106 protein-coding genes (1 of these 106 running past the window's edge) are annotated in these 112,406 nt (G+C 63.0%); 48 read left to right on the forward strand and 58 right to left on the reverse strand.

From position 1 onward, the window contains the following. The 3 genes from AC1DYQ_RS19835 to AC1DYQ_RS19845 form a co-directional block, all read left to right on the forward strand. A partial coding sequence (locus AC1DYQ_RS19835) for an MBOAT family O-acyltransferase (protein WP_477688229.1) occupies positions 1–659 on the forward strand: 659 nt, incomplete at its 5' end. A 27-nt stretch (positions 660–686) separates the two neighbouring features. Then, the gene (locus AC1DYQ_RS19840) at positions 687–1,751 is read left to right on the forward strand and encodes a hypothetical protein (RefSeq protein ID WP_477688230.1); all 1,065 of its coding nucleotides are present in this window, start codon (positions 687–689) and stop codon (positions 1,749–1,751) included. A gap of 57 nt (positions 1,752–1,808) precedes the next feature. Continuing rightward, on the forward strand, positions 1,809–2,855 hold the full coding sequence (locus tag AC1DYQ_RS19845; RefSeq protein WP_477688231.1) for a glycosyltransferase family 2 protein: 1,047 nt from the start codon (positions 1,809–1,811) through the stop codon (positions 2,853–2,855). A gap of 51 nt (positions 2,856–2,906) precedes the next feature. Here the strand turns inward: AC1DYQ_RS19845 and rfbC are convergent, their stop codons facing one another. From rfbC to AC1DYQ_RS19870, 5 genes are all read right to left on the reverse strand, one after another. Next, positions 2,907–3,452, reverse strand: coding sequence for a dTDP-4-dehydrorhamnose 3,5-epimerase (gene rfbC, locus AC1DYQ_RS19850; RefSeq protein WP_477688232.1), 546 nt, complete (start codon positions 3,450–3,452; stop codon positions 2,907–2,909). Beyond that, positions 3,452–4,336, reverse strand: coding sequence for a glucose-1-phosphate thymidylyltransferase RfbA (gene rfbA, locus AC1DYQ_RS19855; protein ID WP_477688233.1), 885 nt, complete (start codon positions 4,334–4,336; stop codon positions 3,452–3,454). Before rfbA ends, rfbC begins: the two co-directional genes overlap by 1 nt. Before the next feature lie 8 nt (positions 4,337–4,344). Beyond that, positions 4,345–5,241, reverse strand: coding sequence for a dTDP-4-dehydrorhamnose reductase (rfbD, locus tag AC1DYQ_RS19860; RefSeq protein ID WP_477688234.1), 897 nt, complete (start codon positions 5,239–5,241; stop codon positions 4,345–4,347). Next, complete coding sequence (rfbB, locus tag AC1DYQ_RS19865; RefSeq protein WP_477688235.1) at positions 5,238–6,317, reverse strand: dTDP-glucose 4,6-dehydratase; 1,080 nt, start codon at positions 6,315–6,317, stop codon at positions 5,238–5,240. The genes rfbD and rfbB overlap by 4 nt, the downstream gene beginning before the upstream one ends. 109 nt (positions 6,318–6,426) lie before the next feature. Continuing rightward, positions 6,427–8,412 carry an SDR family oxidoreductase gene (locus AC1DYQ_RS19870; protein WP_477688236.1) on the reverse strand — a complete coding sequence of 662 codons (1,986 nt, stop codon included), beginning with the start codon at positions 8,410–8,412 and terminating at the stop codon, positions 6,427–6,429. A gap of 247 nt (positions 8,413–8,659) precedes the next feature. Here AC1DYQ_RS19870 and AC1DYQ_RS19875 point away from each other — a divergent pair, with 247 nt between their 5' ends. The 4 genes from AC1DYQ_RS19875 to AC1DYQ_RS19890 all read left to right on the forward strand — a co-directional run bounded on the left by AC1DYQ_RS19875 (position 8,660) and on the right by AC1DYQ_RS19890 (position 12,299). Then, positions 8,660–9,163 (forward strand): phasin family protein, encoded by a 504-nt coding sequence (locus AC1DYQ_RS19875; RefSeq protein ID WP_431098472.1) that lies wholly within the window; start codon positions 8,660–8,662, stop codon positions 9,161–9,163. Positions 9,164–9,401: 238 nt separating this feature from the next. Further along, positions 9,402–10,673, forward strand: a complete 1,272-nt coding sequence (locus AC1DYQ_RS19880; protein ID WP_477688237.1) for a patatin-like phospholipase family protein — start codon at positions 9,402–9,404, stop codon at positions 10,671–10,673. 133 nt (positions 10,674–10,806) lie between these two features. Then, positions 10,807–11,466: a TetR/AcrR family transcriptional regulator gene (locus tag AC1DYQ_RS19885; RefSeq protein WP_477688238.1), complete on the forward strand. Its 660-nt coding sequence runs from the start codon at positions 10,807–10,809 to the stop codon at positions 11,464–11,466. 59 nt (positions 11,467–11,525) lie between these two features. Continuing rightward, positions 11,526–12,299 (forward strand): tetratricopeptide repeat protein, encoded by a 774-nt coding sequence (locus tag AC1DYQ_RS19890; RefSeq protein WP_477688239.1) that lies wholly within the window; start codon positions 11,526–11,528, stop codon positions 12,297–12,299. Between the two features lie 359 nt (positions 12,300–12,658). Here AC1DYQ_RS19890 and AC1DYQ_RS19895 read toward each other — a convergent pair whose 3' ends face one another. The 5 genes from AC1DYQ_RS19895 to AC1DYQ_RS19915 all read right to left on the reverse strand — a co-directional run bounded on the left by AC1DYQ_RS19895 (position 12,659) and on the right by AC1DYQ_RS19915 (position 17,321). Continuing rightward, entirely contained in the window at positions 12,659–13,399 is a 741-nt protein-coding gene (locus AC1DYQ_RS19895; RefSeq protein WP_477688240.1) for an HAD-IB family hydrolase, read from the reverse strand. Continuing rightward, positions 13,333–14,871 carry an ArnT family glycosyltransferase gene (locus AC1DYQ_RS19900; RefSeq protein WP_477688241.1) on the reverse strand — a complete coding sequence of 513 codons (1,539 nt, stop codon included), beginning with the start codon at positions 14,869–14,871 and terminating at the stop codon, positions 13,333–13,335. The genes AC1DYQ_RS19895 and AC1DYQ_RS19900 overlap by 67 nt, the downstream gene beginning before the upstream one ends. Positions 14,872–14,945: 74 nt before the next feature. Next, complete coding sequence (locus AC1DYQ_RS19905; protein ID WP_477688242.1) at positions 14,946–15,896, reverse strand: lysylphosphatidylglycerol synthase transmembrane domain-containing protein; 951 nt, start codon at positions 15,894–15,896, stop codon at positions 14,946–14,948. Beyond that, a complete protein-coding gene (locus AC1DYQ_RS19910; RefSeq protein WP_477688243.1) occupies positions 15,893–16,762 on the reverse strand; it encodes a decaprenyl-phosphate phosphoribosyltransferase in 870 nt (289 codons plus the stop codon). Before AC1DYQ_RS19910 ends, AC1DYQ_RS19905 begins: the two co-directional genes overlap by 4 nt. Positions 16,763–16,853: 91 nt before the next feature. Beyond that, positions 16,854–17,321 carry a DUF4265 domain-containing protein gene (locus AC1DYQ_RS19915; protein WP_477688244.1) on the reverse strand — a complete coding sequence of 156 codons (468 nt, stop codon included), beginning with the start codon at positions 17,319–17,321 and terminating at the stop codon, positions 16,854–16,856. Between the two features lie 170 nt (positions 17,322–17,491). On the opposite strand from AC1DYQ_RS19915, the gene argE reads away from it, so the two are divergent. Continuing rightward, positions 17,492–18,697 carry an acetylornithine deacetylase gene (gene argE / locus AC1DYQ_RS19920; protein ID WP_477688245.1) on the forward strand — a complete coding sequence of 402 codons (1,206 nt, stop codon included), beginning with the start codon at positions 17,492–17,494 and terminating at the stop codon, positions 18,695–18,697. Between the two features lie 181 nt (positions 18,698–18,878). Here the strand turns inward: argE and AC1DYQ_RS19925 are convergent, their stop codons facing one another. Further along, positions 18,879–20,009, reverse strand: a complete 1,131-nt coding sequence (locus AC1DYQ_RS19925; protein WP_477688246.1) for an ABC transporter substrate-binding protein — start codon at positions 20,007–20,009, stop codon at positions 18,879–18,881. 174 nt (positions 20,010–20,183) lie between these two features. Continuing rightward, on the reverse strand, positions 20,184–21,335 hold the full coding sequence (locus AC1DYQ_RS19930) for an ABC transporter substrate-binding protein (protein WP_477688247.1): 1,152 nt from the start codon (positions 21,333–21,335) through the stop codon (positions 20,184–20,186). A gap of 52 nt (positions 21,336–21,387) precedes the next feature. Here AC1DYQ_RS19930 and AC1DYQ_RS19935 point away from each other — a divergent pair, with 52 nt between their 5' ends. Beyond that, positions 21,388–23,517, forward strand: coding sequence for a molybdopterin-containing oxidoreductase family protein (locus tag AC1DYQ_RS19935; protein ID WP_477688248.1), 2,130 nt, complete (start codon positions 21,388–21,390; stop codon positions 23,515–23,517). Positions 23,518–23,543: 26 nt separating this feature from the next. Next, positions 23,544–24,665, forward strand: a complete 1,122-nt coding sequence (locus AC1DYQ_RS19940) for an aminopeptidase (RefSeq protein WP_477688249.1) — start codon at positions 23,544–23,546, stop codon at positions 24,663–24,665. Positions 24,666–24,715: 50 nt separating this feature from the next. Here AC1DYQ_RS19940 and AC1DYQ_RS19945 read toward each other — a convergent pair whose 3' ends face one another. The 3 genes from AC1DYQ_RS19945 to AC1DYQ_RS19955 form a co-directional block, all read right to left on the reverse strand. Beyond that, positions 24,716–25,186 (reverse strand): GNAT family N-acetyltransferase, encoded by a 471-nt coding sequence (locus tag AC1DYQ_RS19945; protein WP_477688250.1) that lies wholly within the window; start codon positions 25,184–25,186, stop codon positions 24,716–24,718. After that, positions 25,183–25,989: a methyltransferase domain-containing protein gene (locus AC1DYQ_RS19950; RefSeq protein WP_477688251.1), complete on the reverse strand. Its 807-nt coding sequence runs from the start codon at positions 25,987–25,989 to the stop codon at positions 25,183–25,185. The genes AC1DYQ_RS19945 and AC1DYQ_RS19950 overlap by 4 nt, the downstream gene beginning before the upstream one ends. Before the next feature lie 237 nt (positions 25,990–26,226). Continuing rightward, positions 26,227–27,207: an alpha/beta fold hydrolase gene (locus AC1DYQ_RS19955; RefSeq protein WP_477688252.1), complete on the reverse strand. Its 981-nt coding sequence runs from the start codon at positions 27,205–27,207 to the stop codon at positions 26,227–26,229. Positions 27,208–27,535: 328 nt separating this feature from the next. Here AC1DYQ_RS19955 and AC1DYQ_RS19960 point away from each other — a divergent pair, with 328 nt between their 5' ends. The 7 genes from AC1DYQ_RS19960 (at position 27,536) to AC1DYQ_RS19990 (ending at position 33,540) form a co-directional block, all read left to right on the forward strand. Then, positions 27,536–27,868 (forward strand): polyhydroxyalkanoic acid system family protein, encoded by a 333-nt coding sequence (locus AC1DYQ_RS19960; RefSeq protein ID WP_477688253.1) that lies wholly within the window; start codon positions 27,536–27,538, stop codon positions 27,866–27,868. A gap of 20 nt (positions 27,869–27,888) precedes the next feature. Next, entirely contained in the window at positions 27,889–28,833 is a 945-nt protein-coding gene (locus AC1DYQ_RS19965; protein WP_477688254.1) for a LysR family transcriptional regulator, read from the forward strand. Positions 28,834–28,866: 33 nt separating this feature from the next. Continuing rightward, positions 28,867–30,120: a CaiB/BaiF CoA transferase family protein gene (locus AC1DYQ_RS19970; protein ID WP_477688255.1), complete on the forward strand. Its 1,254-nt coding sequence runs from the start codon at positions 28,867–28,869 to the stop codon at positions 30,118–30,120. Continuing rightward, positions 30,117–31,073, forward strand: a complete 957-nt coding sequence (locus AC1DYQ_RS19975) for a hydroxymethylglutaryl-CoA lyase (protein ID WP_477688256.1) — start codon at positions 30,117–30,119, stop codon at positions 31,071–31,073. The genes AC1DYQ_RS19970 and AC1DYQ_RS19975 overlap by 4 nt, the downstream gene beginning before the upstream one ends. Next, positions 31,070–31,462: a VOC family protein gene (locus AC1DYQ_RS19980; RefSeq protein WP_477688257.1), complete on the forward strand. Its 393-nt coding sequence runs from the start codon at positions 31,070–31,072 to the stop codon at positions 31,460–31,462. Before AC1DYQ_RS19975 ends, AC1DYQ_RS19980 begins: the two co-directional genes overlap by 4 nt. A gap of 35 nt (positions 31,463–31,497) precedes the next feature. Beyond that, positions 31,498–32,481 carry a Bug family tripartite tricarboxylate transporter substrate binding protein gene (locus AC1DYQ_RS19985; RefSeq protein WP_477688258.1) on the forward strand — a complete coding sequence of 328 codons (984 nt, stop codon included), beginning with the start codon at positions 31,498–31,500 and terminating at the stop codon, positions 32,479–32,481. A gap of 84 nt (positions 32,482–32,565) precedes the next feature. Next, on the forward strand, positions 32,566–33,540 hold the full coding sequence (locus AC1DYQ_RS19990) for a Bug family tripartite tricarboxylate transporter substrate binding protein (RefSeq protein WP_477688259.1): 975 nt from the start codon (positions 32,566–32,568) through the stop codon (positions 33,538–33,540). A gap of 76 nt (positions 33,541–33,616) precedes the next feature. On the opposite strand, the gene AC1DYQ_RS19995 is transcribed toward AC1DYQ_RS19990, so the two are convergent. Then, positions 33,617–33,871, reverse strand: a complete 255-nt coding sequence (locus AC1DYQ_RS19995) for an acyl-CoA-binding protein (RefSeq protein ID WP_457281267.1) — start codon at positions 33,869–33,871, stop codon at positions 33,617–33,619. Positions 33,872–34,014: 143 nt separating this feature from the next. Here AC1DYQ_RS19995 and AC1DYQ_RS20000 point away from each other — a divergent pair, with 143 nt between their 5' ends. Beyond that, positions 34,015–35,547 (forward strand): wax ester/triacylglycerol synthase family O-acyltransferase, encoded by a 1,533-nt coding sequence (locus tag AC1DYQ_RS20000; RefSeq protein ID WP_477688260.1) that lies wholly within the window; start codon positions 34,015–34,017, stop codon positions 35,545–35,547. A gap of 141 nt (positions 35,548–35,688) precedes the next feature. On the opposite strand, the gene AC1DYQ_RS20005 is transcribed toward AC1DYQ_RS20000, so the two are convergent. Further along, positions 35,689–36,456: a type III pantothenate kinase gene (locus tag AC1DYQ_RS20005; protein WP_457281269.1), complete on the reverse strand. Its 768-nt coding sequence runs from the start codon at positions 36,454–36,456 to the stop codon at positions 35,689–35,691. 79 nt (positions 36,457–36,535) lie between these two features. After that, on the reverse strand, positions 36,536–37,204 hold the full coding sequence (locus AC1DYQ_RS20010) for a helix-turn-helix transcriptional regulator (protein WP_477666524.1): 669 nt from the start codon (positions 37,202–37,204) through the stop codon (positions 36,536–36,538). Between the two features lie 90 nt (positions 37,205–37,294). On the opposite strand from AC1DYQ_RS20010, the gene AC1DYQ_RS20015 reads away from it, so the two are divergent. After that, on the forward strand, positions 37,295–38,596 hold the full coding sequence (locus tag AC1DYQ_RS20015; RefSeq protein WP_477668561.1) for a sensor histidine kinase: 1,302 nt from the start codon (positions 37,295–37,297) through the stop codon (positions 38,594–38,596). A 47-nt stretch (positions 38,597–38,643) separates the two neighbouring features. Further along, a complete protein-coding gene (locus AC1DYQ_RS20020; protein WP_477688261.1) occupies positions 38,644–39,630 on the forward strand; it encodes a response regulator in 987 nt (328 codons plus the stop codon). Between the two features lie 8 nt (positions 39,631–39,638). On the opposite strand, the gene cqsA is transcribed toward AC1DYQ_RS20020, so the two are convergent. Both cqsA and AC1DYQ_RS20030 read right to left on the reverse strand, forming a co-directional pair. Continuing rightward, positions 39,639–40,889 carry an alpha-hydroxyketone-type quorum-sensing autoinducer synthase gene (gene cqsA / locus AC1DYQ_RS20025; RefSeq protein ID WP_477673012.1) on the reverse strand — a complete coding sequence of 417 codons (1,251 nt, stop codon included), beginning with the start codon at positions 40,887–40,889 and terminating at the stop codon, positions 39,639–39,641. Between the two features lie 219 nt (positions 40,890–41,108). Beyond that, positions 41,109–41,552 carry a rhodanese-like domain-containing protein gene (locus AC1DYQ_RS20030; RefSeq protein ID WP_477688262.1) on the reverse strand — a complete coding sequence of 148 codons (444 nt, stop codon included), beginning with the start codon at positions 41,550–41,552 and terminating at the stop codon, positions 41,109–41,111. A 201-nt stretch (positions 41,553–41,753) separates the two neighbouring features. Between AC1DYQ_RS20030 and AC1DYQ_RS20035 the strand changes: the two genes are divergently transcribed. The 5 genes from AC1DYQ_RS20035 (at position 41,754) to icmF (ending at position 50,177) form a co-directional block, all read left to right on the forward strand. Beyond that, positions 41,754–42,644, forward strand: coding sequence for a PPK2 family polyphosphate kinase (locus tag AC1DYQ_RS20035; protein WP_477688263.1), 891 nt, complete (start codon positions 41,754–41,756; stop codon positions 42,642–42,644). Between the two features lie 152 nt (positions 42,645–42,796). Continuing rightward, positions 42,797–43,906, forward strand: coding sequence for a TRAP transporter substrate-binding protein (locus tag AC1DYQ_RS20040; RefSeq protein ID WP_477668566.1), 1,110 nt, complete (start codon positions 42,797–42,799; stop codon positions 43,904–43,906). A 77-nt stretch (positions 43,907–43,983) separates the two neighbouring features. Beyond that, entirely contained in the window at positions 43,984–44,610 is a 627-nt protein-coding gene (locus AC1DYQ_RS20045; protein ID WP_457281277.1) for a TRAP transporter small permease subunit, read from the forward strand. A 64-nt stretch (positions 44,611–44,674) separates the two neighbouring features. Further along, on the forward strand, positions 44,675–46,666 hold the full coding sequence (locus tag AC1DYQ_RS20050) for a TRAP transporter large permease (protein WP_477688264.1): 1,992 nt from the start codon (positions 44,675–44,677) through the stop codon (positions 46,664–46,666). A gap of 187 nt (positions 46,667–46,853) precedes the next feature. Beyond that, positions 46,854–50,177, forward strand: coding sequence for a fused isobutyryl-CoA mutase/GTPase IcmF (gene icmF / locus AC1DYQ_RS20055; RefSeq protein WP_477688265.1), 3,324 nt, complete (start codon positions 46,854–46,856; stop codon positions 50,175–50,177). Positions 50,178–50,226: 49 nt separating this feature from the next. Here the strand turns inward: icmF and AC1DYQ_RS20060 are convergent, their stop codons facing one another. The 3 genes from AC1DYQ_RS20060 to AC1DYQ_RS20070 all read right to left on the reverse strand — a co-directional run bounded on the left by AC1DYQ_RS20060 (position 50,227) and on the right by AC1DYQ_RS20070 (position 54,065). Next, the gene (locus tag AC1DYQ_RS20060) at positions 50,227–51,375 is read right to left on the reverse strand and encodes an ABC transporter substrate-binding protein (RefSeq protein ID WP_477688266.1); all 1,149 of its coding nucleotides are present in this window, start codon (positions 51,373–51,375) and stop codon (positions 50,227–50,229) included. A 178-nt stretch (positions 51,376–51,553) separates the two neighbouring features. After that, positions 51,554–52,981, reverse strand: coding sequence for an MmgE/PrpD family protein (locus AC1DYQ_RS20065; protein ID WP_477688267.1), 1,428 nt, complete (start codon positions 52,979–52,981; stop codon positions 51,554–51,556). A gap of 109 nt (positions 52,982–53,090) precedes the next feature. Then, positions 53,091–54,065: a Bug family tripartite tricarboxylate transporter substrate binding protein gene (locus AC1DYQ_RS20070; RefSeq protein ID WP_477688268.1), complete on the reverse strand. Its 975-nt coding sequence runs from the start codon at positions 54,063–54,065 to the stop codon at positions 53,091–53,093. 176 nt (positions 54,066–54,241) lie between these two features. Between AC1DYQ_RS20070 and AC1DYQ_RS20075 the strand changes: the two genes are divergently transcribed. Beyond that, positions 54,242–55,147 carry a LysR substrate-binding domain-containing protein gene (locus tag AC1DYQ_RS20075; protein WP_477688269.1) on the forward strand — a complete coding sequence of 302 codons (906 nt, stop codon included), beginning with the start codon at positions 54,242–54,244 and terminating at the stop codon, positions 55,145–55,147. Positions 55,148–55,292: 145 nt separating this feature from the next. Here AC1DYQ_RS20075 and AC1DYQ_RS20080 read toward each other — a convergent pair whose 3' ends face one another. The 7 genes from AC1DYQ_RS20080 to AC1DYQ_RS20110 form a co-directional block, all read right to left on the reverse strand. Further along, entirely contained in the window at positions 55,293–55,544 is a 252-nt protein-coding gene (locus AC1DYQ_RS20080) for a hypothetical protein (RefSeq protein WP_477688270.1), read from the reverse strand. 158 nt (positions 55,545–55,702) lie between these two features. Then, the gene (locus tag AC1DYQ_RS20085) at positions 55,703–58,117 is read right to left on the reverse strand and encodes a TIM-barrel domain-containing protein (protein ID WP_477688271.1); all 2,415 of its coding nucleotides are present in this window, start codon (positions 58,115–58,117) and stop codon (positions 55,703–55,705) included. A 33-nt stretch (positions 58,118–58,150) separates the two neighbouring features. Beyond that, positions 58,151–59,152 (reverse strand): ABC transporter ATP-binding protein, encoded by a 1,002-nt coding sequence (locus tag AC1DYQ_RS20090; protein ID WP_477688272.1) that lies wholly within the window; start codon positions 59,150–59,152, stop codon positions 58,151–58,153. Between the two features lie 14 nt (positions 59,153–59,166). Next, positions 59,167–60,234, reverse strand: a complete 1,068-nt coding sequence (locus AC1DYQ_RS20095; RefSeq protein ID WP_477688273.1) for a carbohydrate ABC transporter permease — start codon at positions 60,232–60,234, stop codon at positions 59,167–59,169. 10 nt (positions 60,235–60,244) lie between these two features. Then, positions 60,245–61,234 (reverse strand): carbohydrate ABC transporter permease, encoded by a 990-nt coding sequence (locus tag AC1DYQ_RS20100; protein ID WP_477688274.1) that lies wholly within the window; start codon positions 61,232–61,234, stop codon positions 60,245–60,247. Between the two features lie 144 nt (positions 61,235–61,378). Continuing rightward, entirely contained in the window at positions 61,379–62,668 is a 1,290-nt protein-coding gene (locus AC1DYQ_RS20105) for an ABC transporter substrate-binding protein (RefSeq protein WP_477688275.1), read from the reverse strand. 51 nt (positions 62,669–62,719) lie between these two features. After that, positions 62,720–62,869, reverse strand: a complete 150-nt coding sequence (locus AC1DYQ_RS20110; RefSeq protein WP_477688276.1) for a hypothetical protein — start codon at positions 62,867–62,869, stop codon at positions 62,720–62,722. Positions 62,870–63,198: 329 nt separating this feature from the next. Here AC1DYQ_RS20110 and AC1DYQ_RS20115 point away from each other — a divergent pair, with 329 nt between their 5' ends. After that, the gene (locus AC1DYQ_RS20115; RefSeq protein WP_477688277.1) at positions 63,199–64,227 is read left to right on the forward strand and encodes a LacI family DNA-binding transcriptional regulator; all 1,029 of its coding nucleotides are present in this window, start codon (positions 63,199–63,201) and stop codon (positions 64,225–64,227) included. 26 nt (positions 64,228–64,253) lie between these two features. Here AC1DYQ_RS20115 and AC1DYQ_RS20120 read toward each other — a convergent pair whose 3' ends face one another. The 7 genes from AC1DYQ_RS20120 to AC1DYQ_RS20150 all read right to left on the reverse strand — a co-directional run bounded on the left by AC1DYQ_RS20120 (position 64,254) and on the right by AC1DYQ_RS20150 (position 70,495). Then, complete coding sequence (locus AC1DYQ_RS20120; protein WP_477688278.1) at positions 64,254–65,297, reverse strand: hypothetical protein; 1,044 nt, start codon at positions 65,295–65,297, stop codon at positions 64,254–64,256. After that, on the reverse strand, positions 65,294–66,331 hold the full coding sequence (locus AC1DYQ_RS20125; protein ID WP_477688279.1) for a hypothetical protein: 1,038 nt from the start codon (positions 66,329–66,331) through the stop codon (positions 65,294–65,296). The genes AC1DYQ_RS20120 and AC1DYQ_RS20125 overlap by 4 nt, the downstream gene beginning before the upstream one ends. Before the next feature lie 163 nt (positions 66,332–66,494). Then, the gene (locus AC1DYQ_RS20130; RefSeq protein ID WP_007863796.1) at positions 66,495–66,656 is read right to left on the reverse strand and encodes a hypothetical protein; all 162 of its coding nucleotides are present in this window, start codon (positions 66,654–66,656) and stop codon (positions 66,495–66,497) included. Between the two features lie 75 nt (positions 66,657–66,731). Continuing rightward, positions 66,732–67,568, reverse strand: coding sequence for an amidohydrolase family protein (locus tag AC1DYQ_RS20135; RefSeq protein WP_477688280.1), 837 nt, complete (start codon positions 67,566–67,568; stop codon positions 66,732–66,734). A 4-nt stretch (positions 67,569–67,572) separates the two neighbouring features. Next, positions 67,573–68,601, reverse strand: coding sequence for a tripartite tricarboxylate transporter substrate binding protein (locus AC1DYQ_RS20140; protein ID WP_477688281.1), 1,029 nt, complete (start codon positions 68,599–68,601; stop codon positions 67,573–67,575). Positions 68,602–68,635: 34 nt separating this feature from the next. Next, positions 68,636–69,376, reverse strand: a complete 741-nt coding sequence (locus AC1DYQ_RS20145) for a GntR family transcriptional regulator (protein WP_477688282.1) — start codon at positions 69,374–69,376, stop codon at positions 68,636–68,638. Between the two features lie 156 nt (positions 69,377–69,532). Next, positions 69,533–70,495, reverse strand: coding sequence for a Bug family tripartite tricarboxylate transporter substrate binding protein (locus AC1DYQ_RS20150; protein ID WP_477688283.1), 963 nt, complete (start codon positions 70,493–70,495; stop codon positions 69,533–69,535). Positions 70,496–70,753: 258 nt separating this feature from the next. Here AC1DYQ_RS20150 and AC1DYQ_RS20155 point away from each other — a divergent pair, with 258 nt between their 5' ends. Beyond that, entirely contained in the window at positions 70,754–71,482 is a 729-nt protein-coding gene (locus AC1DYQ_RS20155) for a hypothetical protein (RefSeq protein WP_477688284.1), read from the forward strand. Between the two features lie 13 nt (positions 71,483–71,495). Here the strand turns inward: AC1DYQ_RS20155 and AC1DYQ_RS20160 are convergent, their stop codons facing one another. Then, a complete protein-coding gene (locus tag AC1DYQ_RS20160; RefSeq protein WP_477688285.1) occupies positions 71,496–72,329 on the reverse strand; it encodes an aldo/keto reductase in 834 nt (277 codons plus the stop codon). 144 nt (positions 72,330–72,473) lie between these two features. Here AC1DYQ_RS20160 and AC1DYQ_RS20165 point away from each other — a divergent pair, with 144 nt between their 5' ends. Next, positions 72,474–72,785, forward strand: coding sequence for a cupin domain-containing protein (locus tag AC1DYQ_RS20165; RefSeq protein ID WP_477668589.1), 312 nt, complete (start codon positions 72,474–72,476; stop codon positions 72,783–72,785). 28 nt (positions 72,786–72,813) lie between these two features. Here AC1DYQ_RS20165 and AC1DYQ_RS20170 read toward each other — a convergent pair whose 3' ends face one another. After that, on the reverse strand, positions 72,814–73,887 hold the full coding sequence (locus AC1DYQ_RS20170) for a DUF6352 family protein (protein WP_477688286.1): 1,074 nt from the start codon (positions 73,885–73,887) through the stop codon (positions 72,814–72,816). Between the two features lie 12 nt (positions 73,888–73,899). After that, positions 73,900–74,052: a hypothetical protein gene (locus tag AC1DYQ_RS20175; RefSeq protein ID WP_477647522.1), complete on the reverse strand. Its 153-nt coding sequence runs from the start codon at positions 74,050–74,052 to the stop codon at positions 73,900–73,902. 166 nt (positions 74,053–74,218) lie between these two features. Here AC1DYQ_RS20175 and AC1DYQ_RS20180 point away from each other — a divergent pair, with 166 nt between their 5' ends. The 6 genes from AC1DYQ_RS20180 to AC1DYQ_RS20205 all read left to right on the forward strand — a co-directional run bounded on the left by AC1DYQ_RS20180 (position 74,219) and on the right by AC1DYQ_RS20205 (position 81,942). Beyond that, on the forward strand, positions 74,219–76,606 hold the full coding sequence (locus tag AC1DYQ_RS20180) for a DUF6600 domain-containing protein (protein ID WP_477688287.1): 2,388 nt from the start codon (positions 74,219–74,221) through the stop codon (positions 76,604–76,606). 546 nt (positions 76,607–77,152) lie between these two features. After that, a complete protein-coding gene (locus tag AC1DYQ_RS20185; protein WP_477666507.1) occupies positions 77,153–77,926 on the forward strand; it encodes an ABC transporter ATP-binding protein in 774 nt (257 codons plus the stop codon). Then, complete coding sequence (locus AC1DYQ_RS20190) at positions 77,927–78,631, forward strand: ABC transporter ATP-binding protein (protein ID WP_477688288.1); 705 nt, start codon at positions 77,927–77,929, stop codon at positions 78,629–78,631. A gap of 77 nt (positions 78,632–78,708) precedes the next feature. Further along, positions 78,709–79,902, forward strand: coding sequence for an ABC transporter substrate-binding protein (locus tag AC1DYQ_RS20195; RefSeq protein ID WP_477688289.1), 1,194 nt, complete (start codon positions 78,709–78,711; stop codon positions 79,900–79,902). 172 nt (positions 79,903–80,074) lie between these two features. Then, on the forward strand, positions 80,075–80,959 hold the full coding sequence (locus tag AC1DYQ_RS20200; protein ID WP_477673034.1) for a branched-chain amino acid ABC transporter permease: 885 nt from the start codon (positions 80,075–80,077) through the stop codon (positions 80,957–80,959). A gap of 2 nt (positions 80,960–80,961) precedes the next feature. Further along, positions 80,962–81,942 carry a branched-chain amino acid ABC transporter permease gene (locus AC1DYQ_RS20205; protein ID WP_477688290.1) on the forward strand — a complete coding sequence of 327 codons (981 nt, stop codon included), beginning with the start codon at positions 80,962–80,964 and terminating at the stop codon, positions 81,940–81,942. A gap of 114 nt (positions 81,943–82,056) precedes the next feature. Here the strand turns inward: AC1DYQ_RS20205 and AC1DYQ_RS20210 are convergent, their stop codons facing one another. Continuing rightward, the gene (locus tag AC1DYQ_RS20210) at positions 82,057–83,055 is read right to left on the reverse strand and encodes a GlxA family transcriptional regulator (RefSeq protein ID WP_477688325.1); all 999 of its coding nucleotides are present in this window, start codon (positions 83,053–83,055) and stop codon (positions 82,057–82,059) included. A gap of 145 nt (positions 83,056–83,200) precedes the next feature. Between AC1DYQ_RS20210 and AC1DYQ_RS20215 the strand changes: the two genes are divergently transcribed. Then, a complete protein-coding gene (locus AC1DYQ_RS20215; protein ID WP_477688291.1) occupies positions 83,201–83,848 on the forward strand; it encodes a cysteine hydrolase family protein in 648 nt (215 codons plus the stop codon). A 21-nt stretch (positions 83,849–83,869) separates the two neighbouring features. Here the strand turns inward: AC1DYQ_RS20215 and AC1DYQ_RS20220 are convergent, their stop codons facing one another. From AC1DYQ_RS20220 to AC1DYQ_RS20235, 4 genes are all read right to left on the reverse strand, one after another. Then, entirely contained in the window at positions 83,870–84,736 is an 867-nt protein-coding gene (locus AC1DYQ_RS20220) for a transglutaminase-like domain-containing protein (RefSeq protein ID WP_457281319.1), read from the reverse strand. A gap of 358 nt (positions 84,737–85,094) precedes the next feature. After that, the gene (gene dbpA, locus AC1DYQ_RS20225; RefSeq protein WP_477688292.1) at positions 85,095–86,552 is read right to left on the reverse strand and encodes an ATP-dependent RNA helicase DbpA; all 1,458 of its coding nucleotides are present in this window, start codon (positions 86,550–86,552) and stop codon (positions 85,095–85,097) included. Positions 86,553–86,593: 41 nt separating this feature from the next. Further along, the gene (locus tag AC1DYQ_RS20230; protein ID WP_477688293.1) at positions 86,594–87,856 is read right to left on the reverse strand and encodes an alpha-hydroxy acid oxidase; all 1,263 of its coding nucleotides are present in this window, start codon (positions 87,854–87,856) and stop codon (positions 86,594–86,596) included. A gap of 7 nt (positions 87,857–87,863) precedes the next feature. Next, a complete protein-coding gene (locus tag AC1DYQ_RS20235; RefSeq protein ID WP_477688294.1) occupies positions 87,864–88,835 on the reverse strand; it encodes a Bug family tripartite tricarboxylate transporter substrate binding protein in 972 nt (323 codons plus the stop codon). Positions 88,836–88,941: 106 nt separating this feature from the next. Here AC1DYQ_RS20235 and AC1DYQ_RS20240 point away from each other — a divergent pair, with 106 nt between their 5' ends. Next, a complete protein-coding gene (locus tag AC1DYQ_RS20240) occupies positions 88,942–89,742 on the forward strand; it encodes an IclR family transcriptional regulator (RefSeq protein WP_477688326.1) in 801 nt (266 codons plus the stop codon). Positions 89,743–89,826: 84 nt separating this feature from the next. On the opposite strand, the gene AC1DYQ_RS20245 is transcribed toward AC1DYQ_RS20240, so the two are convergent. Together AC1DYQ_RS20245 and AC1DYQ_RS20250 are read right to left on the reverse strand one after the other, a co-directional pair. Continuing rightward, entirely contained in the window at positions 89,827–90,612 is a 786-nt protein-coding gene (locus tag AC1DYQ_RS20245; protein WP_477688295.1) for a crotonase/enoyl-CoA hydratase family protein, read from the reverse strand. Then, on the reverse strand, positions 90,606–90,899 hold the full coding sequence (locus AC1DYQ_RS20250; RefSeq protein ID WP_477688296.1) for a DUF2917 domain-containing protein: 294 nt from the start codon (positions 90,897–90,899) through the stop codon (positions 90,606–90,608). Before AC1DYQ_RS20250 ends, AC1DYQ_RS20245 begins: the two co-directional genes overlap by 7 nt. A 95-nt stretch (positions 90,900–90,994) precedes the next feature. Between AC1DYQ_RS20250 and AC1DYQ_RS20255 the strand changes: the two genes are divergently transcribed. Next, positions 90,995–91,918 carry a LysR substrate-binding domain-containing protein gene (locus AC1DYQ_RS20255; RefSeq protein WP_477688297.1) on the forward strand — a complete coding sequence of 308 codons (924 nt, stop codon included), beginning with the start codon at positions 90,995–90,997 and terminating at the stop codon, positions 91,916–91,918. Here AC1DYQ_RS20255 and AC1DYQ_RS20260 read toward each other — a convergent pair. Both AC1DYQ_RS20260 and AC1DYQ_RS20265 read right to left on the reverse strand, forming a co-directional pair. Beyond that, positions 91,915–92,874 (reverse strand): pyridoxamine 5'-phosphate oxidase family protein, encoded by a 960-nt coding sequence (locus tag AC1DYQ_RS20260; protein ID WP_477688298.1) that lies wholly within the window; start codon positions 92,872–92,874, stop codon positions 91,915–91,917. The genes AC1DYQ_RS20255 and AC1DYQ_RS20260 overlap by 4 nt on opposite strands. Beyond that, a complete protein-coding gene (locus tag AC1DYQ_RS20265) occupies positions 92,871–93,524 on the reverse strand; it encodes a glutathione S-transferase family protein (protein WP_477688299.1) in 654 nt (217 codons plus the stop codon). Before AC1DYQ_RS20265 ends, AC1DYQ_RS20260 begins: the two co-directional genes overlap by 4 nt. Positions 93,525–93,664: 140 nt before the next feature. On the opposite strand from AC1DYQ_RS20265, the gene AC1DYQ_RS20270 reads away from it, so the two are divergent. Continuing rightward, on the forward strand, positions 93,665–94,555 hold the full coding sequence (locus AC1DYQ_RS20270; protein WP_477688300.1) for a LysR family transcriptional regulator: 891 nt from the start codon (positions 93,665–93,667) through the stop codon (positions 94,553–94,555). A 43-nt stretch (positions 94,556–94,598) separates the two neighbouring features. Beyond that, positions 94,599–95,966: a glutathione-disulfide reductase gene (gene gorA, locus AC1DYQ_RS20275; protein WP_477688301.1), complete on the forward strand. Its 1,368-nt coding sequence runs from the start codon at positions 94,599–94,601 to the stop codon at positions 95,964–95,966. 12 nt (positions 95,967–95,978) lie between these two features. Here the strand turns inward: gorA and AC1DYQ_RS20280 are convergent, their stop codons facing one another. Next, on the reverse strand, positions 95,979–96,977 hold the full coding sequence (locus AC1DYQ_RS20280) for an FHA domain-containing protein (RefSeq protein ID WP_477688302.1): 999 nt from the start codon (positions 96,975–96,977) through the stop codon (positions 95,979–95,981). After that, positions 96,974–98,329, reverse strand: coding sequence for a S1 family peptidase (locus AC1DYQ_RS20285; protein WP_477688303.1), 1,356 nt, complete (start codon positions 98,327–98,329; stop codon positions 96,974–96,976). Before AC1DYQ_RS20285 ends, AC1DYQ_RS20280 begins: the two co-directional genes overlap by 4 nt. A 117-nt stretch (positions 98,330–98,446) precedes the next feature. Between AC1DYQ_RS20285 and AC1DYQ_RS20290 the strand changes: the two genes are divergently transcribed. Together AC1DYQ_RS20290 and ddpX are read left to right on the forward strand one after the other, a co-directional pair. Continuing rightward, entirely contained in the window at positions 98,447–99,946 is a 1,500-nt protein-coding gene (locus AC1DYQ_RS20290) for an AMP nucleosidase (protein ID WP_477688304.1), read from the forward strand. Between the two features lie 84 nt (positions 99,947–100,030). Beyond that, positions 100,031–100,627, forward strand: coding sequence for a D-alanyl-D-alanine dipeptidase (gene ddpX, locus AC1DYQ_RS20295; protein ID WP_477688305.1), 597 nt, complete (start codon positions 100,031–100,033; stop codon positions 100,625–100,627). On the opposite strand, the gene AC1DYQ_RS20300 is transcribed toward ddpX, so the two are convergent. Further along, positions 100,614–101,735: a mechanosensitive ion channel family protein gene (locus AC1DYQ_RS20300; protein ID WP_477688306.1), complete on the reverse strand. Its 1,122-nt coding sequence runs from the start codon at positions 101,733–101,735 to the stop codon at positions 100,614–100,616. The two genes, ddpX and AC1DYQ_RS20300, sit on opposite strands and share 14 nt — an antisense overlap. A 28-nt stretch (positions 101,736–101,763) precedes the next feature. Then, entirely contained in the window at positions 101,764–102,996 is a 1,233-nt protein-coding gene (gene purT / locus AC1DYQ_RS20305) for a formate-dependent phosphoribosylglycinamide formyltransferase (protein WP_477688307.1), read from the reverse strand. A gap of 240 nt (positions 102,997–103,236) precedes the next feature. Here purT and AC1DYQ_RS20310 point away from each other — a divergent pair, with 240 nt between their 5' ends. Next, positions 103,237–104,052 (forward strand): siderophore-interacting protein, encoded by an 816-nt coding sequence (locus AC1DYQ_RS20310; RefSeq protein ID WP_477688308.1) that lies wholly within the window; start codon positions 103,237–103,239, stop codon positions 104,050–104,052. Positions 104,053–104,264: 212 nt separating this feature from the next. Here the strand turns inward: AC1DYQ_RS20310 and AC1DYQ_RS20315 are convergent, their stop codons facing one another. The 3 genes from AC1DYQ_RS20315 to pcaH all read right to left on the reverse strand — a co-directional run bounded on the left by AC1DYQ_RS20315 (position 104,265) and on the right by pcaH (position 106,202). After that, entirely contained in the window at positions 104,265–104,729 is a 465-nt protein-coding gene (locus AC1DYQ_RS20315; RefSeq protein WP_477688309.1) for a VOC family protein, read from the reverse strand. Between the two features lie 143 nt (positions 104,730–104,872). Then, entirely contained in the window at positions 104,873–105,469 is a 597-nt protein-coding gene (gene pcaG / locus AC1DYQ_RS20320; RefSeq protein WP_477688310.1) for a protocatechuate 3,4-dioxygenase subunit alpha, read from the reverse strand. Positions 105,470–105,488: 19 nt separating this feature from the next. Further along, positions 105,489–106,202, reverse strand: a complete 714-nt coding sequence (gene pcaH, locus AC1DYQ_RS20325; RefSeq protein ID WP_477688311.1) for a protocatechuate 3,4-dioxygenase subunit beta — start codon at positions 106,200–106,202, stop codon at positions 105,489–105,491. Between the two features lie 157 nt (positions 106,203–106,359). Here pcaH and pcaQ point away from each other — a divergent pair, with 157 nt between their 5' ends. Further along, entirely contained in the window at positions 106,360–107,313 is a 954-nt protein-coding gene (pcaQ, locus tag AC1DYQ_RS20330; RefSeq protein ID WP_477688312.1) for a pca operon transcription factor PcaQ, read from the forward strand. Positions 107,314–107,317: 4 nt separating this feature from the next. Here pcaQ and AC1DYQ_RS20335 read toward each other — a convergent pair whose 3' ends face one another. After that, positions 107,318–108,247, reverse strand: a complete 930-nt coding sequence (locus AC1DYQ_RS20335) for a class I SAM-dependent methyltransferase (RefSeq protein WP_477688313.1) — start codon at positions 108,245–108,247, stop codon at positions 107,318–107,320. Between the two features lie 126 nt (positions 108,248–108,373). Here AC1DYQ_RS20335 and AC1DYQ_RS20340 point away from each other — a divergent pair, with 126 nt between their 5' ends. The 4 genes from AC1DYQ_RS20340 to AC1DYQ_RS20355 all read left to right on the forward strand — a co-directional run bounded on the left by AC1DYQ_RS20340 (position 108,374) and on the right by AC1DYQ_RS20355 (position 111,793). After that, positions 108,374–108,826, forward strand: a complete 453-nt coding sequence (locus AC1DYQ_RS20340; RefSeq protein WP_477688314.1) for a MarR family winged helix-turn-helix transcriptional regulator — start codon at positions 108,374–108,376, stop codon at positions 108,824–108,826. A gap of 67 nt (positions 108,827–108,893) precedes the next feature. Continuing rightward, positions 108,894–109,310: an organic hydroperoxide resistance protein gene (locus AC1DYQ_RS20345; RefSeq protein ID WP_477647553.1), complete on the forward strand. Its 417-nt coding sequence runs from the start codon at positions 108,894–108,896 to the stop codon at positions 109,308–109,310. Between the two features lie 156 nt (positions 109,311–109,466). Continuing rightward, positions 109,467–110,573 (forward strand): DUF2855 family protein, encoded by a 1,107-nt coding sequence (locus tag AC1DYQ_RS20350; RefSeq protein WP_477688315.1) that lies wholly within the window; start codon positions 109,467–109,469, stop codon positions 110,571–110,573. Between the two features lie 146 nt (positions 110,574–110,719). Beyond that, positions 110,720–111,793, forward strand: a complete 1,074-nt coding sequence (locus AC1DYQ_RS20355) for a serine/threonine protein kinase (RefSeq protein WP_477688316.1) — start codon at positions 110,720–110,722, stop codon at positions 111,791–111,793. A gap of 152 nt (positions 111,794–111,945) precedes the next feature. Here the strand turns inward: AC1DYQ_RS20355 and htpG are convergent, their stop codons facing one another. Next, a protein-coding gene (htpG, locus tag AC1DYQ_RS20360) for a molecular chaperone HtpG (RefSeq protein ID WP_477688317.1) crosses the window boundary here: on the reverse strand, positions 111,946–112,406 show its end. 1,429 nt of this gene lie beyond the right edge of the window; 461 of the gene's 1,890 nt are visible here — the last part of the coding sequence; the start codon falls outside the window, past its right edge; its stop codon occupies positions 111,946–111,948.

Here is a 112,406-nt window from a genome sequence, read left to right on the forward strand (position 1 = left end):
CGTTGGCATATCACCCTGTCCGTTGGCATATCACCCTGTCCCGGTTTCTGCGGGACTATCTTTACATTCCGTTGGGCGGCAATCGCAAAGGAAAAGTACGGGAGTTGATCAATCTTGTTCTGACCATGCTTTTGGGCGGTTTATGGCACGGTGCAGGATGGACATTCATCATTTGGGGTGGACTGCACGGAGTATTCCTCGTGGCAAACCATGGCTGGAGAAAATTCATGGCCTCCTACCTATCCAAAAAAGCACAGAGCAATTTGCTTTACAGACTGGTTTGCCTTGCGTTCACTCAACTTGCTGTCGTAATTGCCTGGGTGTTTTTCCGTGCGGAAAACGTTGAATCGGCAGGGCGCATGCTGAAAGCGATGTTTGGTCTAAGCTCCGCTTCAGGTGGCACCTATAGCCCCGGAAATGCCGTATTGGTACTGGCGGGATACCTGCTTTGTCTTTTGGCCCCCAACGTCAACGACATGTTTAAGAAATTCAATGTAGGCCTGACAACTTACGACAGCTCCGCGACGTGGAGCGCTATCGACTGGCAATTCAAATTCTCCTTTAGATGGGCTGCATTCATAGCTTCCTGTTTACTAACGGCACTCGCGGTGCAAATACTGCGCGAAGGTTTGTCGCCTTTTCTCTACTTTCAATTTTGACGTCGGCATTTCTCGCCGACTTGGACCATGATTTCAGAAACTCAATTCGAAACCAGAAGTATGGGGAGCTCATCACGCTTATTTCTGCTGATGGTTGCATCTATGGTCGCGGCCGGCACTGCGGCTGTGTGTGCGGTTTTCACTTACCTCTATGTCGTGCAAGGCCTGGATCATCTCACCGCCATCCCATCACGCGAGGGAGGCGCCTGGTATCAGGATCTTGGGGGTCTGAAGGTGACCGAAATTCAGGATCAAGACCTGTTTTTCCATGACATCGGCAATTCAATAGAGCATGCCAAACGTGCCGATGTCATTATTCTTGGCTCCTCTCTGGCGTCCTTTGGCTTCAACAACGCGACGCTAGAGGCAACGATAGAAAAGCGTTATGGCCTCAAGGTCTATAACATGGCTTTCGTCGGGATCGCCGGTGGGGAATTCGCCAAGCAGATCATCAAAAAACATCAGCTCAAGCCAAAACTTTGGATCATCAATGCCGACGACGGTGGCGGCGGCGGGAATTTCTTCAGCCGTAGCATGGTTCGTGCATTCAGCGCGGACGTAAAAGTAATTCCAGCCTCTGAAAGTAGTCGCCCTAAAGCGTACTTCAATGTATTGCGCAGAAATATTCGCTGGAGAATTGAGTCGCTGGGAAAGACGCCATTCTTTTCATACTGTTTCCCATCTTCCAGTTCACCACTTATTCCCATGTTTTATCGAAACGCGACAACAGGTGAGGCCGATATGCGCGCCTTTCCCAACTATTTGTCTGAGAACAATGCAGTGGTACAACCCGCTCGTTCAACTGATTGCCATACCAGCCAAGAAGTCATAAAGATTGCACGCGAGTACGTCTCCGCGATCGGGGGAAAAGTGGTGCTGACTGTCATTCCAAATACTCACGCATGCACTCAACAAGCCAGGGAAATCGCGCAAGCACTAGACATAGAGGTCGCCATTCCATCAAAAACAGCCTACTCAAGCTGGGACAAAGGCGGCCATCTCGACAAGAAAGGCTCAATCCAAATGACTGAAGATATTGCACTTGCACTGACAGAAACACAGACATTCAAAGACCTTGTGAAGGCTCGTTAATGTAGGTAATCCGCTTGTATGCGGTTCTCACTACTTCCACAGAGCTCAAAAATTCAAATGAACACATCAGTGGCAGTCGTCATCCCGAACTACAACGACGCGAAGTACCTTTCGCGGGCGGTCCGGTCGGTGATGAATCAGAGTGTTCCCGCCGATGAAGTCATTGTGGTGGACGACTGCTCTACCGACAACAGCATGGAAACGATCCAGGCCCTGGCTGCGGAGTTTCCGGCCCTTCGCGTGACCCGGCATGAGGTCAACCAGGGGGTGTATGGCGCCATCGCCACGGGCCGGGCTGCCACGGCCTCTGACTATGTCATGTTTGTCGCGGCCAACGATTTCCTGCTGCAGGGGCTGATGGCCCGCGCCAAAGATTGTCTGGGGCAGCATCCCGGTGTGGGCTTGTGGTCGTCAATGGGATGGCTGGTGGATGAAGAGGACCAGCTGCTGGGGCCGATTGCCATCACCGTGCCGTCCATGCATGACCAGTATTTCTCGCCGGTGCAGTGCCGTGAGCTTGCGCGCCGTTTCGGCAACTGGTTTGCGGGCCCTTCTGTCGTTTACAACAAGAAGCTGATGGAAAGTGTTGGCGCCTTCAACCCCGACTACCGCGGCCTGGCTGATCTGGTCTGCGCATTGATGGTGGCCGCCAAGGCCGGGGCAGTGTTTACGCCAGAGCCGCTGGCCGTCGTCCGGATGCACGCGGGCAGCTACCTGTCGTCTACGTTTGCACAGGCCAAATCCCTGATGGAGATTCTTGACAAGCTGTCTCGCAATGCACCTGCCGTGGCGCCTGAGCTCTTTGATGCAGCGTTCATTGAAAGAAGCATCCGGCGTTTTGTTTTTGCGGCCATCAACAAATCTCGCGCGCAGATGCTTACCGATTTCGCACCCATACTGCCCGACGGACCGGCCAGCCGGCTACGGTGGATTCAGGCCCTGGTCCCTGAAAAGCTGGCCCGCGTTCGCATGGCACTGGCTTTCGTGGCGCTGCGCAGTTTTGACATCGGCGTCAGCCTGTGGAACCGGACGATCCTGTGCCGCCTGATTTCGAGGCGGCACGCGGGCAACTACGGCGCAGCCAGCAGCATTATTCGCAAATAGGGGCCAGCATCGCGATGCAGGTCACGCTTGCAACCCCTTTGCAGGCATCCCTCAAGCAGGCAGCTCTGCGTTCGCCAGAGAAGAACCCATCTGGTCTTTGGCAGAGAGCACTGGGCTGATGCCGGCAGGCCACGTGATGCCCAGTGCCGGGTCATTCCAGGCAATGCAGCGCTCCTGGGCCGGGGCGTAATAGTCTGTTGTCTTGTACAAAAAATCAGCGCTGTCACTGAGCACCATGAAGCCATGGGCCAGGCCGGGCGGCACCCACAGCTGCTGGTTCGCTTCTTCATTGAGTTCAAGACCGAACCACTTGCCAAAGGTGGGCGACGACCGACGGATATCCACAACCACATCAAAAACCGAGCCACGTACAACGCGCACAAGCTTGCCCTGTGGCTGGCCCAACTGATAATGCAGGCCGCGCAAGACACCTTTGGTGGAGCGGCTGTGGTTGTCCTGCACAAAGCTGAAGCGGGTGCCGGTTGCGTCATTGAAGTCGCGCTGGTTGAAGCTTTCAAGAAAGAAGCCGCGCGCGTCCCCGAAGACACGAGGCTCAACCACCATGACGCCCGGGATGCTGGTCTCAGTGGCCTTCATCACGATTTGCCTTCTTCAAGCAAACGCAAAAGATACTTTCCGTACGCATTCTTTGCCATTGGCTCGGCAAGACTGGCAAGCTGGCTATCGCTGATGAACCCATTACGCCAGGCAATTTCTTCCGGGCAGGCGATCTTCAGCCCCTGCCGGCGCTCCAGCGTGGCAATGAATTGCCCCGCCTCCAGCAGGCTGTCGTGCGTGCCGGTGTCCAGCCACGCATAGCCGCGCTGCATGATCTGCACGCTGAGCTGGCCGCGCTCAAGGTAATGCTGGTTAACGGCGGTGATTTCGAGTTCACCGCGGGGACTGGGCTTGATGGATTTGGCAATCTCCACCACCTGTGCATCGTAAAAATAAAGGCCTGTCACGGCATAGCTGCTTTTGGGTACGGCCGGCTTTTCTTCAATGCTGATGGCCTTGCCTTCTGCATTGAAAGCCACAACACCATAGCGTGCGGGGTCCTGCACATGGTAAGCAAAGACGGTCGCGCCGGTATCGCTGGTATCGGCCCGTGTCAGCAGGCTTTGCAGGTCATGGCCATAAAAGATGTTGTCGCCGAGCACCAGCGCACTGGGCGCGCCATTGAGGAATTTCTCACCAATGATGAAGGCCTGCGCCAGCCCGTCCGGCGTGGGCTGCACGGCATACTCCAGTTTCATGCCCCACTGGGAGCCATCACCCAACAGCTGCTGAAAGCGCGGCGTGTCCTGCGGCGTGCTGATGATCAACACCTCACGTATACCCGCCACCATCAGCGTACTCAGTGGGTAATACACCATGGGTTTGTCGTACACCGGAAGCAACTGCTTGCTGATGGCAAGCGTTGCCGGATGTAGCCGGCTGCCGGACCCGCCGGCCAGGACAATGCCTTTGCGTTGTGTCATGGGAATTTTCAGGTTATTTCGGTCAACATGCGGGCCACGCCCGGCTGCCAGTCAGGAAGGGCCAATCCGAACCTTGCGCGGAGTTTAGCGGTGTTCAGCCGTGAGTTTTGCGGACGGGCAGCCGGTGCAGGGAATGCGCTGGCAGGTACCGGCTCCACCGTCATCGCTGATGCTTTCAGCGTGTGCCCGGCCTGAAGGGCGGTTTCGACCACAAATTTTGCGTAACCGTGCCAGGACGTTTCGCCGCCCGCAGCAACATGGTAGGTGCCAGCCGCGTTTTCGACTGTGCCCGCTACAGCACTACGCACCATGTGGGCAGTCACGTCGGCAAGCAGGTCCGCGCCTGTTGGCGCTCCGAACTGGTCATTGACAACCGATAGCCTGTCGCGCTCGCCGGCCAGCCGAAGCATGGTTTTTGCAAAGTTGGCACCGCGCGCGGCGTAGACCCAACTGGTGCGCAAAACGAGGTGTTTGGCACAGCGCGATGCGATGCGATGCTCGCCTTCGAGCTTGGTATGGCCATACACGCTGAGCGGGCCGGTAGGGTCTGTCTCATCCCAGGGCTTGCTGCCGCTGCCGTCAAACACGTAATCGGTTGAATAGTGGACCAGCCAGGCTCCCACGCTGTTGGCAGCTTCCGCCAGCACACCCGGGGCAACCGCATTCACGGCATGCGCGGTTTCCCGGTCGCTTTCGGCCTTGTCGACAGCGGTGTAGGCTGCCGCGTTGACGATGACATCGGGCTGAAACTTTTGCACGGTCTGCGCCAGCCCCCTCACGTTGGCCAGGTCACCGCAATACGCAGTGCTGTGGCGGTCCAGCGCAAGAAGCTCGCCCAGCGGCATCAGGCTGCGCTGCAGTTCCCAGCCGACCTGGCCATTCGCGCCAAACAACAGAATCTTCAAGCCGATGCCTCCTGGGGCTGCCCGTAGTGCCGCGCCGTCCATTCCCGGTAGGCTCCGCTTTGCACATGGGCCACCCAGTCGGCATTGGCCAGATACCACTCCACTGTTTTGCGAATGCCGCTTTCAAAGGTTTCTGCGGGTGCCCAACCCAGCTCGGTATGGATTTTCCCGGCATCAATGGCGTAGCGCCGGTCATGACCAGGGCGGTCCTTCACGTACGTGATCTGCTCGGCATACGCAGCGCCGTCGGCGCGCGGACGCAGTTCATCCAGCAGCGCGCAGACCGTATGGACGATGTCGATGTTGCGTTTTTCGTTCCAGCCACCGACGTTGTAAGTCTCTCCGGGCTTGCCAGCCTCCAGCACACGGCGCACCGCGCCGCAGTGGTCTTTGACATACAGCCAGTCGCGCACCTGCTGGCCGTCGCCATAGACCGGCAGCGGCTTGCCGGCAAGCGCATTGACGATCATCAGCGGGATCAGCTTTTCCGGGAAATGATAGGGGCCGTAGTTGTTGCTGCAGTTGGTCGTGACGACCGGCAAGCCATAGGTGTGGTGGTAGGCGCGCACAAGGTGGTCGCTCGCCGCCTTGGATGCTGAATACGGGCTGTTCGGCTCGTAGCGATGGGTCTCGGTGAACGCGGCATCGGCGGGCGCGAGCGAGCCATAGACCTCGTCGGTCGAAACATGCAGCAGGCGAAACCCGGTTTTTGCATCGCCCTCAAGCGTGCTCCAGTAAGCCCTGACGGCTTCGAGCAGGCGAAAGGTGCCGACGACATTGGTCTGGATAAATTCCTCGGGGCCGAGGATAGAACGATCAACATGCGACTCGGCCGCGAAATGGACCACCGCGCGCGGCCGGTGGGTGGCCAGCAACTGCCCGAGAAGGGCTGCATCGCCAATGTCACCCTGCACAAAATGATGGCGGCTGTCACCGTCGAGCGAAGCCAGATTTTCGCGGTTGCCCGCGTAAGTCAGCTTGTCGAGGTTGACGACCGGCTCCGCCGCGGACTGCGCCAACCAGTCCAGGACAAAGTTGGAACCGATGAAACCGGCGCCGCCAGTTACCAAAATCATGGGATTGCCTTTTTTGACGTTGCAGGCAGCCGTGCAGGCTGCTCGCCAGGACCGGAATTATCCCATGGCAATCCACGCACCGGGCCAGGCCGGCCCGGCCTGGCCAGCGTCAGAAATGAATCCCGCGCATCATCTGCTGCATCGCCACCGCTTCGGCCGACAGCGTCGGTTTGGCGCTCTTGTCGCCCTTGGCGGCCGATGAATCGGGGAACATACGGAAGCTGGTGTTCATGGCGATCTGGGCGATGCGCGGCACCAGCGCATGCATGAGCTGGCCGGTGATGCCCAGGCGAGTGGCCACGCGCACCGGCTTGAAGATACAGGCCTGCGCAATCATGTCGGCGGCCTCTTCAGGGGACAGCGTGGGCACGTTGTTGTACAGGTTGGTCGGCGCAATCATGGGCGTGCGCACCAGCGGCATGTTGATGGTGGTAAAGCTGATGCCCACATCCGCGAACTCACTCGAGGCGCAGCGTGTCCAGGCGTCCAGCGCGGCTTTGGAGGCCACATAGGCCGAAAAACGCGGCGCATTGGTCAGCACGCCGATGGAGCTGATGTTGACCACATGGCCCTTGCGCTTGGCCGCCATGCCGGGCAACAGCCCCATGGTCACGCGCAGGCAGCCAAAGTAGTTGAGCTGCATGGTGCGTTCGTAATCGTGAAAGCGGTCGTAGCTGGCCTCAATGGCGCGGCGGATGGAGCGGCCCGCGTTGTTGATGAGGAAGTCCACGCCGCCATGGTTGGCGATCAGCTCCTTGATGAAACGGTCGCAATCCACCATGTCCGCGATGTCGGCCGGGTACGCCACGAAGTTATAGCCCTTGGCCTTGGCTTCCTTGCAGGCTTCGTCGAGCTTGTCCTGGTCGCGCCCGCAGATGATGGTGATGGCACCCGCATCGGCAAACTTGTGCGCAGCCGCCAGGCCGATGCCTGACGAACCACCGGTGACCAGCACCACCTTGCCATTGACCGTGCCACGCAGCGACCGGTCGATATGCAGGTCGGGATCCAGGTGGCGTTCCCAGTAATCCCAGAGGCGCCAGGCGTAGTCTTTCAGGTTGGGGCATTCGATGTTCGAGCCCTTGAGCGCGGCCATGGTGTCGCGGCAGTCAAAACGGGTCGGGTAGTTGACAAACGTCAGCATGTCTTCCGGCAAGCCCAGGTCGGCCAGCACCGCATTGCGTACGCGGCGCACGGGGGCCAGCGCCATCAGGCTCTTTTTGACGCCGCGCGGAATGAAGCCCAGCAGGGCGGCATTCACGAACAGGTTCATCTTGGGCGCATGGGCTGCGCGGCTGAAGATGTCCAGCACATCGCCGACGCGGTAGCCCACCGGGTCCACCAGGTGAAAGCATTTTTTGGCAATACCGGTTTTGTGGCTGAGGTGGTCCAGCGCAGCGACGACAAAATCGACCGGAACAATGTTGACTCGCCCGCCTTCCAGCCCCACCGCCGGCATCCAGGGCGGCAGCAGCTGCCGCATGCGCTGGATCAGCTTGAAGAAGTAATAAGGCCCGTCGATCTTGTCCATTTCGCCGGTGGTGCTGTCGCCGACCACCATGGCGGGGCGAAACACCGTCCACGGCACCTTGCATTCCTTGCGCACGATTTTTTCGCTCTCGTGCTTGGTCATGAAATATGGGTGCTCGTAGTTTTCGGCTTCCTCGAACATGTCCTCGCGGAACACGCCTTCATAGAGGCCGGCGGCGGCGATGGAGCTCACATGGTGAAAGTGGCCGGCGTCAATGGCCTTGGCAAATTCCACCGTGTTGCGGGTGCCGTCAATGTTGACGGCCACCTGGCTTTCCTCGTCGGCGCCCAGGTCATACACCGCAGCGAGGTGGTAAAAATGCCCGACCTGGCCCTTGAGCTTCTTGATGTCTTCACTGCTGACACCGAGCTTTTTGCTGGTCAGGTCGCCGTGCACGGCCACCGCACGGGCAGCAGGCACACCCCAGTATTCCCTCAGCGCCGCCACTTTGCCGGCGCTTTCCTTGCGGATCAGGAAATGAACGGTCGTTCCTTTTCGTTCCAGAAGTTTTTTTACCAGGCGCTTGCCAATGAAGCCTGTGGCCCCTGTAACGAAATAATGCATTTGTGTTTCCTCCGCTGAACGGCCAAGTCAAAAAGTGATTCTTGCTTAAAGGGCATGACTCTCTATTCAGCAGAAACCCGCGCTCAGCCGGCCCGGGCGTGCTTTTCCATAGAGCCGCATGCCTAGAACCTGTTCACGGTCTAGAACACAACACCTAAACGCCGCCGCGTGGAGGGCTTATATTTTCCCCGTGCGTGCGGCATACTGCCCGCGAAGTTCCATAACCACAAACTGTCTGGAGTAAACCATGGTCAAGAAACTGCAAAAAATGAGCGCTGACAAGAAGTCCGGTCCACAGCTGTCCGGTGCCGTCAAGGAATCCGCCCAGCAAATCTGGCTGGCCGGCCTGGGCGCATTCTCCAAGGCGCAGGAAGAAGGCGGCAAAGTGTTTGAGACCCTGGTCAAGGAAGGCCTGTCCATCCAGCGCAAGACCCAGGCCGTGGCTGAAGGCAAGATTTCTGAAGCCACCAACAAGATGGCCAGCATGGCCACCGACATCCAGTCCAAGGCCGGCCACCAGTGGGACAAGCTGGAAAACATCTTCGAAGACCGCGTGGCCAAGGCCCTGAACAAACTCGGCGTGCCTTCCGCCAAAGACGTGGACGCCCTGATCGCACGTATTGACGAGCTCAACCGCAATGTGCAAAAAATGGGCGGCAAGCCAGCAGCCAAAACCGCAGCGGCAAAACCCGCTGCGAAAAAGGCGGCCCGCCCCGCGGCCAAGCGCCCTGCCGCGCGCAAGTCGGCTTAAGCACGGCGACCTCACAAGAAAAGGGACATGTCGTCCCTTTTTTTACGCCTGTGCGCAATCACCCAGCGCCCTGACTTTGCTGCAAAGCAGCAAATAGTTCCAGGGCCGCCGTCTACACTTTCCAGCCATGACCCAAGCGAAGCCCGCAAAAAATAAACGCCCTGCAAAACCGCGCATCGCCCTTGCGTTGTCGGGCGGTGGTCATCTAGCTGCTACGCAGCCAGCCGACCCGGCAAAGATGACGAAACGGTCCGCCGCCCGGCCGCGCATTGCTTTGGCACTCTCTGGCGGCGGCCCGTTGGGCGCCATCTACGAAATCGGTGCACTGTGCGCGCTCGACGAGTCCCTGCAGGGGCTTTCATTCACCGAACTGGACCACTATGTCGGCGTGTCCGCAGGCGGTTTTATCGCGGCGGGCCTGGCCAACGGCATGACGCCGCGCGAGCTGTGCGCCGCCTTCATTGAAAACGGCGACCAGGCGTCCGAAGTGTTTGACCCGGCCTGGCTGATGGTGCCGGCGTATGGCGAATTCTTGCGGCGCGGCATCATGCTGCCCGGCCTGCTGGCGTCGGCGGCCTGGCGTGCCACCTTCGGGCGCAAGTCGCTGGTCAATGCGCTGGAGGCACTCGGCCCGGCCTTGCCGACCGGTGTTTTCTCCAATGACGAAATCGACAAGCGCCTGGCCGCGCTGTTTTCCAAACCCGGCCGCACCAACGACTTCCGCCAGCTCCGCACGCGCCTGACGCTGGTCGCGACGAATCTTGACAGCGGGGACGCCGCGCCCTTCGGCCGCCCCGGCTGGGACCACGTGCCCATTTCCAAAGCCGTGCAGGCCAGCTCGGCCCTGCCGGGCCTGTTTCCGCCGGTGGAGATCGACAGCCACTACTACGTGGACGGTGCACTGAAAAAGACCATGCACGCCGGCGTGGCGCTGGACGACGGCGTTGACCTGATGTTTTGCCTGAACCCGCTGGTGCCCTTCAACGCGACCCGCGCACCCGCGCTGGCCATGAACCAGCGCGTCATGCGCCGCGGCCTGCCGGCCGAAAAGCAGGCCATTCCGCGCATCGTGAACGGTGGCCTGCCCGCCGTGATGAGCCAGACCTTCCGCTCGATGATCCACTCGCGGCTGGAGCTCGGCATGAAGCACTACGCGCATGCCTATCCCGGCACCGACATCGTGCTGCTGGAGCCCGACGCCCGCGACACCGAGATGTTCCTGGCCAATACCTTCAGTTACCGGCAGCGCCGCGAGCTGGCCGAACACGCCTACCAGAACACCCGGCAGATGCTGCGCTCGCGCAAGACCACGCTGTCGGCCACGCTGGCGCGGCACGGCGTGTCGCTGAACGTTGACGTGCTGGAAGACCCCCGGCGCCACCTGGTGGCCGAAAGGCCTGCCGTCACCCGCGTGGGCCGCGCCATTGCCTCGCTCGAAGACGTGATGGAAGATTTGAGCCACGCGCTGCGGCCCGCCGCGCACAAGCTCCCCGCGTCGGCCCGGGCTTAACCCAAAGGTTTGCCAAAGGTGCATGCCATGCCGTTCACCCTGTTGCAAACCGCCGTGCGGATTGATGGACTTCCCTAGTGTCGCCCGGGGAAACGCTGGGTTAGAGTAAAGAACAACACGAGGTAGACAACTTATGGCGAAAAAAGCGCCGCGCCGTACAGCAGAGCGGATCCTGGAGGTCACCCTGGACCTGTTCAACCGCTTTGGCGAGCCCAATGTGTCGACCACGCTGATCTCTGCCGAGCTCAGCATCAGCCCCGGCAACCTGTACTACCACTACCCGGCCAAAGACGAGCTCATCAACTCGCTGTTTGACCGCTACGAGAAATCCCTGAGCGAGCTTCTCAATGCCAGCGACGGCGTTCGCGATGTGGAAGATGCCTGGTTTTTCATGCACACATTGTTCGAGCTGATCTGGCAGTACCGCTTTTTGTACCGCGACCTCAACGACCTGCTGAGCAAGAACCGCCGCCTCGAAACCCACTTCCAGTGGGTGCTCAAGAACAAGACCCGCGCCGTGAAAGCCCTGCTGGACGGCATGAGCCGCGCCGGCGCCGTGACGATTGATTCGCGCGAGGTCGAGGCCACGGCCACCAGCATGGTGGTGGTGCTCACTTACTGGCTGAGCTTTGAGTACGTGCGCGACCCGCGCAACGCGCTGGAACCAGCCAACGCGCAGGCCGCGCTGCTGCGCGGCGCGCACCACGTGCTCAACCTGCTGATTCCCTACCTCGAACAAGGCCAGCGCGCGCACCTGCAGGCGCTGGTCGGGGCTTACAGCAACCCGGCTTGAATTCCGTCAAACTGCCGTCATTCATAACACCAACAATTTTTACCAAGGAGACAACAAAAATGGCCAAATGGACTGCCTTTCCCCACGCCGGCGACTACACATTTGATGCTGCCAGCCTGAAGAAGAGCTGGGCCCGCCTGCACCAGGGCGACTGTGAGCCCCTGCCCAAGGATGCCGATGTGCTGCAGGCCTGGGCGCTGTTTCATAACGGCGACTTTCAGAAAGCGGCGGAAGCCGGTACCAAGGCCGGCGGCGACGGCATCACCGTGGCCAACAAGGCCACCAGCATGTACGCCACCTACCTCGAAACCAAGGAAAAAGCCAAGCTGGACATGTTCATGGAAGTGGCTGCACGCGCCGAAGCCCAGCAAAAAGCCGACCCGAAGAACGCCAATGCCTGGTACTGGCAGGCCTACGCGCTGGGCCGCTACAGCCAGGGCATCAGCGTGGCCAAGGCGCTGGCCCAGGGCCTGGGGACCAAGGTGAAGAATTCGCTGGAGCAGGCCATCAAGCTGTCACCCAAGCACGCAGACGCGCACATTGCGCTGGCGGCCTTTCATGCCGAAGTGATCGACAAGGTGGGTTCGCTGATCGGCGGCATGACCTACGGCGCCAAAAAAGACATCGGCCTGGCGCTCTACAAGGACGCGCTCAAGCTGAACCCGGGCTCGGCCATCGGCATGATCGAATACGCCAACGGCCTGGTCATGCTGGAAGGCGACAAAAAAATGAAGGAAGCCACCAAGCTGTACGAACAGGCCGCAGCCAGCAAGCCGCTGGACGCCACCGAACGGCTGGACGTGGAGATGGCCAAGGCCGAGCTCGAGGACTGAGCCGGCACCGGAAAGCCTCACCGCAACATTCCCGCCAGGGCCCGCGCGTCGCAAGGCGCACGGGCCCTGCCTGTTTGTCGCTACTATTTTGATAGCTGTTCGCGCCCGTCAGTATTGGCTTAAAGGCCGAATTGATGCTCAAAACCAGGCTAAAACGGCCTTCAGCAGGCACTTTGGAGCCCGTTTGGTGATTTTCAGTCTCTCGGGGCAGGATTTTGAGCTGTTTTTGAGTGCCAAACAGGGCTGCAAGGCATAAAGGACGAGCGCGAGCAGCTATCAAAATCATAGCGCCAGCAGCACCGCCCGGCCAGCCTTGAACTTACCCAGCGTCATACGCCAGGCCAATCCGGCTTAACCCGTCACACCGGCCGTGCCGCATCCACCCAAGGCTTGCCCCGGTACCACGCATGCCGGGCCAGCCGCAGCATGGGCTTGTCGCCGGAGGTATCGCCATAGGCATACAGGGTGATGCCGCCCAGCGCCGTTTCCCCATAGCGCGCCAGCGCCCAGGCCTGCAGGCGCAGCACCTTTTGCTCGCCATGGCAGTTGGGGGTGCTCATGCGGCCAGTGAGGCGGCCGGTGAGACGCCCGCCCTCACCCTCGCCCACCACTTCCATTTCCGTGCAGAGCAGCGCGTCAAACCCCAGCTGCCGGGCGACCACCTGCAGGTAAATGTCAGGAGAGGCGCTGACCATGACACAGCAATGCCCGGCCTCGCGGTGCCAGGCCAGGCGTGCCATGGCGTCCTCGCGCAGCTGGCCGGGGAAATCGTGGGCCAGCCAGCGGGCGGTCCAGCCATCCATCTCGGCCAGGCTGCGGCCGGTGAGCGTGGCCTGCATCAGCTTGCCTTTGGCGACGTGGTTGGGCACCAGGCGCAGCGCATAGCCGGCCAGCCAGGGGAAGCAGCGGAGCAAGGCCACCAGGAACCGCGGCCAGCCCAGGCCGCGCGCCAGGAAAGGCATGAAGGTGTCGCGCCGGGTCAGCGTGCCGTCGAAGTCAAAGGCGGCAACGACGGGGCCGGCCTCGGCCGCGATCACCTCGCGCATCGCACCTGCCCGCAGTAGCGCACGCAGAACGGGCAGCCCGTCATCGGCAGCCACGAAGGAATGTTGAAGTAGCGCTTGAAGATTGTGCCCAGCACACCTTCGCGGTAGGCCTGGTATTTGAAGCCCGTGCCTTCGACCGCGTAAAAGGGCACGCCGTCTTGCTCGAAGCTGAGCACACGCACCGACTCGAAGTAAGGCGAAAACTCCTCCAGCTTCGGCTTGTCGGCGACGATGACACGCACCGTTTTGCCCTGGTAGAGCGAAAAGTCGACCAGCATGTCGTCCTGGCGCGCATGGAACTTGCCGACGCCGAACACCGGCATGTATTCGCGGCGTTCGAAACCGAAAATCGACGCGGGCGTGTAGGCCTCGCCCATCAGCACCACACCGGGCACGGTGACCTGCTGCAGCATTTCGGCCGTCTTGTAGCTGCGGATGATTTGCGGATACAGCTTGGTCGTTTTCCAGGTATCCAGCGACGTCATGTACAGCCCGGCCACCACCAGCACATGCAGGCCGGCAAACACGGCCAGCCCCTTGGCGCAGGCCTTGAGCCTGTCAGCCGGCAAGGCAAACGCCAAAAAAGCAAAGCCAAAAGGGTAAAACGACAGCACCCAGTGCAGGCCGATCACCTTCTTGCCTGACAGCAGCGCAAAGAACAGCAGCGGCACGACCACCAGACAGGCCAGCAGGCGCTGGCTTCGTGCGGCGGCCATCAGCGCATCGCGGTAGCGCACAGCCATCCACACCGCCACGGGCGTGATCAGGTAGACCATCATGCCGATGTAAGTCAGCGGCTTGCGCCATTCGAACACCGCGTCTTCATTGCGGTTGTAGACGTTGAACATGATGTTCGACCAGCCGTGCGACATGTTGTAGGCGATGTTGATCGCCGGGCCGGGCAAGGCACACAGCACCAGCAGCGCAAAACCCGCGAGCCGTTCACGCCGGTACAACACGAAATACACGAAGTAGCTGAAGCCGAGCACCACCGAGAAGTACTTCGACAGAAAAGCACAGCCCAGGAAAAGGCCCGACAGGGCGTAGAGGCCGTAGGCGGCACGGTCCAGCGCCGCCCGGCGCTCGGCGCGCATCAGCGCGGCGACGGACAGCGCCGACCAGAAAATCAGCGGTGTGTCGGTGGTGATCAGGACATTGAGCCAGTTCAGCGGTGCCAGCCAGAAAAACAGCACGGCCCAGGCGGCGCGCACCTTGTCGACAGGCTTGAGGGCCCACCACAGCGCCGCGCCCAGCGCCAGCGGCAGCAGCACGATGGGCAGGCGTATCGACCAGAGGCTGTCGCCCAGCGTGGCGCGCATCAACGCAATCAGCCAGCCCACCATGGGCGGATGGTCTGAATAGCCCCACGCGGGGTACACCCCCCACCAATAGAAAAAGGCCTCGTCGCCGGTGACCGGGAAGGTGACGGCGATCCAGAACCGCAGCAGCAGTGACAAGAGGCCCGCACCCAGCAGCCAACGGCTCAGCGAAACGGGAAAGGCGGCGGTGTCGTGGTTCTGGGGCATGGAAACTGGGGGAACGGGTAGGTCTGGCGGCTTTGCATGGTGTGGGAAAAGCCAGGAAAGAAGGCCCGCAGGGGCTAGCGAAAACTGATTTCCTTGCGGATGGCCGCACTATAAAGCAAGGCCACTACGCCAATGGCGACGGCCAGCCACAGGGTCAGCAGCCGCACCAGCACAGTAATGGCCAGCGCCACCGCCGGCGTGGCGCCCTGTGCCACCAGCAAGCCGGTCAGCACGGCTTCGGTGCCGCCCAGGCCGGCCGGCAGGGCAGACAACGCACCGGCCACCATGGCGGTCGCGTAGAAACCGGTAGCCGTCAGCAGGCCGAGGGGGACTTCCATCTCGCGGCACACCAGCCAGACCGCGACGCCCTGGGCTGCCCAGGCCGTGAGCGTGAGGCCAAACCAGAGCAGCGGACGCACCGCCAGGCACAACCAGGCCTCCTGCAGCCAGGCAAAACGCTGGAACAGCCGTGCGCGGTGTTTGAACAGCAGGCCCATCGCCAGTGCCGCCAGCAGAACCGCGGCGGCCAGCAGCCCGGCCAGCCAGGCGGGTGACGCCGGCATCGCGCCATGGTTCAGGCCCCACCACACGGCTGGAAAACACAGCAGCAACAGGCACAGCAAATCGGCCAGCCGTTCGGCGCCGAAGATGGCCAGGCTTTGTGCGGCGCCCAGCGGACGCTGCGCCAGCATCAGGCCGCGCACCGCTTCACCCACATTGCCCGGCGTGGGCGTGAAGGCATAACCGGCCAGGTACAGCCTCAGCCCCTGCAGCCAGCCGAAATGGCGCCCAAAGTGCGCCATCCAGAGCCTCCAACGGAGGCCTCGCAGCAAATAGTTGAGCAGGCAAAGGCCTGCTGCCTGGGCGCCCGTCCACGACCACAGCAACGCGAGCGGGGCCCTGGGGCTGTCACCCCAGATCAGCAGCACGGCCGCATAAGCCGTGGCCACCACGCCGAGCACCAGCAACAGCTGCTTGAACGGCAAGGTACCGCGCGCGGGCGGCGGAGCGCCCTCGGGAATCACAGGCGGCGGCTCAGGAAAATGGCCAGCCAGAGCACGCCGGCCGCCAGGATCCACGGGTCCCGCAGCATGTCGCGCGCCACGTCTTCACCGCGGCCGCGGTGCACCTGGTAGGTGTAGCGCAGCATGCCGAAAATGACCACCGGCACGGTGTAGAGCAGGCGCTCGCCATGCTGCAGCTGCGCCTCGGGGCTGGTGGCAAACAGGCTGTAGGTGGTCAGCGTGGCGGTCATGGTCGCGGCCATGAAGGTGTCGAGCAAGGCCGCGGGGTAATGCGCCAGCACTGCGCGCTGGCTGGCTTCTTCATGAAAGCTCTCGGCCTTGCGTTTGGAAAACCCCAGGAACAGCGCCACAAAAATACCGGTGAGCAGCAGCCAGCGCGAAGGCGGAATCCCCACCGCCACGGTGCCGGCCAGCAGGCGCAGCATGAAGCCCGAGGCAATGATGGACACGTCGACCACCGGCACCTGCTTGAGCCGCCACGAATACGCCAGGTTCAGCACCGTGTACAGGCCCAGCAGCACCAGCAGCGTGCGGTTGCCCGCGGCCAGCAGCAGCCCCGCCACCAGCAACAGGCCCGCCAGCACCAGCGCCACCGGGGCAGCCACTGCGCCGCTGGCCAGCGGCCGATGGCGCTTGGTGGGGTGCAGGGCGTCGCTCGCGCGGTCATGCCAGTCGTTGATGATGTAGACCATGCTTGAGAGGCAGCAGAAAGCCGCAAAGGCGTAGAAGACGCGCAGGTCCAGCGCGGTATCCTGCCAGTTCTGGCTGAACACCAGGCCGGCAAACACAAAGGCGTTTTTGAGCCACTGGTGCGGCCGCATGAGCCGTATCAATGCAGCCGATGCCTCCCATACCACTCTTGTCATTCGCAGCCCCTCAGCGTCCCAAGACTTGCGCTCTTAAACGAAAAGGCTCGCAGTTCGCAGGAACAGGCGATTATCCATACCAGCATGGGTGTCACAAGCGCCCCTTTGTTTCGCTTCCAATCGCCTTGTGGCGTAGCGCCATCCAGGTAAATACCAGTGGAACTTCCCTTAAATACTCGCGAAATGCGATTGCAACGCTCGGGCAATCAACGTTTGGAGGAATCGTCACCAGAGCGAGCCGGTCATCGTTCAATAAGCTACTGCCAGCCCCCATTTGATCAGTCGCACGACAAGCTTCGTACAACAGCTTTTCAGCCCCGGGATGCTTGCTATACGCCCTGAAGGACGAAAAGCCGCCTGCTTCGACCAGCTTGACGAAGACAAGACCTGACTCGGCACTAACGCTTGCACTAACCCGGTCGCCGTAGGCCAAATTCCGCACCAAAAACGAACTGTTCCTCACGCTGAAAGTTCCATCCGGCAAGTCGACCGCATTGACGGTTTCCGAGTGAAATCGGATGTACGCAGGAACCTTGTCATTGACGATCAATATCTTCATGAGAATTGGCAATACTCAGGCAGGATTTGTATTGAAGGGCCGCCTGTTTCAAACGGTGAGGAGGAAGAAGACGTCATCGGGAAGGGCGAGAACACCCCGTGGAGAGGCGGGCTTCAAGCATAACTGACGGACAGGCAACGGACATTGCCGAATACGGCCAAAATGAAGTCATGTCTTTCGCACCTTCCCCCACCCTCGCTGCCACTCCTTCCCTGCCCGCGGTCTCACCCCACGCCCTGCAACTGGTCCAGACCCTGGTCCGCATGAACACGGTCAGCCACAACTCGAACCTGGCCTTGATTCATTTCGTGCGCGACGAGCTGCAAAAACTCGGCGTGGCCAGCCGCATCACCACCAATGCCGATAAAACCAAGGCCAACCTCTTTGCCACGCTCGGCGAAGGCAAACCGGCCGGCATCATCCTGTCGGGCCACACTGACACGGTGCCTTGGGACGGCCAGGACTGGACGCTGGACCCGCTGTCGGGCACGGTGAACGATGGCAGGCTGTACGGCCGCGGCAGCTGCGACATGAAAGGTTTTATCGGCCTGGCGCTGGCCCACGCCGGGGATTTTTTGAACAGCCAGGCGCCGTTTGCGGTGCACCTGGCGCTGAGCTACGACGAGGAAGTCGGCTGCCTGGGCGTGCGGGAGCTGATCGCCGACATGAAAGACGCGGGCATCGCACCGCTGGCCTGCATCATTGGCGAGCCGACCAGCATGGTGCCGGCCACCGCGCACAAGGGCGTGTACCGCTACAAATGCTGCGTGCGCGGCAAGGAGGCGCACTCCTCGCTCACGCCGCAATCCGTCAACGCCATCGAGATGGCCGCGCGTGTCGTCGGCAAGCTGCGCGACATGGCTGACGGCTTTGAAGCCAACGAGCCGCGCTACGAAGGTTTTGATGTTCCCTTCAGCACCGCCAGTGTCGGCCAGTTCCACGGCGGTATTGCCGACAACGTGGTGCCACGCGACGCGGAGTTCCGCTACGAATTCCGCAACCTGCCCACGGCGGATGCGGTTTTAATGCAAAAAGAGCTTGTAGCCTATGCGCAACGGGCGCAACCAGCTATGAAAAAGATAGCGCCTGACGCCGGCTTCAGCTTTGAGACGATTTGTGAAGTGCCGGCCTTCCTCGGCTCCGCCGGCGACGCGGTGACCCAACTGGCCCAGCGCCTGGCCGGCACGAAAGAGACCACGCTGGTCGCTTTCGGCACCGAAGCAGGCCTTTTCAAAAACGCCGGCATTCCCACAGTGGTGTGCGGGCCCGGCAGCATCAACCAGGCGCACCAGCCCGACGAATTTGTGAGCCTGGAACAGCTCGCGCGCTGCGAGGACTTCATGCAAGGCTTGGCAAACACCGGCGAGCTTCGCTAGAGGCGGGCTTTCGCGCAGGCCATCGCGGAACCGGCTTTGCCGGGCCGCAGGTGGCGCCCCCTTGAGGGGCTGAGAGCCGCGGCTCCAAGCCTGCCTGCGCAGGCTTGGACGGCTCCGAAGAGCCTTCGCCTCTGGCGATGGTACGGGGCGGCCGCAGGCCGCTTCGGGGGGAGTCAGTACTTCAAGTCCGTATCCGGCCGTCGCCCGTCAGCATCGACAGCTCCACGAAGTGGGACGCCACATGGTCTGTGGGCGAGAACGTCACGGAAAACCCGCCGAGCGACTGGGTGCCGATGGCTTCCAGGCCGGAAATCAGCGAATCACGGCTCATCTTGGGGCCGCCGCGCTTGAGGCCGTCCACCAGAATCCTGGCGGCCACATAGCCTTCCATGCTGGAGAAATTGACCTTCGCGTCCTTGCCGGCCGCCTTCACCGCATCGGTAAACTCGCGCACAATCGGCCGCGCTCCGTTGTAGGGCGAAGGCATGACCTGCGACACTACCACGCCTGCGCCTTCCTTGCCCAGCTCGTCGGCCAGCGCCTGCGTGCCGACAAACGATACGTTGTAGAACGTGCCGCCGTAGCCGGCCTTGCGGGCTTCGCGGATGAAAGCGGCGCAGGCCTTGTAAGCACCGATCTGCACCACCGCATCGGGGCCCGCGGCCACCAGCGTGGTGACGGCCTTGGCCACGTCCACCGTATTGCGTTCAACAGTCGCCTGCGCCACGGGCTTCAGGTTCTGTGCACCCAGGGCCAGCGTGACGCCGTCCAGCCCGGCCTTGCCGTAGGCATCGTTCTGGTAGAACACGGCGATTTTCTTCAGCCCCAGGGCGGTCAGCTGTTTGACGATAAGGCCGGTTTCGTCGTTGTAGGACGCGCGCACGTGAAAGACATTTTTGTTGAAAGGTTCACGCAAAGCCATGGCACCGGTGAACGGCGCGATGAACGGAACCTTGTCCTTGATGGCCAGCGGCAGGGCAGCGATGCTGGTGGGGGTGCCGATGTAGCCGAACAGCGCAAACACCTCATCCTCGATCAGCTTGCGGGTGTTTTCGGCGCAGCGGGCAGGTTCATAGCCGTCATCCAGGTTGCGGATTTCAATCAGGCGCTTGTTGACGCCGCCCTGTTCGTTGACCTGGTCGAAGTACACCTTCGCGCCCTGGTAGAACTGGATGCCCAGCTGCGCAGCCGGGCCGGTGAAAGGCGCTGACTGACCGAGGATGATCTTGTCGGTCTGGGCATGCGCGATGTTGAAACCCGCCAGCATGGAAGCGCCGGCAGCGGTGGAAAAGGTTCTGCGGGTAATGTTCATGACGCTATCTTCGCAACAAAAATTTACAAACGGCTTAATTTGTAAAAACTAAGTTACAAATACGTGAGATAGGTCACTACTTTAGCGGAAGCCAGCAACGCAACAGCCGGTAATTTGTCACCTTTTGCATCATCCAACCCACAACACTCGCCAATTTCCGCTATCTCACTCTTCCTATTCCCGCACCCGTCCGGTGGCATCAATCAGGCTGAGCTCCACCAGTTTGGACCCCACGCGGTCCCCGTCAAAGTGCACCCGAAAACCGCCCAGGCTCAGCTCCTGCATGGTGTCCAGTGCCTTGCGCAACTTGACGCGGGTCGGGTCCTTTCCGGCCTTGCGCAGCGCTTCGACATACGTCCAGGCAGCGATGTAGCCTTCGAGCATGTACACATTGGGTTTTCCCAGTTTGGCCGCTGTAGCGTCGGCCTGCAGTTCACGGACCAGGACGCTCTTGGCGTTGTCCGACTTGGGTGTGACGCGCACCACCACCACACCGGCACCGGCCGCACCCAGCTGTTCCGCCAGCAGGCTTTCGCCAGTGCTGGAAAAGCCGTAGATGGGCCCGCGAAAGCCTTTGGCGCGCAAATCGCGTATGGCGTTGGCGGCGCCGGCAGCGTCGCTGATGACCAGCACCGACTCGGGTTTTTTGCCCAGCACCTGGTCAACGCTCGCGGCCACACTGCCGCCCGAGAGGGCCGACTTGGCCACCAGGTTGGCGCCCAGGCCTCCCATGGTGCGCTCGGCGGAGTCCAGCGCCGCCATCGACTCGGCATCCTTGCCGTGCAGGATGGCCAGCTTGCGCATACCCAGGGTTTCGGCGTGCCGCGTGATCATGGCGGCTTCTTCCGAATAACCGGGCCGGACCGAATACACGTTGGGATAGAGCGAGCCGCGCAGCTCGTCGGCGCCGGCCATGGGGGCGAACAGCAAAATGTCGGTGTCTTTCAACAGCGGGTTGACGGCCGTGACCTGTGGCGAGCCGTAGTAGCCGAACAGCGAAAACACCTTCTGGTCCAGCAGCTTGCGGGTGTTGGCCGCGGCGGTCTCGGGGTTGCCCGCATCGTCCAGCGTGGTCAGCTCGATCTTGCGGCCGTTGACGCCGCCGCCGGCATTGACGTGGTCGAAGTAAAGGCGCGCGCCCTGGGCAAACGGCACAGCCAGTGTGCTGCCGGGCCCGGTCATGGCCAGGGATTGCCCCAGCGTGACAGCGGTTTTGCTGATGCCATCTTCGGCATACACCCCTGGCGCCATCAGGGCGGCCAGTGCCGCTACCATGGTGATCCTGGCCAGCGCGCGGAATGACTGCACTCCTGTTTTTGTTGTCATGTTGTCTCCTCATCCCCGGGGGCCGGTATGGCTGCCAATATAAAGTTGAACCATGAGCAATACCATCAGCATCTCCCCTAGGACCGAGGCGAAACCTGACACCGGGCTGAAGCCTGGCGCCGTGCAGGTGCTGGGCGCCTGCCCGCATGATTGCCCCGACACCTGCTCATTGCTGACTACTGTGGAAGACGGTGTGGCCACCCGCGTGCAGGGCAACCCGGACCACCCGCATACCGGCGGCGTGCTGTGCAACAAAGTGTCGCGTTACACCGAACGCACCTACCATCCGGAGCGCTTGCTGAGCCCGCTCAAGCGCAGCGGCCCGAAAGGCAGCGGACAGTTCGAGCCGGTGAGCTGGGAAGCGGCGCTGGCCGACATTGCAGCGCGCCTCAAGCCCATCGCCGCACGCAATCCCGAAGCGATCGTTCCTTACAGCTATGCCGGCACCATGGGCCAGGTGCAGGGCGAAAGCATGGCGGGCCGGTTTTTCAACCAGCTCGGCGCGTCATTCCTGGACCGCACCATCTGCTCGTCGGCCGGCGGCGAGGCCCTGACGCAAACACTGGGCGGCAAGGTCGGCATGCGGGTGGAGTTTTTTGCCGAATCGAAGCTCATCATCATCTGGGGCAGCAACTCCATCGGCAGCAACCTGCACTTCTGGCGTTACGCACAACAAGCCAAGCGCGATGGCGCAAAACTTGTCTGCATCGATCCGCGCAAAAGCGAAACCGCCGAGAAATGCCATGAGCACATCGCCTTGCTGCCCGGCACCGACGCCGCCCTGGCGCTGGCCCTGATGCACGAACTGATCACCCACGACTGGCTCGACCACGACTACATCGCGCAGCACACCCTGGGCTGGCAAGACCCCGACGGCGGGCTGCGCGAGCGTGCGCTGCAGTGGTCTCCCGACCGCGCGGCACAGGTCTGCGGTGTGCCGGCGGAACAGATCAGGTCGCTGGCCCGCGATTACGGCGAATGCATGCTGAACAAGCAGCCCGCCGCCATACGCCTGAACTACGGCATGCAGCGCGTGCACGGCGGCGGCAATGCGGCGCGTGCCATTGCCTGCCTGCCCGCGCTGACGGGCGCGTGGCGGCATCGCGCCGGCGGCGTGCTGCTCAGCAGCTCGGGCCTGTTCCCGGTCGACAAGGCCGCCCTGCAGCGGCCCGACCTGCTCAAAGGCCGCCAGCCGCGCACCATCAACATGAGCACCATTGGCAACGCCTTGCTCGAAGCAGCATCGCCTCAGTTTGGCCCGAAGATCGAGGCGCTGATCGTCTACAACAGCAACCCGGTGGCGGTGGCGCCGGAATCCGGAAAAGTGGTTCAGGGCTTTGCGCGTGAAGACCTCTTCACTGTGGTGCTTGAGCACTTCCAGACCGACACGGCCGACTACGCCGACTACATCCTGCCGGCCACCACACAGCTGGAGCACTGGGATATGCATGCCTCCTATGGCCACACCGACGTGCTGCTGAATCGCCCCGCTATCGCACCCATGGGCCAGGCCAAACCCAACACGCAGATCTTTCGCGAGCTGGCCGCCCACATGGGCTTTACTGAGCCCTGCTTTGCCGACAACGATGAGCAGCTGTGCCGCGCGACGTTTGGCGACAAGGTGGACTTTGGTCAGTTGCTGGACACGGGCTTTGCCACGCTGGCGCTGCCCGAGGCGCCGTTTGCTGCCGGCAACTTCCCCACCGCCTCGGGGCGCTGCGAGTTCTTCAGCGCGCGCCTCGCGGCCACCGGCGCCGATGGCCTGCCCGGCCACGTGCCCAATTACGAAGCAGCCAACACATCCGACCAGTTCCCGCTGGCCATGATCTCACCGCCCGCACGCAACTTCCTCAACTCCACCTTCGTCAACGTGAAAAGCCTGCGCGATATGGAAACCGAACCGGTGCTGGAAATCCATGCGGACGATGCCGCTGCACGCGGCATCACCACGGGCACGGTCGTCAAGGTGTTCAACCAGCGCGGCGAGTACCGGGTCAAGGCTGAAGTCTCCACGCGGGCACGCCCCGGCGTAGTCAATGGCCTGGGCATCTGGTGGCGCAAGCTGGGCCTGGACGGCACCAACGTGAACCAGCTCACCAGCCAGCACCTGACCGACATGGGCCGCGGCCCTGTCTTCTACGACTGCCTGGTGCAGGTGCAGCGCGACGCTGAAACAGCCTGAGCCGCCCGATGACCCGGGCGCGCGCCATGACGCTGACCGGCCTGGCTGCTGCGCTGGCAGCAGCCGCGCTGTGCCTCACGGGTTGCGCCGACCTGGGTTATTACTGGCAGTCCGTCAGCGGCCACATGCAGATGCTCAACGCGGCCCGGCCGGTGGACGACTGGCTCGGCGATGCGCAAACATCGGCCTCATTAAAAAGCCGGCTGGAACTATCACAGCGCATCCGCAGCTTTGCGGTGACCGAGCTGAAACTGCCCGACAACGCCAGCTACCGCCGCTATGCCGACCTGCGCCGCAGCGCCGTGGTCTGGAACGTGGTGGCAGCGCCGGCGTTCTCGCTCACGCTCAAAACCTGGTGCTTTCCCGTCACAGGCTGTGTCGGCTACCGCGGTTACTTCAACGAGGCAGACGCCCGCGCCGAAGCGGCTCGGCTCAAGGCCGAAGGCCTGGAAGCCAGCGTTTACGGCGTACCCGCCTATTCCACCCTGGGCTGGATGAACTGGGCCGGCGGCGACCCTTTGCTCAACACCTTCATCGGCTACCCTGAGGGGGAACTCGCCCGGCTGATCTTTCATGAACTGTCCCATCAGGTGGTGTTTGCGCCGGGTGACATGATGTTCAATGAATCGTTTGCCACCGCGGTCGAGCGCCTGGGCAGCGAGCGCTGGCTGGCCACGCAGGCCGGCGATGACGCACGCAAGGCCTACGCCGTATTTGACGGCCGGCGCCGGCAGTTCCGCGCGCTGGCACTGGCCACGCGCCGCGAACTGGCCGCAATTTATGATCAAAATGATACTGGAGCCCAATCAGGACGGGCGCAAGCAGCTAGCAAAATGATAGCGTACCAGCGCTTTCGTGACGCCTATGCCGAACTCAAGGCATCATGGGGCGGCTTTGCCGGCTACGACCAGTGGGTGGCGAACGCCAACAATGCCTCGTTTGGCGCACAGGCCGCGTACGACGAACTGGTGCCGGGCTTTGAAGCCTTGTTCGAACGCGAAGGCCGCGACTGGCAACGGTTTTATGATGCGGTCAAAAAGCTGGCCCGGCTATCCAAGGACGAACGGCGCAAGGCACTTGAACACAACAGGGTGAACCTTGCGCAGCCACACAGTCACCAACGCAAGGCCGGACAGCCCAAAGGGTAGTTCAACCTGGGCAGCATCCCAGACATGCGGCGAGGGGCGTATCTATAGGCTTACACGCACATGATGGTGAGGCGGTGTCCCTGATGTTCCGTATGTTCGACGACTTTCCAGCCGAGCCGGGCATACAGGGCTTCGCTGTTCGGCGTAAACAGGTAGACCTTGTCTTTGCCCATGCCGGCCGCCTCCCGAACCACATGCCGGACCAGCGCCGACCCGATCCCCTTGTTCCTGTGCTCGGGCGCGACATAAACACTGGACAGCCAGGGAGACAAGTGGGAATGGGTAATCGTTTGTGGCAGCAGGCTTGCCGACCCCAGGAGCTGGTCTTCGCAGACCGCCACAAAAGTCATCGGCAACGCGCCCTTCTGCGCGGATGCCTTCAGCCTTTGCGTGCGCTGCTCAACCGTAACCGATGTGTTGAGATAGCCGAATTGCGCCTGGTGCCACGCAGCTAGCGCCGCAAGGTGCTGCGGGTGGTCGGCAAGATGGCCAATGCACACAGGAGATGCTGCGTGCCTCATGCCAGTTGAACCCAGGCAGCAACAGACATGGGCGGCACGGTCACAGTGTGCTCGTCGCGGCCCGCCAATTCCCGGGCCAGCAACGCGTCGACATCGTGGTGATCCGCATCAGCACGCCCGAGCTTTCGGGCCATGGGTGTGACCGACCTGACTGCCTCCAGGGGCAGTTCGATTGAACGTGCACCATACTGAAGAGGTGCTGATGTCTGCACCTGCACACTGCCGTAGCGCGTCAAAATACTTGGGAGCCTTGCTGCCATGTACGGATTGATGCCTGCGTCCAGCATGACATCGCCTATGAACACAATCGCCTGATGTGTTTCTGGCGATGCAGGCGGCCAGATGCTGCTGTGTACGCCGCGGAAAAAATCCATCTCCAGAAACGCCATCGTTCCTCCCGGCCGGACCCAATTCGCCACGCGCGCAACAGCAGCCTCGGGGCTTGCGACGTACAGCAGGAAGTACCGCCCAACCACAGCGTCAAACATCCGGGCTGGCTCAAGATTGTCCAGATCAGCCAAAACAAACTTCACATTCTGAAAACCTGAATCAGCGATGCGCAAAGCGGCGGCGTCAAGCTGGGCCGGGTCCCGGTCCACCGCCGTCACTTCGCCGCCGGGCCCCACACGGCTTGCCAGCAACAAGGTCATATCACCGCTTCCACAGCCCAGCTCCAGGACCTGGGACCCAGGCTGTACGCCGGCCCCAGTCAGCAGGTTCTCGGTAAGCGGCAGTATTGCCAGCCCCTGCATTTTCAACCGGTCGCGTTCTTTTTCACTGCTGTGCAGCGGGTAGTTTTTCATCCTTCGTGGATCCTTTTTTCCTGGTTGTCATGTCGTTCCAGAGCTGCGGCAAAGTGCCCGCACCAGATGCCCGAATCGGGCAGGCATACATCGTCGATGTGACGCCAGAAACGTGATTCTCGAAAGAGCAGTATCCAGCCCCTGCAAGGCTCTGCACAGTGTGCGAACTACGGTATTCAGAGATCTCGGCCCGGTAGGCAATACCGTAGCCAAGCCGAATCTCTGACCACGACCGGGCTAGAAAATCCCGTATTGCGCGGCCCGGTGCGCAGCTTCAGCCCGCGTCTTGCTACCCAGGGCTTTCAAGGCAGCGCTCACATGCATTTCAACCGTGCGGGGACTCAGGGATAGTGTGCGTGCGATCTGTTTGTCGGTCTGTCCTTGCGCTACCTGCCTCAGCACCTCGGCTTGGCGCGCTGTCAGCCGGAAAGCAGGTGGCGCAGCGCCCTCTTTGCCGGCGAGAAATTCAAGCACGGTATCGCGCACCCCGGGCCATGCCGGCTCCTCCACCAAAGGGATGTTGTTGTGCGAGTCAACCGGAACGAAGCGTGCGGCAGGAATGAGTGTGGCCAGCCTTTGCCCTTCGTCTATCGGATACAAAATGTCCTGGCGGGCATGCAGAACCAGGCAAGCAGTGTCAATCCGCTGCGCACTTTCGCTGAGGTCCAGGTCATAAAACGCGCGGACGCTCTGTGCAGCGATGGCGCCGTTCATGCGCTGGCTGACGATTCGATCATGGGCCTCAAGTTGCCCGGCCGAGGCGTCCGGGAGAAATTGCGCCGTGAATATGCGCCGGAAAGACACCGCAAACTCGCTTCTCCCATCCAGCCCGGATTCGTACACCTGTAACGCCGCCATGGCATCGTCCCGTTGTGCGGGAGTCAGTTCACGCCGCAAACGCCCGCGAACGGCCCCTCCATAGATAACCAGGCGCGTCAACCGGGCAGGATGGCGGGCGGCATACTCGATTGCCGCATACGCCCCCGTACACACCGCCACCATGGCAAAGCGCGTCAGGCCCGCTGCATTGACGACCGCCTCAATGTCTTCCACCCAGGCATCCAGGGACATGCGCTCAGGCTTGCGCTCCGAAAGCCCACAGCCCCGCATATCGAGCCTGATCACGGTATGGCGGGCGGCCAGCGCATCCATCCAGTGCCTGCTCGCGGGTCCAGGCGATGTCAGGTCGTTGTCGGTGTACTGCAGGGTGACCCACACGACCGGCGGCCCGCGGCCAGTTGCAGTGAAAGCGATGGCCGTTCCATCGGCGCTTTTACAAAAATGAATGGAATTTGGATTCTTCAAAAGAGGGGGCTGTTGCAAATTTTTCTGACAAGGCACGGGTAGATGGGGGTGCGTCAACAGTGCTCAGTATCACATCACAACGCGGTGTCTTGAACAGGGCCGAAAGCGTAGCCCGCTTTGAAATACCGCCTGAACGAAACGCCGGCACCGGCAAGCGTTTTATGATGCAGTCAAACGGCTGGCCCGGCTGCCAAAGACGAACGGCACAAGGCGCTTCAAATCAACAACACGGAGACCACGAATGGCTGACATCCAGATCCAGCGCGAACACACCCTGGGCCTTGCGGAGGCGCGCAAGATCGCCTTCAAATGGGCTGAGCAGGCCGAAGAAAAATTCGACATGGAGTGCACTTACGAAGAGGGCAGGGACGAAGACCTGGTCAGCTTTACCCGCTCGGGTGTCAGCGGCACGCTGACCGTCACCAAGGACCGCTTCGATCTCCAGGCCAAGCTGGGTTTCCTGCTCGGCGCCTTCAAGGACAGGATCGAGGACGAAATCGTGAAAAACCTGGACGCCCTGATCGCGAAAAAGCCTGCGGCCAAAAAAGCTACCGCCAAAAAGAAAGCGGCCTGAGTTTTCAGGCTCATTTCCCCGTGAGCTACAACCTCGCCCGGTTTGACCTGGTGTCGGTGCGCCTGGCGGTGGCCTGCGCCCAGACAGGCAGCCTGACGGCCGCGGCACGCGACTCGCACCTGGCGCTGGCTGCCGCCAGCCGGCGCATCCGGGAGCTTGAGGACGCCCTGGGCGACGCGCTGTTCGAACGCCATCCACGCGGGCTACTCCCCACGGCGGCGGGCCGCGTCTTCGTCAAACACGGGCTCACGCTGCTGCAGACCATGGAACAGTTGGGCGGTGAACTGGCCGACCTGCGGCGCGGCATCGCGCGGCACATCCGCCTGTGCGCGAGTAGCGCCGCGATCAGCCAGTTTTTGCCGCCCTTGCTGGCGCGCTATGGCGAGCTGCATCCGCAGGTGCATATCGACCTGGAAGAGCAGGTGTCGGAAGCCGTGGCGGCCACTCTGCGCGAAGGCCGGGCCGATGTGGCGGTATTTGTGGAAGGGCCCGACACCACGGGGCTGGACACGCGTCTCTTTCGCGAAGACGAGCTGGTGCTGATCCTGCCGGCCGGCCACACGCTGACAGGCAAAACGCCGCTGGCCTTTGTCGATGCGCTCGACGAGGAATGGATCAGCCTGACCACCGGCGCCGCCATGCTGCAAAAGCAGCAACAGGCCGCGCTGGCCGCCAACCGGCCGCTAAAACTGCGCATGCAGGTGCGCAGCTTTGACGCGGTATGCCACATGGTGGCCTCCGGCCTGGGCGTCGCCATCCTGCCCAAAGCCGCCACGCTGCCCATGGTCAAAAGCATGAAACTCAGCTGGCGTCCGCTGGCCGATACCTGGGCCCGGCGCCGCCTGCTGACGGCCACTACCGCGGGCCAGCCCGATGCGGGTATTGCCTCGCTGGTGGACTTCCTCAGCCCGAAAGAGGCCCCGCCTTCGCAAAACGCGAAACCCAAGGCCCCAAAGCGCAAATAGACGGGACCAGCTGGCGGCGGCACACTGCCCGCCATGCCATCTCCTGAAAAATCCCCTCCAGCTTCCGGTGTCTCCACCGCGCAAGGCCCGCTCGCCGGGCTGAAAGTGCTGGAGCTCGGCCAGCTGATCGCCGGCCCCTTCGCCGCCAAGACACTGGCGGACTTCGGCGCCGACATCATCAAGATCGAAACGCCGGGCGCGGGCGACCCGCTGCGCAAATGGCGCCTGCTGAAAGACGGCACGTCCGTGTGGTGGCAGGTGCAGTCGCGCAACAAGCGTTCGGTGGCGCTGGATTTGAAGAGCCCCGAAGCGCAGGCCATCGTGCGCCAGCTCGCGCTTGACGCCGACGTGTTGATCGAGAACTTCCGCCCCGGCGCCATGGAAGGCTGGGGCCTGGGGCCCGATGAATTGCTGGCGCTGAACCCTCGCCTCATCATGCTGCGCATCAGTGGTTACGGCCAGACCGGCCCCTACCGCGACAAGCCGGGCTTTGGCGTGGTGGCCGAGGCCATGAGCGGCCTGCGCCACCTGACGGCCGAGCCGGGCCGTGTGCCGGTGCGCGTCGGCGTGAGCATTGGCGACACGCTGGCCGCGCTGCACGGCGTCATTGGCATCCTGCTGGCGATGCAGGAACGCCAGCGTTCCGGCAAAGGCCAGGTGATCGATGTGGCGCTTTATGAAGCGGTGTTCAACTGCATGGAAAGCCTGCTGCCTGAATACAGCGCCTTTGGCGCAGTGCGCGGCGCGGCCGGCAGCGCCCTGCCCGGCATCGCGCCCAGCAACGCATATCTGTGCAAGGACGGCGGCTATGCGCTGGTGGCCGGCAACGGCGACAGCATCTTTAAACGGCTGATGGCCACCATAGGCCGCAACGACCTCGGTAGCGACCCGGCGCTGGCCGACAACGCCGGTCGCGTGGCGCGCGTGGCCGAAATCGACGCGGCCATCGGCCAGTGGACCCTGGGCCTCACGGTCGATGAAGTGCTGGCGGCGCTCGACAAGGTCTCGGTGCCCGCGGGTCGTATTTACACCGTGGCCGACATCGCGGCCGACCCGCACTACCGTGCGCGCGGCATGCTCGACGAAGTGCGCATGGACGACGGAAGCCTGCTGGCCGTTCCCGGCATCGTGCCCAAGCTCTCACGCACGCCGGGCGGCCACCGCCGCAATGCGCCGCAGGTGGGGCAGGACACCGAAGCGGTGTTGCGCGAGATCGGACTTTCAACCGAACAGATTCAGGCGCTCAAGGACAAGGGCATCGTGGCCGGGAAGGACGTCAGCGCATGAACACCGCAAAACGGATTTACTTTAATGAGGTCGCTACGCGCGACGGCTTCCAGATCGAACCCGCTTTCATTCCCACCGATGACAAGGTCGCGCTCGTCGATGCCCTCAGCGAATGCGGCTACGCCAAAATCGAGGTGACTTCTTTCACCTCGCCCAAAGCCATCCCCATGCTGCGCGACGCCGAAGAGGTGATGGGCCGCATACGCCGCGTGCCTGGCGTGGAGTACACGGTGCTGGTGCCCAATCTGCGCGGCGCTGAGCGCGCGCTGGAGTCGCGCGCCGACGAACTCAACCTGGTGATGTCGGTATCGGAAACCCACAACCTGGCGAACCTGCGCATGCAACGCGAGAAAAGCTTTGCCGCACTCTCTGATGTCATTCGCCATGTTGACGGCCGCACGCCCATCAATATTTCACTGTCGTGCTGCTTCGGCTGCCCGATGGAAGGCGAAGTGGCCGAGGACGAAGTGCTGCGCTGGAGCGATCGCTTCGCCGCCTTCGGCGCAGACCGCGTGCGCGGCCTTACGATCTGCGACACCACCGGCATGGCCCACCCGGCTCAAGTCGGCCGCATGGTGGAAACGCTGCAACAACGCTTTGAAGGCCTGCAGCTGACCTTGCACTTTCACAACACGCGCGGCATGGGCCTGGCCAACGTGCTGGCGGCCGTGCAGGGCGGCATTACGCGCTTTGACGGCTCGCTGGGCGGCCTGGGCGGCTGCCCATACGCGCCCGGCGCCAGCGGCAACATCAGCAGCGAAGATGCGGTGCACATGCTGGATGCCATGGGTTACGACACCGGCATGGACATTGAAAAGCTGCTGGCCGTGGCGCGGCAAATGCCCGGCATTGTCGGCCATGACGTGCCCGGGCAAGTGGCCAAGGCGGGCCGCATCACCGACTTGCATGCACCGCCGCCTTATGTGGCTGAACTGAGGGCGGCATCGGCATGATTCGGCAGCTGGACCATTTGGTGCTGACAACGGCGGACGAAAAAGCCTGCGTGGATTTCTACATCCGCGTGCTGGGCATGACGCTGGAAACTTTTATCGGCGGCACACCACCGGTAGAGCGCAAGGCCTTCAAGTTCGGCCAGCAAAAAATCAACCTGCACATCAAAGGCCATGAGTTCGAACCCAAGGCCCACCTGCCAGTGCCGGGCGCCCTGGACCTGTGCTTTCTGGCCGGCATTCCCCTTGCCGAAGTGATCACCCGCCTCGAGCGGGAGCGTTGTCCAATCATTGAAGGCCCCGTGCTGCGTACCGGCGCCACACAAAAAATCCGCTCGGTCTATGTGCGCGACCCCGACCTGAATTTGATAGAGATTTCCGAACCCGCCTGAAACAGCATCCCAAAACTACAACCGGAGACAACGACATGAGACAACGTAATTTCTTCCACCATCTCGCCATCCTGGCAGGGGCGATGACCGGTCTGGCAATACTGCCGGCCGCGGCGCAGCAGGCCTATCCCGGCCGCCCGGTCACCGTCATCGTGCCGCAGGCGGCGGGCGGCGCCAACGATGCCATTGCGCGCATCGTGTCCCAAAAGCTCGGCGAAATCATGGGCCAGACCTTTCTGGTTGATAACCGGCCCGGCGCGGGCGGTAATGTCGGCACCGCCCAGGTGGCCAAAGCCAGGCCCGACGGCTACACCCTGCTGCTGACGACCAATAGCGCGCACGTCATCAATCCCGCCATCTACAAAAGCACCGGTTTCGACCCCGTGAAGGATTTCGAGCCGGTCGGCCTGGTGGCCAACGCCGGCTATGTGCTGGTTGCCAACTCGGCCTTTCCCGCCAATTCGGTGGTCGAGCTGATTGCCCAGGCAAAAGCCAGCCCCGGCCAGATCAGCTATGCCTCGGCCGGCAACGGTACGCTGAACCACCTGATCGGCGAAATGTTCAAGCGGGCGGCCGGCGTGGACATGCTGCACGTTCCCTACAAGGCTTCGGCTGCCGCAGCCACCGATGTTGCCGGCGGACAGATTCCGGTGTCGGTACAGAGCCTGCCGTCGGCGCTGCCCTTCCTGCAGTCCGGAAAAATCAAGGTGCTTGGCGTGGTGAACGAAAAGCGTCTGGCCTCCTTGCCCAATGCGCCGACGATTGGCGAAACCCTGCCAGGCTTCGGCTCGACACCATGGTATGGGTTGTTGGCGCCCGCCGGTACGCCCAGGGAAGTCATCGTCAAGCTGCAGGCCGCCCTTGAAAAAACCCTGGCCAGCAAGGACGTGGCGGACAAGCTCGCGGCACAAGGCTGCGACGTGATGACCGCCAGCCCAGCGCAGTTTGCTGCGTTGATCCAGAGCGACCTGCCGCGCTGGAACAAGATCGTCAAGGACTCTGGCGCCCGCATCGACTGATCCACCGCCCTTCAGCCAAAACCTGGTCGGGCATTGCCCGGCCTGAGCCACCCTTCCCCGAAAAAATGCTATCCGGAGACAACCATGACCCTTATTTCCCGCAGAACCCTCATGACCGTCGCCAGCCTGAGCACGGCCGCATGGCTCAACCCGGTGCGTGCGCAGCTCGCCGGCAAACCCATCACGCTCATTGTGCCCACAGCGGCCGGTGGCACCACCGACATTGCGGCACGCATGCTGGCCGAGCCCTTGGGCAGGATTCTGCAAACCTCGGTGGTCGTGGACAACCGCGGCGGCGGCAACGGCAACATCGCCGGCCAGATGGTCGCGCGAGGCCCGGCCGACGGCACCAGCCTGCTGGTGCAGTACTCGGGCTACCAATGCATCACGCCGCTGATCCAGCCGGTGCCCGGCTTTGACCCGGCGACCAACCTCAAGCCGCTGGGCCATTTGATTGACGCGCCGCAGCTGCTGGTGGTGCGCGGCAACTTTCCCGCCGACAACTTTGCGGACTTCATCAAGTACGTCAAGGCCAACCCAGGCAAGGTCAACTATGCGTCCAGCGGCAACGGCTCGCTGCAGCATGTGACGACCGAGCTGCTCAAGGACCTGACCAAGACTTTCATGGTGCACATCCCCTACCGCGGCACGGGCCCGGCGCTTAACGACCTGCTGGCCGGCACGGTGGACTTCACCATCACCACGCCGCCGCCGCTGCTGCCGCACATCCGCGCCGGCAAGCTCAAGGCCTTGATGGTGACCGGCCGCACACGCCTGGCCGCGCAGCCCAATGTACCGACCGCCACCGAGGCCGGCGTGCCGCTGGTGGCGTCGTCGTGGTTCGCCGTCTATGGGCCGACGGGACTGTCCGCCGACCTGCAGGGCCGGCTCTCGCTGGCCATCAAGCAGGTGGTGGAGTCGGAAGGCTTCAGGAAGCGTGCCGAAGAGCAAGGCGCGAAAGCGGTTGTGATGAGTGGCGCCGAGCTGGCTACCCTGGGTGACAACGAGCGCAAGATGTGGGGCCGGATCGTGAAACTGGCAAACATCAAAGCCGACTGAGCCCGTAAACAAAAAGCGGCACGGTCCCTGCGCAAATTGCGCCGGGACTGTGCCGCTTTTTTCGTGGGAGAGCGTTTTAGCTCAAATCAGCAATCAGGTCGATGTACTGCTGCATCGCATCATCCTGCGAGGTGCCCTTGAGGTTGTTCCAGGCGTCCCACTTGGCACGTGCGACCATGTCGCCGAAGCCGGGCTTTTTCTCGGCGTTGTCGCCGATGCTGCCCTGCTTGTAGAGCGCATAAATCTTCAGCAGCGTCGCGTTGTCGGGGCGCTCGCTGAGGTTTTTCGAATCGGCCATGGCTTTGTCGAAGGCGGCTTTCAGGTCTGACATGAAGAATCTCCGTTTTTAGAAGTGGGTCACCAATGAGGTGGCTTGGGGTAACTGCCCGGTATCTTAGCTAGGCCGTTCCTTGCAAAATAGGGAACTTACCCCATCCGGGGTGAGTTCGCATCAGTTTTGCATCGGGAGTGCTCATGGTTACACGCGTTACCGCTCAGGCCGCTGGCCGCAAAGTGGCAAAAAACGTCCAGAAGAACGTCAAGCGGGCCGTCTCGGGAACCCTGGGCATTTCAGGGGAGCGCATGAGCAAGGTCGACACGGCCTGGCTGCGCATGGACAACGATGCCAACCTCATGATGATCGTGGGCGTGTGGCAGCTGGCGCCGGGCGTCAAGTACGCCGCCGTCTGCGAACGCATCGAAAACAGCCTGCTGAAGTACGACCGTTTCAGGCAGCGCGTGATGGAAGACGCCGCCGGCGCCACCTGGGTGATGGACCGCAACTTCGACCTGGCCAACCACGTGGTGCCAGAAAAGCTGCCCAAGTCGGCCAATCAGGAGCAGGCCCTGCAGGACCGCGTGGCCGTGCTTGCCACCCAGCGCCTGGACCCGAAACGCCCGCTGTGGCAAATCCACCTGATCGAGGATTACACCGGGCCCGATGGCGTCAAGGGCAGCGCGATGATCGTGCGCATCCACCACTGCATCGCGGACGGTATTGCGCTGATCTCCGTGACCATGTCGCTGGTCGATGGCGGCACGCCGCCGCCGGAGCGGCGCAAAAAGGCTGCGGCGGCCGCCGGCACGGAAGACTGGATTGCCGACACCCTGCTCAAGCCCTTCACCGACATCACCGTGAAAGCGTTGGGCGCTGTGGGCGAAGGCGCGGCGCGTTCGCTGGGCATGCTGGGTGACCCCAAAAAGGGCATGGAAGACGGCATGCACGGCTCCATGGACATGGCCAAGGTCCTGATGCAGGTGCTCAAGGACGGCGCCGCGCTGGCCCTGATGCCCGACGACTCCAAGACCCGGCTCAAAGGCAAGCCCGGCGGCGCAAAAAAAGTGGCCTGGTGCCAGCCGATTCCGCTGGATGAAGTCAAAGCCGTGGGCAAGGCACTCAACTGCTCGATCAACGACGTGCTGCTCAGCTGCGTGGCCGGCGCCCTGGGCGAATATTTGAAAACCTTCGGTGACGATGTGGCGGGCCAGGAGATTCGCGCCATGGTGCCGGTCAACCTGCGGCCGCTGGACCAGGCGCACAAGCTGGGCAACCGGTTCGGCCTGGTGCCGCTGGTGCTGCCCATCGGGGTGGAGAATCCGATCGAGCGCGTCTACGAGGTGCGACGGCGCATGGCTGCGCTCAAGGGCAGCTACCAGCCATTGCTGGCTTTCAGCCTGCTGGCGGTGGCAGGCCTTTTGATCAAGCCGGCGCAGGACGTGATGCTCAACCTCTTTGCCAAGAAAACCACGGCGGTGATGACCAACGTGCCTGGCCCGCGCGAAAAGCTCAAGTTTTGCGGCTCGACACTGGAGCAAAGCATGTTCTGGGTACCGCAGTCGGGCGACGTGGGGCTGGGCGTGTCTATCTTGAGCTACGGCGGCGGCGTGCAGTTCGGCGTGATCACCGACAGCACCCTGTGCCCGGAGCCGCAGCACATCATCGACGAGTTTGTGCCGGAGTTCGCCAAGCTGTCCATCGTGACGCTGATGCTGCCCTGGGGAGAGTGAGCCCTCGCTGTGCGTCGCAGCTGCCAGGAAGTTCCGGTTAATTTTTTGAGGTTTTTATGGCCTTAGCCCAATAAGGACGGGCGCAAGCAGCTACTTTTTTGATAGCACATCCCGCGGCAACTCCACCGCGCGGAAAAGACGTCAGGCTGCAAAACGCTGTGAGGCGATGGCCAACAGTCCGTCGAAGATGAGGCTGTCCACCAGCTCAAACTTCACCGACATGCTGGGCGCCATCTTCCAGCCAGCGCCGCCGGTCATGATGCATTCGGGTGTTTCGCCGCAGTGGCGGGCGACGTTTTCCACCATGCGGTGTATCGCACCGGCAATGGCGAAAGTGCCGCCGCTGGTCAGCGCATCGCTGGTATTGGTGGGAAAGTCGCGCACCTCGCCGGTGGGAACGTGCAGACCGGCCGTGCCGGACTCGAGCGCGCGCAACATGATGCCGTGGCCTGGAAGAATGAAGCCGCCCAGGAATTTTCCGGAAGCGTCGATCGCCTCGACCGTCACGGCGGTACCCACCATGACAACCACGCAAGGCTTGTTGATGCCGCGCGCCAGCAGCCGGTGGCGCGCACCGATCATGGCCACCCAACGGTCAGCGCCCAACCTGGCCGGATGGTCATAGCCATTGGTGACACCAGCCTCATGCGGGCTGGAAACGACCCAGTGCGGCGCCACGTCCCAGAGTTCCATTTGCTCGACCACACGCCGCTTGATGGCGTCGCCGGCAACGATGCAGCCGAGGATACGCGACGGAGGTTGCATGCCGCCCCACTCTTCTTCGGACAGCTTGTCGATGTTTTCCAGAAACACCGCGCCCTGCGCCAGCAGCTTGGCCCTGGGCACAGGGGCTTCGTACTGGGCCCATTTCAGGCGGGTGTTACCCACATCAAGCGCTAGAAAGGTCATTTGGCGGATTATGAACAGGTTTGAAGCGCACCTGCAGGCGCAGGCCTACAGGTTTTCCAGTAGACGCGGCAAAGAACGCTCAGATCAATCCGAACCAGCACGCGCGCTGGATGGCGGCCAGCTTGTTGTCGACCTTGAGTTTGGTCATGGCATTTGAGAGGTGAAAGTTCACCGTGCGTTCGCTGCAGGCCAGCAACTCGCCGGTCTCGCGTGCCGTCATCCCCTGGAAGGCAAGGCTCAGGCATTCGAGTTCGCGCGGGCTCAGCGGACTGCGCGCTTCGGCCAGCGCGCGCTTGAGCAGCGGCCAGATGTTGAGGGCCGACCAGGCCAGCAAGGCCGCCTCGCTGCGGTCATGCCACTGGCGTGGGCTGAAGAGGTAGCATTCAAAGGCCCGCCCCACCGTCAACGGAAAGGCGATGCGCACCACACTTTGGTAACCGTGAGCCAGCCACAACCGGCGCCAGCGGCCCAGGCTTTCGAAAGCGGTTTTGGAAATATCCTGCCAGGCGACAAGAGGTGCGTCGGAGTCGCGCCATGGAGCGCCGAAGTCCCGGCTCTCGGCCAGGGCCTCGGCGGCATCCAGCAGGCGCGGAGGGTGAATGGCCAGCACCAGCCGGTCTTCCTGCCCCCCGAACGGGTCGGGGCCGAGCACCATGAGCGCTTCGACCGAGAACTCGCGAAGGGCGCACAGCCAGTCGCTGATGACGCCATCCAGGCTGACGCTGTCAAAGTTGGCAGGTAACAGCATTAGCTTGACGAGATGAGAACCGGGACAATACAGTCAAATGTCAAATGCATCATCAGTCAGGTTCCCGGTTGTGCTGGAGAAGTTCTTAACGTGAGGAGCGCTCGCTTTCACGCGTGGCTTGCGCGGCGTCCCCTGCTTCAGTGGCTGCGCGAGGAACTGATCCTTGCGCCCCTGGAGCCCATTTTGCATCCATCCCCGCGACGGCTGTGGTGGCTGGGTCTTTCTTTTTTTTCGGGCAACGCCCTGTTCGCCTGGATCTGGTCGGTCTGGCTGCCGCAGCCCTATGAAAACCTGCCGCTGCGCGTCGTGGCCAGCGTGCTGGGCTACAGCCTGATGACCAAACGCGTCAACCATGACCCGGGAAGCCGGCTGGCGCAACGGGTGTTTGGCGTGGTGTTCTGGCTCGAACTGCCGGTCCTGTTCAGCTGGATGTACCTGTGCAACGGCAGCAATACCGTGTGGCTGGCCACCCTGGCGGCCATGGTGCTGATCTACTACCATGTCACTGACTGGCGCCTGGCGACCCTGGGCACCATCACCGGTGGGGGGCTGGCCTGGGTCATGTTCCTGTACGTGGGGCCGGCGGTTCCCGCCCTGCCGGAAGACCAGCGCACCGTGCATGCCGTGGTATTTGCGTTTGCCTGGTCGATCGCGCTGGTGCTGAACCTTTCCTCGGCCAACCTGCGGCGGGAACAGCTTTCCAGCACGCTCACTACCATCGGCATCATGGCGCACGAGCTGCGCACGCCGCTGTCGACGGCAGCCCTGCTGGGCGATGCGATCCAGCTGGAGGTACAGCGCCAGCCCGACAACCCGCGCGCGCTGCAGCTGGACAAACTGGCGCTGCGCCTTCACGCACTGGTTCGAAACATGAACCACCAGATCGACACACAGATCGCGAATGCCAAGCTGCTGCAGCTGCCACGGCATACCCAACAGGTCGCGGCCGGCAAATTGGTCCAGGATGTCGTGGCGGCGTATCCCTACCAGTCGAGTCGCCAGAGGGAATGCGTGCGGGTGCTTGTTCACGATGACTTCACCTTCCGTTCTTCCGCCACACAGTTTTCCCAGGTGCTGGACAACCTCATCAAGAACGCGCTGCATTCCCTGATGGCGGCTGACTCGAAATACCCGCACGGCGCCCTGCGCATTGAAGTCGGCAGAACGCAGGCGCGCGGCCGCATCATGGTGGCCGATGAGGGCATGGGTATCGACGCTGCCTTGCTGCCGCAGATTTTCAAGCCGTTCTTCTCGAGCAACCGCGGCACAGGGCATGGCCTGGGCCTGGCCTTTTGCCAGCAAGTGGTACAAAGCGCAGGTGGCACCATTCATGTGAAATCAGAGTTCGCCGTGGGAGCTGCTTTTACCATCGAGCTGCCGATTACGGCCTGATACCTTGCACATGATTTGCTTTTGACAACCCGCGCTAGACTGACAACATGTCCTTTGCACTTTACCGCCGTCCCGGAGGCGTGGTTTTCCTGGACGACGACCCGGATTATCTCGAAATGCTCGCGGAAGTCATGCCGCTGGACTGGTGTGTACGCCTGTTCCTGCGCCCGGTGGCGTGTATAGACCTGCTGCTCCAGGAGCCGGTGCGCTGGGAAGCGGACGCCTGGCGCCAGCAGGAAATCATCAATCGATGGCGCGAGGGGACGGCCCTGATCCCGCAAATCCTGCAGTACTGGCGGGAAGACGGCACGGCGCGATTTGCGCTCACGCAGGTCTGCGTGGTGGACTATTCCATGCCGGCCATGAGCGGGCTGAGGGTGTTGAGCGAGCTTACCGGCTGGTCGGGTTCGCGCGTTTTGCTGACAGGCCGGGCCGACGAGCAACTTGCCGTGTCGGCCTTCAACCGCGGGCTGATCGAACAATTCATTCCCAAGCAATCTCCGGAGATCCGGCTGCGCCTGACCGATGCGGTGCAGGCGCTGCTGCGACAGCCCGATCCCCGGCACCAGCAGACCTGGCGGGCGACGCTGTCCCGCGCGCAGCATGCGCTGCTGTGCGAACCATCCGTCGCGCAGGAGCTGGAAAACCTGGCGCTGCGGCAAGGCTGGATCGAGCATGTGGTGATCGGTGCACCCTTCGGTGTGCTGGCCCTTGACCGTAAAGGCAGCGTCAGCTGGTTGCAGCTGGAACCCGCCGGGAACCTGCCAGAGCTTGCCGAAATGGCGGCATCGCAAGGCTGGGATGCCGCGACCGTGAAGGACGTGGCGGCGGGCAGGAAACTCATCGACCTGGAACTGCAGCTGGCACTGGGCGCCGGCCACAAACCCCAGCCGCGCCAGGCCTTCGCCATCGCTTCCGGTCCGGCCGCGCTTCATGCGGCGCTTTTTACCGTCGGCGAGCCTTTTAACCCTGGCTTCATGAGCAGCCACGAGCGATTTATTGCCACCTCGGGTGAGAGACACCTTCAGGACTGACGCCGGCATCATGCCTCCTGGCCGGCCCGGGCGCGCCGTGCAATCGGCCAGTCCCATGGTTTTACGATCGGCGCGATCTCGCGTGCGACCGCTTCCACATGGTCCAGTTCGGAATCCATCAGCCCGGCATTCAGGGTTAACCTCATCATCGCGCGTTTGCTGCTGGTGGCCGGCGCGCAGAACATCGACGAAAACACGTTGCGCTCCTCCAGCCGGTCCCGCAACACCATGGTGTCGGATTCCAGTCCAACCTCCAGCGCAATGATCTGCTGGCTGCCCTGATGGATGGGATAGCCCAGCTCGCTCAAGGCAGACCGCAACCTGCGCGTGTGGGCGTGAAGCCTTGCGCGCGCATCGTCGCTGTTGCGGATCACCTCCAGCGTGGCTGCAAGGCCGGCAATCTCGTGCGGCAGCAGGCTGGAGCTGAAGATATTGGGAAAGCTTGAACAGAGAATGTAATAGCGCATGTGCGCCGGCGCGGTAAAAAAGCCGGCCCGGCCCGCAAAAGCCTTGGCAAGGCTGGCGGTGATGAAGTGCACGCGGCTGGTGAGGCCCAACTCGGCGCACAGCCCCGCACCTTCCGGGCCGTGTGTGCCCAGCGAGTGCGATTCATCCACCAGGATCATGCAGCCGTGCTGCTCGGCCACATCGACAATTTCCCCAAGGGGACAGATGGCACCCGTGGTGCTATACACGGAATCGACCACCACGATGCCAGGGCCGTTCCTGGCGATCATCCGGGCGAGATGAACCGGATCATTGTGGCGAAAAGCGAAAGCCGGGGCGCGCGCCGCATGGGCGCCTTCCCACAACGACGCATGGGCCAGCGTATCAAGGTATACAGGGGTCTGCGCATCGGCAATCGCCTGCAGCAGGCCGACATTGGCCGCATAACCCGATTGGCAAATGAAGCCGTCGTCCTTGCCGACCCAGGATGCCAGTGCCAGCTCCAGCGTGTGGGTGGGATGCTGGTTCAGGTGGAAGACACCGGACTGCACCACAAACTCCCGCTCCTTGCGCAAGGCTTCCACCTGCGCGTGAACGATGTGCGGATGGCCCGTGACGCTGAGGTAGTCGTTGCCGTCCAGCCGGATGGCATTGGAGTCCGGTGTTTTGCCATGAAGCATGAACTTTCCGCTCCACTGCTGATTCCAGCGCGGCGTGAAGTCACGGGATATTCGCTGGCATAACTGGGCCCCAAGGGCAGGGTTGGAAAACTGCGCGGCGTCAGGGGAAAGTTTGCGTTCGAGTACTTGCATGAGGGAGCTCCGTTAAAAAGGGGAACCCCATTGAAAGCGCTCAAACAAATTGATACTTCTTACCCCCTGTCAGAATTAACAGGGGGTACATCAATACACCAAATTTGCGACATCGTGGTGTGAACTATTCACCTCATTTTGAGGAAGTCCAACCGTCATTTAATTACATATTCAAGTTACAAAAAGTAGATGTGCCGGCCACCGGAGGTGGCAGTCATCTCAACCCTGCTTCCACGGCAAGCCCCGAAAACGCCAGCCACCCTTGCGGCCGCGCTGCCCCTGCTCATCAGCATCGCCTTCAAAACCTTCGAGGATGTTGTAAGCCTCGACACCCAGCTCGGTCGCGCGTTTGGCCGCTGCGACCGAACGTACGCCGCTGCGGCACAGCAGCACCGCTTTCTTGCCAGCGGGCACGGCGGCTTTCAGCCCTTCGTCGAACCCTGCGTTCATTGCCATGCCCGGCCATTGCTTCCAGGCCAGAGGTGCTGCGCCGGGCACATAGCCCACCCATTCACGTTCGGCGTCGGTCCGCACATCCACCAGCACGGCTTCACCCGACTGCATCCACTCGAAAGCCAGCTGTGCAGAAATATCGCCGGCATAACCGGAAGCAGGCTGGACACCGGGCCGCGCGGAAGCATTTGCAGAAGTGTTTTTTTCCATGACAGGGCCTCTCGGTTCAAATGTTGATCAACAGGTATATGGGCGTGCATGCATCTCATGGCAACGGCCCAAAACCAGCAGATCAAGTTTATCCACCTGAAACCACCCATCAGACGGTGAGGGGCATAGGCTGGCCGCGCGCCCTCCTCACGTGGGCTGGGCATGCACAATCATCCTACCGATGAACTGCAGGAGACCCGGATGCCCCGCAACAACGCCGACACACCTTCTCCACAAGAGGTACAGCCTGGCAAGGCAAGCTTCAAGGCGCTGGCCAAAACCGTAGCCCCCTGGCAACCCTCCCCGACGAAGCCCAAGGGGTTTTCCCTCGCCAGCCTTGACCCGGCAGCCAAGCCGTTCTCGACGGGCGACAAGCTACGCGATAAAGCTGCCGTCGAAGCACTGGCCACAGAGATTGACGGATTGCAAAACCTGTTTTACGCGGACAAACGCTACAAACTTCTTGTGGTCCTGCAGGGAACGGACACCTCAGGCAAGGACGGGACATTGCGCGGTGTCTTTGGGCGCATCAGCCCGCTGGGCGCACGGACGGTCAGCTGGAAGGCGCCGACGGAAGACGAGCGGGCGCACGACTACCTGTGGCGAATCCATCAACAGATGCCGGGCACGGGGGAGATCGCGATTTTCAACCGCAGCCATTACGAAGATGTGTTGGTGCCGCCCGTCAACGGATGGATCACACCGGCACAAACAGCACAGCGGTTCCGGCACATCAACGACTTCGAACGCATGCTCTCGGAAACCGGTACGGTGATCCTCAAGTTCATGTTGCATATCAGTCCCGATGAGCAAAAGCAACGGCTGCAGGAGCGACTGGATGACCCCGCCAAACACTGGAAATTCAGCGCGGGCGATCTGGAGGTTCGCAAACAGTGGAAGCAGTACCAAAAGGCTTACGAAGCACTGCTTCAGGCTACCAGCACTCCTTGGGCACCCTGGACCGTGGTGCCCGCTGATTCCAAGACGCATCGCAACCTGATGATCGCCACCCTCGTCCGGACCCGGTTGCAGGAACTGAAGCTGCGCTTTCCGCCGGGCGATCCGGCCCTCAGGGGGCTGAAAGTCACCTGAGCTCCTCGCGGGCTCCTGTCGGTCACGCACAGACAGTTTCACCCTGAGAAGGGGAAACAACCTGTAGCGTTGGTGGAAACCCTCTTTGTAAGGAATGGGCAAGACGGAATGATGAGTCCTCTTATCTTTTTCGAAACAACAGGAGACAAGTCATGACCGAGAGCAAAAGCCCCCGCAGGCGCGGCCTGCTGAAAGGCGCCGCGATTGCCGCCGGCGCCCTGTCCGCCCCCATGGTCGCCATGGCGCAGACAACGTCCTTTCGCTTCCAGAGCACCTGGCCGGCCAAGGACATCTTCCATGAGTACGCCAATGACTTCGCGAAGAAGGTCAATGACATGGCCGGCGGCCGACTGAAGATCGAGGTGCTTCCATCCGGCGCCGTGGTGCCGGCTTTTCAGCTACTGGAAGCTGTGAATAAGGGAACCCTGGACGGTGGACACGGCGTGGTGGCTTATCACTATGGCAAGAACAACGCCCTGGCCCTGTGGGGCTCCGGCCCGGCCTTCGGCATGGACCCGAACATGGTCCTGTCCTGGCACAACTACGGCGGCGGTAAAGCACTGCTGGAAGAAATCTACAAGTCGATCAGCATGGATGTGGTGTCATACCTCTACGGCCCCATGCCTACGCAGCCGCTGGGCTGGTTCAAGAAGCCGATCGCCAAAGTGGGTGACATGAAGGGCCTGAAGTTCCGTACGGTCGGACTGTCGGTCGACATCTTCACCGCGATGGGCACCTCCGTGAACCCGCTGCCTGGCGGTGAGATCGTACCGGCGCTGGACCGCGGCCTGATCGATGCGGCCGAGTTCAACAATGCCAGCTCCGACCGCGTTCTGGGCTTTCCGGATGTGGTCAAAAACTGCATGCTTCAGAGCTTTCACCAGAGCGGAGAGCAGTTCGAGATTCTGTTTAACAAAGCCAAGTACAACGCGCTACCCGCCGAGCTCAAGGCAATCATCGACTACGGCGTGCAGGCTGCCAGCGCCGACATGAGCTGGAAGGCCATAGATCGCAATTCCACCGACTACGCTGAAATGAAGAAACAGGGCATCAAGTTCTACAAGACGCCCGACGCCGTGCTCAAGGCACAGCTGGAAGCCTGGGACAAGATCATCGAGGACAAAGCCAAAGCCAATCCGCTGTTCAAGAAGGTGATCGACTCGCAGAAGGCCTACGCCGCGCGCACCATCCCCTGGCAAAACGACTACATGGTCGATTTCAAGATGGCCTACAACCATTCCTTCGGCAAGAAGAAAGCCTGAGCCTGCGAGCCCCGGCGAAGCCGGCCAGCCGTCCAACCCTGGATGGCTGGCCTTTTTGATGGGAACACCGGTTCAAAATGAATACACAAAAAATCCTTCACACGGCTGACCACATCAGCACCTGGGTCGGGAAGGCCGCCGCCTGGCTCATCGTGATCCTCATGGTGGTCGTTTGCGCTGAAGTTTTCAAGCGTTACGCGCTCAACGCGCCCACCGCATGGATCTTCGACGTCAATAACATGCTGTATGGCACGCTGTTCATGCTGGGGGGCGCCTACACGCTGGCGCATGACGGCCATGTGCGCGGCGACTTCTTCTATGGCAACTTGAAGCCCCGCACGCAGGCCTGGCTGGACCTGGTCCTGTACATCGTCTTCTTCCTGCCTGGGATTATGGCGCTGACCTGGGCCGGCTGGACATACTTCAATGAGTCACTGGCGATGCGCGAACAAACCTTCAACGCCACCCCAATCCCGCTGTATCCGTTCAAGTTTGTGATCCCGGTGGCTGGCACCATTGTGCTGATGCAGGGGCTGTCCGAGATCCTGCGCTGCGTCGTTTGCATCCGCACCGGCATCTGGACACCTCGGCTCAAGGACGCCCAGGAATCCGATGTGGTCGCGCAGCAGCTGGCCGGCAGCGAGTTTGTCGATGAAGAAGCCAAGCGGCTGGCCATCGAAAAATCCGCCGGCCTGAAAGGTTGAACATGAATCGCCCGGCCGTTCCGAAGATTCTTGGCACCGCAGCCCACAGGGCGGAGGTCTCCAAATGAGCAACGCAGTACTCGGGATGACCATGCTCGGTCTGATCGTGGTCGTCATCATGATGGGCTTTCCCACCGCATTCACACTGATGGGCCTGGGCATGGCGTTCGGCTTCGTGGCCTTCTACGATCCGTCCACCCATTTTTGGGAAAACAGGATCTTCGACCTGATGGTCCAGCGCGCTTTTGGAGCGATGACTAACGAGACCCTGTTATCGATTCCGCTGTTTGTGCTGATGGGCTATGTGATGGAGCGCGGCGCGCTGGTGGACAAGATGTTCCATAGCGTGCAGCTGGCGTTCCGCAGCGTGCCCGGCTCACTGGCGGTCACCACTCTGATCATCTGCACGTTCTGGGGCATCGCCAGCGGCCTGGTGGGCGCTGTGGTGGTGCTGATGGGCGTGATCGCCATGCGGCCCATGCTCAACGCCGGCTACGACACGCGACTGGCGGCCGGCGTGATCACCGCCGGCGGCACGCTGGGCATCCTGATCCCGCCCTCGGTGATGATCATCGTCTACGCCGCCGTCGCCGGCCAGTCCGTGGTCAAGCTCTACGCGGCGGCCATGTTCCCCGGCTTCTTCCTGGCCCTGCTCTACCTGGTCTACATCGTCGGCTGGGTCATGCTCAACCCCAAGATCGCGCCCAAGCTGCCGCCGGAGCAGAACCGCGCGCCGGTGCCACTCTGGCTGCAGCAGGTGACCGCCGCCTATTCGCGCAGGACGCTGCCGGCGCTGGCCATGGCCGTCGCGGCTCCGGGCAAGGCGCTGCAGGCGGGTGCCCAGGTCAGCCGTGGCTTCCTGTTACGCAGCCTGGGCACAGCCCTGGTGCCGGTGGTGTTCGCACTGGCAACCCTGGGCGGCACCTGGTGGTATGTGGTCATCCATTCGCAGGCCGACAACAACGCCCAGGTAGCGGCAGCGCGCGCCGCCAAGGCCGAGGCGCCGGCAGGCGGGGGCCTCCAGGCGCCTGCAGCGACCGGCGGGGTCCAGGAACCACCAGCGGAGAGCGGCGTAAAGGAGCCGCCGGCCGCTGAAGGCGGCCTCAAAGAGCCCCCCGCGGAAGAAGGATTGAAAGAACCACCCGCCGACCCGGTAGCCACGGCACCGGCGGAAGCCGGTGGCCTGCAGGCCCCGCCGGGGTCAGAAGATGCGAAGCCGTCGGCGGGCGCTGCCGCTGACGCCCCGCTGCAGGAGATCGGTGAGCCCTCGGGCTCGGGGCCGCAGACCGCACCAGTGCCCGAGTCGTTCTACACGGGCTTTGCCATCGCCTGCGTGCTGATGGCGGGGCTGCTACTCTGGTACTACCGGCGCTTCGACGCAGAACAATTCGAGATTCTGCGGATGCTGGTGAACTCCGTCATGCCGCTGGCCTTGCTGACCATCGTGGTGCTGGGGGTCATCCTGTTCGGCATCACAACCGCCACCGAATCCGCAGCCGTCGGCGCGGCCGGCGCCTTCCTCATGGCCTGGCATGCCGGCACGCTGGACTTCCAGAAGATCAAGGAAGCGGTGTTCCTGACCTGCAAGACCACCTCCATGGTGTGCTGGCTGTTCGTCGGCTCGGCGCTGTTCTCCGCGGTGTTCGCCCTGCTGGGCGGCCAGCGCGTGGTCGAGGAGTGGGTGCTCTCGATGAACCTGACGCCGCTGCAGTTCCTGCTGCTGTCGCAGGCCATCATCTTCATCCTGGGCTGGCCGCTGGAATGGACCGAGATCATCGTGATCTTCGTACCCATCTTCCTGCCGCTGCTGCAACATTTCCAGATAGACCCGATTCTTTGGGGCGTGCTGGTCTTCGTCAACCTGCAGGCAGCCTTCCTGTCGCCGCCGGTGGCGATGTCCGCCTTCTATCTGAAGGGGGTCTCGCCGGCACACGTGACCATCAACCAGATCTTCGCCGGCATGATGCCCTACATGCTGATCGTGATTCTCTGCATGGTCTTCATGTACATCTGGCCAGGCCTCACACTCTGGCTGCCGAAGTACCTGTACGGGTAAACAGCCCGGGGCCCATGGGGTTCCAGGCGTGGCAAAAAGGGGCGCTCAGCGCCCCTCTTTTATGGGCCGCCTCAGCTTGCGGGCGCACACTTGATCGATGCCGGCTTACCGGCTAAGATTGACGTTTACGTAAACGTCAATCAACAGATTACAGATCGACGGCCCTGCCGCCCGCCCGGAGACACCCATGACCGACATGTCCGCTGAATACAAAGCGCTCGCCAGCTACCGCCCCACGCACAAGGTACGCTTCATCACGGCAGCCAGCCTGTTCGACGGTCATGATGCCGCCATCAACATCATGCGGCGCATCCTGCAGAGCATGGGCGCGGAGGTTATCCACCTGGGCCACAACCGCAGTGTGGACGAAGTGGTCACAGCCGCCCTGCAGGAGGACGCGCAAGGCATCGCTATCAGCTCCTACCAGGGCGGGCATGTCGAGTACTTCAAGTACATGGTGGATTTGCTCAAAAGCCGCGGGGGCGAGCACATCCAGGTGTTCGGCGGCGGGGGTGGCGTGATCGTGCCGCCCGAGATCCGTGAACTGCACGCCTACGGCGTCACCCGCATCTACAGCCCCGAAGACGGCCAGAAGATGGGCCTGGCCGGCATGATCGGCGAGATGGTCATGCGCTGCGACAAAGACCTGACAGGCTTCGCGCCCAAGAACGTCAAGGCCATCGAAGGGCACGGCGAGATGAACTGGCGTGCGCTGGCGCAGCTGATCACGGCGCTGGAGAACGGCAAAGCCGATGCCGCGCTGGTTGACAAGGTGCGCACGCAAGCCTCCACTCGCAAAATTCCCGTACTGGGCATTACAGGCACCGGCGGCGCCGGCAAGTCTTCGCTCACCGACGAGCTGATTCGCCGACTTCGGCTGGACCAGAACGACAAACTGCGCGTGGCAATCATCAGTATTGATCCGTCTCGCCGCAAGAGCGGTGGCGCACTGCTCGGCGACCGCATCCGCATGAACGCGATCAACCCCTGGACTGTCCCCCTGGCAGGGCAGAAGAACGCCGACAGCGGCCAACGCGTCTTCATGCGCTCACTGGCCACGCGTGACTTCGGCTCCGAAATCAGCCAGGCCCTGCCTGACGTAATTGCCGCCTGCAAATGCGCAGGTTTCGACCTGATCGTCGTCGAGACCTCCGGCATCGGACAAGGCGACGCCGCCATCGTTCCGCATGTGGACGTGCCCATGTACGTGATGACGCCCGAGTTCGGCGCCGCCAGCCAGCTCGAAAAGATCGACATGCTGGACTTCGCCGAATTCATCGCCATCAACAAGTTCGACCGCAAGGGCTCACTCGACGCCCTGCGCGATGTCTCCAAGCAGGTGCAGCGCAACAGGGAAGCCTGGGGCACGCCGGCCGACAAGATGCCGGTCTTCGGCACCATGGCTGCGCGCTTTAACGACGATGGCGTGACGGCCCTCTATCAGGCACTCAAGCCGCGCCTGGCCGCGCTGGGCCTGGCGCTTGAGGGCGGTGTGCTGCCCGCGGCCGAAGTGCGCCACAGTACCAACCAGACGCCGGTGGTGCCGGCCGCGCGAACGCGCTACCTGGCCGAAATCAGCGACACGGTGCGCGGCTACAAAAAACGTGCCCGCGCGCAAGCCCAACTGGCACGCGAGGTGCAGCAGCTCAAAGCCGCGGCCTCCATGCTCAAGATCGACAAGCCCGACCGCGCGCCCGCTGCCGAAGCCGCGCTGGACCTGGCCGGTCACCGCAAGGCCCGTATGGACGCCGATGCGCGCGCCCTGCTGGCCCAATGGCCGGACATGCAGGCCGCCTATGCCGGCGACGAATACGTGGTGAAGATCCGCGACAAGGAAATCCGCACCGCACTGACCACCAAATCACTCTCCGGCACCACCATCCGCAAGGTGGCATTGCCGCAATACGAAGACCACGGGGAAATCCTCAAGTGGCTGATGCTGGACAACGTGCCCGGCAGCTACCCTTACACCGCCGGCACCTTTGCCTTCAAGCGCGAGGGTGAAGACCCGACCCGCATGTTCGCCGGTGAAGGCGACCCTTTCCGCACCAACACCCGCTTCAAGCTGCTCAGCGAAGGCATGGCGGCAAAGCGGCTGTCCACCGCGTTTGACTCGGTCACGCTTTACGGCAACGACCCGGCGCTGCGCCCTGACATCTATGGCAAGGTCGGCAATTCGGGCGTGTCCATCGCCACGCTGGACGACATGAAGGTGCTCTACGACGGCTTTGACCTGTGCAGCCCGTCGACCTCGGTCTCCATGACCATCAACGGGCCGGCGCCGACCATTCTCGCGATGTTCATGAACACGGCCATTGACCAGAATCTGGAGAAGTTCAAAAAGGACAATGGCCGAGACCCGACGGCAACCGAGGCCACGAAGATTCGCGAGTGGGTGCAGGAAAACGTTCGCGGCACCGTGCAGGCCGACATCCTGAAGGAAGACCAGGGCCAGAACACCTGCATCTTCTCGACCGAGTTCAGCCTGAAAGTCATGGGCGACATCGCCCAGTACTTTGTGCACAACCGGGTGCGCAACTTCTACAGTGTTTCCATCAGCGGCTACCACATCGCCGAAGCCGGCGCCAACCCGATCAGCCAGCTGGCCTTCACGCTGTCGAACGGCTTTACCTTTGTCGAAGCCTACCTGGCTCGCGGCATGCACATCGACGACTTCGCGCCCAATCTGTCCTTCTTCTTCAGCAACGGCATGGACCCGGAATACACGGTGATGGGCCGCGTTGCGCGCCGCATCTGGGCCGTGGCCATGAAAGAGAAATACGGTGCCAACGAACGCAGCCAGAAGTTGAAATACCACATCCAGACCTCGGGCCGCAGCCTGCACGCACAGGAAATCCAGTTCAACGACATACGCACCACGCTGCAGGCACTGATCGCCATCTACGACAACTGCAACTCACTGCACACCAACGCGTTTGACGAAGCCATCACCACGCCGACGGAAGAGTCTGTGCGCCGAGCCATGGCGATTCAGCTCATCATCAACCGCGAATGGGGCCTGGCCAGGAACGAAAACCCCTCACAGGGCGCTTTCATCATTGAGGAACTCACCGAGCTGCTCGAAGAAGCCGTTCTGCTGGAGTTCGAACGCATCGCCGAGCGTGGCGGCGTGCTGGGTGCGATGGAAACCGGCTACCAGCGCGGCCGCATCCAGGACGAATCCATGCACTACGAGATGCTCAAACATACCGGCGAGCTGCCCATCATCGGCGTCAATACCTTCCGCAACCCGCATGGTGATGCGGTACAAGACAAGCTGGAGCTCGCTCGCTCCACCGAAGAAGAAAAACAGAACCAGCTCAAGCGCCTGGACGACTTCCATCGCCGCCACGCGGCCGAGTCACCCGCCATGCTCAAACGCCTGCAGCAGGCCGTGATTGAGAACCTCAATGTGTTCGAGGTGTTGATGGAGGCGGTGCGCGTCTGCTCGCTGGGGCAGATCACTAATGCGCTGTTTGAGGTGGGTGGGCAGTACCGGAGGAATATGTAAATCGCCGGGGGCTGCTATTACCCAACTGATCAATGGCAAATTATTTGAGCTATTGACGGATCCTGCCAGCACTGGTAACGATGGATAACTCGACGAAGCTGGAGCCAGAGTGCTGTCCGGGTTTAAAGCTGATCGAGTAACCACCAAGGTCAAAATTACTCATGCTGTCCAAGGCTAGAACGGTCCCCTCGCGGCTGGGCCTGCTGCCTTGGCGGCGTATCGCTTCAGAAATGACGCGAGCGGCAATATAGCCCTCCATCATGGCGTAGCTCACAGGCACTTCCAGGTTGGGTGTCTTGGCAGCGGTCTCAGTAAATTCCTTGACTAGTTGACTGGAGACCTTGTACGGACTTGGCGTCACTTGGGCGATAGCCACACCTTGCATCTGCTCCGGAGACAGTCGTTTCGAGAGTTGCTCGATGTCGGCGCCCGAATGCGAAAGCAGTTGAGCCGCGCCACCTGCGATACGGTACTTCTCAATAAAGCCGGCCGCAGCAGACCCGCTGGAAACCATGATGATCGCTTGCGGCTGCATGTTCATGAAAGTGTCCACGGCATCAGTGACGCTGACCGTATTAGCGACGTAGGAGGCGCGTCCCTCGATAGTCGCTCCCGCTTTTCTGGCCGCATCCTCGGCCGCGGCAATGACCGAAGTCGAGCCCGGCCCAGCCTCATGGAAAAGCCCCAGGCGCTTAATCCCGACGGTAGCCAAATGCTCGATGAGTTTGGAAATCTCCTCGCGCAGGCCTGCCCGCACGCTATACAGGTAGGGAGCGCCCGGCTGAATCTCCGAAGTACGGTAGCCCACCAGAGCGATCTTTTCTTTTGCCAAAATTCCCGCAGACACCAAGTCTGCAACATTCTTGCCGCCAAAGTAGCCGGCCAGGACCTGCGGCTTATCTTCAGCAATCATCTGCTTGGTCAAAGTGACCGTGTCGTCGGGCCTCCCGCCATCATCCTTGCGCAAGAGTGTGAACTTATGACCGTTGATGCCGCCGACCTTGTTCATGGCGTTGAAATGCAATTGCATGCCGGCGGCGTAAGCGCGGCCCTGACCGGCCTCCGGCCCTGACATGGGGCCGACTTGGCCCACTATGATCTCTGCGGCGAGTACCGGACCGGCTCCCGTCACAAGGGCGCCCACGGCCAGTGCCATCAGGGCCTTGGCGAAAGCCGACGATAAACAACGGTGGTGCATGATGAGAGTTTCCTTTGTGCCGCGAATCTGACGGACTTGGGTATCGATCAGTGGTCAACCTGCTGCAACACGGTCATTTCCAAACGCGGACTCTCCGTTGCCAGCGCCGCTTCGACTGTGATCCGGGCGGGGGAACCGTCGGGTTCGGGCCCGCCTGAGCAGGGCTGGATTCCATGGATCAAGGAAGGGGGCTCGACCCGCCTCCTCGTGGACGGCCGAAACGCGTGCCGTCATCGACCCGGGCTTCGAACTGCAGCTGTGCCAGCAGTTGGCGAACCTTGACACCTTGCGGTCGAGCCAGGTTGTCGCGAAGCGTTGCCGCCCGCTCTTCCGGAATAATGCCCGTGGTGCATTGTTCGAATTTGATTTGCCGCTCCAACGGCGAAAATGGATTCAGGAATGACCCTTTGGCGTGGTGAACCACGCGCTCCAGGCGTCGTCCGTCCTTCAAGGTTACGACTGTGGTGTGGGGGAGCAGCTGCGTTGCGGTTTCTACGCGTGTCGAATCCAGGCGCATTTCGACGCGTGGCATGAGGCGACGGGTCACGTCGTCTTGCACCGCTTTCGGCGTGAAGTCAGCCAACGTGACCGTGCCATAACGAAGCATCGTTGCCACCGCGTAGGGCATGGAGAACATGGCCTCGCGCGGATCCCGGGGCTCCGGGTATTTGAGGTTCACCAGGTTGACGCGCCCGACCAATGTTTCGACGCGCTCCACGTCCTCCATGCAGAATCGGTGTTCCGTGGCCAAGGCTTGCAACGCGTCCAGACAGCGGTGTGTGGACGCACAGTTGGGATACAGCTTGAATCCCAGGCCGTGGCTGTCGATCGCCAGCGGGCCATCGTTGACTGCAGTCATGGACCGCCAGTCGGCCGCCAAGCCCCCAGCATAGAGTGCGCCAAACCCATGCGGGCCTTCCAGGGCTTTATCGCTGCCGGTGACACCCGATGCTGCAAGCGATGCGGCCAGCACACCGCCTTGCGCCGCCAGTCCGGCATGTACGGGTTTCGTGTCAGTGCCGAACTGGACCTTGGGTCCAGCCGCCATGGAAACGGCCAAGCTGAGAGCGTGCGTCATCCTGCCAGCGTCCAGCCCAAGCAACCTGGCGCAAGCGGCTGCGGCAGCAATTACACCAATGGTTTGAGTGCCATGCCAGCCTTTTTCGGCATGGGACCGGTCCATCGCCATCCCGACGCGGGCCATCACCTCGCTTCCGACGATCAGCGCGTCCAGCACGGCGTCCAGCGTGGCATCAATCTCGTGGGCTTGCGCCAGGATGGCTGGGATCACGGCGCAGCCAAAATGGCCACCGGCGACGAAAAACATCTCATCCAGCTCCCGCGCATGGGCGGCCGTGCCGTTGGCCAGCGCACTGAAGGCGGCACAAGTCCCGGTGTTGCTACCCACCACCGGGACCGGTCCCGCGACACGCAATCCCGCCCGCACCGAGGCGCAAACCGGGTCCCCAGCACCTGCCACCATGGCGGCGATGGTGTCCTCCAGGGAGTGCTCTGCCGTGCGTAAGGTGGATTCACCCCATTGATTGGGAACCGTGGCAGCCCAGTGCGCGAGAACCTGGGTAGCGGGGACGGGGGAACTGAACATGCTTGTCCTTGGGGTCTGTTTTGGTATGTGGTTGCGCCTGTCAGCGCATCCTTGTGTGAAGTGAATAGCCGAAACGCAACAGCAGGCCTACGCGAAAGGCCAGGCACATTCAGTCAAGCTTTACTCCGGCTTTGCGGATCACGTCACCCCACTTTTTCGCCTCGCTGTCAATATGCGTCTTGAAAAACTCGGGGGTTCCTCCAAGCGCGACCTGCCCCACTTGCGCGAATTCGGCTTTGGTCGCAGGTGCCTGCAGCCAGTTGTTGATCTCACGGTTCAGGCGCAGGATCACGGGCCGAGGCGTGCCCGTCGGTGCCACAATGCCGCCCCAGGCCACCACCTCGAAGCCTGCAATGCCCGCCTCTTCCATGGTCGGCACGTCGGGCAGCAGCGCCGAGCGACGTTTACTGGTAACCGCGAGCGGACGCACCTTGCCCGACTGGATCGCGCCCACCATGGACGGCAGGTTGTCAAACATGAAGTCGATCTGCCCGCCGATCAGGTCGGTCTGCGCCTGCGGGGCCCCGCGGTAGGGAATGTGGCTGAAGCTGATGCCGGCTTTTTCCTTGAGGATTTCGCCGCTGAGGTGACTGGTGGTGCCGTTGCCGCCGGAACCCATGGTCAGATTGCCCGGGTGGCTCTTGGCATAGACGACCAAGTCACGCACCGAGGCGATGGGCAGGCCATGGCGGACCACCAGCACATTGGGCACCTGCGAGAGCACGGCCACCGGCGCCAGGTCTTTATCGGGGTTGTAGGGCATCTTGGAAATCAGGCTGCGGTTGATGGCCATGGTCACAATATTGCCGAAGCCCAGCGTGTAGCCGTCGGGCTTGGCGGTGGCCACCGCCTGCATGGCAATGGTGCCTGCCGCGCCGGGGCGGTTCTCGACGATCACCGCTTGTTTGAGTTTGTCCTGAAGGTAGTAGGCCAGCTTGCGGCTGGTCTGGTCGGGCGTGCCGCCGGCGGCCGAGGGCACGATCAGTTTGATAGGCTGGGTGGCGGGCCAATCCGCCGCCAGGGCGGTGCCAGCCAGCGTGGCCGCCGCCAGCAGCAGTACAAGGCGCGCTTGAAATTTCGACATCTATGACTCCAACTTCTGTTCTTGAGGGGCCGCCCACTGCGGCGCCCTGAATATCTGACATGCGCGCCGGCCTGTCCAACGGAATAAACGCATGCCCCCCTGCATTTATTTCATGCCCGCATAGCCTTTTTCATTGCGGGCGAACGGATGCCATGCCAATAATGGCCGCACCCACCATGAAATATCCGACGCAGCGCCACCTGCCCTCCATCGTCAACCTCAACACCTTCGAGGTGATTGCACGGCGCCTGAGCATCACTGCAGCAGCCGATGAACTGGGCCTGACGCAAAGCGCGGTGAGCCGCCAGCTGTCGGACCTGGAGAGCTTTGTCGGCGTAGCGCTGTGCCGGCGCACAACTAGCGGGATGGAGCTGACGGTTGACGGTGCCAGCTACCTGCGGCGGGTGCGAACCCTGCTGGACGAGCTGGAGTCAGCGACCATCGCCGCGTCCATGGGCTCCATGCCAGGCAAGATATTGCGGCTGTCTGTGCCCACCACCTTTGGCACGCTGTGGGCCATGCCTCGGCTGTGCGCCTTCGCCATCGCGCACCGGCAAATCCAGCTGGACGTGGCCACGCATACCGGGCCCATCAGCATGCGCGACTCGGGGCTGGACGCGGCCATCGTCTACTGCGAAGGGCCGGAGCCCGGCTGCGTGGCCGACCTGCTACACCCCCTGCACTCCTTTCCTCTTGCGGCGCCCACGCTGAGCCGGCTGGCGGCGCCGCTGACGGGCACGCAAATGGCAGCGCTGCCCTTGCTGCACCAGAGCATGGTGCCCAACTCATGGCCGGCCTACCTGCGGCAGCTGGGCGCGTCTGTAGAAGTCCCGATGCCGGGTGCCCACTACGGTCTGCTGTCGCTTGCATTAACGGCAGCGGAGGCCGGTCTGGGCGTCGCACTGGCGCCGGACTATGTGAGCGCATCGGCACTGCAGACCGGGCGCCTGGTCAAGCTGAATGACAAGCCCTTTATTTCGCCGCGCAGTTACTTTCTGGTGACGACGAACGAGCGCGCCAAGGCGCCCGTGATCCAATCGCTGCGCCAGTGGTTGACGAGCCAGTCGCCGCCAGCCCCTTGAGGCTCCGGCGGTGGCCAGCTGAATGAGGCCGAGGCGGCGTGGTCCAGGAGACTGATCAACGCGCAAAGTTGCCGCTCCAGGCCAATCACACCAGAGACGCCGGAGAGTGCGATGGGCCAAGTCAAAAATTCCGTCGAAGTCCACCTCAATGGTGAGGACCCCAGGGGCCTTCCCAAAGCGGCATCGCCGGATTCGTACCCAGCGTGCGTTTTGCCTCGGCCCTGGTTTTGGCCGCGTTGACCGGTTTGACATTGTGGTCCGGCACACGCAGGGTTTGCGTTTGGCTGGCTGGAATGACCGGGCGGCCGGCGGCAACGTCTGAGGCGTGTAGGCCGGTTGTTGTCAAAGCGGCTGCCAGGCCAACAGATGCAAGGGGTCGCAAGATCAGGACCAACATTTGAAGCCTCCCGTAGTGAATCATCGTCACTGCAGAGCAGCATGCAAAGGACGTGCCAGAACTCCGGCCATCGTGTTTCACCGTCACGGTTTTACCCCAGGCCTAGTGGTCCGCTGTCCCGGGGTCGCAGCGGCCCTTGCCACAACCCCCATATAGAGTCAAAGCTTCAGCGTCAGCCGCCTCCAGGCGCCTTCGAGCTGATCCTGCACCAGCGCCCCGCCGTCAAAGCTAAGCGGGCGTTGCTCTGTCGCCGGCAGCAGCAAGACCAGGTTGGCTTGCACGGGCGGCCGTGCGCCCTCACGGAGCACTGCGATGTGCAGGCCTTGCGCGGTGGACTCAACACGCAGGCGCCACTGCCCATAAGCACCGCTGCGCCAGGCTTGGCTATGGCCGTCGTCTTCAAAACAGTTTGCTTCGAAACTTCCCGCACCCTGATGGGGAAAGACCTGGAAGCCGCGCAGATCTTCGACCGCTGCGAAATGGATCTCTCCCAGATTCAGCGGTACGGCGCAGCCTTCGCGTGCCAGCAATGGGGGCGGGCCATCCAGCGGCGCATCCAGCGTGATCCACTGGCCGGCTTTCACGTACCGCGCGGTGTGCGCCTCGTACCAACCGCCGGTGCCGGGCAGCCACACGCGGCGCTCGGTCTGGCCGGGCTCGACCACCGAGGCCACCAGCAAATGGGCGCCCAGCAGCATGTCGTCGTTTTCTTCCAGGCAGTGCGTGTCTTCCGGGAAGTCGTGGTACGTCGGCCGGATGATGGGTTCGTAGGCGCTGTGGTAACGCCATACCAGGTCGTACAGGTAAGGCATGAGCCGGTAGCGCAGGCGGATCAGCTCGCGCACCTGGGGCGTCACCTCGGGGTACATCCAGGGTTCATTGACGGTTTTGTCGTCGTTCCACGAATGGATGCTGAAGCGCGGGAGGAAGATGCCGTGCTGCACCCAGCGCAGCAGCAACTCGGGCCCCGGCGCAGGACCGGAAAAACCGCCTATGTCGTGCCCGGTGTTGGACACGCCCGACATCGCCAGGCCCAGGCCCATGCGGATGTTGTAGCGCAGCGTTTCCCAGGCCGTGTAGTTGTCGCCCGACCAGGTCTGCACATAGCGCTGCATGCCGGCGGCGCCTGAGCGCGACACCAGGTAGGGCCGCTCCGCGGGCGCGAACTCGGTCTGCGCGGCATGCGACGCCTGCATCATCAGCAAGGTCTGCAGCGGGCGCACCTCGCGCGCGGGACGCGGCATGCCGAAGCCGTGGGCCAGCGCCTTGTCGCTCCAGATTTCGTACTCGTTGTTGTCATTCCAGGTGGCGGGGATGCCGTATTCGAGCAGCTGCTCGGTCACCTGCTTCTTCCACCAGGCGATGGTGGCGGGGTTGGTGAAGTCGAGGTAGGCGCCGGTGCCGTCCCAGAACTGTATGGCGGTGGGCTGGCCATCCGGATCGTTGACAAGAAGGCCAGCCTGGCGGGCTTCCTCGAAACGCGGATGGTCGCGCAACAGCGCGGGCTTGATGTTCGGCACCAGGCGCACACCGCGGTCGAGGTAGCTCTGCACGAAGGCCACCGGGTCGGGGAATTTTTCGCGGTTCCAGTTGAAGACGTAGCGGCCTGGGCCGATCGAGGTGTAGCCCGACGATAGATGAAAGGAGTCGCAGGGAATATCGTGCTCTTCGCAACGTTCGAGGAACTCGCCCATGCGCTCCTGCGCATTCGGTGCGTCTGTGTAGCTCATGGTCGAACCCGAATAGCCCAGCGCGTAGCGCGGCGGGAAGATGGGCCGGCCGGTGAGCCAGGTGTAGCGGCGCGTGATGGCGGCCGGGTCGGCGCCGGCGATGTAATACAGGTCGAGGTCGCCGTGGTCGGCCACAAAGTAACGGTAGTGGCCGTGGTAGTTGTCCATCTCCCGGCCCATGTCGAAGCTGCAATCGGACAAGGTGTCATAGAACAAACCGAAACACAGGCCGGCGTCTTTTTCACCACCTTTGCGCGTGATGTAGAACGGGATGTGTTTGTACAGCGGGTCGGTGCTGCGTGCGCTGTAGCCCATGGGATCCAGGTTGCACATGCGGTAGCGCTGGCCGGCGCGGTTGGCATCGCCGGCGCGCTCGCCCAGGCCGAAGTAGGCCTCGCCGCGATCACGCTGCAGGTAGTGGTAGACCTTTTCGTCCCACCAGCCGAAGTTGTAGCTTTGCGTGGAACGATCGGCGGCGCTGGCCTGCCAGGGGCCCTGGTGCCGGCTTTCCCAGCGGCAGAAAAAACCTTTGAGCGCGACGGTCAGGCGCACGGCGCCGGTGGTGACCTGCAGCTGTTTGCCCTCTTCCTTGAGCTCGAACGCGGGCAGCGAAAAGCCGCTCACGTCGAAGCGGTCGCGGCCTTCAACAGGCAAGTTTTCAAGCCCAGGCGCCACGGTCCAGCTGCGCGGCATCTGCAGCCGTCCTTGCGGCAGCACCAGCACACGAACGATGTCTTCTTCGAGGACCCAGATGTGGGCAGTGGCGCCACTGGCGCTGTTCAGGATGAGGTGGTTGCCGCTGCGCGATTGCAGGGCGAAAGTGGGAGCTTGGTCAAGGCGCATGGTCGGCTGGTCAATGTTTCGGGTGGCGCAGGTTCAAAGACGCAAGCCGTTCTGGTCGAAGAAATGCAGGTGCTCTGCGGGTGCGGTCACCTTGACGGTGTCGCCGCGCTGGATGTTGGTCTGCCCGCTCAGGATGATTTCAAAAGGCGCATCGGGCACCACGTTGCCATGCAGGATGCTGGTGCTGCCGAGTTGCTCGACCTGCGACACCTTCATCTCCAGCGGACCGTCGTTGGTGAGCTGCGCATGCTCGGGCCGGATGCCCACGGTGTGGGCTCCGGGCCTGGCGCCAGGCATCTGCGCCACCGGCACGAAGTTCATACGCGGGCTGCCGATGAAGCCGGCCACAAACTGGTTGCAGGGCCGGTTGTACAGTTCCAGCGGCGAGCCGACCTGCTCGATGCGGCCGGCGCGCAGCACCACGATCTTGTCGGCCATGGTCATGGCCTCGACCTGGTCGTGTGTCACGTAAATCATGGTCGCGCCCAGGCGGGCATGCAGGTCGCGGATCTCGGCGCGCATGGAGACACGCAACTCGGCGTCGAGGTTGGACAGCGGCTCGTCGAACAGGAACAGCTTGGGTTCGCGCACGATGGAGCGGCCTATGGCCACACGCTGGCGCTGGCCGCCGGAGAGCTGGGTGGGCCTGCGCTGCAGCAGCGGCGCGAGCTGCAGCATGGTGGCGGCGGCATTGACCTTGCTCTCGATCACGGCTTTGGCCACGCCCAGGTTTTCCAGGCCGAAAGCCATGTTGTCGTAGACGCTCATGTGCGGGTAGAGCGCGTATGACTGGAACACCATCGAGCAGCCGCGGTGCGCGGCGCTCACGTCATTGACACGCTGGCCGTCGATGCGGATGTCGCCGGCGCTGGCGGGCTCCAGCCCCGAGATGATGCGCAGCAGCGTGGATTTTCCGCAACCCGAGGGGCCGACGAAGACCACAAATTCACCGTCGGAAACGGTCAGGTCCACGCCATGGATGATGGTGGCTTTGTCGAAGGTTTTGACGACGCTGGTGAGTTCAAGAGTGGCCACGGGAGAGTCCTTGGTTATTTGACGCCGGCACTGGCGATGCCTGTGGCGATGTATTTCTGCAGGAAGGCAAAGACCAGGGTGATCGGAATCAAGGTGATCACAGTCATCGCCAGCAGGTAGTGCCACTGCGTGTTGAGTTCACCCTGGAAGGCATTGAGCGCGAGCTGCAAGGTGAAGTGCTCCGACTTGGACAGCACGATCAGCGGCCACAGGAAATCGTTCCAGCGCCACATGAACGAGAAGATGGCCAGAACCGCCATCGCCGGAGCGGCCAGCGGCAGGATGATCTTCCAGTAGATGCGCCACTCGCTGGCGTTGTCCATGCGAGCGGCCTCCAGCAGCTCGTCGGGGATGGTCAGCATGTATTGGCGCAGCAGGAACACGCCGGTGGGCGTGGCCACCGCAGGCAGGATCACACCCCAGAGGTTGTTCAGCAGATTCAGTTCGGAGATCACCAAAAAGGCGGGCACCAAAATGATGGTGGGCGGAATCATCAGCGTGGCGATGATCAGCACGAACACCGTCTTCTGCCCGGTGAACTGGTACTTGGACAGCGCGAAGGCCGCCATTGAATTGAACAGCAACGTGAGGATGGTGGCCACCACGGTGATGAACACGCTGTTCCACAGATAAGTGCCGAAGGCGAATTTGCCGAACAGCTCGGTGTAATTGCCGCCGGCGAATTTAAGCTCATTGACCGGCTTGCGGTCGTTGATGTTCACGCGCAGTTCAGTCTGCGGCGCCGCGGGGTCGACCATGGTGGCGACCAGGCCGATGCGGCGCACCTGGGCCAGTTCGCGGATGTTGCCCTGCTCGTCCTTGGCACGGAACAGCGGCAGGGGCTTGTCGTAACCGGCCACCACCGCCTCCTTCTGGCTGTAGGGCAGAAAGGTCGGTGGGAACTGGCTGAGCGCGCTTTCGGTTTTGAACGACGACATCACGAGCCAGAGCACCGGGCCGAACATCACGATGAGGCCGGCCAGCAGGTAGGCGTAGGAGACCCAGTCGGTCCAGTGCAGGCGGGTGCCGCCGTATTTGTGGCCCTGTTTGTCAGAGTACGTGCGGGTGAGGAAATTGGCCATCGCTTTTTCCTTACTTTTTGATTTTTCCGGCCTCGCCGGCTTTGGACAGCCGCAACTGCGCAAGCGTCAGGCCCATCAGACCCACGGCCAGAATCAGCGAGGCCGCGGCTGCCAGGCCATACAGGTGGATCTGCTCGGCAAAACCGGTCTGGTAGATGTACTGCACGATGAAGGTGGTGGCCGAGCCCGGGCCGCCGCCGGTGAGCACAAACACTTCGTCAAAGCTCTGCACCGCGCGGATCATCACCAGCACCAGCACCACGATCAGGTTGGGCATGAGCAGCGGTAAGGTGATGCGCCGCAGTACGCGAAATGGCGGCGCGGCGTCCATCTCAGCGGCTTCGTAAACGTCTTTCGGAATGGCCTGCAGGCCGGCCAGCAGGATGAGCGTGTAAAAGCCCATGTGGGCCCAGATGGATACCACCACCACCCAGAAAAAAGCCCAGTGCCGGTCCAGCAACCAGTCCATCGGTGAGGCACCCATGGCCACCAGGCCGGCATTGAACACGCCCTGGCTTTGCAGCAACCACTTCCAGATCAGCGCCACCACCACCGGCGACAACAACACAGGGTAGAAGAACACGCCGCGCCAGAAACCACGGCCTATGATTTTTCGGTTCAGCACCAAGGCCGTCACCAGCGAGAAGAACACCATCAACGCCACCTGGATCAGGCTGAACTTCACCGTGTTGGCAATGGAGCGCCAGAAGATGTCGGTGCGGCAGGTCTGCAGGTCGGTGTAGTCGCGGCATTCAAGCAGGATGGCGAAATTCTCCAGCCCCGTGAAAGGCCGCTGCGTGGGCAGCAGGTTCACCCCGCCCGTGACCGCATACACCAGGTTCACCACGATAGGTAAAAAGGTGAAGATGCTGATCACCACCAGATTGGGGCCGACAAAGAGCCAGCCTATGCGCGAGGCGCCCAGCCATTTCTGGCCCAGCCGGAAGATCGGCTCGAACAGGTTGAACAAAAAACCCAGGAAGGTCGAAAAAACCGACATACCGACTCCGATCTACTGTCAAAGCACCACCTGCGCCCCAGTCTTACGCCAGGGGATACCGCGGAACTGGCTCCGCCAGGCCGCAGGTATCGCCCCCTGCAAGGGGGGAGGCACGCACACAGTGCGCGCCACGGGGGTGTACAACTACTTCTCGGCTTGTTTGACCGCCTCGGCCATGTCGGTCCCGATCTTCATCACGGCCTCGTCCACGCTGATTTCTCCCACGATGGCCTGGGTGACGCGGGTCACGGTCGGCAGCATCAAGGCGCGGTTGTACTTGTAGCCTTGCAACGCGTAGGCCGGCGGCGCGATGGTGGCGGTGCCGCTGGTGAACACGCCCAGTGCGGCGCGCGCCGCCGGGCCGGCGCTCGGGTAGTCCACGCCTTTTTTGGCCACGCCGGCATGCGCTGGGATGTTGTTGGTGCGCGAAGCGAATTCGGCGACGTTGGCCTCCTGCGCCATGAAGTCCAGGAAGCGGCCCACTTCCTTCGGGGACTTGGTGGTTTTGAGGGCCACCCAGGCCGCGCCGCCGGGCATGCCCGAGCAGGCAGCAGGGCCGCAGGGGTTGGGCACGGCGACCCAGTCGAAGGCGTTGCCGATTTCCTTTTGCATGCGGTTGATCTGCCAGGAACCCGACAGGATCATCACCACGCGGCCGTTCTTGAACTCGCCCACCGCATCGGCATAGCTGGAGCCGCCCGAGCCGCCCCAGACGTCTTTCAGCATGGTGCCGTCCTTGTGCCAGGCAACGAATTTGCCCACGGCGGTCTTGTAGCCGGCGTCCACTGTGAGGTTTCCTTTGGCGTCGAAAATCTTCGCGCCGTAGCTCACGGCAGGGCCGGCGAAGCGGTGGCCGGAACGGTCCCAGGCCATGGCGGCCGGGGTCTGCGTGGCCTTGGCCACCTTGCGCGCCGCGTCGGCCCACTCTTCCCAGGTGGCCTTGGGGCCGGGCATGGGCACCTTGGCCTGCTCGAACAAGGTTTTGTTGACGAAGGGGCCGGTCATGGTCATTTGCGACAGGAAACCGTAGATGCCCTTGTCGCCCGCCTTGTTGCGCATCCAGGGCAAGGTGCTGCCGAAGTTGTCTTCCCAGTACTTGCGGTCCTTCACATGGGCGCTGATGTCGATGTAGTTCTTCGACAGGCCGCCGATTTCGGCGACACGCGCGATGTCGGGCCCCTGCCCCGCCGCGAGCTGGACAGGCAACTGCTCGACCACCGTCTTGTAGGGCACCACGTCCAGGATCACCTTGGCGCCGGCGTTCTGGGCCTCATAACGCTTGATGAGGTCGGCCGTGACATCGCATTCATTGCCGTCCTGGTAGCACATGACACGGATGTCGGCGAAGGCGCTGGTGGCCAGCGTGGCGACGGCGGCACCCAGGAGGCCGGCCCGCGTGGCGCGCCTGGCGAGAAAACGAAGCTGGAAGTTCATGGTTGTCTCTTTCTGGAAAAAAACGAAGGTGGGGCCGATCGGTCGTCGGCTTCAGGAATGCGCGTCGTCGGCCGGCGCAAGCGACGCCCAGCCCGCATGGCCGGGATGGGTGGCCGCGGCGCTGTAGATCGCCGCGATCACCAGCAGGAGTATCGGCAGAGGCTCGCCGTCGCTGTGCGTACTGCTGGAGGTGAAAACCATGTCGTCCTGTGCCGTTGTGTTGCGATCGTTGGCGGTTTTGGCTATTATGGCAAACGTTTGCCAACGCTTGGCAATCGTTTGCCATACTTGTCAGTGGCGGCTTTCTCGGTTATATGTTGGTTATATGTTTTGTCTTTGGCCCGCACTGAACGGGCCACCGGTCGGCCACCTGCCCTCGCCCCTTGGCCCCTTGTTTTCCCAAAATACGACCCATTGATGCTTCGCTTTCCACTCGCCGGCCTACCGCCTGGCCATCCGCATGACCGGCCTTCGCGCCAACCCGACATTCGCTGCGGCGTCCAGACCCGGCAGGCCTGCCGCCCGCACCGATGACCGACGACACCCCGCGCAGGCGCAAGGGCGTCGGCCCGGTTTCGCTGAGCGAAGTCGCCGTGCAGGCCGGCGTCTCAATCTCCACCGTCTCGCGCATCGTGAACGGCGAGACCCGGCGGGCTTCGCCGGAAACCCTGGCACGCGTGCGCGAGGCGATCAAGACCGTGGGCTACCACCCGAACCAGCTGGGGCGCGCGCTGCGCAGCCGTGAGAGCCGCCTGGTCGCGATGCTGGCCGCCAACCTCGACAACCCGGTGATGGCCACGCTGGCCGCCTCCACCGAGGCCGCGCTACGCGAGGCCGGCTACACGATGATCCTGTGCGACACGCACGACCGGCCGGAGCTGCAGGACGACTATCTCAACGCCATGCGTTCGCAGGTCGTGCAGGGCTACGTGATGGTCGCGGCCCAGCCCAGTGCCGGCCTGCGCGACTTCGTGGAGCGCGGTGCGCCTATGGTCTTCGTGAGCCGGCGCAGCCCGTTCGGCACATGTTCCTTCGTGGGGCCCGACAACCTGGCGGCCGGCGCCGCCGCCGCAGACTACCTGCTCGACCGCGGCATCGACGCGCCGGCCGTGGTATTTCCGTCGCGCGGATCGTCCACGACCAGGGAACGCGTGCAGGGCTTCTGCGAGCGGGCCGGCGCCAGAGGCTTGTCAGCCGACCGGATCCGTCGGGTAGAGGCCCCGGGCATCTCGCACCTGGAAATCGGCTACGCCGCCGGGGCCCAGTTCGCGGCGCCCGGTGGCTGGCCGCGTGGCGCGATGTGCATCAGCGACCAAGTCGCCTATGGGCTGCACCGCGTGGCCCGTGAGAGCGGGATCCGGGTGCCCGGCGACTGCGAGCTGGTCGGCATCGACGGCAACCCGATCAATGCCTGGCTCGCCCCGTGGCTCACCTCGGTCGAAATTCCGCATCAGGACTTCGGACCGGTCATTGTGGACCTGATGCTGAGCCTGTGGGGCGGCGAAGCGCCACGCGAACGCCTCATGCCGCACCGCATGGCGGCTGCGCTCAAGACCTGAAACCGGCCAGGCCTGCGCCGGATGCGTCACGCGCCGGGCTTAGGCCTTTTCCAGATCACGCCGTCCACCAGGTAGTGATGGAAGTTCACGGTGAAATGCAAAATGAAAACGGCGGGCAAGCCTAGCCAGATCAGTTGCTGGCCGGCCACCGACAGTGCTTCGTACATCACCGCGCCCAGCACCAAGCATACGGTCAGGTATTTGGCCGCATTTTTGAATGGCTTGACCAGGCGCTGAATATCCTGACTGCCGATGGATCGTTGGCCGTCCGCGCCCGACAACTGCGCATCACGGCGCACATTCTGCAGCCATACAAACTGCAGGTATTGCAGGTTGTGCCAGATATTCACCACCAGCCATCCCGACGTGATGTCCGTGACCCACAGGTAAGCGACTGCCATGACAAGCAGGTGCGATGCCACAAACAGGCAATGCCCCACGTTGAGTCGCCCTGCCAGCGCAAGGCGCACCTGCCGATACCCCCACCATGCGCACACAAACACGGCGACGATGCCTGTTGCGCCTGTCAGCGCGGCGTCCACAGGCGGAAGGTAGATGGGGTAGCCAAAGAAGAATTCGGGGGTCGCGGTACACCGGTGCATCAAGCCCCAAAGCGGAAAGAGGTAGATCAGGCTTTCCGACAAACGATCTGGGCCTGCTGCCCGCGGGTCGGCCCTTCTGTACGCCCTTGCAATGCCGAACGACTGCCGGGTGACATGGTAGGTCTGGGCAATGAAGTACAGGGTGAACAGGCCGCCCAGCTCATAGGCCAGCGCGACCATCGTGACCCCGACAAGCACGATGGGCGGCAAACCAAAAATCAGGAACCAGTGCCTTTTGACATGGGCTTTGTCAAACCCGATGCGGGTATAGGTCGCAATGACGTGGGGGCTGGCAAACAACCAGATATCGACCAGTACCACCGCCACAAACATCGCGGGCGAGATGGTCGCCAAAGCACCCAGTACCAGTGCGATGCCGGCTGTGCCAAAGAGGAACAGCCTGTCAAACCACGGACCGTAGAGAAACGGGCCATGATTGGCGGTACCGACCGGCCAGCGCAGGTTCATGTCACCGGCAGAATAACGGGAGGTGGCCGCGCTGAGCCGGGGGGAACGTATTTTGGCGGCAGGGTGAACTGGGTTCCTGGCCGAAGATTGCGTTCCGTCGACGCCTTGATCTGCTCGTATGCGCTGTTGAGGCCGGCCTCAAACCGCGAAGCCAGCGTCAGCCTGCCGGGCATGGCAGACAAACCAGCGGGCGGCAATGTCTGGTAGGGGTCATACAACGGCCTGGCTTCGCAAGGGTAGCAGAGCCCATCGGCATCAAACTGGCTCCCGAAGTGAATGGAATAGACCACCCCACCGGGTTTATCGCCGTCGATGGGAAATGAAAATGCCACAATGGAATCGGAGGCATCGGCGGCAGGATTGCCGTCGCGCAACAGGATGAATCCGGCATCAGTGAGGGCATGGACCCACTCCCGCTTCAGATCCGGCAGTTTGACCTTGACGTAGGAGTTGTTGTAAGCCCAGCGATTACGCTCTCCGTCCCATGCGTTTTTGTAATCAAACCCGCGCTGGGGATCCAGGTAGTTCAGGGATTTGTTTTTAATGGACGAATACGCTTGGTCGATGTCCGGGTAGAGCCTGCTGCTCAGATCGTACTGGACCATCCATGGAAATTTCCCGATGTCCGTTTCGTCCTGTATTTTTCCCCATCGCAAAAAACAGTTCATGCACCGGCCATTGACAACGGTGCCGTCTACCTTGAATCCAAAAATCACAACGCCGTATTTGCCATTCTTGTCCACGGGATAAGAAAATCGAAAGACCGTGGCGCTGTCTGCGTCTTTTTTGGCGGCAAGCAGGGTGAAGCCGGATTCCACAAACGAATCAGTCAGGATTTGATTCAAATCCTGCACTTTGATGTTTTTGTAGATCGCCATCGGGAAAGCGTTCGGCGTTCCTATCTGCCTTGTTGCAATCGGATTTGCAAGCTGCTGGGCGCTTGAAATGGAAAAACATCCCAACCCCAGGATCAATGCCAGGAAAACTGCAATTCTGGACAACATTTTTCGGTACCCCCCGTTGACGTTATCCATGGATTAAACATCATGGCCGTCTTCCATCAAGAGGAGTTTTTATCTGGATTGGATACCGCATCGAACCCAATGCACCGAACGCCAGCCATTTTGGCCATGAAAAAAGCGCCCGAAGAGGCGCTTTTTTCATGGATGCGACCCGGGGCCGCATCAGCAGACCGGCTCAACCCTGGTGAGGGCGCTTGCCTGGGTTCTTTTTGCTGCGGGTGTGCGAACCGCGCTCCAGGCTGATCTTCTGGCCGCGGCCGGTTGTGATGGTGTAGCCCTTGGGAGGGACTGGCTTGGGGGCGCAGATGTCGGCTTCGACTCTGATTTTCTTGGGCATGGAAGACTCCGGGTTAAAAATGGCGTAGCCCGTGATTTTAAGCCACTCCGGGGCTGCAGGCCTCCGCCGGGCTTATCAGGCGTACAAGGCGGCCGGCGCCTGCTCCCGGGCACGCTGTGTTTGGGCCGCCGCCAGCGCCCGCGCCACGGGCTCCCAGGTGCTGGCATAAGCCGGCAGCGCATCGGGCGAAAAGGCGGTGTGCGGCCAGTCAGAACCCCATACCATGCGCGGGCCGAACAACCCCGCCACCTTGCGGATGGCCTCGTCCAGCGCCCCATAAGGCGCGATAGCGCCCAAGCGGTACCAGCCCGAAAGCTTGACCCAGGCGCCCTGGGCGGCGAGCTGCTCCAGCGCCCGCCAGGCCGGGTGGTCAGTCGCAACGCCCGCGTGCATGCCCGCGAGGTGGTCCAGCACCGCCGGCACCGGGGTGGCGGCATGCAGGGCCGCGATCACGGGCAGGTCTTCAGGCGTGGCATACCACTGCACATGCCAGCCCAGCGCGCGCAGGCGCGGTGCCAGGGCCTGGAAGCCGTCCAGGGCACTTTGGCCCGCCCCGGCCTTCAGGCTGTCCCCGACGGGAGACACCAGGTTAAAGCGCACACCCCGCACGCCGAAGTCATGCATGGCCTGCAGCGCCGCATCATCGATGGAGGGCGGCAACACCACCACGCCGCGATGACGGCCGCCCCCGGCGCGCAAGGCGTCGAGCAGCACCGTGTTGTCGGTGCCGTAGACGCTGGGTTGCACCAGCACCAGATGACCGAAACCGTGGTGTTGGGCCAATTGCTCAATGTCTCCCAGCGGCCGGTGCGCGGGCTGGTAGTGGCCCGGCGCTACAGCCGCAGCGGCGTCAAATACGTGGACATGACTGTCCCAGCCAGGCGCCACCGGGTCAAGCGCGGATTTTTGCACCGGCTTATCCCGCAGTGATCTTGCGGTCCCTCACGATGCGGCCCCATTTGAGCTGCTGCGCCTTGAGAAAGGCCTGAGTCAGCGCCTCGGGACCATCCGGAAACACCTCACCGCTCAGGCTGCGGATGCGTCCGAGCACCTCGGGGTCGGCCATGGTCTTTCGGATGGCGGCGATCAGCGCGGCCTTGCTTTTGGCATCGATGCCCACGGGCGCCAGCACCGGGTTCCATTCGAGCACTTCATACGCCGGCACGCCGGCTTCTTCCATGGTCGGCATGTCCGGCAGCGCGCGCGTGCGGCGCCGGCTGGTCACCGCCAGCGGTCGCAAGCGGCCCGACTGGATCTGCCCCAGCGAGGAAGCCACATTGGCGAAAAACAGCGGCACCTGGCCGGCCATCACGTCGTTCATGGCCGGGCCGCCGCCGCGGTACGGCACATGCACCAGCTTCACGCCGGCCAGGTCTTCAAACAGCGCGCCAGCCAGGTGCTGGGCCGAGCCGTTGCCCGAAGAGGCATAGGCAATCTGCCCGGGTTTGGCCTTGGCCAGGCGTATCAGGTCCTTGACGCTTTTGGCCTCAAAACCGGGCGTGCACACCAGCACGTTGGGGAACTGCGCCAGCACGGCCAGTGGCGCGAAAGCCGTGTCAGTGTCGTAGGGCAGCTTGGGATAAAGCGCGGGATTGACGGCGAAGGACGAGGCATCGACCAGCAACTGCGTGCCGTCGGGCACGGCGCGCGCCACCTGCGTCGCGGCGATCTGGCCGCCGGCGCCGGGCTTGTTGTCGACCAGCACGGTCTGGCCCAGGAACTCCGCCATGCGTGGCGCGATCAGCCGCGCCATCAGGTCGGCGCCGCCGCCCGCGGCATAAGACACAACCAGCGTGATCGGCTTGCCGCCGGCGATCTGGCCCGCGGCATGGGCGGCAAAGGCCCAGGGTGCGGCGACGGCCGCGCCCGCGGCCTGCAGCACGAGGCGGCGCGAGCGGTTCAGGGGTTGCGCTTTGTTTGCAGGGCGGTTGCTTGGGTGTGACATGGTTTTCTCCGGTTTCGGTGATGGGTCTGGGCGTTCAGGTGATGGTGACGGTGTAGTGAAAGGCATGGGCATCGCCCCGCGTGTAGCGCACTTCGACGCAATGGCCGGCCAGGTCGTAGGCGCAGCGCGTGACCAGCGCGCACGGATGGCCGGCCGACAAGGCCAGGTGGCCGGCCTGCGCCGCCGTGAGCGCGCCGAAACTGATTTCATCGACCGCGCGGGCCACATGCACGCCGCAGCGCTCGGCAAACATCGGGTAGAGCAGGTCGCCCCAGCTGCCGGCGTCGCCCTCGGCGAGCCCGGCGAACAGGGCCGGCGGCAGCCAGATTTCTTCATAAACACAGGGCTGGCCCGAGAGCGAGCGCACGCGTTGCAGCCGCAGCGCCATATCACCGCGCGCCAAGCCCAGGCGCCGCGCAACCTCGGCGGGCGCGACCAGCAGCCGGCGCGAGACGATGTGCGAGGCCGGCACTTCACCCGTGCCCTCGCCGAAGCGGAAAAACCGCATCATGGTGCCGCCCGTCATGCCTGCGCGCACAAAGGTGCCGCGGCCATGGATGCGCTCTATCAACCCCTGGTCAGCCAGCAGTTCCAGCGCGCGGCGCAGCGTGCCCAATGCCACGCCGTGCTCGGCGGCCAGGGTCTGCTCGGCCGGCAAGGCGCTGCCCGGCGGCCATTCGCCCGCCACCACACGTGCGCGCAAGGCCGCGGCCAGCGCGGCATAACGGCTTTGGCCCGGTTCGGCGGGGACCACAGTGAGGATGGGCTTATGCATAATTGATCTAGTCCTATAGATGACTAGATCATGTCATGCGTCCCCGCATCTGTTCTCAGGGTTTTCACGTAGTTTTCGGGGCCAGGAGCGGCCTTCTCCGAAAAAAAAGCGGCGCCCATCAGGGCGCCGCCTCTATGCGGAGAAGCAGCGAACCACTTACTCGATGGTCGCACCGGAAGCCTGCACAATGCCCTTCCACTTGAGGTAATCACTCTTGAGCAGCGCGGAAAACTGCTCGGGCGTCATGTTTTGTACCTCAGCGCCTTGCGCGTGAATGGCAGCCTTCATTTCGGGTGTGGCCAGCAGCTTGTTGACCTCGGCATTGACCGTGGCAACGATGTCTTTGGACGTGCCGGCCGGCATGAAGAGGCCATACCAGGTGCTGACGTCAAAGTCCTTGTAGCCCAGTTCGGCCACCGTGGGTACATCCGGCAGCGAGGTGCTGCGGCGGGCCGAGGTGACGGCCAGCGGGCGCAGCTTGCCCGATTTGATCTGGGCGATGGCCGAGGGCAGCGAGGACACCATGAGGTCCACGTTGCCGGCCAGCACGTCCATCATGGCCGGGTTGGAGCCCTTGTAGGGCACGTGGCGCAGCTTGATGTTGGCGGCGCTGTTGAAGATCTCGCCGGCCAGGTGGATGGTCGTGCCGTTGCCGGGCGAACCGTAGGTGATGGAGTCAGGCGCGGCTTTTGCTGCCGCCACCACGTCGGCCAGGGTCTTGAAGCGCGACTGCACGCCCGTGACGATCACGACCGGCGTGTAGGCCACGTGGGCCACTGCCACCAGGTCTTTGGTCGGGTCGTAGCTGAGGTTCTTGTAGAGCCAGGGGGCAACAACCAGGTTGTCCTTCTGGCCCATGACCATGTCATAGCCCGTGGGCGCTGCGCGTACGGCTTCGGCAATGCCGATGGTGCCGCCGGCGCCGCCGCGGTTGTCGGGCACCACGGTCCACTTGCTGGCCTCCGTCAGTTTGGTGGCCACCAGGCGCGACAGGATGTCGGTGCCGCCGCCGGGCGGAAACGGAACGATCAGGCGTATCGGCTTGGCCGGGTATGTCTGGGCCTGCGCGGCAGAGAGTACGAGCGCGAGAGCGATGAACGACAAAAACTTGCGAAGCATGGGGAAGGTCTCCTTATGGGGCTTGCAAGCATAAGGCGAATGAAAAAGACGCACTCGCTTACAGCCGGTTTGACCTTCAATTTTATTCGCCGGCCTGTCTATACAACGTGGCGGTGCCGCGCGGCCCGGCCGTGATCCGCGGGGTCCGGCGTCTCGATCGGCGATGCCCTGGGCGGGCTGCAGCGCCTGCCCTGCACCACCAGTGCCCCCGCAAGCGCCGCTTATGATCAGCCCTTTAAAAAATAAGGGAGGCCTTGCATGTCATCAAACTCTTCTGCCGCGCCGTCCATGGTGCGCACCGGCGCCAAAGCCGGTGTGGCGTTTGCCAGTTCTGTCGCCATGGGAGGTTTGCTGGCTTTCCTGCTGGGCGGTGGCGTGTTCTTCTTCTACCTGAGCCGGCTGTCCGGCCCTGGCATGCCCGCCGCTGCGCATGCAGGCGGCGCCGGCGCCATCCTCGCCTTGCTGTTTTCACCGCCATTGCTGGTCAGCATGCTGCTGCTGGCCTTTGTTCCGATTTACCTGATGCTGGGCGTGGCGCGCGGCCGCAGCCGGGCCATACAACAAGTCGTGACGGGTCATGGAGAGGCCATGTCGCAGTGCTTGACAGACACGATTGCCGGACGTATCGAGGCCATGCCGCGAACCAAGGGTGCACTCGAACGGGTGTCGGAGATGCTGTCGGCCGATGCCATCGGTCAGCAATTGGCGCCCGTGCTGGGCCAGGGACGCGCCGTGCGCGGCATGATCAATTTCGTGGTGAACCGCTTGCCGCTGGCTGATGTACTGGCGCAATGGCAGCAGGCCCGCGCCGCCGAGGCCGCACCTGCGCCAGCACCAGGTTCGCCTGACCCGGTGTTGCGCACTCTGCTCGCGCAGCGTATTGGCCAGACGCTTCAGGATGCCGCCACGCCTTCCCGCAAGCCGCTCTACATCGCCATGGCCGTCCAGGCGGCCTTGCTGGCAATAGGGATATGGCTGACGCGTTGACCCCTGGAAAGGTCTAGATCATCTCCAGCGAGGTGGCGCGGGAAGGCGGCTTGAACAACACATCCAGTTCAGCCAGTTGTTCATCACTGAGCCGGATTTGCGCTGCCGCGGCGTTCTCGCGCAGCCGTTCCGGATGGCTGGTTTTGGGAATCGCGATGACGCCGTCCTGCGCCAGCACCCAGGCCAGCGCCGCCTGAGCGGGTCGCATGCCGTGGCGCACGGCGAAGCCGGTCAGGCCTGCATGGCGCAGAAGGCGCGCCTGCTCGATCGGTGAATACGCCATGACCGGCACGCTGCATTCGCGCAGCCAGGGCAGCAGATCCCACTCAATGCCGCGGCGCGTGAGGTTGTAAAGCAGCTGGTTGGTTTGCACGCCCTGACCACCGGGTACTTTCCACAACTCCTGCATGTCGGAGAGGTCAAGGTTGCTCACGCCGTAATGACGGATCTTGCCGGCTTTTTGCAGCGCCATCAAAGCCTGCATGGTTTCGGCCAGCGGCACCGAACCCCGCCAGTGCAGCAAGTAAAGGTCAATGCGGTCGGTGCGCAGCCGCCGCAGGCTGCGTTCGCACGCGGCCACCGTGCCCGCCTTTGAGGCATTGTGCGGATACACCTTGGTGACGATGAAGGCTTCATCACGCCGTCCCTGCAGCGCCTCGCCAACAAGCTCTTCGGCCAGCCCCTCACCGTACATTTCCGCGGTATCAACCAGCTTACAACCCAGGTCCAGGCCCAGTTGCAGGGTCGCGAGTTCGTCGGCGCGCCGCGCCGGCACATCGCCCATGTTCCAGGTGCCCATGCCCAGGGCGGGAACGGCTTCGCCGCAGGGCAGCAATACGCTTTTCATGCAAACCATCTTAGCGCCGCGCAGTCCTGAACGGTGCATTTCAGTGATGCGGATACGGAATCAATGGCCCCCGAAGAATTCATGGTTCCGCCGGCCCCGCGACGTAGCATGGCGAAGCTTTCACTGCACCTGATGGAGACCGACATGAAGATCATCCGAAGCAAGGATTTCACCGCAGCACGCGCCTGGGGCGCGCTGACGGTAGCCAATATGCAGGGCATCACCACCCGGCTGCACTGGACCGACAAACCCTACAAGTGGCATATCAACGAGGGCGAAGAAGTGTTTGCGGTGCTCGATGGCCGCGTGGAAATGCGCTACCGCGACAACTGCGGGCAATGCTCCGTGATGCTGGAAACCGGTGACATCTTTTTCGCGAGCGTGGGCACCGAACATGTGGCTTCGCCGGTGGGCGAGGCCCGCGTGCTGGTGGTGGAAGTGGAGGGCAGCGACTGAAACGATACGGCTTGATGCGCCCACGCTTTTAGGACGCCGCAGGCAGCAGCGGCAGGTTCACCAGCAGGTTTTGCGGCTTGAGCCTCACCACCCCGTCGGCGTTCATCATCAACCCCAAGTACACCGGCTTGCCCGCCACGTCGCTGCGCATTTCCCGCGCATCCACAAACTCCAGCCGGAACAGGCTGACCAGGCGTTGCAGGCGGTCGGGTGCAACCTCCCTTCCCTCATACAGGTCATTGAGCAAGGCCGTGGCCTCCACGTCCAGCCCCACATGCCAGCGCCATGCTTCGTCGTCCACTTTCTGCACGGGCCGGATGGTGACTTCAATGCCCAGAAAATGTTTCACCCACTTCTGCAACACGCCGGCCAGCGCCTTGAGGCCTGAGCGGGCGCGCACCATCGTCAAGACCAGGCCGTGGCTCAGGTCGTTGCTGACCTCATGGGTCAGGTCCAGCAAAAAACGGTGGCGGCCCGGCTGCTGCCAATACGTGAAAGCGTTGTCGTCATTGAGCACCTGCAGTTCAACCACGGGCACCGGCGCCTTGGCCTCCGCCAGGAAGCGGCCGAAGTCGCCCACACCGCCGGTCTCATTGAACATGTCGATCACCTCCTGGTCACCGCTCAGCACCTGGCCGTCCTGTGTGCTGATGCGCTGCGGGCGAAACAGCATTTCGGCGGCGCGCACTTCATACGCATCGGTGGAGCCTTCCAGCAGGTTGTGGACAACCGCCTGGGCGATCAGGTCGATGAACAGGGGCGGTATGTCGATGCGGCCCGTTCCGTCCCGCGGGAACAGGCCCAGGTAGTACGCCTCCAGCGTGCCGGCGGCGAGCAAGCCATCGCGAAAGCGCAAAAACAGGTTGTAGTTGTCACGCGCATCCGCATCTTCCAGGGCCGTCAATCCGGCGGGCGAAACCGGCCGGGACGGCGCGGCCACCAGTGCGGCGTGCAGGGCACGTTCGGCATCGCATGACTCGGCCACCGGCGCGAGTTCGGGCCGCGCGAGGAAGAGCCGCAGATAGTCGTCGGAGGGTGCGAGCCAGCCGCGTGCGTTGCGCTGGAGCCGGGAAAAGCCGCTGGAAGGCCAGAAATCTTGCATGGGGCAATCGTCTCATATTGCACGCGCCATTTTTTCGCCAAAGCCCGGCTGCTCCTTTTTTGATAGCTGCTCGCGCCCGTCTGTATTAGCCTGCAGGCGTTTTTCTCTCATAAAAAAGCCATCAACAGAAAGACCGGCCGCTGCGGGCATTACATCCCGTTTCATTCCAACCTTCTGTTTCGCAATCTTTACTGCCTGTTAGCACTCCATCCATCGTCACGCACGTTGTACTGGGTAAGGTCTCCTCATCAGGCTGGCGATCACGACCGTTACGTGTCAGCCCGCCTTCCAGTCCATCCATGTCCCGCAAGACAGGAAGAGAGCGTTCAACATGACAGCAATCGATACCGGCGACACAAATTCGTTCCCTACCGACCACATGGCCTTCCGGCCTTCGCACCTTTACGGATACCTCGCGCTGCTGGCCTTTGCAGTCCTGCTGGCACTGCTGCAGCCCGTTGCCTGGGCGCAGGAGTCCGCGCCTCAGGGCGCCCAGCTGGATCCACCCGGCCGCGTCGCCCGGCTTAACCTGGCCGAAGGCGCCGTAAGCTTCGCACCGGGCGACGGCAACAACCCGGCAGAAACGTCGGCCTGGACACCCGCGGTGCTGAACCGGCCGCTGACAGCCGGCGACAGGCTATGGACGGGCCCCGGCGCCCGCTCGGAGCTGTATGTGGGCTCTACCGCGCTGCGCATGAACAGCCAGACCAGCCTGGATTTCCAGGCACTGGACGACAACACCACCCAGTTGCGCCTCGCCCAAGGCACGCTCAAGCTGCGCGTGCGGGCCCTCTATGAAGGCCAGCGGCTGGAAGTGGATACGCCCAATCTCGCGTTTGTGGTGTCGCAGCCCGGTGACTACCGGCTGGACGTCGACCCTGCCGGCAACACGACGCGCGTGGTGGCCCAGTCGGGCAGCGGCGTAATTTATGGCGACGGCGTCGCCCCTGTCACACTGCAAAGCCGGCAGCAGGCCAACTTCAGCGGCACGCAACTCACCCCGGCAGGACCGGGCGCAGCACAGCAGGACAGTTTTGACCTGTGGGCCGCCGCCCGCGACCGGCGTGAAGACCAGTCGGTTTCGGCGCGTTACATACCGCGCGAAACCGTAGGCTACCAGCAGCTCGACAGCTACGGTAACTGGAGCCAGGACCCGGCCTACGGCGCCGTCTGGATACCGCGCGCCGTTCCCGCCAACTGGGCGCCCTACCGTGTTGGCCACTGGGCCTGGGTTTCACCCTGGGGCTGGACCTGGGTGGATGACGCGCCCTGGGGGTTTGCGCCGTTTCACTATGGCCGCTGGGCACAGATCGGCCCGCGCTGGGCCTGGGTACCGGGCCGGCTGGCGCCGCGCCCGGTCTATGCGCCCGCCCTCGTCGCCTTTGTGGGCGGCAGCAGCGGCGGTGTGAACTGGAACATCTCCATCGGCGGCGCAGCGCGGCCCGGTGTGGGCTGGTTCCCGCTGGCGCCCGGCGAAGCCTTTCGCCCGGCTTACCGCGTGAGCCCGCGCTACGTCACGCAGGTGAACCACAACATCGTGGTCAACAACACCGTCAACGTGACCAACATTTACCGCTACCAGCGCCAGCCTGCAGCGGTGACGGCTGTCAGCCGCGAGGACTTCGAGCGCGGCCGGCCGGTGCACGGCAATCCCCACCGGCTGAGCAGCGCCGACCTGGGCCGCGCACAACTCGTGGCCGACCGCGGCGCCCTGCCGCAGCGCCCGAATCCGTCGGAGCTGCACGCGCAGCAGCGCCCTATGGCCGCCGCCGCATTGCCGCCGCCCGCCGTGGCCACGCGGCCGGTGGTCAGCAGCCGCAGCGACCGCAGGGATGATCGCCGGGACGGCCGGCGCGATGACAACAACCGGGACGAGCACCGCGCCGGTCCCCCTGCCGGCAGGGACCACGACGCCCGGTCACAAGCCGCCGCTCCCGCTTCCCCCGCCGCGCCTGTCGGCGCAGCGCCAGCCGCACGGCCCTCGCCCGCACCGGACCGCAGCGCCCTCGAGGCCAGCCAGCGCGCGCAACGCGAGCAGCAGCGCCAGCAGCAGGAGCAAAAAGAACGCCTGCAAGGCCCCCAGCTGGAACAGCAACGCCGCCAGGGCGAAGAGGCCATAGGCCAGCGCGCCCTCCGCGAGCAAGCCCAGCGCGATGCGCGGGCCCGCCAGGAAGCGCAGGAACGCGCCCAGGCCGCGAATGCCAATGCCGATGCACGCGCCAACGCCGACCGCCATGCCGCCGAACAGGCTCGTCGCAGCCAGCAACAAGCGCAGCGCGAACAGCTGCGCCAGCAACAGGAACAACGAGAAAAGCTTCAGGGTCCCCAGCTGGAACAGCAGCGCCGTTCCGGTGAAGAATCCATAGGCCAGCGCGCCCTGCGCGAACAGGCCCAGCGCGACCAGGAAAACACCCGCCAGCAACAGGCCGCGCAAAGACAGCAGCAACAGCAACAGCAACAGCAGCAACAACAACATTTGCAACAACAGCAGCATTTGCAACAACAGCAACAACGTGCGCAGCAGGAGCAGCAGCGCCAGGCCCAGGAACAACAACAGCGGCGGCAACACCAATTGCAGCAACGGCAGCAGCAGCAACAGCAACAGCAACAGCAGTCACAACGCGACGCCACCCCAGACAAACCGTCCCGCCAGGCCGACGCAACCAATCCGCGCGGCCAGCGCGGCGAAGGCGGCCCAGGCCGCAACCGCGAGCAATAAAAAAGCCAATACGGGCGCCGGTTTTCTACCGGAGGGGGCACTCCTCATCAAGCAGGGGCCGCGGAACCGGCTTTGCCGGGCAGAACAAGCCCACCCCTGTCCAGGCTCACTTCGTGTAGCCTGCTCCCCCTCAAGGGGGCGGCGCCTAGGGCCGGCAAAGCCGTACCCTCGGCCCCCGTTTGGTTGGGCCCGCTGAACTCTTAAACCAGCAGGGGCCGCGGAACCGGCTTTGCCGGGCCGCAGGCGCAGCGCCCTCGAGGGGCTGGAGCCCGCCGGCTCCAAGCCTGCCTGCGCAGGCTTGGACGGGCGACAGAGGCGAAGCGTCTCGCAAGCTGCGGCCTGCAAGGCCTCGCGAACCACACGCAATGGGGAGCGTGGGGGCTTTAGGGGATCACGCAAAACTACTTAAGGGTCTGACCCGGTACCGCCTCGGAGGGTGGGTGGCTAGGATGACCACCTGTGTTTCACGGGTTCGCGCCTGCTGCCGCATCAGCCGCCGCGGCACCTTGCGCCCGTGATATCCCACCCATCTTCCGGAGAACCAATTTGTCAGTGGAGTTCATTCTCGAAACACGAGGGCTGACCAAGGAATTCAAGGGATTCGTGGCGGTCAACAACGTGGACCTGAAAGTCCAGCGCGGGCATATCCATGCGCTGATCGGGCCCAACGGCGCCGGCAAGACGACTTTCTTCAACCTGCTGACGAAGTTCCTTATCCCCACGCGCGGAAGCATTGTCTACAACGGCAATGACATCACGTTTGAGCAACCCGCGCAGACCGCGCGGCGCGGCATCGTGCGGTCATTCCAGATCTCTGCGGTCTTCCCGCACATGACAGTCCTTGAAAACGTGCGCGCCGCCTTGCAGCGCAACCTCGGCACCTCGTTCCATTTCTGGAAAGCGGAAGACACGCTGTTTCACCTGCACGGCCGTGCCCGCGAACTGCTGGCCGAAGTGGACCTCAGCGACTTCGCCGACGAACTCACAGTGAACCTGCCCTATGGCCGCAAGCGCGCGCTTGAACTCGCCACCACGCTGGCGCTGGAACCCGAACTGATGCTGCTCGACGAACCCACACAGGGCATGGGCCACGAAGACGTGGACCGCGTGACGCAGCTGATCAAGAAAGTCTCGGCCGGCCGGACCATCCTGATGGTCGAGCACAACATGAACGTGGTGTCGTCGATCGCCGACCGCATCACGGTGTTGCAGCGCGGCGCCATCATTGCCGACGGGCCATATGCCGAAGTGTCAGCGAATCCGTTGGTGATCGAAGCTTATATGGGCACAGCGAACACCGAGCTTCAAGGGGCGCACTAGATGACCAAAGAGCTCCTCAAGATAGAAGACCTGCACGCTTGGTACGGCGAGTCGCACATCCTGCATGGTGTGAACCTCAGCGTCAACGAAGGCGAAGTGGTGACGCTGCTGGGCCGCAATGGCGCCGGCCGCACCACCACCATGCGCGCCATCGTCGGCATGACGGGTGCACGCAAGGGCTCCATCCGCATCAACGGTGAAGAAGCCATCAAGCTGGCGCCGCACAAGGTGGCGCGGCTGGGCGTGGGCTACTGCCCTGAAGAGCGCGGCATTTTCGCCAGCCTCTCGGCCGAAGAAAACCTGATGCTGCCGCCCACCATCGGCCCCGGCGGCATGAGCCTGGACGAAATCTACGCGATGTTCCCCAATCTCAAGGAACGCGCCAGCAGCCCCGGCACGCGCCTGTCCGGCGGCGAGCAGCAGATGCTGGCCGTGGCGCGCATTTTGCGTACCGGCGCGCGTCTCTTGCTGCTCGACGAAATTTCCGAAGGCCTGGCGCCGGTCATCGTGCAGAAGCTCGCCGAAATGATCCTCACGCTCAAGGCCAAGGGCTACACCATCGTGCTGGTGGAGCAGAACTTCCGCTTCGCCGCGCCGCTGGCCGACCGCTTCTACGTGATGGAGCACGGCCGCATCGTCAAGCAGTTTGCCCAGACCGAGCTGGCCGGAAACATGGGCATGCTGCAGGAGTACCTTGGCGTCTGACGCCGGGCATGCTGAATCCTTTTTAGTCCCCTCGATTTCCCCACACCCGGTTCACCCCTTCCATAACAGGAGACATCATGAAACTCAAAGCACTTGTTGCCGCACTCGCCCTAGGCCTCACCGGCACCGCTTTCGCACAGAACACCGGCCCGATCAAGATCGGCATCATCACCGACATGTCCAGCCTTTACGCCGACATCGACGGCCCCGCCGGTGCGGAAATGCTGAGGTGGGCCGTGCAGGATTTCGGCGGCAAGGTCCTGAACCGCCCTGTCGAGGTGCTGAGTGCCGACCACCAGAACAAGGCCGACGTCGCGTCGTCCAAGGCACGTGAATGGATCGACAAGGACGGCCTGCAGATGCTGATTGGCGGTACCAACTCAGGCACGGCACTGGCCATGTCCAAGGTCACCACCGAAAAGAAAAAACCGTTCCTCGTCATCGGCGCCGGCTCGGCCCGCCTGACCAATGAAGACTGCTCGCCTTACACCGTCCACTACGCGTACGACACGGTCTCGCTGGCCAAGGTCGCCGGTTCCGCGCTGGTCAAGGCCGGCAACAAGAGCTGGTACTTCCTGACCGCCGACTATGCGTTCGGCTACTCGCTCGAAGGCGATGCCTCCACCGTGGTCAAGGCCAACGGCGGCACCGTTGCCGGCACCGTCCGCCATCCGCTGAACGCCTCGGACTTTTCGTCTTTCCTGCTGCAGGCGCAGTCTTCCAAGGCGCAAATCCTGGCACTGGCCAATGCCGGCGGCGACTTCACCAACGCCATGAAGGCTGCCAAGGAATTCGGCATCGGCAAGACCATGAAGGTTGCCGGCCTGCTGGTGTTCATCAACGACGTGCACTCCCTGGGCCTGGCCAACACCGAAGGCCTGCAGCTGGCCGACAGCTGGTATTGGAACCAGGACGACGCCTCGCGCAAGTTCGCCAAGCGCTTCTTCGACAAATACAAGCGCATGCCTTCCAGCCTGCAGGCGGCCGACTACTCCGCCACCCTGAGCTACCTGAAGGCCGTGCAGACCGCCGGCACGACCGATTCCGACAAGGTCATGAGCACGCTCAAGGGCATGAAAATCGAAGACTTCTACAACAAGGGCCAGATCCGCGCCGACGGCCGCATGATCCACGACATGTACCTGTACGAAGTCAAGAGCTCCAAGGATTCGGGCACGCCATGGGACTACTACAAGACCATCGCCAAGGTGCCGGGCGAGCAGGCTTTCACCACGGTGGCCGAATCCAAGTGCTCGGCTCTCAAGAAGTAAAGCATCACTGCAACTGCGCAAACGTTGAACTGACGAAAAAACAAAAAACGGGGTAGAACGAGGGTTCGATCCAGCCGGTCATTTCGCAGAAATGCAGAATGACCGGCTGCTTCCTTCAAAGACCTTCGTGCTCCCGCCACAACTCACGGTATCGGTGTCCTGACAGGTTCCCATGGAAATTTTCGGTATTCCCCTGCAAGCGTTTATGGGCCAGCTGATGCTGGGCCTGGTCAATGGCGCCTTCTACGCCATGCTCAGCCTGGGGCTCGCGGTGATTTTCGGCCTGCTGGGCATCGTCAACTTTGCGCACGGCGCGCTCTACATGCTGGGCGCCTTCGCCGCCTGGATCATGCTGGACCAGTTCGGCATGAATTACTGGTTCGCGCTGGTGTTGGCGCCGCTGACGGTCGGCATTCTCGGTGTGATCATCGAACGGCTTTTCCTCAAGCATCTGTACAAGCTCGATCCGCTCTACGGCCTGCTGCTGACCTTTGGCCTGGCGCTGGTTCTCGAAGGCGTCTTCCGTGAAATTTACGGCGTCTCGGGCCAGAACTACAACGTGCCAGACCTGCTGGCCGGCTCCATGGACCTTGGCTTTATGCGCCTGCCGATTTACCGCGCCTGGGTGGTGGTGGTGTCGCTGGTGGTGTGCCTGGGCACCTGGTACCTGATCGAACGCACCCGGCTGGGCGCCTACCTGCGCGCCGGCACCGAAAACGCGCCGCTGGTGCAGGCCTTTGGCATCAACGTCCCCATGATGGTGATGCTCACCTACGGCGCGGGCGCCGCCCTGGCGGCCCTGGCCGGCGTGCTGGCCGCCCCCATCATCCAGGTCAACCCGCTGATGGGCTCCAACCTGATCATCGTGGTCTTTGCCGTCGTCGTGATCGGCGGCATGGGCTCCATCCTCGGCTCGGTCATCACCGGCCTGGGCCTGGGCATTGTCGAAGGCCTGACCCGGGTGTTTTATCCTGAAGCGTCCAACATCGTGGTATTCGTCATCATGGTCATCGTGTTGATGTTCCGGCCCGCCGGCCTCTTCGGAAAGGAAGCCTGACCATGAGCGCCCTCTCCACCAAAGCCGCCAACATGCTGCGCATCACTTACCTCGTCCTGCTGGCTTTTGCGCTGGCCGCACCCTTCCTGGGTCTCTACCCGGTGTTTGTGATGAAGCTGCTGTGCTTTGCGCTCTTCGCCTGCGCCTTCAACCTGTTGCTGGGTTTTACCGGCCTGCTCTCGTTCGGCCATGCCGCATTCTTCGGCTCTGCCGCTTATGTCACCGGCTGGTTCATCAAGTCGCAGAACTGGACTCCCGAACTGGCTCTGCTGGCCGGCGCGGTCGCGGCCGGGCTGATCGGCCTGCTGGTCGGGCTGGTGGCCATCCGCCGCCAGGGCATTTACTTTGCGATGATCACGCTGGCGATTGCGCAGATGGTTTATTTCGTCTGCCTGCAGGCGAGCTTTACTGGCGGTGAAGACGGCCTGCAAGGCGTGCCGCGCGGCAAGCTGTTCGGCCTGCTGCCGCTCGAATCCGACATCTCGCTGTATTACGTGGTGGTGGCGATTTTTGTGGCCTGCTTCCTGTTCATCTCGCGCATCGTGCACTCGCCCTTCGGCCAGGTGCTCAAGATGATCCGCGAGAACGAACCCCGCGCCATCTCGCTGGGCTACAACGTCGACCGCTACAAGCTGCTGGCCTTTGTGCTGTCGGCCGCGCTGGCGGGCCTGGCCGGGTCGATGAAAACACTGGTCATGGGTTTTGCCACGCTGTCGGACGTGCACTGGTCCATGTCCGGCGAAGTCATCCTGATGACCCTGCTGGGCGGCGTGGGCACTTTCTTCGGCCCGGTCATGGGCTCGGGCATCGTGATCGCGCTGCAGAACCTGCTGGCCGACAAGGTCGGCTCCTGGGTCACCGTCATCATCGGCGCGATCTTTGTGCTGTGCGTGCTGGCCTTCCGCAAGGGTGTGATCGGTGAATTGCAGGCCTTCCTCGAACGCCGCCGCGCCGCGGCCAAGGCTGCCGCGGCAAAACCCTGACCGGCAGGGCCGGGCGGCCGTCCCGTCCGACTGCTTTTAAAGCCCTTCAGTCGCTATTGTTTTAATAGCTGCTTGCGCTCGTCACCATTGGCTAACAGCCCCATTTCCCCAAAATCAGTTGCCACGGAACTCGCGCCGGTACATCGACGGCGAGGTTCCAAGCGTCGCCGCAAAGTGCTGCCGCAGGGAGACCGCCGAGCCGAATCCTGCGTCCTGGGCAATCTGCTCCATCGAGCGGCCGGTTGATTCGAGTTGCCGCTGCGCCAGCGCCAGGCGCTGGCTGGCCAGCCATTGGCCCACGGTGGTGCCGGTGATGTGCCGGAAATGCCGGGTGAAGGTGCGCCGGCTCATCAGGGCACGTGCTGCCAGCGTATCGAGGCTGTGGGGCTGTCGCAGGTTTTCCTGCACCCACGCCAGAATGGCCGACAGCCGGTGGTCGGAGCCGGTGGCCGGCAGGGGTTGCTCCACGTATTGCGCTTGCCCGCCCTGCCGCTGCGGCGCCACCACCATGCGGCGCGCCACCCGGTTGGCCGCTTCGGCGCCGAAGTCACGGCGCAGCAAATGCAGGCAGCAATCAATGCCGGCGGCCGTGCCCGCCGAGGTGAGCACATCACCGTCGTCCACATACAGCACATCGGGCTGCAGACTGACCTGCGGGTAGCGCGCGGCAAAAGCCGGCGCCAGCGCCCAGTGCGTGGCGGCGGGCCGGCCGTCCAGCAGGCCGGCCTCGGCCAACACAAAAGCCCCCAGGCACAGCCCGACAATGCGCGCGCCGCGCTTGTGCGCCGCACGCAAAGCCTTGAGCAGGGCTTCGGACGGCCGCTCCATCGGGTCCCGCCACGACGGCACCACCACGGTTTGCGCCTTGGCCAGCGCGCTCAAGCTGTGCTCTACCGCAATGGTGAAGCCGGCAGTCGTGCGCAGGCTGCCCGGCGTTTCGGCGCACACCAGCAGCCTGAAGCGCGGCAGATCGGGCCCTGAAAAATCATTGCCAAACACCATGCACGGCACGGAAAGATGAAATGGGCTGATGCCGTCAAACGCCACCACGGCGACCGTGCTGAGCTGGCTTGCGGTGCGTGACTTGATGCGTGACTTGCCGGCGGCCGGCATCTGTGGAAGTGCTTTTTTCGACATGGCCCGATTCTATCGAATATTGTCAATTGGGCCACTTTCCGGAAAACGTGTTGCGCCCAACAATCACACCATCAGCATCCGTTGATCACTTGATTCAGCAACAACCCGCAGGAGCAAACACATGGCCATCCAGAACTCAAAGCCCGCAGTACCACGCCGCGCCCTCGTCGTCATCGACGTGCAAAAGGAATACTTCAGCGGCGGCGGCCTGCTCATCGAATACCCGCCGGTGGAAAAAACACTGCCCAATATCGGCCGCGCCATGGACGCAGCGCGCGCAGCGGGCATTCCGGTGGTAGTAGTGCAACACAGCGAGCCGGCCGCGTCGCCGCTGTTCGCCAAAGGCTCGCCCTTGTGGGAACTGCATGAGACCGTGGCCAGCCGCCCGCGCGACCACTACGTTGAAAAATCCTGGCCCAGCGTCTACACCGGCACCGACTTCGGCGGATGGCTGGATAAAAACGGCATCGACACCCTCACCGTGATCGGCTACATGACGCACAACTGCGACGCTTCCACGATTTTTGAGGCCACACACCGCGGCCTGCATGTGGAGTTTTTGCAGGATGCGAGTGGCGCACTGCCGTATGCCAACGAGGCCGGCCGGGCCAGCGCCGAAGAAATCCACCGCGTGTTCAGCGTGGTGTTTCACTCGCGCTTTGCCGCTACTGGCTCCACCGACGCCTGGATCGCCGCGGTCCAGGCCGGCGGACGGCTGGAGAAGAACAACGTCCTCGCGTCGAACCGCGCGGCCATTGCCGGCCGGTAACAGGCAACTTTGCGTCGGCCCTCAGAGGCCGTCAGTCGAGAGCGCATGGTTTACGCGCTGCGGCACGACCAGTTGCCCATAGCCATCGGGCACAGCCTGGATGTGGATGATGGGCGCGCTGGACGTGACGCTGCCGAACAGCATGGCAAAAGCGGCATCAGCCGCATCGCGGCCGGTGGCAAACCGCACAAAACCCATGGGAATGGCGGTGCCTGACGGATCAAACAGGTACCAGCGATGGCCCAGGTAGACCTCGACATAGGCATGGAAGTCGGTGGGGCCGAGCGCGGGGTCGGCGCCGTAGTCAATTCCGGTGGCAAAGCGCGCCGGCAGGTTGAGGGCGCGGCACAGCGCGATCATCAAATGCGCGAAGTCGCGGCACACACCGACGCGCTCCACCACCGTGTCGATCGCCGAGGTGCTGCCATGCGAGCTGTTGGACTCGAAACTCACGCGCTGCTGCACCCACTGGCAGATGGCTTCTGCCCGACTGTAGCCTTGCTGCAAATGACCGAACTCGTTGGAGGCCAGCTTCTGCAGCCGGTCTGACTGGCAGTAGCGGCTCGGGTAGATGTAGGGCAGCACGGCACCGGGAAGCTGGCAGACCGGCACCTCGCCCAGCTCACCGGGCGCCGCTGTGTAGTGGTAAATGTCTACGGTGGCTTCATAGCGCACGCTCAGTGGGCCGGGCTGGGCCTGCAGGCGCAGGTAGCGGTTCCGGCTCGCCGGGTCGGTGTCGATGGTGAAGGGCACCGGCTGGCTGACCTGCAGGTTTTCGGCCTGCACGATCTGCTGCTGCGTGTGCGCCGCGTGGACGTTGAAGATGAAGTCGCCGCCCGGAGGCGCGACGTCGTAGTTGAGTTCGACGGAAAACTGGAGCCTGACCATGGATTCTTTCCTTGCCGTTGCGCAAGGGGCAGGCCTGGAGCAAGCCTGCCGCCGCGCAATCGTCAATCAATGAAGGGAGCCTCTCAGCGTAGCGCTCGCCGCAGGCGGGCACCTGCGCAAAAGCGCGCTGATCTGGTGTACCAGTCATTGTGGACCTCTTCGAGGCGGATACCGGCGATTTGCGACGGTTTGCGGCTTTGGCGTCCGCGATGAACACGCGGCGTCCGGCTTGCGGGTGGCATGGGCGCCTACACGTCAGGACTGCCGGCAGGGCCCAACCCTTCCTTTGCTATTAATTCAATAGCTGCTTGCGCCCGTCAGATATGGCCTGGAGGCCTATTTTTCTTGCAAATCCGGGTCAACGGCCCTCAGACTCGTCATCCAGCAGCCGCACTTTCACGCTTTTGCCCTTGACCCGCCCGGTGGACAGCTTGTGCAGGGCTTCGGCGGCAATCTCGCGGTTCACCGCCACATAGGTGGAGAACTCATTCACGTTGATCTTGCCGACCTGCTCGCGCGTGAAGCCGGCCTCGCCGGTCAGCGCGCCCAGCACGTCGCCGGCGCGGATTTTTTCCTTGCGACCGCCGACGATCTGCAGTGTCACCATGGGCGGCAGCAAGGGCTCATTGCTGGCGGGTGTCAGCTCGGTCAGTTTGTGCCACTCGGACTCCGCCTTTTGCAGCACCTCGATTTTCCCGACATAACCCATCTCGTCCATGCTGGCCAGGCTGATGGCCCAACCCTCTTCATCAGCGCGGCCGGTCCGGCCGATGCGGTGGATGTGCACCTCGGCATCCGGCGTCACGTCGACGTTGATGACCATCGCGAGTTGCGCAATGTCCAGGCCGCGGGCGGCCACATCGGTGGCCACCAGCACCGAGCAACTGCGGTTGGCAAATTGCACCAGCACCTGGTCGCGCTCGCGCTGCTCCAGCTCGCCGAACAGCGCCAGCGCGCTAAAACCCTGCTCTTTCAAATAGGCCACCAGTGCGCGGCACTGCGACTTGGTGTTGCAGAACGCCAGCGTGCTGGCCGGGCGAAAATGCCGCAGTACCTGCGCAACGGCGCCCAGGCGGGCTTCGTCATGGTCGCTGTCGGGCACCTGGTACCAGCGCTGCTGGATCTTGGTTTTTTCATGCTGCGCCTGGACCGTGATGGTTTGCGGCGTCTTCATGAACTGCTGGCTCAGCTTCGCAATGCCTTCGGGATAGGTCGCCGAGAACAGCAGGGTCTGCCGCTCTTTGGGGCACTGTTTGGCGACGGTGACGATGTCTTCGAAGAATCCCATGTCCAGCATGCGGTCGGCTTCATCGAGCACCAGGGTGTTCAGCGCCTCCAGGGTCAAATTGCCGCGCGCCAGGTGGTCCATGATGCGGCCGGGCGTGCCCACCACAATGTGCGCGCCATTTTCCAGGCTGGCGGTCTGATTGCGCAGCGGCACGCCGCCGCACAGCACCACCACCTTGGTGTTTTCCTCGGCCCGCGCCAGGCGGCGGATTTCCGTGGCGACCTGGTCGGCCAACTCTCGCGTGGGGCACAACACCATGGCCTGTATGGCAAAGCGCCGTGCATTGAGATTGGCCAGCAGAGGTATTGCAAAGGCGGCGGTCTTGCCGCTGCCGGTTTTGGCCTGGGCGATCAGGTCTTTGCCCAGCAGCGCCACCGGCAGGCTGGCGGCCTGGATGGGCGTCATGCTGAGGTAGCCGAGCTGCTGCAGGTTGGCCAGCACGGCGGCATTCAGGGGCAGGCTGGCGAAGTCGGTATTGCCGGCGGAAGAAGGGGAAGAAGGGGAAGAAGGGGAAGGAGAGGAGCTCATCCCCCATTATCGGTGCCGGGCCTTCAGCGGCCTGAACCTGGCTACATTTGCAGCCCATGGCCACCACCCCTCGCGAGTGCCAGGTCGCGCAACTGTGCGCCGTGCACTTCCGAAATGGAGGTCAGACCGAGCAGGCCCAGATCACGCTGGACTTCGTCGGCCAGGATGCGGATTGCATGGCGCACGCCCTCTTCGCCGGCGACGGCGGCCGCATAGTTGAACGGGCGGCCCACAAACACGAACCTGGCGCCGAGTGCGAGCGCCTTCAGGACGTCCGTCCCGCGCCGTATGCCGCTGTCCATCATGACCGGGAAGTCGGCGCCAACCGCCCGGACGACCTCGGGCAGCACGCGCAGCGGCGAGACCGTGCCATCGAGCTGGCGGCCGCCGTGGTTCGACACGATCAGGCCGTCGGCGCCCATGTCCCGCACCTTGCGTGCGTCCTCGTGGTTCATGATGCCCTTTACCACCAGGGTGCGCTTCCACTTGCGGCGGATGAGGGCCAGGTGCTCCCAGTCCAGGTGGTCCTTGGCGCCGAAGTCACGTGCCACCTGCGACGAGAGGATCGGAGCGCCACGGGTCGCATACGAGTTCTCGAAGTGCGGCATGCCGTGCGCCATCATCGTCCGCAGGAAGGTCCCGATCGTCCAGCGGGGATGAGTGAGCCCCTCCCACGCCAGGCGAAAGCCCGGTCGCAGGGGCGTGGAAAAGCCTGCACGGATGTTGTTCTCGCGGTTGGCGAGCACGGCAGTGTCGACCGTCAGCACAAGCGTCTTGACGCCCGCACGGTCGACGCGGTCGATCAACGCCTCGATTTTGGCGGTCTCGCCCGGCAGGTAAGCCTGGAACCAGGTCTCCGGGGCCGCGGCCATCACCTCTTCCAGCGGGATGAGTGAGGAGCCGCTCATGATCATCGGCACGCCCTCGGCCGCCGCTGCGCGGGCCTGCACGAGGTCGCCGCGATACGCGCTGAGCGCACTGATGCCCATAGGCGCGATACCGAACGGTGATGCGTAGCGCCTCCCCAGAAGGTCGACCGCCTGGCTGCGGCCGGACACGTTGCGCAGTACTCGCGTGACGAAACCGAACTCCGAGAACGCTGCGCGGTTATCGTGCAGCGAGGCCGAGTCTTCCGCTCCGCCGGCGATGTATTCAAAGAGCGGGCGCGGCAGGTGGAGCCGGGCGCCTGTCTCGAAATCCTGCAACGACAGGAATTTCCGCAAGCCCGGCGGCGTGGCGGGACGTGCTCCCGGCGACAGGCGCGTCACCCTCGGCACGGCCTCGGAAGAGACGAGTTGCGACATACAGAGATCAGTTCACCTGGATGTTTGCTTCGCGGATCACCTTGTCCCAAAGCCCGGTCTCCTTGCGGATCATGTCGGTGAGCTCGGCCGCATCCGCAAGCTCGATGTCGACCCCCTGTTCTTCGAAACGCCTGGCCACCCCAGGGTCGAGCGACGCTTTCTTCATCGCCGCGTAGAGGCGCGCGACGACGGGCGCCGGCGTTCCATTGGGCGCGAAGATGGCATTCCAGCTCTTGTAACCAAAGCCGCGAACGGTGTTCGAAATCAAGGGGATCCCCTTCAGAGGTGCTGCGGCGCTGGGAGCGGTGAGGCCGACGACGCGCAGCGAGCCGTTCTGGGCCATGCCGGTGAACGAAGGCATGGTTCCGAACATCGCATGGATCTGGCCGGAGACAAGGTCCGTGGTCGCCGCCGAAGCCCCGCGGTACGGCACGTGCTTGATGTCGATCTGCGCGGCGCGCGCGAACAGTTCCGTGCCGAGGTGAGCCAATCCCCCGATGCCCGCAGAGCCGAAGTTCAGTTGGCCCGGATGTGCCCTGGCATACGCAACCAGCTCCGCGATCGTCTTGAACGGCATCTTCGCCGTCACCACCAGCACGTGTGGTGCCGTGGCGATCATCCCCACCGGCGAGAGCTGGGCCAGAATGTCCACGCGCGGCTTCTGCAGCAGGGGTTGTGCCGTGATGTTGCCGGAGGCGGCGAAGAGCAGCGTATGGCCATCGGCCTTCGAGCCTGTCACCTTCTGCATGGCAGGCACGCCGGCGCCGCCGCCGGCGTTCTCGATGATGAAAGGCTGTCCCAGAGCGGCGCTCATGGCCTGGGCCAGATCGCGGCCAAGGACGTCCGTCGCGCCACCGGCGGCGAATGGAATCACCATCCGGGTCGAAACCGAAGAGGCGCCCTGCGCCCGGGCGCCGAACGCGGCGATTACAGCCGCCGAAGCAAGGAAGCTGCGACGCCTGGCGTGCATGTTTGTCATGGAACGTGTCTCCTGGATCAAGGAGCGCATGATCCGAACAAAGATACAGGATGGGCAATGCGTTACGCCTGACGTAACGGTGCGCGGGCTTGAATACAATCCGGCCATGCCGCAAGAGTCCAGGTCCAAGCCGACGCATGCCACGCCGAAGCGGCTTCTCGCGGACGGGCCGGAGGGAACCTCGACGCGTCCAGGCGACGAGAACGTCACGGCCGTGGCGCGTGCGCTGGCTATCCTCACTGCCTTCGAAGGTGACGAGCTCTTTCTCCCGCTGGCGGAGCTCGCACGCCGTACCAGCATGCACAAACCCACTGTGCTGCGGCTTGCGCGCACGCTCGCTGCAGCCCGATTCCTCGTCAGGCGCGAAGACGGTGCGTGGCGGCTCGGCCCCGCAGTAGGCTGGATGGGCTCCCGCTACCAGGCGCAGTTCGACCTCGACTCCGCCATCGAACCCATCCTGCGCCAGCTTGGTACGGCCACGGGAGAAAGCGCTTCGTTCTTCGTCTTCGAAGGCAACCTGCGCAGCTGCCTGATGCGTTGCGAGGGAACGGCAGGTGTTCAGAGCCAAATTCGCTCCGGCGAGGTTTTTCCCCTGGACCGCGGATCCGCCGGCCGGGTGATTCTGGCCGCCCTGGGCGAACCGGGTGATCTCAATGAGCGCATCCGCCGATGCGGTTTCCACATCACCCGCGGCGAGCGGAACTCGAAAATCGCGAGCGTCTCCGCGGCCGTGCGCGGACGCCATGGCGCCGTGCTGGGCTCTGTCAGCACGGCGGGTCCGGTAGAACGACTGACGGGTGCGGTACTCGCGCGTTACGCGCCCGCCACGGTTCTGGCGGCGAAGCAGCTCGGGCAAGCGCTCGGCGCCATGCCTTCCACGGCACTGCGGGCAACCTGGCATCCGTGATCTGCGTCGCAAACGACGCGAAATATCACCCGGGCGCACCTGATGTGATGCGTTGTCCTGTGCAGCCCGCGAAAAAACGCAATCTCATCGATGAAGGAATACAGGCTGCCGCTTCTCCACAAACGCTGCCGTTCCCTCCCGTGCATCCTGCGAGGCCGCCGCGATCATGAACTGCGCGGCCTCGATCGCCAGGCCTTCGTCGATGGAAACATTCAGGCCCCGCGTCACCGCACGCAAGGAGGCCGTCACCGCCACGGCGGAGTTTTCGGCGATGAGGTCGGCCATTCGCAGGCACGCCGGAAGCAGGTCATGGGCCGGCACCACATGATTGATGAGGCCTATCAGCAGGGCTTCCTCGGCACTGATGGCGTCGCCGGTCAGGATCATTTCGTTGGCGTGCTTGCGGCCTATGTGGCGGGGCAGGCGCTGCGTGCCGCCAAAGGGCGGCGGAAAGCCCAGCCGGATTTCGGGCTTGGCAAAGCTGGCGTGTTCCGCCGCGATGGCCAGACTGCAGGCTTCCATGGTTTCGCAGCCTCCGCCGAAGGCCATGCCGTTGACGGCCGCGATGATGGGCTTGGGGTAGTTTTCGATGCGCCTGGTCATGGCCTGACCACGCATCACGAAGTTGCGCCACGCTGCCTCGGGCGAGGAGGCGATGTCCGGCGCAAAGCCCGCAATGTCGGCGCCCGCACTGAAGGCTTTATCGCCCTGCCCCGTCAACACCAGGCAGCGCACGCTGTCGTCGCGCTCCAGGGCGTTCAGCCTGTCCATGAGCTCATCGATCAGGGCGTAGTTCAGTGCGTTCAGTTTCTCGGGCCGGTTCAGGGTCAGTATCACGTGTTGCCCGCGGCGCTCAGTTTCTATCAGCATGGGGTCTCCTCAGGTTTTCGGGCAATAGCGTCGGGGGATACGAATGACAACACACCGCAACCGCGCGGGGCACCCACAAAATAAGTCGCAGCTTGCGGCGTGACAAAGGACTGGCCGTTCTCCAGCACCACGTCGCTGTCCCGGCGACCAGCCAGCGCATCGCTGGTGATCCAGAGGCAACCCCCAGTGCAGGCCAAAACCTGGCCGCGCGGCAAGCGCAAGGGTTTGGGGATGGACCCGAGCTTCAGCGGGGTCTGTGGAGTTTGTAGGATTTGCAGGGCATGCATGGCGGACTCCTTGAAAAGTGTGGTTTGATTCTTCTTTGGAACCGGTCCGCGCGGCCGGATGGTTTGTCATACGGGGTATTCCAATCATTCATGCCATGCTGAACAGCCCTTCCACCAGCGCATTGCGCGCCATGTCGCTGGATGCCATTCGCGGCTTCGAATCCGCCGCGCGGCACCTGAGCTTCACCGCTGCCGCCGAAGAGCTGTGCATCACGCAGTCGGCCGTGAGCAAACAGGTCAAAAGCCTGGAAGATGCGCTGGGCACAGCGCTGTTCCTGCGTGGCGGCAAGGGCCTGAGCCTGACGCCGCAAGGCCGCGAACTTTATGAGGCGGCCCGCGCCGCACTGGCGCAGCTGGCCTCGGCCGTGGACCGTCTGCTGGCGGTGGACAGGGTGTCGGTGTCAGTCACCACCACGCCCTCCTTCGCCGCACTGTGGCTGGCTCCCAAGCTTGCCAAATTCCAGTTACTGGAGCCTGCCATCGATGTACGCGTCGATGCCACAGAAACGCGTGTCAACCTGGAGCGCGAAGGCATGGACCTGGCCGTGCGGCTCTACCCCGTGCTGCCGGGCGGCGAAGACCCGCCACCCCTGCTGCAGGAGCAGGCCCTGCTGGTGGCGGCGCCGGCCGTCGCGACGCGCATTCGTAACGCCGCCGACATCACGGCCACACCGCTACTGGTCTATTACGACCCGGCCACACGTTTCCCCTGGATGTCGTGGCCGGACTGGTACGGGCGCCTGGGCTTGAAACAATCGGCGCAACAGCCGTGCCTGTATTTTTCGCAGTACGAGCATGTGTTGACCGCGGCCGTGCAAGGCGCCGGCATTGCAATAGGGCGCACGCCGCTGGTGCTGCCGCTACTGCGCAGCGGCCAGCTCACGGTCGTCTTGCCCGGCGAGACGGTCGCGGGTTTGGGCTACCGTATTGTGACCTCAGCCCACAGCGCGGAGCGGCCCGCCGTGCAGAAGTTTCGCGCCTGGCTGGAGCGCGAACTCGCGCTGGAAGCGATAGGCTAAGCCCAGGCGCCGGTAGCTTCCAGCACCGGGGAGAGTTCCGCCTCGCCCCAGCGCAAGGGCAAGGAAGATTCCACCAACCGCATGGACTGCACCTTGAAACGCATCAGGCGCTGCGCACCGGCGAAGGACTGCACCTCGGGCCCGTCCCAGATGATGTCGGCCGTGACGGCCAGGTACAGCAGATCGCCGGTGTCGAAGTCGATGAACAGCAGGCCGGCGCGCGAGTTGACCACCAGGTTACCCAGGGTGTTGAAGAAGTAGTTGCCGACGAAGTCCGGCACGGTCAGGGTGCCGTCGGCGTCCACGCGCACAAAGCCGGGCTTGCCACCGCGGTGCGACACGTCCACGCCGCCGGCGCGGCCGGCTTGCTCACCGTTGCCCGCATAGGCGGTAGCGATGAACAGGGTGTCGGCCTGCTCGATCATGCGGCGGGCCGCTTCGTTCAGTTGCGCCGACGCGTGCACCACCGGCCCGGCTGAAGACGTGGAGCGCTCCGCGTACACCGGCTCGCGTGCCTGGATGTATTTGGGGCAGTTGCCGAAACTCTGGCTCAGCTCCACCGCGAAGCCCGAGGCACTCACGCCGCGAACGATGCCGTTCATGCGGTTGCGCCTGCGCGTGTGCGGCTCTATGCCCAGCAGGCCTATCGCGGCGCCATCTGCCAGCGTGCCTTGCAGGGGATCACCTGCGAGCGGCTGGGCGCGCAGCACCAGGTGATGCGCATCGGGCGAGTGGATAAACCCCGGCGGCTGGGCCAGCACCGAGGCCCAGGGCTGGCCGCTCGCGTCCACCGTGCCGGCGACCACAAAAGGCAGCTGCTCAAAAAACTCGCGGTGCTGGTCGGGCATGAAGTCGCGGATTACGCGCGGGCCGATTTCCGCCATGCGCGCACGCACGGCCGTGCCCACGCGCGCTTGCACGGCGCGCTCACCCTCGTGGAAAGTGGCGGTGCTCATGCGGCCAGCCCTATCGGCGTCCTGACCATGGGCACAAAGCGCGGCAAGGCCTCGATGCGGGCCAGCCAGGCGCGTATGCGCGGGTAGGCATCCAGCGAGACCTTGCCCTCGGGCGCATGGGCCGAATAACTGTAGTTGGCGATGTCGGCCAGGGTGGGCGTGCTGCCCGCAAGGAAGGCGGACTGGCCCAACTGCTGCTCCATCACCGCAAACAGGGCGTGGGCGCGCGCAATCGCCTCCGGGTTCTCCGGCCGCTTGAACAGCTGGATAACGCGCGCAGCGGCCGGGCCGAAAGCGAGCTGGCCGGCCGCCACCGAGAACCAGCGCTGCACCGCGGCGGCAGCCAGCGGGTCGCGCGGCAACCACTGGTCGGCGTCCGGCGCGTAGCGCGCATTGAGGTACACCAGGATGGCGTTGGAATCGGCCAGCGTGATGTCGCCGTCCTGGATCACCGGCACCTGGCCGAAGGCATTCATGGCCAGAAAGGCCGGCGTCTTGTGCGCCCCGGCGGCCAGGTCGATCTCGATAGCCTCAAAGGGCAGACCCAGCAACGAGAGGAACAACTCCACCCGGTGCGAATGGCCGGAGACGGCGAAGCGGTACAGACGTATGGGGTTGGCAGGTACGGCTTTGGCGGTGGGGGTGCTCATGGTGGTCTTTCAGTGGATTGCAGAAAAGGTCTGTCGATGACGGATTCTGTTTGATCCATTAATTTGAATAAATACCTTGATTGGCATTTAACTAATCCATTTTTCGGATTAATTGTCACAACAGGCGTAGCATGTCACCCATGGACAAACTACGGGCCATGCAGGCATTCATTCACATTGCAGAACAGGGCAGCCTGACCGCCGCCGCGCAGGTCATGGAATCGTCATTGCCCGCCATGGTGCGAATGCTGGCCGGCTTCGAGGCGCAACTGGGCGTGCGTCTTTTCAACCGTACAACACGCCGCATCTCACTCACCGAGGAAGGCCGGCGCCACCTGGAAAGTTGCCGGCAGGTGCTGGCCACACTCGCGGACGCAGAAGCTGCGCTGACGGCCGACGCGGCGGAACCTGCCGGCCACCTGACCATTACCGCGCCCATGCTGTTCGGGCAGATGCACGTGGCGCCTGCCGTCACGCGCTTTGTGCAGCACTACGACAAGATGCGCTGCTCCATGGTGCTGCTGGACCGCGTGGTGAATCTGCTCGAAGAAGGCATCGATGTGGGCATACGCATCGGCGAGCCCGAAGACTCCAGCCTGGTGGCGCAAAACATTGGGCACATCCGGCGCCTGGTGGTGGCGAGCCCGGCCTGGCTGCGGCGCCACGGTGTGCCGAAACACCCGCGAGAACTGCTCAGCGCCAACTGCGTGCGTGTGACCGGCCATGCCCCCACGTGGGGGCCGTTCAATGTCCAGGGCCGGCAGCTGCGACTGGCGGTCAGTGGTAATCTGGAGTTCAACCAGATCGCACCGGCCGTGGCGGCCTGTGCAGCGGGGGCGGGCTTTGGGTCTTTCTTCTCTTACCAGGTGGCGCCGTTTTTGCAGGCAAAACAATTGCGTATCGTGCTGGAGGATTTTGAGCCGCCACCCCGGCCCATCAATGTGGTCTATCCGCACGCCCGGTTGCTGCCCATGCGCACCCGGGTGTTCATTGAATGGATGAAAAACGAACTCCGGGAATTCCAGTCCTGAAAACGCCGGATACAACGGATACAAGGAAGAAGGAACACAGCGCATGCAGACTTTTGATTTTGACCTTTTCGTGATCGGCGGCGGCAGCGGCGGTGTGCGCGCCGCGCGCATGTCGGCCCAGCGCGGCGCCCGTGTGGGACTGGCCGAATTCGCTGCGATGGGCGGCACCTGCGTGAACGTGGGCTGCATTCCCAAAAAGCTCTACAGCTATGCGGCCCACTACGGCGACAGCTTTGAAGAGTCGCGCGGCTTCGGCTGGGTCGGCGAGGCGCCGGTGTTTGACTGGGACACGCTCAAGGCCAACCGTGCCCGCGAGATTTCGCGGCTTAACGGCATTTATGTGCAGCTGCTTGAAAGCGCCGGCGTGCAGATCATCACCGGCTGGGCACGGCTGCTTGACGAGCACACCGTCGAGGTCGACGACAAAAAATTCACGGCCAAAAGCATCCTGGTCTCCACAGGCGGTACCGCCACAGTGCCTGCCGTGCCGGGACGCGAGCATGTGGTGACCTCGGACCACATGTTTGACCTCAATCCCTTCCCGAAGCGCCTGCTGGTGGTGGGCGGCGGCTACATCGCCTGCGAATTTGCCTCGATCTTCAATGGGCTTGGCTCACAAGTCACCCAGGTGCATCGTCGCGACATGCTGCTGACCGGTTTTGACGATGATGTGCGGCGCTTCATTGCCGCCGAGATGAGCAAGACCGGCATCACCCTGCAGCTGGGCGCAGAGATCGCGGCTATCGCCAAAACCGCCACAGGCCTGCAGGTAACGCTCAAGGACGGCGGCGGCCTGGAGGTGGACACCGTGCTCTACGCCACGGGCCGGATTCCCAATGCGAATGGCATCGGCCTTGAAGCTGCCGGCGTGGCCGTCAACGCCGCAGGTGCGATCCAGGTCAATGCGCACTACCAGACCTCGGTGCCGTCCATCTATGCGCTGGGCGACGTGACGGCGCGCATGCAGCTGACACCGGTAGCGCTGGGCGAAGCCATGGTGGTGGTGGACCAGCTCTTTGGCCCTGCCGCCGGCAAAAAACCGCGCAACATGAGTTATGAGTTTGTGCCGACGGCCGTCTTCACCCATCCCAACATCGGCACGGTGGGTTATTCAGAGGCCGATGCGCGCGCAAAGTTCGGCAAGGTCACGGTGTTCCGCGCCGACTTCAAGGCCCTCAAGCACACGCTGAGCGGCAGCACCGAACGCACGCTCATGAAGCTGCTGGTCGAAGACGCCACCGACCGCGTGGTCGGCCTGCATATGGTGGGGCCGGACGCCGGCGAAATCGTACAGGGCTTTGCCGTCGCCATGAAGGCCGGCGCGACCAAGGCAATTTTTGACGGCACCATCGGCATCCACCCAACCGTCGCCGAGGAATTCGTGACGATGCGCGAACCGGTCAAGGACTGATTTCAGGAAATATTAATCCGCGTCCGGGTCTTCGGGCGTGTCTGAATCCGGCTCACGGTCTTTCAGGCGTTCGTCGAGGCGCTGACGGATGGTGCCGGCCTCTCCGAGGAACTGCGTCAGGGGCACAGCCGGCGCCATGCGCAGGGATGGCGGGTAGAGGGTGGACATGTAGAGCTTGTTGGACAGCCGCTTGTTCTGCAGCCAGTTGGTGCCCAGCATGGCAACGATGCCCAGCACGGTCACGCCGGCCACCAGCCCCGCCAGTCCACGGCGGCGCTGCGGGACGATGACCGTCAGGTGCACATAGACGGCCGCAGCCGCCCCCAGCAACAGCAGCGGCACTTCAAAGCGCGCCAGGCTTTCCAGCGAGAACATGAAAGCCAGCAGGCCGGCCAGCGTGGCAACCAGCTGTATCGCCACCGAACTGGTGCAGGCAATACGGACATGGCGCCAAAACTGGAGGTGGCCGGTAAACAGCTTGGTGGCCAGGGCCCACAGCCCCGCCCACACGGTGATCGCCATGGCCACCGCCGCCATCAGGCCGGGCAACTGCCGCGCCAGCTGGGAAGGCTCGGTCAGGGTCAGCCACGACTGCCCCACCACCAGGGCCAGCATGGCGGCCAATGCCAGCAGGGTCCAGCCGGTCGTGCGCCACGGAAAGTGCGGTAGCCGCTCTTCAGCGGCTACCGGCGCTTCCGCCAGGCGCAGCCCCAGCTTCAGCCGGCCCAGGGTCAGGGCCTCGCCGGCAGGCCAGCTGAACTGCGTGCCCTGGCCATGCAGCGTCCGGTTCAGCGCGACACCATTGACCGTGTCCAGCACCTGCACCATCACTTCGCCTTCCGGCGTGCGGTCTATGCGCAGGTGTTCAGCGGCCACATGGCCGTCATCCAATACCAGGTCGGCGGTGAGTGCGCGGCCCACGGTAACGGGCCAGTGCCGCACGTCAAGGCGGCCCACCAGTGCACCGTTGCGGTCGGTGGCCTGCAGCAGGGCAAGATTGCCGGCGCTCATGGTGCGGCCTCCCATTTAAAACCGCCCAGGTAATGCGCCACCAGCTTGAGGCCGTTGTCAAAACTTACGCCCTGCGCATCCATGCGCCCTTGCACACCGCGTGTGGACTGGTTGACGGACATGGTCAGCACCGACACATCGTAGAGGCCCGGCAGCTTGCGGTAAGCACTCATGCACACCACGGCGCGCATGGGCATGCCGCCCGTTTCGACGAAGCGTTCGGAGCACTCGGCCGCCGTGGCCTTGCGTGAACCCCGGGTAGAGAAGTACTCATTGCCGAAACTTTGCGAGTACATGACGGCAAAACGCAAGGGGCCCAGCTTGGGCGCGTTGTAGGCTTCGTAGCGCAGGCGGATGTAGCCGGTGTTGAAATCGCCCGCGAACACGTGGCTGTCAATCTGGCAGTCGGTGCGCTCCAGGTCAAACGCCTTGAAGTCGGGCTCGCGTCCGCGGCCCCAGCAGCGGGCCAGGGAATCTTCGGGCACGGGCACGCTGTAGCCGCCATGTTTTTGCGCGGTGAGCGGCACCGCGGTGAACTTTTGCGTCAGCAGGGCCTGGTGCTCGCCCAGCTGGCGCGCCACCTCGGCATGTGCCGGTTTGGTGATGGGCTTGGCCGAAGCGGCCTTTGCCAACAATGCCTGGGCGAATTCGGCAGGGATCAGAAAACTCAGCAGGTCGCCGTCCAGCCGCTTGGATACGTTGATACCGACCACCTGGCCGGCATCGTCCAAAGCCGGGCCGCCGCTCATGCCGGGGTTGAGCGCGCCGCCGAAAAAGATGCGTGGGTAAAAGCTGCGCTGCACGAGGCCGTTGTAGGTGCCCTCGGTTACGGCAAACCCGATATCCAGTGGATTGCCCAATGAATAAATGCGTTCGCCGCGTGCCAGCGGCCTGTCCGCGCCGCGAAAAGCCAGCTGCGGCATTCCTGTAGCCGGCGTTTTCACGCGCAGCAGCGCCAGGTCGTTGCGCACGTCAAAGGCGAGCAATTCAACCTCGGCCTCCTTGCCGTCCACCGGCACGTAGACGCCGCGATAGCGCTCGGGCTCCAGCGCCAGCTGGCTGGCCACATGGAAGTTGGTGATGATGAGCCCGTTCGCAGACACAAAAAAGCCCGAGCCCACACTGGCCTGGGTGTTGGAGTTGCGCAGCAGGGTGCGGATCTGCACCAGTTTGTCGCGCGTGGTTTCATAGGCACGCTGGGCGTCGCGCGATATCTGGGCTGGTGCGGTGGCCGGCGCCTGTGGAGCGCGGCCTGGTGCCGGGGCCTGCGCCTGGGCCACCTGCAGGCACAGGGCACCGAGCAAGACTGCCGCCAGTTCGCGCAGGTGCCCCGAAGGGTTGTGGTGTTTCATCAGGGCATTCTAGGGTGTGCCGCGGCACTTGCCGCACAATGATGTGCATGCGCTGCGGTGCTACGCTTTGCCGAAAACCACCTGCTGTAACTTCACCATAAAAACAAGGCTTTTTTCATGCCCTATCTGCCGCCTTTCATAGCCCCGACCCGCTACAGCGACCCGGCCGCCGCACTGGCGCAGGTTCGCGCCATTTATGACCAGCAGATTTCCCACCTGCGCGATGCAATGCAGCGCTACGTGGCCGGCGAAACCCTGCCCGGCCATGTGCGCGCCTGCTACCCTTTCGTGCGCATCCATACCGACACCGTGGCCCGCGCCATCCTGGAGACGCCCGACATCTCGCAGCTGAGCTTTGGTTTTGTGGCCGGGCCCGGCCGCTTTGAAACCACGCTGACCCGGCCCGACCTCTACGGCAACTATTACCTCGAACAGTTCCGGCTGCTGATGCAGAACCATGATGTGGAGCTGGAAATAGGCACCAGCACGCAGCCCATCCCCATCCATTTCTCGTTTGCGGAAAACGACCATATTGAAGGCAATATGGATGCAGCCCGCCGCATGCTGATGCGCGACGTGTTCGACCTGCCCGACCTGGCCGCCATGGACGACGGCATTGCCAACGGCACCTACGAACCCCTGCCCGGCGAGCCGCAGCCGCTGTCGCTGTTCACCGCGGCGCGCGTCGACTATTCTCTGCAGCGCCTGCGCCACTACACCGGCACCTCGCCGCACTGGTTCCAGAACTTCGTGCTGTTCACCAACTACCAGTTCTACATCGACGAGTTCGTGCGCCTGGGCCATGAAGCCATGGCCGACCCGGACAGCGAGTACACCGCCTTCATCGAGCCCGGCAACGTGGTGACCCGGCGCGCCGGCCTGCCCGCCGAGGCCGGCGACGAGCTTGGCGTGCAGCCGCCCCGCCTGCCGCAAATGCCGGGCTACCACCTGCTGCGCGCCGATCGCACCGGCATCACCATGGTCAACATCGGCGTGGGCCCGGCCAATGCCAAGAACATCACCGACCACATCGCCGTGCTGCGTCCGCACGCCTGGATCATGCTGGGCCACTGCGCCGGCCTGCGCAACAGCCAGCAGCTGGGCGACTATGTGCTGGCCCACGGCTATGTACGCGAAGACCATGTGCTGGACGAAGAGCTGCCGCTGTGGGTGCCGATCCCGGCTCTGGCTGAAATCCAGGTCGCACTGGAAAAAGCCGTGGCCGATGTGACCCACGCCGTCGGCCCCGACCTCAAGCGCATCATGCGCACCGGCACCGTGGCTTCCACCGACAACCGCAACTGGGAGCTGCTGCCCGGCAACCAGCCGCAGCGCCGCTTCAGCCAGAGCCGCGCCGTGGCGCTGGACATGGAAAGCGCGACGATTGCCGCCAACGGCTTTCGCTTTCGCGTGCCCTACGGCACCCTGCTGTGCGTGAGCGACAAGCCGCTGCACGGCGAGATCAAGCTGCCCGGCATGGCCAACCATTTCTACCGCGAGCGCGTCGACCAGCACCTGCGCATCGGCATACGCGCCATCGAGCTGCTGCGCGCCGAAGGCATCACGCAGCTGCACAGCCGCAAGCTGCGCAGCTTTTCGGAAGTCGCGTTCCAGTAGGTCCGCCGATTGCTATACTTTTGGTAGCTGCTTGCGCTCGTCCCTATTGGCTTGCAGCCTTATTTTTTGTAAACATACCTGCCCATGGAAAATCTTTCACCGCTTGTCCCTGTCACTGAAGCCAGCCATGGCGTTGTGATCGACCTGATCTACGCAGGCACCAACAACTTCACCGGCCAGGTGATTTATGACAGCCCGCTGTGCTTCCTGCATCCGCAGGCAGACGCCGGCCTGCGCAAAGCCATCGCGGCCGCGAAAGACATGGGCTTTCAGCTCAAGATTTTTGATGCCTTCAGGCCGCAGGAAGCGCAGGAGGCACTTTGGGCCGTGGCGCCCAACCCCGCCTACATCGCCGATCCGGCCAAAGGCTCCAACCACACGCGGGGCGTGGCGCTTGATGTCACGCTGCTGGCGCCGGGCGGGCAAGAGCTGGACATGGGCACACCGGTCGACACCATGACGCACGGGTCCCATCACTTTCACACGGCACACCCTGTGGCCGTCCAGGTCAACCGCATGCGGCTGCTCACGGTCATGCTGGAAGCAGGCTTTGTGCACCACCCCAACGAATGGTGGCACTACCAGTTGCCGGACGCCAAAAGCTTTCCGCTGATCGACAGCCATGCTTTCATGCGCTGCGTGGGCGAGGGCGGGCAGCCCACCCGGCTCAAGGCCGCCTGAGCTCGCCGGCCTGATCGGCAGGAGGGCCGGCAGCCGGCAGCTCCGCCTGCTCCCGCGGCTCGGCTGACTCCGTGCGCACCAGCGGCAAATGCTGCGGGTATTCGCGCTGCATGACGTCCACCAGCGCCTCGCGCACCTTGCAGCGCAAGTCCCAGTTCAGGCTGGAGTTGGCGGAGGTCACCAGCACCCGCAGCTGCATGCTGCGCTCGCCTGATTCCACCACCTGCAGCAGGCACAGCCGCTTGTCCCACTCGGGCGCCTCCTCGCAAGCGCGCCGCGCCGCGTCGCGCAACGGGTCCAGGGGCATGCGGTAATCGACCCAGAGAAAGACCGTGCCGATGATCTGCGCACCGGTGCGCGTCCAGTTCTGGAAAGGGTTTTCAATGAACCACTGCAACGGAACGATCAGGCGCCGCTCGTCCCAAATCTTCAGCACCACATACGTGCCGGTGATCTCCTCCACCCGGCCCCATTCGCCCTGCACGATCAGCACGTCGTCCAGGCGGATGGGCTGCGCCAGCGCCAGCTGCAGCCCGGCAATCAGGTTGCTGAACACAGGCCGCGCCGCGATACCGATCACCAGCCCCGCCACACCCGCCGAAGCCAGCAGGCTGGCCCCGAACTGGCGGGCGCCGGGAAAGGTCATCAGCATCAAGGCCAGCCCCGTCAGCAACACGATGAACATGGCAGTGCGCGCCAGCATGCGGGTCTGCGTATGGATGCGGCGTGCATTGAGGTTGTCCTCCACATCGACCGGGTGCAAGCCGATCACACCCAGCGCGGCCCCGCGCGCCGCGCGCATGCCCGCCCACGTCAGGGCGGCGAGCAGCAGCAGGCCATTGGCATGGCGCACTCCGTTGATCAGTGGAAAGGTATCCGGCGCGCTGTGCCAGACGATCTGCAGGGCGATCAGGGGCAGCAGCACCTGCACCGGAGAGCGGCATTGCTCGGCGACCCGGGCCATCACAGGCATGGAACGCGTCAGCCGCAGGACAACGACAGCGCCTATGGTGTGCGCCACCAGCGCCAGAACGATGCTGATGCCGGCTGCCAGCAAGACGTGCAGCGAAGAGTCGTCCGCCCAGGAGATGAGTTCAGCGAAGTTCATGCTGCCGCTCCTTTGCTTTCAACATGCATCAAGCTTTCGGCACCCGGGGGTTGACCCGGGACGCAGCCAGCTTGGCGTTGCGGCGCGCCACCTCCACGTCGGCATCAAAAGCCAGCGCCACGCCCATGCGGCGTTTGACAAAACTCTCGGGCTTGCCGAACAGCCGGATGTCGCTGTTGGGCACACGCAGCGCGTCGGCCACGCCGTCGAACACAATGCCCTTCGCATCGACACCGCCATAAATCACGGCACTGGCGCCCGGGCTCTTGAGCGCGGTGTTGACGGGCAGGCCCAGGATGGCGCGTGCATGCAGCTCAAATTCGTTTTGCCACTGGGTGCACATCGTCACCATGCCGGTGTCGTGCGGGCGCGGGCTGACTTCGCTGAACCAGACGTCCTCGCCCTTCACAAACAGTTCAACCCCAAAAAGGCCCAGCCCCGAAGGTTTGCCGTCAAAGCCCAGCCCCAGGTTATCCGTGACGGCCTTGCAGATGTCGCGGCATTTTTTCAATGCGTTAGGCCGCATGGGGTGCGGCTGCCAGCTTTCCACGTAGTCGCCGCTGACCTGGATGTGGCCGATGGGCTCGCAGAAATGCGTTTCAATGGTTCCGTCGGCACCCATGGCACGCACGGTGAGCTGCGTGATCTCGTAATCAAAATCAATAAACCCTTCAACGATCACCCGGCCGTGGCTGACACGGCCGCCGGCCATTGCGTAGTCCCAGGCTTTTTGGACGTCTTCAGGACCGGAGATTTTGCTTTGGCCCTTGCCCGACGAGCTCATCACCGGTTTGACGACACAGGGGTAGCCGGTGGTGCCGTCGATGGCGGCCTGCAGCTCTTCCAGCGAATCACAAAACTTGTAGGGGCTGGTCGGCAGGCCCAGGGTTTCGGCGGCCAGGCGGCGTATGCCTTCGCGATCCATGGTCAGGCGCGCGGCACGCGCCGTCGGGATCACGCGCACCGCACCGGCCGCTTCGAGCTCTTCGAGCATGGGTGTGGCAATCGCTTCGATCTCCGGCACCACCAGGTCGGGCTTTTCTTTTTCAATCAGCGCCTTGAGCTGCGCCGGGTCGCTCATGGTGATGGTGCGCGCATGGTGGGCCACCTGCTGGCCCGGCGCGTTGTCATAGCGGTCGGTGGCGATGGTTTCAACGCCCAGGCGCTGCAGGGCAATCAGTACTTCCTTACCCAGCTCGCCGGAGCCGAGCAGCATGACTTTGGTGGCGTGCGGGGAAAGGGGGGTTCCGAAGGTGGTCATAAGCGCTGAAGATAAAGGATGGGAGAGTGAGAACGGGAGAACGAAAGCCGTAGAACAGGCGCCGCTAGGACTTACTTTACTGCAGAGGGTCGGCGCTGACGGGTAGGACATCGCCCCTCATGCCGGCGTTGCGCCCCTTGCCCCTGCAAACCACCAGCCCATTGCAATCAGATGATAATTATTCTCAATTAGAACGATTCAACCTGGCGGCACGCGATGTGCCCCCCCCTGAAAGACACCATGTCCACAACGCCATCTTCGCCAGCCTCCACTCCCGATGCCGCACCGCGCAAACGCCGGCCGCCGCGCCGCGTGCAAGTCACGCGTGTTGAAACGCTCAGCCCGCTGATGCGCCGCATCACCTTGCAGGGTACGGAGCTTGAAGGCTTTGAAATCAACGACCCTGCCTGCTACATGAAGCTGATTTTCCCGGAGCCGGGCCAGACCGAGCCTGAGCGCCCACTGCCCGATGGGCCACGGCCGAAGTCCATGCGCACTTACACGCCGCTGGCAGTGCGCAACGATGTGCACGAGGTCGATGTGGATTTTGTGCTGCACGGCGACGGCCCTGCATCTACCTGGGCCGCGCAGGCGCAGCCGGGCCAGGTGCTGTATTTGATGGGCCCCGGCCCTGGCTACAAAGTTCAGCTGGATGCGCCTGCGCATTTCCTGATCGGTGACGACAGTGCCTTGCCCGCGTTTGAAACCATTCTGGCCGCCCTACCCGCCACGGCGCAGGCGCGCGTGCTGGTCGAAGTGGTGGACGCGGCAGAAGAACGCACGCTGCACAGCGCCGCCAAACTGAACGTGCACTGGGCCGCGCGCGGCACCGACAACACACAGGCAGGCCAGGCACTGGAAGCCGCGTTGCGCCAGGCTGGCGCGCCGCCTGCCGATGCCCGCATTTACCTGGCTTGCGAAGCCGCGGCCATGCGCCGCATACGCCAATTGCTGATTGATGAGCTCGGCGTGGAGCGCAGCCAAATCGTGGGCCGCGGTTACTGGAAGCTGGGCACCGTCAATCACCCGGATCACGACTACGGCGAAGGTGACTGAGCCCCCACGGTCGCTCACTGCGTGTAGCTCCCTGCCCCCCGAGGGGGCCGCCCGCCTGTGGCCCGGCAAAGCCGGTTCCACGGCTCATGCTGGGTTAAAGAATTCTTTGGGCACTACCAGCGGGGGCCGAGGGTCCGGCTTCGCCGGCCCCAGGCGCCGCCCCCTTGAGGGGGAAACAGGCTACACGAAGTGAGCCTGGGCGGGGGTGGACCTCATTGCCGCGCATAACTTACCGTGAGCATCTCCCACTGGTGCCCTTCGGGCTCGTTCCAGTAAATGCCTTTGCCGCCAAGATACGTGCTGACCTGCATGTCCATGGGGCCGCGCACCGAGCTGCGGTATTTGATGCCGGCTGCCTGGATGCGCCCCAGGATGGCATCGAACTCCTGCTCGCTTACGCGAAAGCAGAAATGCTCGACGGGAAAGTCTTCCTCTGTGTCGATGAAGTCCAGCGTCAGGCCTTCGTTGATGTAGACGGCTGAAAAAGGCCCTATCGTGGTTTCAGCCCACGGCACGCCAAGCAGCTCCGCCAAAAATCTGGCCGAAGCCACCTTGTCTCGCGCCGATACGATGAAGTGGTCCAGATGAATGGTCATGGCAGGCCTCTTGATGGTGATGGCCTGTTTTATAGCGCGGGCGGGCCGCGCCTGTACACCGGCGTGCGTAGCAACCTTCATGGCGGCATTGCCGCCATGGCCGCACGGCTGTAGCCTGCCGGGCAATTCTTACAAGAAAAAAGACTTTAGGCCAATAAGGACGGGCGCAACCAGCTATCTAATTAATAGCACCCAAGGCCGCCCGCACAACCCCGGTCCACGCTTCACAGGTCGAAGAAAACCGTTTCCTTGCCGGCCGCGCTGTCCTGCATGCGGATGTCGAATCGGTAAACCGGTCCGGCGCCCGTCATGTCGCGCCGGGCGATCAGCGTGTTGCGCCGTTCGGCCGGCACGCTGGCCAGCACCGCGTCTTTGCTGTTCGCCTCCGCTTCATCATCAAAGTAGATGCGCGTGAAGGTGTGCACCAGCAGGCCGCGCATGGTGACGCAGACGTTGATGAACGGTGCTTGCCCCGCCACTGCACCGGGCTTGACGGTGAAGAATTCGTAATGGCTTTGCGCCAGGGTGCCGGTGCCGCAGCGGCCGAAACCGGTGAAGCCGCGCGCTTCGGCATCGGCCACCGACGAGATGGGCTGCCCGCTGCCGTCGGGCTGGGCAATCTCGACCATCGCGTCCATCACGGCATTGCCGGCGCCGTCAAACACCTGGCCGGTGATGCGGATGTGTTCGCCCTTGGCGTTCGGCTGGGCCAGCACCGGCGTGAACAGGCTTTTGAGGTCGTAGCCGTATTGCGTAGGCGTGAGGCCGTAGGCAAAGAAAGGGCCGACGGTTTGCGATGGGGTTTGTTTGCGTTGGCTCATGGTGGTGTCTTCCCGCCGCTTATTCAAAACGCGTGGCTTTGGGGCCGCGCAGCACGATGTCGAACACGTAGCCCAGCGCGTAGTCGGGCTGGGTCACGTCGAGGCTGAATTTCGAGACCATCAGCTCGCGCACGCTTTCGGGCGCGCCCATGTACATGGGGTCGTAGCCCAGCAGCGGGTCGCCGGGGAAATACATCTGCGTGACCAGGCGGCTGGCGAAGTAATCACCAAACAGCGAGAAATGAATATGCTGCGGCCGCCAGGCATTGGGGTGGTTGCCCCAAGGGTAGGCACCGGGCTTGATGGTCTTGAAGCTGTAGCGGCCTTCGTTGTCCGTCATGCAGCGGCCGGCGCCCAGGAAGTTCGGGTCCAGCGGCGCGTCGTGCTGGTCGACCTTGTGCACATAACGGCCGGCAGCATTGGCCTGCCAGACTTCCACCAGCGTGTTGCGCACGGGGCGGCCGTCTTCGTCCAGCACACGGCCGGTGACGATAATGCGTTCGCCCAGCGGGTCGCCATTCATGACGGCGTTTTTGGTCAAGTCACTGTCCAGCGGGCCGAATTGCCCGGCGCCATAGACCGGCGCATTGAGCTGCGCCAGCGCCTGCTTGATAGGCACCAGCGGCTGCTTGGGGCCGCGCAGCAAGGTGGATTTGTAGCCGGGATAGATATGGGGCGAATGGCTGGTCCAGTCGCGTGGGGCCAGAAAGCTGTTGTTCAGGTCGGGTTTCATCGATGTCTCCAGGGGTCGAAAGAGGTTGGCGCCTTTTAACGGCACTTTTCGGGGCGTTTTTTCGGATTTTCGTGCTGAGGTGACTTTAATCGGCCCTAATGGTTATGTATATTGACATTTTCTCGACTTATCCATAACCAAATGATTAAATTACTGCATGGTCGATGAACGCATCAAATACCGGCACCTGCAGTGCTTTCTGGCGGTGGCGCAGCATGGCAGCCTGCAGAAGGCTGCCGACGTGCTGGCCATCACGCAGCCCGCGGTGTCCAAAACCCTGAAAGAACTTGAGGGCCTGCTGGCGGTGCGGCTGTTTGAGCGCGGGCGCAAGGGCGCCGTGCCCACGCGCGAGGGCGAGGCCTTTATGCGGCATGCCGGCGCCAGCGTGAGCGCGCTGCGCGAAGCCGTTGCGAGCGTCGCGCAGACGCGGCGGCAAGGTAGCGCGTTGATCGCCATCGGCGTCCTGCCCACCGTTGCACCGTGGCTGATGCCCTTGCTGCTGGCGCGGCAGGAGGCCCAAGCGGGGCCAGGGGCGCAAACCAGCCTGCGTATCCAGACGGGCGCCAACCCCGCCCTGCTGGCCAGCTTGCGGCAACGCGAACTGGATCTGGTGATCGGGCGTTTTGCCGAACCAGCGCACATGCTGGGCCTGACGTTTGAACACCTGTATGCAGACCCCCTTGTGCTGGCAGTGCGCCCTGCCCACCCCTTGCTGCAGGCGACGCACAAGGCCGATCCGCTGGCCGGCTTGCAGGCCTTCACCACGATCCTGCCCACGCAGGGCACGGCCATACGCCACACCGCCGACAGCTTTTTCCTCACACGCGGCTTGCCGCCTCCGTTGCGGCTGGTCGAAACGCTGTCGGTGTCCATCGCGCGCGGCTACACGCGGCAAAGCGATGCGGTGTGGCTTTCGCCATTGGGGGCTGTGCGGCCGGACCTGGACAGCGGCACGCTGGTGCGCTTGCCCGTCAGCATGGCGGGCACCGAAGAGCTGGTGGGGCTGACGCTGCGCGCCGACATGGCGCCCACCGAGGCACAGCACCAGCTGATCGCCACCATCCGGGTGCTGGCGGCAGAACGCCGCAGCGAAGCCCCGGCCCTGCTTTAGGCTTCTAGGCCGGCTCGGCCTGCACCGCAAAGCGGGCCGTCAGTTCACCCAGACCCAGCTCTTCAAGCACCTCGCGCAAACGCGTCTGGGCGGCACGGGTTTTGCCAGCCTGCGGCTGCGCGGGCCGGCTGGCAAGAATGAGCTCGTTCTTCATCGAATGCTCCCAGCCCACCAGCTCGGTCACCGTGACCTGGTAGCCGTTGGCTTCGAGCTGCAGGCAGCGCAGCACATTGGTGATCTGGCTGCCGAATTCGCGCGTGTGCAACGGGTGCCGCCAGAGTTCAGCCAGCGGCGTGCGGGAGAGTGACAAGGCCCGGCTTTTCTTCAACACGCCGGCCACCTCGGCCTGGCAGCACGGCACCAGCACCATGTGGCGCGCGTTTTTTGCCAGCCCGAACGCAATGGCGTCATCGGTGGCTGTGTCGCAGGCATGCAGGGCCGTGACGATATCCACGGTTAGGGGGAGTTCGGCCGAAGTAGTGGCCTCCTGCACCGACAGATTCAGGAACGACATGCGCGCAAAATCCAGCCGCTGGGCCAGCACGCGTGACTTTTCAACAAGTTCGGCACGCGTTTCGATGCCGTACACATGGCCCGCCGTTTTTTCACTGCGGTGCGCGACATTAAAAAACAGGTCATACAGGATGAAGCCCAGGTAGGACTTTCCGGCGCCGTGGTCGGCCAGGGTGAAGTTCGCCTTCTCCGCCGCCACCTCATTGAGCAGGGGCTCAATGAACTGGTACAGGTGGTAGACCTGCTTGAGCTTGCGCCGCGTGTCCTGGTTGAGCTTGCCTTCACGCGTGAGGATGTGCAGTTCCTTGAGCAGCTCGATGGACTGGCCGGGGCGAAGCTCTTCAATGACTTGCGCCGCGGGGGCGGGCTTTCCGGAACCCTTCGAAGGCTTTGCTGCGCGTGCTGAGCTGGGTGTTTGCATGGCCTCAAGTTTAGTGGCGCGCCCCCGGTACAGGCGGCCCCGTTACAAAGCCCCTGAAAAGCTCCCGTGGAACATTCAGAAACAATTAACTTGCACACAATTCAATTGCTCGCTATAATTCAACCCATGCCCAACAAAACCGACTCCGCCACTGACGCCATGCTGCAGCTGGACAACCAGCTGTGTTTTGCGCTGTATTCCACGTCTTTGGCCATGACCAAGCTGTACAAGCCCATGCTCGAAGAGATGGGGCTCACCTATCCGCAATACCTCGCGATGCTGGTGCTGTGGGAACAAGACGGCCTGACGGTTTCGGAGCTTGGCGAACGGCTGTACCTGGACTCGGGCACGCTGACCCCGCTGCTCAAGCGCATGGAATCCGCCGGGCTGCTTTCACGCATCCGCGCGGTGGAAGACGAGCGCCGCGTTCACATCACGCTCACGGCAGCCGGCCGCAAGCTCAAGGCCAGGGCCGCAAAAATCCCGGGCTGCATCCTGAGCGCCACCCAGTGCTCGATTCCCGAGCTGGTGTCGCTGACGCAGCAGGTGCAGTCTTTCCGCAACCGCCTTACTGCCTGATTTCTTTCACCCTTTCACTGAATTTTTAACCCGCCCCGATCCGGGGTATTTTCCAAAGGAAGCCACCATGACCACACTCGAAAAAGTTCTCTACACCGCCCACGCCCACACCACCGGCGGCCGTGACGGCAAGTCCAAAACCGACGACGGCCGCCTGGACGTCACGCTGAGCTCGCCCGGCACCGCCGGCACCGGCACCAACCCCGAGCAGCTGTTCGCTGCCGGCTACGCAGCCTGCTTCATCGGTGCAATGAAGGCTGTTGGCGGCATGAAGAAAATCGACGTGCCTGCAGACGTCTCCATCGACTCCAGCGTTGACCTCGGCAAGATCCCGAACGGCTACGGCATCGCCGTGCGCCTGGACATCACCCTGCCCGGCATGGACCGCGCCGCAGCACAAGCGCTGGTGGATGCAGCGCACCAGGTTTGCCCTTACTCGAACGCCACCCGCGGCAACATCGACGTAACCATTACCCTGAAATAAAGCCAGCAGGGGCCGCGGGACTGGCTTTGCCAGACCGCAGGCGCCGCCCCCTTGAGGGGGGAACAGGCTACACGCAGTGAGCCTGGACGGGGGTGGTTGTCACCTACGCGGCCCGCCGGTGTTGAACCGGCGGGCCGTTTCATTTACGGTGTGCGGATGAACATCGTAGCCCCCACCGCCACCTTCCAGGTCCGCAAGGACGCACTCTCCGAAACCCGCTGGCATACCGACGCGCATTTGCCGCTCACGCCCGGCCAGGTGCGGCTGCGCATCGAATCCTTTGCGCTGACGTCCAACAACATCACGTACGCGGCCTTTGGCGAGGCGATGAGCTACTGGCAATTTTTTCCGACGGGGGAGGACGGCTGGGGCAGCATCCCGGTCTGGGGTTTTGCCAAGGTGGCGGAGTCGCAATGCGAGGGCGTAGCCGTGGGAGAGAAGTTTTACGGCTATTACCCCATGGCCGGCGAACTGGTGCTGCAACCGGCGCGCGTGACGCCCGCCGGTTTCTTCGACGGCGCCGCGCACCGGCGGCCCCTGCCGGTGGCCTACAACCAGTACATGCGCTGCAGCGCGGACCCGTTTTACGACGCGGCCACCGAAGATGTGCAGTCGCTCCTGCGCCCGCTGTTCATTACCTCGTTCCTGATTGATGACTTTCTGGCCGACAACGGCTTCTTCGGCGCCAATGCCATGCTGCTGTCCAGCGCCTCCAGCAAAACGGCATATGGCACGGCCTTTCAGCTGGCAAAGCGGCCGGGTATTGAGGTGATAGCGCTGACTTCGCCAGGCAACGTCGCTTTTTGTGAAAGCCTGGGGTGCTACAGCCGCGTAGTGACCTATGACCAGCTCGAGGCGATTGCTGCCGACACGGCTTGCGTGTACGTCGACTTCGCGGGCAGCGCCGGCCTGCGCCAGCGTATTCATACGCGCTTTGGCCAGCTTCGCTACAACTGCTCGATAGGCGGCACGCACGTGGACGACCTGGCCGCCAAAGGCAGCGCAAAAGACTTGCCCGGCCCCCGGCCCACGCTGTTCTTCGCACCTTCACAGGTCAAGAAACGCATCACCGACTGGGGTGAAGAAGGCTTTGGAAAGCAGCTGGTGCGCGCCTGGCTGGATTTCACGCGGCAAGTGACGGGTGCCAAAACGCCCTGGCTCATCGCCCAGCGGCATGCCGGGCAGACTGCGGTGCAAGCCGCTTACCAGGAAGTGCTGGCCGGCAAGGGAGACCCGCGCACCGGCCACATCCTGCAGCCCTGATTCTTTTCGCCTTCAACGGAAAGGTGCTACGGTTTTTATAGCTGCTCGCGCCCGCTTTTATTGACCTGCAGGCCTTTTTCGCTTGAGAAACAGGCGTTTACAAGCCCCTGCTGGCAGCGCACCGTCATCTGCGCCGACAATCAGGCATGACAGAAAAACACAAGGCTGAGGCGCACGCAACGCTGCATGCGTACGAGACATTGACACCCGACGTGGTGCTCGATGCGCTGGCCAGCGTCGGTTTGCTGGGCGACGGCCGCCTGATGGCGCTTTCGAGCTACGAGAACCGGGTCTACCAGATCCACCTGGAGAGCCCCGTGGGCGACGCCGACCTCGCGGGCGATGTCGTGGTAGCCAAGTTTTACCGGCCGGACCGCTGGACCGATGAACAGATCGCCGAAGAGCACGCCTTTGCCGCCGAGCTGATGGCCGCCGAGATACCGGTGGTGGGCGCGCTGGTGCTGGAAGGCCGCACCGTGCATCACTTCAAGGGCTTCAGCTTCAGCGTGTCGCCCAGCCGCGGCGGGCGGCGGCCTGAGCTGGACAACCTGGAGGTTCTGGAATGGATAGGCCGTTTCCTCGCGCGCATTCACACCGTTGGCAGCGCCAAGCCCTTTGCGCACCGGCCGGCCCTGAACCTTCAGACCTTTGGCTACGCCTCGCGCGACATCCTGCTGGCGGGCGGCAACCATGGCGCCCAAGGTTCCCACGGCTACATCCCGCTGGACATGGAGTCGCGCTGGCGCAAGGCGTTTGATGAAGCCATGCTGGTGGCGCAAACCGTGTTTGAAAGCGTGGGCGACGTGAAAAACCTGCGCCTGCACGGTGACTGCCACCCCGGCAACATTTTGTGGACGCCCGAGGGCCTGCCGCTGGCCGGCCCGCATTTTGTCGACCTGGACGATGCACGCACCGGCCCGGCGGTGCAGGATCTGTGGATGTTGGTGTCGGGCGACCGCGCGCAATGCACCCGGCAGCTGGGCGCGCTGGTGGACGGCTACGAAGAGTTCCGCGAATTCGACCGGCGCGAGCTCGCGCTGATCGAGCCGCTACGCACGCTGCGCCTGGTGCACTACAGCGCCTGGCTGGCGCAGCGCTGGCATGACCCGATCTTCCCGATCAACTTTCCCTGGTTCGGCTCCAGCGACTACTGGAAGAGCCAGGTCGACATGCTGGAAGAGCAAACCGAGGCCATGCAGGAAGCGCCGCTGGTGTGTTGAGCGGGTGTATCTACGCCCCCTACGGCTCGGCAATTGCTATTGATTTGATAGCTGCTTGCGCACGTAGATAAAGGGTTTCAGGCCTATTTGATGAGAAAAAGAGGCGTTTTTCGCCTCTTTTTTGCTTTTGCTGCTGAATTGTCGCGCGACGCCTACACCAGCAACGCGTTCACCCGGCGCACGTACGCCGCCGGGTCTTCAGGCATGCCGCCTTCGGCCAGCAAGGCCTGGTCAAACAGGATGTGGGCCAGGTCGTCAAAATGCGCGCCGTCCACGCCGGCCTCGAGCTTTTTGACCAGCGGGTGCTGGGCATTGACTTCCAGGATGGGCTTGGACTCGGGCACGGCCTGGCCGGCCTGCTTGAGCATGCGGGCCAGCTGGGTCGACATGTCGCCGTCCTGCACCACAAGGCAGGCGGGTGAATCGACGAGACGGGAGGTGGCGCGCACGTCCTTGGCTTTGTCTTTCAATGCTTCTTTCAGCTTGTCGAGGATGGGCTTGAACTGTGTCTGCGCCTCTTCGGCGGCCTTCTTCTCGTTTTCGTCCTGCAGCTTGCCCAGGTCTACCGCGCCCTTGGCCACCGACTGCAGCGGCGTGCCGTCAAAGTCGTGCA

The organism is Polaromonas sp. P1_F4, from assembly GCF_056405675.1.

Coding starts and splice junctions, on each gene's coding strand:
- AC1DYQ_RS19840 (WP_477688230.1), top strand. CDS start 687: ATGATTTCAGAAACTCAATTCGAAACCAGAAGTATGGGGAGCTCATCA.
- AC1DYQ_RS19845 (WP_477688231.1), top strand. CDS start 1,809: ATGAACACATCAGTGGCAGTCGTCATCCCGAACTACAACGACGCGAAG.
- rfbC (WP_477688232.1), bottom strand. CDS start 3,452: ATGAAGGCCACTGAGACCAGCATCCCGGGCGTCATGGTGGTTGAGCCT.
- rfbA (WP_477688233.1), bottom strand. CDS start 4,336: ATGACACAACGCAAAGGCATTGTCCTGGCCGGCGGGTCCGGCAGCCGG.
- rfbB (WP_477688235.1), bottom strand. CDS start 6,317: ATGATTTTGGTAACTGGCGGCGCCGGTTTCATCGGTTCCAACTTTGTC.
- AC1DYQ_RS19870 (WP_477688236.1), bottom strand. CDS start 8,412: ATGCATTATTTCGTTACAGGGGCCACAGGCTTCATTGGCAAGCGCCTG.
- AC1DYQ_RS19875 (WP_431098472.1), top strand. CDS start 8,660: ATGGTCAAGAAACTGCAAAAAATGAGCGCTGACAAGAAGTCCGGTCCA.
- AC1DYQ_RS19880 (WP_477688237.1), top strand. CDS start 9,402: ATGACGAAACGGTCCGCCGCCCGGCCGCGCATTGCTTTGGCACTCTCT.
- AC1DYQ_RS19885 (WP_477688238.1), top strand. CDS start 10,807: ATGGCGAAAAAAGCGCCGCGCCGTACAGCAGAGCGGATCCTGGAGGTC.
- AC1DYQ_RS19890 (WP_477688239.1), top strand. CDS start 11,526: ATGGCCAAATGGACTGCCTTTCCCCACGCCGGCGACTACACATTTGAT.
- AC1DYQ_RS19900 (WP_477688241.1), bottom strand. CDS start 14,871: ATGCCCCAGAACCACGACACCGCCGCCTTTCCCGTTTCGCTGAGCCGT.
- AC1DYQ_RS19910 (WP_477688243.1), bottom strand. CDS start 16,762: ATGACAAGAGTGGTATGGGAGGCATCGGCTGCATTGATACGGCTCATG.
- AC1DYQ_RS19915 (WP_477688244.1), bottom strand. CDS start 17,321: ATGAAGATATTGATCGTCAATGACAAGGTTCCTGCGTACATCCGATTT.
- argE (WP_477688245.1), top strand. CDS start 17,492: ATGTCTTTCGCACCTTCCCCCACCCTCGCTGCCACTCCTTCCCTGCCC.
- AC1DYQ_RS19925 (WP_477688246.1), bottom strand. CDS start 20,009: ATGAACATTACCCGCAGAACCTTTTCCACCGCTGCCGGCGCTTCCATG.
- AC1DYQ_RS19930 (WP_477688247.1), bottom strand. CDS start 21,335: ATGACAACAAAAACAGGAGTGCAGTCATTCCGCGCGCTGGCCAGGATC.
- AC1DYQ_RS19935 (WP_477688248.1), top strand. CDS start 21,388: ATGAGCAATACCATCAGCATCTCCCCTAGGACCGAGGCGAAACCTGAC.
- AC1DYQ_RS19940 (WP_477688249.1), top strand. CDS start 23,544: ATGACGCTGACCGGCCTGGCTGCTGCGCTGGCAGCAGCCGCGCTGTGC.
- AC1DYQ_RS19945 (WP_477688250.1), bottom strand. CDS start 25,186: ATGAGGCACGCAGCATCTCCTGTGTGCATTGGCCATCTTGCCGACCAC.
- AC1DYQ_RS19950 (WP_477688251.1), bottom strand. CDS start 25,989: ATGAAAAACTACCCGCTGCACAGCAGTGAAAAAGAACGCGACCGGTTG.
- AC1DYQ_RS19960 (WP_477688253.1), top strand. CDS start 27,536: ATGGCTGACATCCAGATCCAGCGCGAACACACCCTGGGCCTTGCGGAG.
- AC1DYQ_RS19970 (WP_477688255.1), top strand. CDS start 28,867: ATGCCATCTCCTGAAAAATCCCCTCCAGCTTCCGGTGTCTCCACCGCG.
- AC1DYQ_RS19975 (WP_477688256.1), top strand. CDS start 30,117: ATGAACACCGCAAAACGGATTTACTTTAATGAGGTCGCTACGCGCGAC.
- AC1DYQ_RS19980 (WP_477688257.1), top strand. CDS start 31,070: ATGATTCGGCAGCTGGACCATTTGGTGCTGACAACGGCGGACGAAAAA.
- AC1DYQ_RS19985 (WP_477688258.1), top strand. CDS start 31,498: ATGAGACAACGTAATTTCTTCCACCATCTCGCCATCCTGGCAGGGGCG.
- AC1DYQ_RS19990 (WP_477688259.1), top strand. CDS start 32,566: ATGACCCTTATTTCCCGCAGAACCCTCATGACCGTCGCCAGCCTGAGC.
- AC1DYQ_RS19995 (WP_457281267.1), bottom strand. CDS start 33,871: ATGTCAGACCTGAAAGCCGCCTTCGACAAAGCCATGGCCGATTCGAAA.
- AC1DYQ_RS20000 (WP_477688260.1), top strand. CDS start 34,015: ATGGTTACACGCGTTACCGCTCAGGCCGCTGGCCGCAAAGTGGCAAAA.
- AC1DYQ_RS20005 (WP_457281269.1), bottom strand. CDS start 36,456: ATGACCTTTCTAGCGCTTGATGTGGGTAACACCCGCCTGAAATGGGCC.
- AC1DYQ_RS20010 (WP_477666524.1), bottom strand. CDS start 37,204: ATGCTGTTACCTGCCAACTTTGACAGCGTCAGCCTGGATGGCGTCATC.
- AC1DYQ_RS20020 (WP_477688261.1), top strand. CDS start 38,644: ATGTCCTTTGCACTTTACCGCCGTCCCGGAGGCGTGGTTTTCCTGGAC.
- cqsA (WP_477673012.1), bottom strand. CDS start 40,889: ATGCAAGTACTCGAACGCAAACTTTCCCCTGACGCCGCGCAGTTTTCC.
- AC1DYQ_RS20030 (WP_477688262.1), bottom strand. CDS start 41,552: ATGGAAAAAAACACTTCTGCAAATGCTTCCGCGCGGCCCGGTGTCCAG.
- AC1DYQ_RS20035 (WP_477688263.1), top strand. CDS start 41,754: ATGCCCCGCAACAACGCCGACACACCTTCTCCACAAGAGGTACAGCCT.
- AC1DYQ_RS20040 (WP_477668566.1), top strand. CDS start 42,797: ATGACCGAGAGCAAAAGCCCCCGCAGGCGCGGCCTGCTGAAAGGCGCC.
- AC1DYQ_RS20045 (WP_457281277.1), top strand. CDS start 43,984: ATGAATACACAAAAAATCCTTCACACGGCTGACCACATCAGCACCTGG.
- AC1DYQ_RS20050 (WP_477688264.1), top strand. CDS start 44,675: ATGAGCAACGCAGTACTCGGGATGACCATGCTCGGTCTGATCGTGGTC.
- icmF (WP_477688265.1), top strand. CDS start 46,854: ATGACCGACATGTCCGCTGAATACAAAGCGCTCGCCAGCTACCGCCCC.
- AC1DYQ_RS20060 (WP_477688266.1), bottom strand. CDS start 51,375: ATGCACCACCGTTGTTTATCGTCGGCTTTCGCCAAGGCCCTGATGGCA.
- AC1DYQ_RS20065 (WP_477688267.1), bottom strand. CDS start 52,981: ATGTTCAGTTCCCCCGTCCCCGCTACCCAGGTTCTCGCGCACTGGGCT.
- AC1DYQ_RS20070 (WP_477688268.1), bottom strand. CDS start 54,065: ATGTCGAAATTTCAAGCGCGCCTTGTACTGCTGCTGGCGGCGGCCACG.
- AC1DYQ_RS20075 (WP_477688269.1), top strand. CDS start 54,242: ATGAAATATCCGACGCAGCGCCACCTGCCCTCCATCGTCAACCTCAAC.
- AC1DYQ_RS20080 (WP_477688270.1), bottom strand. CDS start 55,544: ATGTTGGTCCTGATCTTGCGACCCCTTGCATCTGTTGGCCTGGCAGCC.
- AC1DYQ_RS20085 (WP_477688271.1), bottom strand. CDS start 58,117: ATGCGCCTTGACCAAGCTCCCACTTTCGCCCTGCAATCGCGCAGCGGC.
- AC1DYQ_RS20095 (WP_477688273.1), bottom strand. CDS start 60,234: ATGGCCAATTTCCTCACCCGCACGTACTCTGACAAACAGGGCCACAAA.
- AC1DYQ_RS20100 (WP_477688274.1), bottom strand. CDS start 61,234: ATGTCGGTTTTTTCGACCTTCCTGGGTTTTTTGTTCAACCTGTTCGAG.
- AC1DYQ_RS20105 (WP_477688275.1), bottom strand. CDS start 62,668: ATGAACTTCCAGCTTCGTTTTCTCGCCAGGCGCGCCACGCGGGCCGGC.
- AC1DYQ_RS20110 (WP_477688276.1), bottom strand. CDS start 62,869: ATGGTTTTCACCTCCAGCAGTACGCACAGCGACGGCGAGCCTCTGCCG.
- AC1DYQ_RS20115 (WP_477688277.1), top strand. CDS start 63,199: ATGACCGACGACACCCCGCGCAGGCGCAAGGGCGTCGGCCCGGTTTCG.
- AC1DYQ_RS20120 (WP_477688278.1), bottom strand. CDS start 65,297: ATGAACCTGCGCTGGCCGGTCGGTACCGCCAATCATGGCCCGTTTCTC.
- AC1DYQ_RS20125 (WP_477688279.1), bottom strand. CDS start 66,331: ATGGATAACGTCAACGGGGGGTACCGAAAAATGTTGTCCAGAATTGCA.
- AC1DYQ_RS20130 (WP_007863796.1), bottom strand. CDS start 66,656: ATGCCCAAGAAAATCAGAGTCGAAGCCGACATCTGCGCCCCCAAGCCA.
- AC1DYQ_RS20140 (WP_477688281.1), bottom strand. CDS start 68,601: ATGTCACACCCAAGCAACCGCCCTGCAAACAAAGCGCAACCCCTGAAC.
- AC1DYQ_RS20145 (WP_477688282.1), bottom strand. CDS start 69,376: ATGCATAAGCCCATCCTCACTGTGGTCCCCGCCGAACCGGGCCAAAGC.
- AC1DYQ_RS20150 (WP_477688283.1), bottom strand. CDS start 70,495: ATGCTTCGCAAGTTTTTGTCGTTCATCGCTCTCGCGCTCGTACTCTCT.
- AC1DYQ_RS20155 (WP_477688284.1), top strand. CDS start 70,754: ATGTCATCAAACTCTTCTGCCGCGCCGTCCATGGTGCGCACCGGCGCC.
- AC1DYQ_RS20160 (WP_477688285.1), bottom strand. CDS start 72,329: ATGAAAAGCGTATTGCTGCCCTGCGGCGAAGCCGTTCCCGCCCTGGGC.
- AC1DYQ_RS20165 (WP_477668589.1), top strand. CDS start 72,474: ATGAAGATCATCCGAAGCAAGGATTTCACCGCAGCACGCGCCTGGGGC.
- AC1DYQ_RS20170 (WP_477688286.1), bottom strand. CDS start 73,887: ATGCAAGATTTCTGGCCTTCCAGCGGCTTTTCCCGGCTCCAGCGCAAC.
- AC1DYQ_RS20175 (WP_477647522.1), bottom strand. CDS start 74,052: ATGAAACGGGATGTAATGCCCGCAGCGGCCGGTCTTTCTGTTGATGGC.
- AC1DYQ_RS20180 (WP_477688287.1), top strand. CDS start 74,219: ATGACAGCAATCGATACCGGCGACACAAATTCGTTCCCTACCGACCAC.
- AC1DYQ_RS20190 (WP_477688288.1), top strand. CDS start 77,927: ATGACCAAAGAGCTCCTCAAGATAGAAGACCTGCACGCTTGGTACGGC.
- AC1DYQ_RS20195 (WP_477688289.1), top strand. CDS start 78,709: ATGAAACTCAAAGCACTTGTTGCCGCACTCGCCCTAGGCCTCACCGGC.
- AC1DYQ_RS20200 (WP_477673034.1), top strand. CDS start 80,075: ATGGAAATTTTCGGTATTCCCCTGCAAGCGTTTATGGGCCAGCTGATG.
- AC1DYQ_RS20205 (WP_477688290.1), top strand. CDS start 80,962: ATGAGCGCCCTCTCCACCAAAGCCGCCAACATGCTGCGCATCACTTAC.
- AC1DYQ_RS20210 (WP_477688325.1), bottom strand. CDS start 83,055: ATGCCGGCCGCCGGCAAGTCACGCATCAAGTCACGCACCGCAAGCCAG.
- AC1DYQ_RS20215 (WP_477688291.1), top strand. CDS start 83,201: ATGGCCATCCAGAACTCAAAGCCCGCAGTACCACGCCGCGCCCTCGTC.
- AC1DYQ_RS20220 (WP_457281319.1), bottom strand. CDS start 84,736: ATGGTCAGGCTCCAGTTTTCCGTCGAACTCAACTACGACGTCGCGCCT.
- dbpA (WP_477688292.1), bottom strand. CDS start 86,552: ATGAGCTCCTCTCCTTCCCCTTCTTCCCCTTCTTCCCCTTCTTCCGCC.
- AC1DYQ_RS20230 (WP_477688293.1), bottom strand. CDS start 87,856: ATGTCGCAACTCGTCTCTTCCGAGGCCGTGCCGAGGGTGACGCGCCTG.
- AC1DYQ_RS20235 (WP_477688294.1), bottom strand. CDS start 88,835: ATGACAAACATGCACGCCAGGCGTCGCAGCTTCCTTGCTTCGGCGGCT.
- AC1DYQ_RS20240 (WP_477688326.1), top strand. CDS start 88,942: ATGCCGCAAGAGTCCAGGTCCAAGCCGACGCATGCCACGCCGAAGCGG.
- AC1DYQ_RS20245 (WP_477688295.1), bottom strand. CDS start 90,612: ATGCTGATAGAAACTGAGCGCCGCGGGCAACACGTGATACTGACCCTG.
- AC1DYQ_RS20250 (WP_477688296.1), bottom strand. CDS start 90,899: ATGCATGCCCTGCAAATCCTACAAACTCCACAGACCCCGCTGAAGCTC.
- AC1DYQ_RS20255 (WP_477688297.1), top strand. CDS start 90,995: ATGCTGAACAGCCCTTCCACCAGCGCATTGCGCGCCATGTCGCTGGAT.
- AC1DYQ_RS20260 (WP_477688298.1), bottom strand. CDS start 92,874: ATGAGCACCGCCACTTTCCACGAGGGTGAGCGCGCCGTGCAAGCGCGC.
- AC1DYQ_RS20265 (WP_477688299.1), bottom strand. CDS start 93,524: ATGAGCACCCCCACCGCCAAAGCCGTACCTGCCAACCCCATACGTCTG.
- AC1DYQ_RS20270 (WP_477688300.1), top strand. CDS start 93,665: ATGGACAAACTACGGGCCATGCAGGCATTCATTCACATTGCAGAACAG.
- gorA (WP_477688301.1), top strand. CDS start 94,599: ATGCAGACTTTTGATTTTGACCTTTTCGTGATCGGCGGCGGCAGCGGC.
- AC1DYQ_RS20280 (WP_477688302.1), bottom strand. CDS start 96,977: ATGAGCGCCGGCAATCTTGCCCTGCTGCAGGCCACCGACCGCAACGGT.
- AC1DYQ_RS20285 (WP_477688303.1), bottom strand. CDS start 98,329: ATGAAACACCACAACCCTTCGGGGCACCTGCGCGAACTGGCGGCAGTC.
- AC1DYQ_RS20290 (WP_477688304.1), top strand. CDS start 98,447: ATGCCCTATCTGCCGCCTTTCATAGCCCCGACCCGCTACAGCGACCCG.
- ddpX (WP_477688305.1), top strand. CDS start 100,031: ATGGAAAATCTTTCACCGCTTGTCCCTGTCACTGAAGCCAGCCATGGC.
- AC1DYQ_RS20300 (WP_477688306.1), bottom strand. CDS start 101,735: ATGAACTTCGCTGAACTCATCTCCTGGGCGGACGACTCTTCGCTGCAC.
- purT (WP_477688307.1), bottom strand. CDS start 102,996: ATGACCACCTTCGGAACCCCCCTTTCCCCGCACGCCACCAAAGTCATG.
- AC1DYQ_RS20310 (WP_477688308.1), top strand. CDS start 103,237: ATGTCCACAACGCCATCTTCGCCAGCCTCCACTCCCGATGCCGCACCG.
- AC1DYQ_RS20315 (WP_477688309.1), bottom strand. CDS start 104,729: ATGAAGGTTGCTACGCACGCCGGTGTACAGGCGCGGCCCGCCCGCGCT.
- pcaG (WP_477688310.1), bottom strand. CDS start 105,469: ATGAGCCAACGCAAACAAACCCCATCGCAAACCGTCGGCCCTTTCTTT.
- pcaH (WP_477688311.1), bottom strand. CDS start 106,202: ATGAAACCCGACCTGAACAACAGCTTTCTGGCCCCACGCGACTGGACC.
- pcaQ (WP_477688312.1), top strand. CDS start 106,360: ATGGTCGATGAACGCATCAAATACCGGCACCTGCAGTGCTTTCTGGCG.
- AC1DYQ_RS20335 (WP_477688313.1), bottom strand. CDS start 108,247: ATGCAAACACCCAGCTCAGCACGCGCAGCAAAGCCTTCGAAGGGTTCC.
- AC1DYQ_RS20340 (WP_477688314.1), top strand. CDS start 108,374: ATGCCCAACAAAACCGACTCCGCCACTGACGCCATGCTGCAGCTGGAC.
- AC1DYQ_RS20345 (WP_477647553.1), top strand. CDS start 108,894: ATGACCACACTCGAAAAAGTTCTCTACACCGCCCACGCCCACACCACC.
- AC1DYQ_RS20350 (WP_477688315.1), top strand. CDS start 109,467: ATGAACATCGTAGCCCCCACCGCCACCTTCCAGGTCCGCAAGGACGCA.
- AC1DYQ_RS20355 (WP_477688316.1), top strand. CDS start 110,720: ATGACAGAAAAACACAAGGCTGAGGCGCACGCAACGCTGCATGCGTAC.